Annotated in this window: 108 protein-coding genes (1 of these 108 running past the window's edge); 55 read left to right on the top strand and 53 right to left on the bottom strand. The window is 40.4% G+C overall.

The features are described 5' to 3' along the window. Positions 1 to 191 carry the beginning of a hypothetical protein gene (locus R2Q78_RS13945; protein WP_316792913.1) on the bottom strand. 271 nt of this gene lie to the left of the window's left edge, so 191 of the gene's 462 nt are visible here — the first part of the coding sequence; it begins with the start codon at positions 189 to 191; its stop codon lies beyond the left edge, outside the window. Between the two features lie 171 nt (positions 192 to 362). Further along, positions 363 to 731, bottom strand: coding sequence for a DUF3127 domain-containing protein (locus tag R2Q78_RS13940; protein WP_136835966.1), 369 nt, complete (start codon positions 729 to 731; stop codon positions 363 to 365). 72 nt (positions 732 to 803) lie between these two features. On the opposite strand from R2Q78_RS13940, the gene R2Q78_RS13935 reads away from it, so the two are divergent. The 8 genes from R2Q78_RS13935 (at position 804) to R2Q78_RS13900 (ending at position 8374) form a co-directional block, all read left to right on the top strand. After that, the gene (locus tag R2Q78_RS13935; RefSeq protein WP_316792910.1) at positions 804 to 1994 is read left to right on the top strand and encodes a class I SAM-dependent RNA methyltransferase; all 1191 of its coding nucleotides are present in this window, start codon (positions 804 to 806) and stop codon (positions 1992 to 1994) included. Positions 1995 to 2073: 79 nt separating this feature from the next. Further along, positions 2074 to 2613 carry a hypothetical protein gene (locus tag R2Q78_RS13930; protein ID WP_316792908.1) on the top strand — a complete coding sequence of 180 codons (540 nt, stop codon included), beginning with the start codon at positions 2074 to 2076 and terminating at the stop codon, positions 2611 to 2613. Between the two features lie 225 nt (positions 2614 to 2838). Beyond that, complete coding sequence (locus tag R2Q78_RS13925) at positions 2839 to 3474, top strand: HD domain-containing protein (RefSeq protein ID WP_316792907.1); 636 nt, start codon at positions 2839 to 2841, stop codon at positions 3472 to 3474. Positions 3475 to 3517: 43 nt separating this feature from the next. Beyond that, positions 3518 to 4774, top strand: coding sequence for a putative DNA modification/repair radical SAM protein (locus tag R2Q78_RS13920; protein WP_316792906.1), 1257 nt, complete (start codon positions 3518 to 3520; stop codon positions 4772 to 4774). A gap of 16 nt (positions 4775 to 4790) precedes the next feature. Then, entirely contained in the window at positions 4791 to 5555 is a 765-nt protein-coding gene (locus tag R2Q78_RS13915; protein ID WP_316792905.1) for a TIGR03915 family putative DNA repair protein, read from the top strand. Positions 5556 to 5597: 42 nt separating this feature from the next. Further along, positions 5598 to 6623 (top strand): sensor histidine kinase, encoded by a 1026-nt coding sequence (locus R2Q78_RS13910; RefSeq protein ID WP_316792904.1) that lies wholly within the window; start codon positions 5598 to 5600, stop codon positions 6621 to 6623. 86 nt (positions 6624 to 6709) lie between these two features. Then, positions 6710 to 7351, top strand: coding sequence for a DUF47 domain-containing protein (locus R2Q78_RS13905; protein ID WP_316792903.1), 642 nt, complete (start codon positions 6710 to 6712; stop codon positions 7349 to 7351). Between the two features lie 12 nt (positions 7352 to 7363). Further along, positions 7364 to 8374, top strand: coding sequence for an inorganic phosphate transporter (locus R2Q78_RS13900; RefSeq protein WP_316792902.1), 1011 nt, complete (start codon positions 7364 to 7366; stop codon positions 8372 to 8374). Here the strand turns inward: R2Q78_RS13900 and R2Q78_RS13895 are convergent. Together R2Q78_RS13895 and R2Q78_RS13890 are read right to left on the bottom strand one after the other, a co-directional pair. Next, on the bottom strand, positions 8371 to 9726 hold the full coding sequence (locus tag R2Q78_RS13895) for a carboxypeptidase-like regulatory domain-containing protein (protein WP_316792901.1): 1356 nt from the start codon (positions 9724 to 9726) through the stop codon (positions 8371 to 8373). The two genes, R2Q78_RS13900 and R2Q78_RS13895, sit on opposite strands and share 4 nt — an antisense overlap. Next, on the bottom strand, positions 9719 to 10297 hold the full coding sequence (locus R2Q78_RS13890) for a sigma-70 family RNA polymerase sigma factor (RefSeq protein ID WP_316792899.1): 579 nt from the start codon (positions 10295 to 10297) through the stop codon (positions 9719 to 9721). Before R2Q78_RS13890 ends, R2Q78_RS13895 begins: the two co-directional genes overlap by 8 nt. 134 nt (positions 10298 to 10431) lie before the next feature. Here R2Q78_RS13890 and R2Q78_RS13885 point away from each other — a divergent pair, with 134 nt between their 5' ends. The 7 genes from R2Q78_RS13885 to R2Q78_RS13855 all read left to right on the top strand — a co-directional run bounded on the left by R2Q78_RS13885 (position 10432) and on the right by R2Q78_RS13855 (position 18353). Next, positions 10432 to 12009: a vWA domain-containing protein gene (locus tag R2Q78_RS13885; protein WP_316792897.1), complete on the top strand. Its 1578-nt coding sequence runs from the start codon at positions 10432 to 10434 to the stop codon at positions 12007 to 12009. A 5-nt stretch (positions 12010 to 12014) separates the two neighbouring features. Continuing rightward, a complete protein-coding gene (locus tag R2Q78_RS13880; protein WP_316792895.1) occupies positions 12015 to 12758 on the top strand; it encodes a DUF4197 domain-containing protein in 744 nt (247 codons plus the stop codon). Between the two features lie 43 nt (positions 12759 to 12801). Beyond that, on the top strand, positions 12802 to 14025 hold the full coding sequence (locus R2Q78_RS13875; protein WP_316792893.1) for a DEAD/DEAH box helicase: 1224 nt from the start codon (positions 12802 to 12804) through the stop codon (positions 14023 to 14025). Between the two features lie 27 nt (positions 14026 to 14052). Further along, the gene (locus R2Q78_RS13870) at positions 14053 to 15333 is read left to right on the top strand and encodes a replication-associated recombination protein A (RefSeq protein ID WP_316792890.1); all 1281 of its coding nucleotides are present in this window, start codon (positions 14053 to 14055) and stop codon (positions 15331 to 15333) included. Position 15334: 1 nt separating this feature from the next. After that, positions 15335 to 16813 (top strand): DUF5687 family protein, encoded by a 1479-nt coding sequence (locus tag R2Q78_RS13865; protein WP_316792889.1) that lies wholly within the window; start codon positions 15335 to 15337, stop codon positions 16811 to 16813. Beyond that, positions 16810 to 17508, top strand: a complete 699-nt coding sequence (locus R2Q78_RS13860; protein WP_316792886.1) for an ABC transporter ATP-binding protein — start codon at positions 16810 to 16812, stop codon at positions 17506 to 17508. The genes R2Q78_RS13865 and R2Q78_RS13860 overlap by 4 nt, the downstream gene beginning before the upstream one ends. Before the next feature lie 164 nt (positions 17509 to 17672). After that, complete coding sequence (locus R2Q78_RS13855; RefSeq protein ID WP_316792884.1) at positions 17673 to 18353, top strand: OmpA family protein; 681 nt, start codon at positions 17673 to 17675, stop codon at positions 18351 to 18353. A gap of 93 nt (positions 18354 to 18446) precedes the next feature. Here the strand turns inward: R2Q78_RS13855 and R2Q78_RS13850 are convergent, their stop codons facing one another. After that, positions 18447 to 18794, bottom strand: coding sequence for a hypothetical protein (locus R2Q78_RS13850; protein WP_316792882.1), 348 nt, complete (start codon positions 18792 to 18794; stop codon positions 18447 to 18449). A gap of 58 nt (positions 18795 to 18852) precedes the next feature. Here R2Q78_RS13850 and R2Q78_RS13845 point away from each other — a divergent pair, with 58 nt between their 5' ends. Together R2Q78_RS13845 and R2Q78_RS13840 are read left to right on the top strand one after the other, a co-directional pair. Then, the gene (locus tag R2Q78_RS13845; RefSeq protein WP_316792880.1) at positions 18853 to 19866 is read left to right on the top strand and encodes a Gfo/Idh/MocA family oxidoreductase; all 1014 of its coding nucleotides are present in this window, start codon (positions 18853 to 18855) and stop codon (positions 19864 to 19866) included. Between the two features lie 3 nt (positions 19867 to 19869). Continuing rightward, positions 19870 to 20652: a zinc-dependent peptidase gene (locus R2Q78_RS13840; RefSeq protein ID WP_316792878.1), complete on the top strand. Its 783-nt coding sequence runs from the start codon at positions 19870 to 19872 to the stop codon at positions 20650 to 20652. On the opposite strand, the gene R2Q78_RS13835 is transcribed toward R2Q78_RS13840, so the two are convergent. The 3 genes from R2Q78_RS13835 to R2Q78_RS13825 all read right to left on the bottom strand — a co-directional run bounded on the left by R2Q78_RS13835 (position 20647) and on the right by R2Q78_RS13825 (position 24583). Beyond that, positions 20647 to 21636 (bottom strand): alpha/beta hydrolase, encoded by a 990-nt coding sequence (locus R2Q78_RS13835; RefSeq protein ID WP_316792876.1) that lies wholly within the window; start codon positions 21634 to 21636, stop codon positions 20647 to 20649. The genes R2Q78_RS13840 and R2Q78_RS13835 overlap by 6 nt on opposite strands. A gap of 200 nt (positions 21637 to 21836) precedes the next feature. Beyond that, positions 21837 to 24137, bottom strand: coding sequence for a TonB-dependent receptor (locus R2Q78_RS13830; protein ID WP_316792874.1), 2301 nt, complete (start codon positions 24135 to 24137; stop codon positions 21837 to 21839). A gap of 137 nt (positions 24138 to 24274) precedes the next feature. Beyond that, entirely contained in the window at positions 24275 to 24583 is a 309-nt protein-coding gene (locus R2Q78_RS13825) for a hypothetical protein (protein ID WP_316792871.1), read from the bottom strand. 198 nt (positions 24584 to 24781) lie between these two features. Between R2Q78_RS13825 and R2Q78_RS13820 the strand changes: the two genes are divergently transcribed. The 3 genes from R2Q78_RS13820 to R2Q78_RS13810 all read left to right on the top strand — a co-directional run bounded on the left by R2Q78_RS13820 (position 24782) and on the right by R2Q78_RS13810 (position 27366). After that, a complete protein-coding gene (locus R2Q78_RS13820; protein WP_316792868.1) occupies positions 24782 to 25435 on the top strand; it encodes a TetR family transcriptional regulator C-terminal domain-containing protein in 654 nt (217 codons plus the stop codon). A 5-nt stretch (positions 25436 to 25440) separates the two neighbouring features. Continuing rightward, positions 25441 to 26742, top strand: coding sequence for an ABC1 kinase family protein (locus R2Q78_RS13815; RefSeq protein WP_316792864.1), 1302 nt, complete (start codon positions 25441 to 25443; stop codon positions 26740 to 26742). A gap of 231 nt (positions 26743 to 26973) precedes the next feature. Continuing rightward, a complete protein-coding gene (locus R2Q78_RS13810) occupies positions 26974 to 27366 on the top strand; it encodes a response regulator transcription factor (RefSeq protein ID WP_316792860.1) in 393 nt (130 codons plus the stop codon). On the opposite strand, the gene R2Q78_RS13805 is transcribed toward R2Q78_RS13810, so the two are convergent. Then, entirely contained in the window at positions 27363 to 28133 is a 771-nt protein-coding gene (locus R2Q78_RS13805; RefSeq protein ID WP_316792857.1) for a Ku protein, read from the bottom strand. The two genes, R2Q78_RS13810 and R2Q78_RS13805, sit on opposite strands and share 4 nt — an antisense overlap. A gap of 126 nt (positions 28134 to 28259) precedes the next feature. Between R2Q78_RS13805 and R2Q78_RS13800 the strand changes: the two genes are divergently transcribed. Further along, the gene (locus R2Q78_RS13800) at positions 28260 to 28736 is read left to right on the top strand and encodes a nuclear transport factor 2 family protein (protein WP_316792853.1); all 477 of its coding nucleotides are present in this window, start codon (positions 28260 to 28262) and stop codon (positions 28734 to 28736) included. A gap of 14 nt (positions 28737 to 28750) precedes the next feature. On the opposite strand, the gene hisS is transcribed toward R2Q78_RS13800, so the two are convergent. From hisS to pdhA, 3 genes are all read right to left on the bottom strand, one after another. Further along, on the bottom strand, positions 28751 to 30133 hold the full coding sequence (gene hisS / locus R2Q78_RS13795) for a histidine--tRNA ligase (protein WP_316792852.1): 1383 nt from the start codon (positions 30131 to 30133) through the stop codon (positions 28751 to 28753). 89 nt (positions 30134 to 30222) lie between these two features. Beyond that, on the bottom strand, positions 30223 to 31887 hold the full coding sequence (locus R2Q78_RS13790) for a pyruvate dehydrogenase complex dihydrolipoamide acetyltransferase (protein ID WP_316792850.1): 1665 nt from the start codon (positions 31885 to 31887) through the stop codon (positions 30223 to 30225). A gap of 28 nt (positions 31888 to 31915) precedes the next feature. Further along, the gene (gene pdhA, locus R2Q78_RS13785; RefSeq protein ID WP_136835996.1) at positions 31916 to 32911 is read right to left on the bottom strand and encodes a pyruvate dehydrogenase (acetyl-transferring) E1 component subunit alpha; all 996 of its coding nucleotides are present in this window, start codon (positions 32909 to 32911) and stop codon (positions 31916 to 31918) included. Between the two features lie 396 nt (positions 32912 to 33307). Here pdhA and R2Q78_RS13780 point away from each other — a divergent pair, with 396 nt between their 5' ends. Continuing rightward, positions 33308 to 33862, top strand: coding sequence for a C40 family peptidase (locus R2Q78_RS13780; RefSeq protein ID WP_136835997.1), 555 nt, complete (start codon positions 33308 to 33310; stop codon positions 33860 to 33862). Between the two features lie 6 nt (positions 33863 to 33868). Then, entirely contained in the window at positions 33869 to 34969 is a 1101-nt protein-coding gene (locus R2Q78_RS13775) for a CapA family protein (RefSeq protein WP_316792845.1), read from the top strand. Here the strand turns inward: R2Q78_RS13775 and R2Q78_RS13770 are convergent, their stop codons facing one another. Further along, complete coding sequence (locus R2Q78_RS13770; RefSeq protein ID WP_316792843.1) at positions 34970 to 35155, bottom strand: hypothetical protein; 186 nt, start codon at positions 35153 to 35155, stop codon at positions 34970 to 34972. Positions 35156 to 35279: 124 nt separating this feature from the next. On the opposite strand from R2Q78_RS13770, the gene R2Q78_RS13765 reads away from it, so the two are divergent. Further along, positions 35280 to 36215, top strand: a complete 936-nt coding sequence (locus R2Q78_RS13765) for an SPFH domain-containing protein (protein WP_316792842.1) — start codon at positions 35280 to 35282, stop codon at positions 36213 to 36215. Positions 36216 to 36282: 67 nt separating this feature from the next. Here the strand turns inward: R2Q78_RS13765 and R2Q78_RS13760 are convergent, their stop codons facing one another. The 3 genes from R2Q78_RS13760 to R2Q78_RS13750 all read right to left on the bottom strand — a co-directional run bounded on the left by R2Q78_RS13760 (position 36283) and on the right by R2Q78_RS13750 (position 40173). Next, positions 36283 to 38448 (bottom strand): carboxy terminal-processing peptidase, encoded by a 2166-nt coding sequence (locus R2Q78_RS13760; RefSeq protein WP_316792840.1) that lies wholly within the window; start codon positions 38446 to 38448, stop codon positions 36283 to 36285. A gap of 119 nt (positions 38449 to 38567) precedes the next feature. Then, the gene (locus R2Q78_RS13755) at positions 38568 to 39200 is read right to left on the bottom strand and encodes a hypothetical protein (RefSeq protein ID WP_316792837.1); all 633 of its coding nucleotides are present in this window, start codon (positions 39198 to 39200) and stop codon (positions 38568 to 38570) included. Positions 39201 to 39315: 115 nt separating this feature from the next. Continuing rightward, positions 39316 to 40173, bottom strand: a complete 858-nt coding sequence (locus R2Q78_RS13750; RefSeq protein ID WP_316792835.1) for a hypothetical protein — start codon at positions 40171 to 40173, stop codon at positions 39316 to 39318. Between the two features lie 1361 nt (positions 40174 to 41534). Here R2Q78_RS13750 and R2Q78_RS13745 point away from each other — a divergent pair. Then, a complete protein-coding gene (locus R2Q78_RS13745; protein WP_316793562.1) occupies positions 41535 to 42167 on the top strand; it encodes a DUF6266 family protein in 633 nt (210 codons plus the stop codon). A 12-nt stretch (positions 42168 to 42179) separates the two neighbouring features. Here R2Q78_RS13745 and R2Q78_RS13740 read toward each other — a convergent pair whose 3' ends face one another. From R2Q78_RS13740 to R2Q78_RS13730, 3 genes are all read right to left on the bottom strand, one after another. Continuing rightward, the gene (locus tag R2Q78_RS13740) at positions 42180 to 43052 is read right to left on the bottom strand and encodes a universal stress protein (protein WP_316792831.1); all 873 of its coding nucleotides are present in this window, start codon (positions 43050 to 43052) and stop codon (positions 42180 to 42182) included. A gap of 118 nt (positions 43053 to 43170) precedes the next feature. Then, positions 43171 to 44013 (bottom strand): isoaspartyl peptidase/L-asparaginase, encoded by an 843-nt coding sequence (locus tag R2Q78_RS13735; protein WP_316792829.1) that lies wholly within the window; start codon positions 44011 to 44013, stop codon positions 43171 to 43173. 1 nt (position 44014) lies between these two features. Further along, the gene (locus R2Q78_RS13730) at positions 44015 to 44890 is read right to left on the bottom strand and encodes a cyanophycinase (RefSeq protein ID WP_316792826.1); all 876 of its coding nucleotides are present in this window, start codon (positions 44888 to 44890) and stop codon (positions 44015 to 44017) included. A 340-nt stretch (positions 44891 to 45230) separates the two neighbouring features. On the opposite strand from R2Q78_RS13730, the gene cphA reads away from it, so the two are divergent. Then, positions 45231 to 47846, top strand: a complete 2616-nt coding sequence (gene cphA, locus R2Q78_RS13725) for a cyanophycin synthetase (RefSeq protein WP_316792824.1) — start codon at positions 45231 to 45233, stop codon at positions 47844 to 47846. Here the strand turns inward: cphA and R2Q78_RS13720 are convergent, their stop codons facing one another. Then, positions 47847 to 48407, bottom strand: coding sequence for a DUF1543 domain-containing protein (locus R2Q78_RS13720; RefSeq protein ID WP_316792822.1), 561 nt, complete (start codon positions 48405 to 48407; stop codon positions 47847 to 47849). A gap of 54 nt (positions 48408 to 48461) precedes the next feature. Between R2Q78_RS13720 and R2Q78_RS13715 the strand changes: the two genes are divergently transcribed. After that, positions 48462 to 49172, top strand: coding sequence for a hypothetical protein (locus R2Q78_RS13715; RefSeq protein ID WP_316792820.1), 711 nt, complete (start codon positions 48462 to 48464; stop codon positions 49170 to 49172). Here R2Q78_RS13715 and R2Q78_RS13710 read toward each other — a convergent pair. The 4 genes from R2Q78_RS13710 to fumC are packed head-to-tail and all read right to left on the bottom strand — an operon-like array spanning position 49169 to position 52344. Beyond that, positions 49169 to 49615, bottom strand: coding sequence for a low molecular weight protein-tyrosine-phosphatase (locus tag R2Q78_RS13710; protein ID WP_316792818.1), 447 nt, complete (start codon positions 49613 to 49615; stop codon positions 49169 to 49171). The two genes, R2Q78_RS13715 and R2Q78_RS13710, sit on opposite strands and share 4 nt — an antisense overlap. After that, on the bottom strand, positions 49615 to 50418 hold the full coding sequence (locus R2Q78_RS13705; protein ID WP_316792816.1) for a S1/P1 nuclease: 804 nt from the start codon (positions 50416 to 50418) through the stop codon (positions 49615 to 49617). Before R2Q78_RS13705 ends, R2Q78_RS13710 begins: the two co-directional genes overlap by 1 nt. 12 nt (positions 50419 to 50430) lie before the next feature. Beyond that, the gene (locus R2Q78_RS13700; protein ID WP_316792814.1) at positions 50431 to 50925 is read right to left on the bottom strand and encodes a fumarate hydratase; all 495 of its coding nucleotides are present in this window, start codon (positions 50923 to 50925) and stop codon (positions 50431 to 50433) included. A 21-nt stretch (positions 50926 to 50946) separates the two neighbouring features. Next, entirely contained in the window at positions 50947 to 52344 is a 1398-nt protein-coding gene (gene fumC / locus R2Q78_RS13695) for a class II fumarate hydratase (RefSeq protein WP_316792812.1), read from the bottom strand. A 280-nt stretch (positions 52345 to 52624) separates the two neighbouring features. Between fumC and R2Q78_RS13690 the strand changes: the two genes are divergently transcribed. The 4 genes from R2Q78_RS13690 to R2Q78_RS13675 all read left to right on the top strand — a co-directional run bounded on the left by R2Q78_RS13690 (position 52625) and on the right by R2Q78_RS13675 (position 55585). Next, a complete protein-coding gene (locus R2Q78_RS13690; protein ID WP_316792810.1) occupies positions 52625 to 52786 on the top strand; it encodes a hypothetical protein in 162 nt (53 codons plus the stop codon). Between the two features lie 152 nt (positions 52787 to 52938). After that, on the top strand, positions 52939 to 53520 hold the full coding sequence (locus R2Q78_RS13685; RefSeq protein ID WP_316792807.1) for a sensor histidine kinase: 582 nt from the start codon (positions 52939 to 52941) through the stop codon (positions 53518 to 53520). 1 nt (position 53521) lies between these two features. Continuing rightward, a complete protein-coding gene (locus R2Q78_RS13680) occupies positions 53522 to 54268 on the top strand; it encodes a LytTR family DNA-binding domain-containing protein (protein WP_316792805.1) in 747 nt (248 codons plus the stop codon). Between the two features lie 87 nt (positions 54269 to 54355). Beyond that, positions 54356 to 55585 (top strand): serine hydrolase domain-containing protein, encoded by a 1230-nt coding sequence (locus R2Q78_RS13675; RefSeq protein ID WP_316792803.1) that lies wholly within the window; start codon positions 54356 to 54358, stop codon positions 55583 to 55585. On the opposite strand, the gene recG is transcribed toward R2Q78_RS13675, so the two are convergent. From recG to meaB, 6 genes are all read right to left on the bottom strand, one after another. After that, positions 55582 to 57687 carry an ATP-dependent DNA helicase RecG gene (gene recG / locus R2Q78_RS13670; RefSeq protein WP_316792801.1) on the bottom strand — a complete coding sequence of 702 codons (2106 nt, stop codon included), beginning with the start codon at positions 57685 to 57687 and terminating at the stop codon, positions 55582 to 55584. The genes R2Q78_RS13675 and recG overlap by 4 nt on opposite strands. Before the next feature lie 3 nt (positions 57688 to 57690). After that, the gene (locus tag R2Q78_RS13665; RefSeq protein WP_316792799.1) at positions 57691 to 58602 is read right to left on the bottom strand and encodes an EamA family transporter; all 912 of its coding nucleotides are present in this window, start codon (positions 58600 to 58602) and stop codon (positions 57691 to 57693) included. Positions 58603 to 58606: 4 nt separating this feature from the next. Further along, entirely contained in the window at positions 58607 to 58987 is a 381-nt protein-coding gene (locus R2Q78_RS13660) for a RidA family protein (RefSeq protein ID WP_316792797.1), read from the bottom strand. Beyond that, positions 58984 to 59124 carry a DUF6728 family protein gene (locus tag R2Q78_RS13655; protein WP_316792795.1) on the bottom strand — a complete coding sequence of 47 codons (141 nt, stop codon included), beginning with the start codon at positions 59122 to 59124 and terminating at the stop codon, positions 58984 to 58986. The genes R2Q78_RS13660 and R2Q78_RS13655 overlap by 4 nt, the downstream gene beginning before the upstream one ends. Positions 59125 to 59355: 231 nt before the next feature. Next, positions 59356 to 60693 carry an OmpA family protein gene (locus R2Q78_RS13650; RefSeq protein WP_316793561.1) on the bottom strand — a complete coding sequence of 446 codons (1338 nt, stop codon included), beginning with the start codon at positions 60691 to 60693 and terminating at the stop codon, positions 59356 to 59358. Positions 60694 to 60983: 290 nt separating this feature from the next. After that, complete coding sequence (meaB, locus tag R2Q78_RS13645) at positions 60984 to 61874, bottom strand: methylmalonyl Co-A mutase-associated GTPase MeaB (protein ID WP_316792794.1); 891 nt, start codon at positions 61872 to 61874, stop codon at positions 60984 to 60986. A 57-nt stretch (positions 61875 to 61931) separates the two neighbouring features. Here meaB and R2Q78_RS13640 point away from each other — a divergent pair, with 57 nt between their 5' ends. The 5 genes from R2Q78_RS13640 to R2Q78_RS13620 all read left to right on the top strand — a co-directional run bounded on the left by R2Q78_RS13640 (position 61932) and on the right by R2Q78_RS13620 (position 68002). Further along, entirely contained in the window at positions 61932 to 62990 is a 1059-nt protein-coding gene (locus tag R2Q78_RS13640; protein ID WP_316792792.1) for a glycosyltransferase family 1 protein, read from the top strand. Positions 62991 to 63054: 64 nt separating this feature from the next. Further along, complete coding sequence (locus tag R2Q78_RS13635) at positions 63055 to 64905, top strand: ABC transporter ATP-binding protein (RefSeq protein WP_316792790.1); 1851 nt, start codon at positions 63055 to 63057, stop codon at positions 64903 to 64905. A gap of 1 nt (position 64906) precedes the next feature. Next, complete coding sequence (locus R2Q78_RS13630) at positions 64907 to 66055, top strand: glycosyltransferase (protein WP_316792788.1); 1149 nt, start codon at positions 64907 to 64909, stop codon at positions 66053 to 66055. Between the two features lie 3 nt (positions 66056 to 66058). Then, the gene (locus tag R2Q78_RS13625; RefSeq protein ID WP_316792787.1) at positions 66059 to 67009 is read left to right on the top strand and encodes a glycosyltransferase; all 951 of its coding nucleotides are present in this window, start codon (positions 66059 to 66061) and stop codon (positions 67007 to 67009) included. Positions 67010 to 67039: 30 nt separating this feature from the next. Further along, positions 67040 to 68002, top strand: coding sequence for a glycosyltransferase family 10 domain-containing protein (locus R2Q78_RS13620; RefSeq protein WP_316792785.1), 963 nt, complete (start codon positions 67040 to 67042; stop codon positions 68000 to 68002). Here the strand turns inward: R2Q78_RS13620 and R2Q78_RS13615 are convergent. Beyond that, positions 67995 to 69128, bottom strand: a complete 1134-nt coding sequence (locus R2Q78_RS13615) for a glycosyltransferase family 4 protein (protein ID WP_316792783.1) — start codon at positions 69126 to 69128, stop codon at positions 67995 to 67997. The two genes, R2Q78_RS13620 and R2Q78_RS13615, sit on opposite strands and share 8 nt — an antisense overlap. A 54-nt stretch (positions 69129 to 69182) precedes the next feature. Between R2Q78_RS13615 and R2Q78_RS13610 the strand changes: the two genes are divergently transcribed. From R2Q78_RS13610 to R2Q78_RS13590, 5 genes are all read left to right on the top strand, one after another. Further along, the gene (locus R2Q78_RS13610; protein ID WP_316792781.1) at positions 69183 to 70199 is read left to right on the top strand and encodes a glycosyltransferase family A protein; all 1017 of its coding nucleotides are present in this window, start codon (positions 69183 to 69185) and stop codon (positions 70197 to 70199) included. Between the two features lie 576 nt (positions 70200 to 70775). Further along, positions 70776 to 72245: an MAC/perforin domain-containing protein gene (locus R2Q78_RS13605; protein ID WP_316792778.1), complete on the top strand. Its 1470-nt coding sequence runs from the start codon at positions 70776 to 70778 to the stop codon at positions 72243 to 72245. Positions 72246 to 72498: 253 nt separating this feature from the next. Beyond that, positions 72499 to 73779: a S41 family peptidase gene (locus R2Q78_RS13600; RefSeq protein WP_316792777.1), complete on the top strand. Its 1281-nt coding sequence runs from the start codon at positions 72499 to 72501 to the stop codon at positions 73777 to 73779. Between the two features lie 314 nt (positions 73780 to 74093). Beyond that, positions 74094 to 74951 carry an alpha-1,2-fucosyltransferase gene (locus R2Q78_RS13595; RefSeq protein WP_316792775.1) on the top strand — a complete coding sequence of 286 codons (858 nt, stop codon included), beginning with the start codon at positions 74094 to 74096 and terminating at the stop codon, positions 74949 to 74951. After that, positions 74948 to 75907 carry a glycosyltransferase gene (locus R2Q78_RS13590; RefSeq protein ID WP_316792773.1) on the top strand — a complete coding sequence of 320 codons (960 nt, stop codon included), beginning with the start codon at positions 74948 to 74950 and terminating at the stop codon, positions 75905 to 75907. The genes R2Q78_RS13595 and R2Q78_RS13590 overlap by 4 nt, the downstream gene beginning before the upstream one ends. Here R2Q78_RS13590 and R2Q78_RS13585 read toward each other — a convergent pair. The 6 genes from R2Q78_RS13585 to R2Q78_RS13560 form a co-directional block, all read right to left on the bottom strand. Next, on the bottom strand, positions 75904 to 76983 hold the full coding sequence (locus tag R2Q78_RS13585) for an acyltransferase (RefSeq protein WP_316792772.1): 1080 nt from the start codon (positions 76981 to 76983) through the stop codon (positions 75904 to 75906). The genes R2Q78_RS13590 and R2Q78_RS13585 overlap by 4 nt on opposite strands. A gap of 103 nt (positions 76984 to 77086) precedes the next feature. After that, positions 77087 to 78019: a GDSL-type esterase/lipase family protein gene (locus R2Q78_RS13580; RefSeq protein ID WP_316792770.1), complete on the bottom strand. Its 933-nt coding sequence runs from the start codon at positions 78017 to 78019 to the stop codon at positions 77087 to 77089. Positions 78020 to 78124: 105 nt separating this feature from the next. Further along, positions 78125 to 81148 carry a translation initiation factor IF-2 gene (gene infB / locus R2Q78_RS13575; protein ID WP_316792767.1) on the bottom strand — a complete coding sequence of 1008 codons (3024 nt, stop codon included), beginning with the start codon at positions 81146 to 81148 and terminating at the stop codon, positions 78125 to 78127. A gap of 117 nt (positions 81149 to 81265) precedes the next feature. Then, the gene (gene nusA / locus R2Q78_RS13570) at positions 81266 to 82501 is read right to left on the bottom strand and encodes a transcription termination factor NusA (RefSeq protein ID WP_316792765.1); all 1236 of its coding nucleotides are present in this window, start codon (positions 82499 to 82501) and stop codon (positions 81266 to 81268) included. A 2-nt stretch (positions 82502 to 82503) separates the two neighbouring features. Continuing rightward, complete coding sequence (rimP, locus tag R2Q78_RS13565) at positions 82504 to 82968, bottom strand: ribosome assembly cofactor RimP (RefSeq protein WP_316792763.1); 465 nt, start codon at positions 82966 to 82968, stop codon at positions 82504 to 82506. Between the two features lie 245 nt (positions 82969 to 83213). Further along, complete coding sequence (locus tag R2Q78_RS13560) at positions 83214 to 83639, bottom strand: hypothetical protein (RefSeq protein ID WP_316792761.1); 426 nt, start codon at positions 83637 to 83639, stop codon at positions 83214 to 83216. Positions 83640 to 83657: 18 nt separating this feature from the next. On the opposite strand from R2Q78_RS13560, the gene R2Q78_RS13555 reads away from it, so the two are divergent. Continuing rightward, positions 83658 to 84005, top strand: a complete 348-nt coding sequence (locus tag R2Q78_RS13555) for a phage holin family protein (RefSeq protein ID WP_316792759.1) — start codon at positions 83658 to 83660, stop codon at positions 84003 to 84005. A gap of 173 nt (positions 84006 to 84178) precedes the next feature. Here the strand turns inward: R2Q78_RS13555 and R2Q78_RS13550 are convergent, their stop codons facing one another. The 3 genes from R2Q78_RS13550 to panC all read right to left on the bottom strand — a co-directional run bounded on the left by R2Q78_RS13550 (position 84179) and on the right by panC (position 86680). Then, entirely contained in the window at positions 84179 to 85318 is a 1140-nt protein-coding gene (locus R2Q78_RS13550; protein ID WP_316792757.1) for an acyl-CoA dehydrogenase, read from the bottom strand. Positions 85319 to 85414: 96 nt separating this feature from the next. Then, entirely contained in the window at positions 85415 to 85765 is a 351-nt protein-coding gene (gene panD, locus R2Q78_RS13545; RefSeq protein WP_316792755.1) for an aspartate 1-decarboxylase, read from the bottom strand. 45 nt (positions 85766 to 85810) lie between these two features. Beyond that, positions 85811 to 86680: a pantoate--beta-alanine ligase gene (gene panC, locus R2Q78_RS13540; RefSeq protein WP_316792753.1), complete on the bottom strand. Its 870-nt coding sequence runs from the start codon at positions 86678 to 86680 to the stop codon at positions 85811 to 85813. A 153-nt stretch (positions 86681 to 86833) separates the two neighbouring features. On the opposite strand from panC, the gene R2Q78_RS13535 reads away from it, so the two are divergent. Beyond that, positions 86834 to 87658 (top strand): glycogen/starch synthase, encoded by an 825-nt coding sequence (locus tag R2Q78_RS13535; protein ID WP_316792751.1) that lies wholly within the window; start codon positions 86834 to 86836, stop codon positions 87656 to 87658. A 20-nt stretch (positions 87659 to 87678) separates the two neighbouring features. Then, the gene (locus tag R2Q78_RS13530; protein WP_316792749.1) at positions 87679 to 89136 is read left to right on the top strand and encodes a DUF4270 domain-containing protein; all 1458 of its coding nucleotides are present in this window, start codon (positions 87679 to 87681) and stop codon (positions 89134 to 89136) included. Between the two features lie 72 nt (positions 89137 to 89208). Here R2Q78_RS13530 and R2Q78_RS13525 read toward each other — a convergent pair whose 3' ends face one another. Next, a complete protein-coding gene (locus tag R2Q78_RS13525; protein WP_136837814.1) occupies positions 89209 to 89631 on the bottom strand; it encodes a single-stranded DNA-binding protein in 423 nt (140 codons plus the stop codon). Positions 89632 to 89645: 14 nt separating this feature from the next. Continuing rightward, the gene (gene mutY / locus R2Q78_RS13520) at positions 89646 to 90695 is read right to left on the bottom strand and encodes an A/G-specific adenine glycosylase (RefSeq protein WP_316792746.1); all 1050 of its coding nucleotides are present in this window, start codon (positions 90693 to 90695) and stop codon (positions 89646 to 89648) included. 162 nt (positions 90696 to 90857) lie between these two features. On the opposite strand from mutY, the gene R2Q78_RS13515 reads away from it, so the two are divergent. The 6 genes from R2Q78_RS13515 to R2Q78_RS13490 all read left to right on the top strand — a co-directional run bounded on the left by R2Q78_RS13515 (position 90858) and on the right by R2Q78_RS13490 (position 97441). Beyond that, positions 90858 to 91160: an HU family DNA-binding protein gene (locus tag R2Q78_RS13515; protein WP_008240139.1), complete on the top strand. Its 303-nt coding sequence runs from the start codon at positions 90858 to 90860 to the stop codon at positions 91158 to 91160. Positions 91161 to 91166: 6 nt separating this feature from the next. Continuing rightward, complete coding sequence (locus R2Q78_RS13510; protein ID WP_316792741.1) at positions 91167 to 92039, top strand: tetratricopeptide repeat protein; 873 nt, start codon at positions 91167 to 91169, stop codon at positions 92037 to 92039. Positions 92040 to 92290: 251 nt separating this feature from the next. Then, the gene (locus R2Q78_RS13505) at positions 92291 to 93841 is read left to right on the top strand and encodes an Rne/Rng family ribonuclease (protein WP_316792739.1); all 1551 of its coding nucleotides are present in this window, start codon (positions 92291 to 92293) and stop codon (positions 93839 to 93841) included. A gap of 247 nt (positions 93842 to 94088) precedes the next feature. Further along, positions 94089 to 95465 carry a DNA repair protein RadA gene (gene radA / locus R2Q78_RS13500; RefSeq protein WP_316792737.1) on the top strand — a complete coding sequence of 459 codons (1377 nt, stop codon included), beginning with the start codon at positions 94089 to 94091 and terminating at the stop codon, positions 95463 to 95465. Between the two features lie 453 nt (positions 95466 to 95918). Beyond that, on the top strand, positions 95919 to 96476 hold the full coding sequence (locus R2Q78_RS13495; protein WP_316792736.1) for a LemA family protein: 558 nt from the start codon (positions 95919 to 95921) through the stop codon (positions 96474 to 96476). Beyond that, positions 96476 to 97441: a DUF3137 domain-containing protein gene (locus R2Q78_RS13490; RefSeq protein WP_316792734.1), complete on the top strand. Its 966-nt coding sequence runs from the start codon at positions 96476 to 96478 to the stop codon at positions 97439 to 97441. The genes R2Q78_RS13495 and R2Q78_RS13490 overlap by 1 nt, the downstream gene beginning before the upstream one ends. A 29-nt stretch (positions 97442 to 97470) precedes the next feature. Here R2Q78_RS13490 and carB read toward each other — a convergent pair whose 3' ends face one another. Both carB and R2Q78_RS13480 read right to left on the bottom strand, forming a co-directional pair. After that, the gene (gene carB / locus R2Q78_RS13485; RefSeq protein WP_316792733.1) at positions 97471 to 100287 is read right to left on the bottom strand and encodes a carbamoyl-phosphate synthase large subunit; all 2817 of its coding nucleotides are present in this window, start codon (positions 100285 to 100287) and stop codon (positions 97471 to 97473) included. Between the two features lie 217 nt (positions 100288 to 100504). Continuing rightward, the gene (locus R2Q78_RS13480) at positions 100505 to 100822 is read right to left on the bottom strand and encodes a carboxypeptidase regulatory-like domain-containing protein (protein WP_316792732.1); all 318 of its coding nucleotides are present in this window, start codon (positions 100820 to 100822) and stop codon (positions 100505 to 100507) included. A gap of 349 nt (positions 100823 to 101171) precedes the next feature. On the opposite strand from R2Q78_RS13480, the gene pnuC reads away from it, so the two are divergent. From pnuC to R2Q78_RS13455, 5 genes are all read left to right on the top strand, one after another. After that, on the top strand, positions 101172 to 101786 hold the full coding sequence (pnuC, locus tag R2Q78_RS13475) for a nicotinamide riboside transporter PnuC (RefSeq protein ID WP_316792730.1): 615 nt from the start codon (positions 101172 to 101174) through the stop codon (positions 101784 to 101786). Further along, positions 101770 to 102303: an ATP-binding protein gene (locus tag R2Q78_RS13470; protein WP_316792728.1), complete on the top strand. Its 534-nt coding sequence runs from the start codon at positions 101770 to 101772 to the stop codon at positions 102301 to 102303. Before pnuC ends, R2Q78_RS13470 begins: the two co-directional genes overlap by 17 nt. Positions 102304 to 102487: 184 nt before the next feature. After that, complete coding sequence (locus tag R2Q78_RS13465) at positions 102488 to 104959, top strand: TonB-dependent receptor (RefSeq protein ID WP_316792726.1); 2472 nt, start codon at positions 102488 to 102490, stop codon at positions 104957 to 104959. Between the two features lie 5 nt (positions 104960 to 104964). Continuing rightward, on the top strand, positions 104965 to 105597 hold the full coding sequence (locus R2Q78_RS13460) for a thiamine phosphate synthase (protein WP_316792724.1): 633 nt from the start codon (positions 104965 to 104967) through the stop codon (positions 105595 to 105597). Positions 105598 to 105663: 66 nt separating this feature from the next. Then, a complete protein-coding gene (locus R2Q78_RS13455) occupies positions 105664 to 106938 on the top strand; it encodes an MFS transporter (RefSeq protein WP_316792722.1) in 1275 nt (424 codons plus the stop codon). On the opposite strand, the gene R2Q78_RS13450 is transcribed toward R2Q78_RS13455, so the two are convergent. The 9 genes from R2Q78_RS13450 to R2Q78_RS13410 form a co-directional block, all read right to left on the bottom strand. Beyond that, positions 106935 to 108683: an ABC transporter ATP-binding protein gene (locus R2Q78_RS13450; RefSeq protein WP_316792720.1), complete on the bottom strand. Its 1749-nt coding sequence runs from the start codon at positions 108681 to 108683 to the stop codon at positions 106935 to 106937. The two genes, R2Q78_RS13455 and R2Q78_RS13450, sit on opposite strands and share 4 nt — an antisense overlap. Positions 108684 to 108779: 96 nt before the next feature. Further along, positions 108780 to 109343 carry a ribosome recycling factor gene (gene frr, locus R2Q78_RS13445; protein WP_316792718.1) on the bottom strand — a complete coding sequence of 188 codons (564 nt, stop codon included), beginning with the start codon at positions 109341 to 109343 and terminating at the stop codon, positions 108780 to 108782. Positions 109344 to 109364: 21 nt separating this feature from the next. Further along, positions 109365 to 110069 carry a UMP kinase gene (pyrH, locus tag R2Q78_RS13440; RefSeq protein WP_316792716.1) on the bottom strand — a complete coding sequence of 235 codons (705 nt, stop codon included), beginning with the start codon at positions 110067 to 110069 and terminating at the stop codon, positions 109365 to 109367. A 51-nt stretch (positions 110070 to 110120) separates the two neighbouring features. Then, positions 110121 to 111236, bottom strand: a complete 1116-nt coding sequence (gene nagA / locus R2Q78_RS13435) for an N-acetylglucosamine-6-phosphate deacetylase (protein ID WP_316792714.1) — start codon at positions 111234 to 111236, stop codon at positions 110121 to 110123. A 71-nt stretch (positions 111237 to 111307) separates the two neighbouring features. After that, positions 111308 to 112147: a translation elongation factor Ts gene (tsf, locus tag R2Q78_RS13430; protein ID WP_136837797.1), complete on the bottom strand. Its 840-nt coding sequence runs from the start codon at positions 112145 to 112147 to the stop codon at positions 111308 to 111310. 100 nt (positions 112148 to 112247) lie between these two features. Beyond that, positions 112248 to 113072 (bottom strand): 30S ribosomal protein S2, encoded by an 825-nt coding sequence (rpsB, locus tag R2Q78_RS13425; RefSeq protein WP_136837796.1) that lies wholly within the window; start codon positions 113070 to 113072, stop codon positions 112248 to 112250. A gap of 18 nt (positions 113073 to 113090) precedes the next feature. Next, a complete protein-coding gene (gene rpsI, locus R2Q78_RS13420; protein WP_008240172.1) occupies positions 113091 to 113477 on the bottom strand; it encodes a 30S ribosomal protein S9 in 387 nt (128 codons plus the stop codon). A gap of 10 nt (positions 113478 to 113487) precedes the next feature. Beyond that, complete coding sequence (rplM, locus tag R2Q78_RS13415) at positions 113488 to 113931, bottom strand: 50S ribosomal protein L13 (protein WP_136837795.1); 444 nt, start codon at positions 113929 to 113931, stop codon at positions 113488 to 113490. A gap of 115 nt (positions 113932 to 114046) precedes the next feature. Beyond that, positions 114047 to 115318 carry a dicarboxylate/amino acid:cation symporter gene (locus R2Q78_RS13410; protein WP_410478494.1) on the bottom strand — a complete coding sequence of 424 codons (1272 nt, stop codon included), beginning with the start codon at positions 115316 to 115318 and terminating at the stop codon, positions 114047 to 114049. Positions 115319 to 115343 lie beyond the last annotated feature (25 nt).

Here is a 115343-nt window from a genome sequence, read left to right as displayed (position 1 = left end):
TCTAAAAGATCTCCGGGCCGGAGAATAGAAAATGGCAGTGAAAGCGCCGCCATTTTATAAATTTTCTCCCTGTCATTCTTCAGTAACTCATTAAAAGAGACGACTTGACTTGCACCACCCTCCATCTCCTTTACCGCCTTTTCAAGAAAGGGAATATATGTCGCTAATTTATCTTTGGATTTACTTTGCACTATAAAAAATTGAATTCCGCTAAACAGTGCAAAAATAATATTAGTTGAGAAGGTAAACGGGTATTATAGTGCTTAAAGCTTTCATATTAATCCATATTCCAGGGCAAAAAAAATGCCGCCCCTGTTGAAGGGCGGCACGGTGGTCAATTTGTTTATTTAAAAAAGGTCTTTTTAGAAAGGAAGATCATCATCTTCACCTGGCGCACTGTTTAAATCAGCCGGAGGTGCATATGCTGGTGTAGATGCAACTGGAGCACCTGCTTGTAAGGCATTGATACGCCATACTACTAAACTATTGAAATAAGATGTTTTTCCGGCTTTATCTGTCCATGGACGACCGCGGAGGTTGAAAGAAACCTCAACATCATCACCTTGTTTTAAAGTATCAAACAAAGCTGTTTTATCTTGTAAGGCCTCAAACCTGATGTATTCAGGATAAGTAGGGTTTTCTGCATATTCTATAATCAGGTCACGTTTCTTAAAAGTCTCACTCACCTGCTGTAATGCACCAATTTCATGCACTTTTCCTTTAATTTCCATATCAAATACTATTTTATTCTTATCCGAAGTTCAAATCTCTATATTTTTATTGATAACTTCGTAGAATTAATTATGCAAGTTTTCCACACAAAAAGTAAGGTTATTATAACCTGCAATAAGCGCCTTTCCTCTTATTTATTGGAAGAGGTCAAGAGCCTGGGTTATGAGATCGTAAGAGATTTTCCAACAGGCGTAGAATTGAACATTACCCTTACGGAATGTATCAAACTAAACCTGAATTTGAGATGCGCAAGCCAGATTTTATACTGTCTGAGTAGCTTCAAAGCCAACAATCCAGAAGAACTCTACCGTGAAATGGTAGCCATTGCATGGGAAGACCTGATTGATTTTTCAGGCTACTTTTCCGTAACCTCAAATGTGGATAACCCAACAATCACGACTCCTTTATTTGCCAATCTTAAGGTAAAGGACGCGATTGTAGACCGCATAAAAGACAAGAAAGGAATCCGTCCAAATTCCGGTTCTGATGCCAACAAAGCAGTGATCCATTTATACTGGAAAGATAGCGAGGCTGATGTTTTTATAGACACCTCAGGTGAAACCCTTGCAAAACATGGCTACCGTAAAATTCCCGGTAAAGCCCCGATGCTGGAAGCTCTTGCAGCAAGCGTAGTCATGAGTACACAATGGGATAGAAAATCACCTTTTGTAAATCCAATGTGTGGTTCGGGTACCCTTGCTATTGAAGCCGCCCTGATTGCGACAAACCGCAGACCCGGCTTATACCGCATGAACTATGGTTTTATGCACATTATGGGCTACGATGAGCAGGAATTCTTTGCTGAACGCAGAATCCTGAAAGATCAGGTCATAAAAAATGTGGATCTGCAGATCATCGCTACAGACATCTCTGAAGATGCTGTTGATGTAAGCCGCAAAAATGCAAAAACTGCTGGCGTAGATACATTGATCCAATTTGAGGTTTGTGACTTTGCTGAAACCCAGGTACCAGAAGGCGGCAAGGGTGTAGTTGTATTCAATCCTGAATACGGGGAACGCCTTGGTGTACATTCTAAACTGGAACTGACCTATAAGCGCATGGGCGATTTTATGAAACAACAATGCAAGGGTTATTTCGGCTATATCTTTACCGGAAACCCTGATCTTGCAAAAAGAATTGGATTGAAAGCGACACGCAAAATCGAGTTCTATAACGGTAAACTGGATTGCAGAATGCTGGAATATGAATTGTATGATGGCACGCGCAGACCAGAAAATGAAAGACCGTTAAAGGAAGATTAACATTCTTATTACGTGCCAGGCAATTCACTGTCCATTTCCCAAATATTTGTATATTAGATTTGTATTAACACACAAATCTATGAAAATCCTATTGATCCCGGTGCTGGCATTATTGCCATTCGGCACCCTGTTTGCTGCCGAAAGCAAACTACAGTTACAAGCATTCTGTGCTTTCCAGCAGACCGAAGTTATCGATACTGCCAAAAAGACCTTTTCTGAAAAAGAATGGAAAGAGCTTGAAAAAAAAATCAAGACAAGCGTTCCTAAAGACATCGCAAAAGTCATGATCAAACAGTTGAAGAATATCGATCCGGATAAACTTACAAATCTTGACCCTAAATCTCTTCAACAGAATGTTTTCAAGTTTGATATGATGTCTGATGAAATGGAAGAAGCAGCCGATAAAGCCGACTACGAAACTGAACGCAAAGAGATCATCGATGATTTTAAAAATGATTCTTTTGACGATGCTTCAGAAAAAAGAGAGGCCCGCAGAGAAATGAAGGAAGAATTAAGAGAACTTAAAAGAGATTTTCAGGAAGAGCAAAAAGACAAAAGACAAGAACGCAGGGAAAATAAGAGAGTAGCTAAAAAAGATCTAAAGGAAGCCAGAGTTTAAATATTTCCCTGAACCCATTCACCAACTATACAGGGTTGTACTGAGAGTACGGTTATCGCCCAATTAATCCGCGATGAGTGCACGTTTTATTAGAGAAAACGTGCACTCACCCTGCACTCATGGTGCACTTATGGTGCACTCATCTTAAAGTAGAATGAATCTTACCATTTGCGCGTAACACTCTATAGCTGATCTGTTATATTTGCGCTTTCAAATACTTCTTTTATGGAACTAATTATTCAAAGAACAATCGCATTCGTTAAGGCCACTTTAGCTAATGCGGAAGCCGGGCACGACTGGTTTCATATTGAACGTGTTTACAATAATGCAAAAAGGATTAATACTGTAGAAAAAGGTGATGAACTGATTGTATCGCTTGCCGCTTTATTGCATGACATTGCTGATGCAAAATTTAACAACGGCGACGAAGAAATAGGCCCCAAAATAGCCGGTGATTTCCTCAAAAGCTTAAATCTTGAGAATGAAATTATTGAACATGTTCAGCAAATCATCAGAAATCTGAGCTTTAAAGCAAGTCTCGGAACAATTACTTTTCAATCTAAGGAGCTTGATGTTGTTCAGGATGCTGATAGACTGGATGCGATAGGCGCGATAGGTATTGCGCGGGCTTTTACCTACGGTGGATACAAAAACAGGGTGCTTTATGATCCTGAAATCAAGCCGAATCTAAATATGACCAAAGAAGAGTATAAAAACACCCAGGCTCCTACTATTAATCACTTTTATGAAAAGCTACTGCTGTTAAAAGATCTGATGAAAACTGCTGAAGGAAAATCTATCGCAAATCAAAGGCACGAATTCATGCTCAGCTATCTCGAACAGTTTTACACAGAAATCTAAACATATTAGTATTTTTGCTATATTTGTTAGTAAAATATAGCAAATGTCAGATCGGATAAGAGAGAAGCTAAGCATATTAGCAGATGCAGCAAAATATGATGTTTCCTGCTCATCGAGCGGAGGAACTAGAAAAAATGACAATAAGGGGCTCGGCGATAGCCATAGTTCGGGCATTTGTCATACTTATACTGAAGACGGGCGTTGTGTTTCTTTGCTGAAGATACTTCTGACCAATCATTGTATTTATGATTGCGCTTTCTGTGTTTCCCGCAAAAGCAACGACATTGAGCGCGCAGCTTTTACTGTTGAAGAAGTGGTTTCACTCACGATCAATTTCTACAGGCGCAATTACATTGAAGGATTGTTCTTGAGTTCGGGCATTTTTAAAAATGCGGATTTCACAATGGAGCGATTGCTGAAAGTTGTTAAAAAGCTCCGGCTGGAAGAACGTTTCAACGGGTATATCCACCTCAAAACCATTCCTGGCGCAAGTGATGAATTGATTAAAGAAGCAGGATTGTACGCCGACAGAATGAGCATAAATCTCGAAATGCCGACAGAAAGCGGATTAAAATTGCTGGCGCCCGAGAAAAGCCATGAAGATGTGAAAAAGCCGCTCGCATTGGTGCAAAACCAAATCATTCAGCTAAAAGACGAAAGGAAGCTGATTAAAAGTGTCCCGAAATTTGTACCTGCGGGACAAAGCACTCAAATGGTAATTGGCGCGACTCCCGAAAGCGACAAAGAAATTATGCATACCGCGGCTGCGTTTTATAAGAACTTTTCTTTAAAACGAGTTTATTACTCGGGTTATATTCCTATAAGCAATGACAGCCGGATGCCCTTACTAGGTTCACAACCACCACTAATCCGTGAAAACCGGCTGTATCAAACAGATTGGTTAATGCGTTTTTACGGCTTTCACGTAAATGAGCTGCTGAACGATGCCAACCCTAATCTGGATATTGACATGGATCCTAAATTGAGTTGGGCATTACGCAACCTGCAGTTTTTCCCCGTCGATATCAATGTTGCAGCTTATAAGATGATCCTTAGAATTCCGGGCATAGGAGTTACCTCGGCACAAAAAATCATTCAGGCCAGGAAGTTTGGGCGGCTTCGGATTGATCAGCTGAAGAAAATCGGCGTTGCTTATAACAGGGCCAAACACTTTATTGTTTGTGCAGATACGCCTTATCAGCTGAAAGATTATCAGGGTACACAGATTAAATCGTTCATCATGGCTGAAAGCCAAAGCAAATACTTAAAGAATGCCGATAATCAGCTGATACTTTTTTAAGACAAGAAACCTGGATATGATATATCTAATAGATGGAAGTCTGGAGGGCCTGCTCTGCGCGGTTTTTGAGTGGTTTGAGCGTAAGCCCGGCAAGGTAATGATTCAACTGGAAAAGGAACATCAACCTGATGCTTTTACTACGGTTTTTCCGGTGTCCAACGATGAAAAAAAGGCCGATCGTGTATGGAAGGGTCTTCAGCGAAAGTTGAATAAAGGCTGGATGAGAAGGGTCTATTGTACGTTTTTATCGGAAACACCTGAAGCATACGTCAGTCTATTTGAATTTGCATGCTATATATTTTCCAGCCCAAACGGTGCAGAAGCAAATTACGGAAATCCTCATGTTCTGGCTGTTGCCCAGACAGCAAAAAAAGTAGAAAGGGAAAAGCACCGCATGGAGGCATTTATCCGGTTTCAGCATACAGCCGATGGGATGTTTTACTGCGGCATTGATCCTGATTTCAACGTTCTGCCGCTGATCATGCAGCATTTTAAAAACAGGTATGCCGATCAGCAATGGATCATTTATGACCTCAAACGGCACTACGGTTTATTTTATGACCTTGACAAGGTGGAGGAAATCCAGATGGATGAAGCGAGACTAAAAACCAATTATAAACCTGCCGAAAATCTGCTTTCCGAAAAAGAGGCTTTATATGCTACACTCTGGAAAGATTACTTTAAAAGCACCAATATTATGGCCAGGAAAAACACCAAGCTACACGTCCAACATGTACCAAAAAGATATTGGAAATATCTTACTGAAAAACAGGACAAATAGAATTTAACTTGTAACTTGCCTCAATCATAAAACATTTCTGGGATGAAATTAAGTATACTGGTCCTGATCACTTCGCTAGCTGTAGCGCTATCCATTGGCTTGGTAAATTACCATTTCCAGCAAAGCTGGTATTACCTGCTAATCTCTTTTGGCGTCTCATTTTTTACCTGCTTTATTGTCTTTTACTATCTTCTGGAAAAATACATTTACTCAAAGATAGTTTTGATCTATAAATTGATCCACAACCTGAAACTGGGCAAGGATCTTAAAGATGCATTAGGCGAATATGTAAGTTCTGATCCCATCAACGATGTGGAACAGGAAGTAAAGGAATGGGCAGGCGCTAAAAAACGTGAGATAGAGGTTTTAAAGAAGCAGGAACAGTTCAGACGGGAATTTTTATCTAATGTATCTCACGAATTTAAAACACCTCTTTTCGCGATACAAGGGTACATTGAAACGCTTCAGGATTGCATCGTAGACGATCCTGACATGGCTGTAAAGTTTTTAAAAAAGGCTGAGAATAATGTAGAACGGCTGAGCTATCTGATCAATGACCTTGATTCTATCTCCAAATTAGAGACTGGTGAAATCCCTATAAACTATGTAAAGTTTGATTTTGTCATGCTGGCCAAAGAGGTAATGGAACTACTGGAGGATAAAGCCAGATCGAGAGGAATTACTTTGTCCTTTAAAGAGAAATATACCTATCCTGCTTTTGTCAGGGCCGACAGGGAGAAAATACGCCAGGTGATGGTAAACCTGATAGAGAATTCTTTAAAATATGGTCGTGAAAGAGGCTCTACAGCAATTAAAATCTTTGAATTGCATGACCAGTATCTAATAGAAGTAACTGACGATGGAATCGGCATTGACGAGAAACATTTGCCTCGTTTATTTGAAAGATTTTACAGAATAGATACGCACAGATCAAGGGAAGAAGGTGGAACTGGCCTTGGACTTGCTATTGTAAAACACATCTTAGAAGCACATCAGCAGATTATATCTGTGAGAAGCACCTTGCAGATCGGAACCACATTTGCCTTTACACTGGAAAAGATTGGTTAGCAACGTTAAGCCGGGTTAAAAAAACTTAACACTTAACACTAACTTAACATTACACTCATACTTTTGTATCATATTATATAGAAAAGATGAATAGTATTTTTAAGTTCTTTACCCCGAAAGACAAAAAATTCCAGCCTTTGTTTGAACAGGCAGGAAGTAATGTATTGAAAATTTCTGAGGCTTTGCTACTTGCATTAAGCGCAACTGATCTGGAAAAACGTAAGGAATATATCAAAGAAGTTGAACGTCTTGAGCACGTTGGCGATGACATTACCCACTCAATATTTTTGGAGCTCAGCAAAAATTTCATCACTCCTTTTGACAGGGAAGATATTCATGCACTTGCCAGTGCTGTAGATGACATCGCCGATTATATCCATGCTTCAGCAAGTAACATAGAGTTATATAACGTGTCGAATATTGGAGATGCAATGATCAAACTCGCAGAATTGCTGGTAGAAATGTGTACCGATTTGGAAAAAGCAATCAAAGAACTGAGAAGTTTCAAAAATATCCGTGTAATAGCTGATGCTTGTGTTAGGATCAACAGCGGAGAAAATCAGGCAGATTATGTTTGTAATCTTGCAATTGCCCGTTTGTTCGAATTTGAGACCAATGCAATTGAACTGATCAAACAAAAAGAAGTACTGCAAACCTTAGAGTTGGCAACGGATAAATGTGAGGACGCAGCGAATGTGTTGGAATCTATTTTGGTAAAGAACGCTTAAAACCTTTAAAAAATGGTAACTACCTTATTGGTCGTTGTAATTGTCATGGCTATTGCCTTCGACTATATAAACGGCTTTCACGATGCGGCAAATTCGATTGCGACAATCGTATCTACCAAAGTATTATCGCCATTTCAGGCGGTATTATGGGCGGCAGTATTTAATTTTGCTGCTTATTTTTATTTCACTGACCACAAAGTAGCCAATACAATCGCTAAAACTGTCGTTGAAAACTTCATTACCCTTGAAGTGATCCTGGCGGGACTGATAGCCGCAATTACCTGGAACCTCTTTACCTGGTGGTTTGGTATCCCTTCAAGTTCTTCTCATACTTTAATTGGCGGTTTTGCTGGCGCAGGTATGGCCAAGGCGGTAACAGTTGGCGCCAGTGCTATGTCGGCAATCAACCTTGCCCCAATTTTAAAAGTTGTAGCTTTTATTGTGCTTGCCCCGGTAATCGGGATGGTCATTTCGGTAATCATTTCAATTATCATTTTACACATCTCTAAAAATGCAAGACCTTCTGTTGCAGAAAAGTGGTTCAAAAGACTTCAGCTGATTTCTTCAGCTGCACTTAGTTTTACTCACGGTGGTAATGATGCCCAAAAAGTAATGGGGATTATCTATGTTGCCATGGTAGCTTCAAACGTACTAAAAACCGGAGATGCAATGCCTGAATGGATCCCTATTTCATGTTATGCGGCAATTGCGCTGGGAACAATGAGCGGCGGATGGAAGATTGTAAAAACAATGGGCTCTAAGATCACTAAAGTAAATGCTTTTGAAGGTGTGGCTGCTGAAACCGCAGGTGCAGTAACCTTAGGTATCACGGAGCATTTTGGTATCCCGGTATCTACAACACATACCATTACTGGTTCGATTGTAGGTGTTGGTTTATTAAAAAGGGTATCTGCTGTACGCTGGGGTGTTACTGTAAGCTTACTTTGGGCATGGGTATTAACCATTCCGGTTTCTGCTACTTTAGCTGCACTTGTTTACAGCGTTGTGCACCTTTTCTTTTAGAAATCAACAGCAGCAATAAGCTGTGCGACATCATTAGCAGACGGATCCCATTTCGGTCCTTTAAGGATCAGCCTTATGGCTTCCTGATCATATTTCTCGGCAATACCTTTAAGTATTTTTATATTTTCAGGTTTGCCTTTCTTACTCAATGTAAACGTAAGAATAACAGTCTGACCGATTTTCGCTTCATTGCGGAATCGGTTATTTTTTTTGATGTAAACTGTGAATTTTTCCCATCCACCACTAGGTTCAGAAAGGGTATACTTTGGCGCATCTGCACTCCTTCCTCTAATCATGACATTGCTTATTGAGGAAGGATCTGTTGTATTGGTAAACCCAGCAACCTTACCTTGTAATAACTTTGCAAGATCTTCATTAGGAACAGCTTTAATATCCTTGCCAGTTATCGTAACGATACTTCCTACAGACTTCGCTTTAGGTTGAGAGCCATATCCGACTACCACAACTTCATTCAAAATACTTTTATCCGCTACCAGAGAAAGATTTACCGGTTGATTGGCATTCAGCTTTGCTTCTGCTGGCTTATAGCCGATATAATTGGCAATAATGTTACCCTTAATTACAGTGTCTGAATTAATGGTGAATTTACCGTAAGCATCGGTCACTGCATTCAGATTGGTTCCTGCTACTTTAATATTAACTCCCCGTATTGGCTCTCCGTTATCCTGTTCCACTACCGTTCCGCTAAGGGAATTGTTTCCTCCTAAGTTCATAGCACTAACACCTCTAAGCATTAATGGAGCGGCGGAAGCAGGTTGTTTTGCCGGCACATCAGGAGCAGCCATAACAACTGCGTCATTCAGCGCAGCCCCCCCCCCCTTAACAGGATCTACAACAGGTGTCTTCTTAGCCTTTAAGCCAGCATATGACTCTTTGTTAACAGATTGTATCGCCTTTTCAATTGCAACCGGAGCTTCATCTGCCGCTATTGATGGCTGCACCGGAACTTCGGTCTTTTTCTGGGCAATGGTGACATCTACTTTCTTAGGTAAAGCAGCCATTTGTTTTCTCCTGTTGTCTTCCTTCATCCAGAAAACAACACTTACTGCGATAAACATTACAGCCGCTGTAGCCGCAATACTTAAGCGTTGCCAGGTAATTACAGAACGTTTTTTTATGACATGCTGTTCAGCTATCCGTTCCTGCAACTGTTTTTGAAGTATAGAGATAGAGTTTAATGAGCGCTTAGGCGATTCACTTAAACCTGCCAGCGCTTCAGCCACAAAGGGATCTTCAAGCGCTTCACGCTCTACCCGATGCATAGTTTTGGCATCAAGTTTACCATCAAGGTAATCTTCCAAAACTGCGATATCTAACCAATCCTTATTCACTACTATTCTTTTCTATACAAATTTTCAAGTTCCTCTTCCCGTTCTGGATATAGCTTTTCACTTTAGGCATATCAAAGCCTGTAATGTCAGCCACTTCCTTATAACATTTCTCCTGCAAATAGAACAAATCCACACTCACCCTCTGCTCCTCAGGAAGTGTTTCCATACACTTTTCCATAATGGTAAGCTTCGTCTCTTTTGTATCATCGATATCAAGATGCACAAATTCTGTGTTTTCCACAAAAGTATCTTCTAATGAAACGGTTGTATTCTTAGATTGCTTGCGCAAAGCCATTAAACAATGGTTGCGGGCAAGTACGTGCAGCCAGCTTTTAAAATTCTGCACTTCATGAATCTTAAGTTTGATTACAAGTTCCTCGAAGATTTGCATTACCGCATCTTTACTTTGCTCTTCATCCTTCAAATAATTGAGGCAAACACCAAAAACCAGGTGCATGTATTTGTTATAAAGCGCGCCCAATACCTCAAGATTGCCATTAGCTTTATAGCTGGCAATCAGAGCAGCATCATCTTGCTCCTGTATTCGGGCGTTGTTCTTTATAAACTTCAAAAGGGATCAGTTATAACGATAAGTAGATCTGTTGTAAGCTGTAAACTTACAATCGTTTTATCAAGTATAAAAATATTTTTCGAGACCAGTATGGAATTTCTTTAAAGCATACATCATGAGTAAAACAAAAAGCCATGAAAAAGTTATTGCTTCCGACCATTATTATTCTCCTGCTTGCAGCTTTTAAGCCTGACAGCACTGTGCTAAAAACTATTATAGGAACCGTGAAAGATAAAGACAACGGCAATCCAATACCGGGAGTTACCGTAAGTACCTCAGATGGGAAAGTAAAAACAAGCACTGGACCGGACGGAAGATATTCAATTAGCTTAGCAGATAAAGAAACAACCTTAAAATTTTCTTATATAGGGTACACCACTGCAGTAATAGAACTTAAGGAGAATAAAGAGGTCAACGTGGCACTGGCGGCAAATAATGCGGCACTCAACGAAGTTGTTGTGGTTGGATTTGGCACTGAGCGAAAATCCGCTGTTACCGGAAGCGTGTCTCATGCTACTACGATGCTTACAGGAAAAGTAGCCGGCTTATCCCCCCGAAAAGGAGAAAGACCTACAGCGATCAAAACCTTTGAAAGACCGGTTGCAGAAGGCCTTAAGATCGGAGACAGGCGTCCGGGAAAGGACAAACCTCAGTCGAACCTGCTTACCGCTGGCGAATGGAACGACCTTAAAAACTGGGACTTCTGGAAAGATTTGATGAATAATCAGGACTGGTCAGCCAAACAATCTCACTGGGCATTTTATACCGCCAACAGAGTGAGCGTGACTTTAAAAAGTAAAAGCGAACAACCGCTGATTAATTATACAGTCACCGCACTGCGAAACGGAACGCCGCTCTGGAAAGCGCAGAGTAATTTTGAAGGAAAAGCAGAGCTTTGGCCGTCACTGTTTAACAATGAAAAAGAGGGGTTGACAATCGTGGTTAATGCTGCTGACGGAAAGGAACTATACAAAAAAGACTTTGCAAAGAATGTGCGAAAGCTGGACATAACTTTAAACCGTCAGGCAGAAAGTATCAAAAACCTGGATGTCCTTTTTATGGTAGACGCTACAGGATCAATGGGGGATGAAATAGACTATCTGAAGTCGGAACTGGAGGACATCATTGGACGTTTAAATAATGGCAGTCAGATAAAAACAAGGACAGGACTGGTATTTTACCGCGACAAAGGCGACGAATACGTGGTGCGTGACTTTGGCTTTGACAGCAACCTGATGAACGTCAAAAACAACTTGTCCAAACAATATGCTTCTGGTGGTGGTGATTTTGAGGAGGCAGTTGAAGAAGCCATGGAAAGTGCTATTTATCAGCAACAATGGACAACACAGGGTCCCGCTGCCAAACTCATGTTTATGATCCTGGATGCCCCTCCACACCACGATCAGGCAAGGGTAAAAAGCATTCAGCGTTCTGTTAAAGAAGCCGCAGCAAAAGGAATTACTTTGATCCCTGTGGTGGCAAGCGGGATTGATAAAAACACGGAATTCCTCATGCGCTTCATGGCCATGGGCACAAACGGCACCTACGTTTTCCTCACTGATGACAGCGGGATAGGGAATTCCCACCTCAAACCCACAACAGGAAGCTACCAGGTAGAACAACTTAATGCTTTGCTGAACAGGCTCATTAAGAAATATGCAGGACTGGATTCAAACGTGGCAGGAGAATTGTTATCTTCGTCTGATAAATGAAGACCATGAAACAAATCAAACTCCTTTCCCTGGCCCTGCTATGTGGACTGTTGTTCAATAGCTGTGACGTACAAAGTCAGTCACAACTCGGCAGCATCCTCAAACAAATTCCTGCAGGTGGCAATCCAACTACCTCAGAAATAGGATTGGGTATAAAACAGGCACTGGAGATTGGAACTTCAAGAGGAGCAGATTTACTTTCCGCTAAGGATGGTTTTTTGGGAAATATGGCTGTAAAGATCTTATTCCCTCCCGAAGCACAAAAAGTAGAGAAAACTTTGCGCACCATCGGCTTGGGTTCGTTGGCAGACAACGTAATCACCAGCTTGAACCGTGCAGCCGAAGATGCTGCCAAAGAGGCTAAGCCAATTTTTATATCTGCCATTAAGCAAATGACCATTGCTGATGCGACAAACATCCTGCTTGGACAAAAAGATGCTGCAACCAACTACTTTAAAAGAGTAACTACCGCCCAGCTGATGGAAAAATTTAAACCGGTGATCACCGCAAGTTTGAGTAAAGTAGGCGCTACAAAATACTGGGGAGATGCTGCAAATCAATATAATAAAATCCCTTTGGTAAAACCGGTTTCTACTGATTTATCGACTTACGTTGCCCAAAAAGCAATTGACGGAATGTTTATCCAGGTCGCCCAGGAAGAGCTGAAAATCAGGGATAATATCGGTTCACGCTCAACTTCGTTGCTGCAAAAAGTGTTTGGTTATGCCGATAAGAATAAAACCAAATAAAAAGGTTACTTTTATCCGGTAAAACTAACAACTTAATAGAAGATTGGATTTTAAAGATTTTAATTTCAACCCTGATTTATATGAGGGTCTTATGGCAATGGGATTTCGCAATGCCACGCCGATTCAGCAAGATGCGATTCCGCTCATTTTAGATAAAAAGGATTTGATCGCCTGTGCGCAAACAGGCACAGGAAAGACGGGAGCTTACCTCCTGCCGATCATGAACATGATTGCAGGAACCGAGGAGCGACACAATAATACACTGATCCTTGCCCCCACAAGAGAGCTTGCACAGCAAATTGATCTTCAGGTTGAAGCACTTTCCTATTTTACCAATATCAGTTCACTAACTGTATATGGTGGAGGTGATGGTATCGCGTATGAACAGCAGAAACGCTCAATGCGTGAAGGTGTAGACATTATCATCGCTACTCCTGGCAGGTTAATCTCTCACCTTTCTTCGGGAGTACTTAAACTGGACCAGCTGCAACATCTTGTCTTAGATGAAGCCGATCGCATGCTGGACATGGGCTTCTATGATGACATCATGCGCATCGTAAGTTATCTGCCAAAAGAAAGACAAACAGTAATGTTCTCGGCAACGATGCCACCAAAGATCAGAAAACTGGCAGGAAACCTTTTAAAGCATCCTGAGCAGATCAACATTGCAATCTCCAAACCCGCCGAGGGAATTTCCCAGCAGGTATATATGGCTTATGATGAACAGAAAGTTCCATTGCTTACTGAGATCTTAAAATCCGGCGATTATAAGAGCATCATTGTTTTTGCCTCAACTAAAGAGAAAGTAAAAAACCTGGGCAAAGTATTCCGTAACCTGGGATTGAAAGCCGAAGCTTTTCACTCTGACCTGGGACAAAAAGAAAGAGAAGAAATCTTACTGAAGTTTAAAAACAGGCAACTGCCGATCATCATTGGTACGGATGTATTGAGTCGCGGTATCGACGTGGAAGGAATCGACCTGGTTATTAACTTTGATGTACCACATGACGCAGAAGACTATGTGCACCGCATTGGACGTACTGCACGTGCAGCTACTAAAGGCACTGCGATCACCCTGGTCAACAATAGGGACAAACGTAAACTGGCAAGCATCGAGAAACTGATCGAAAAGGAGATCCCCAAAATCGCAGTACCGGAACATCTGGCTAACATCCCGGTTTCTACCGAACACAAACCAGCTTCAGGAGGTGCTTCACATAGGCCATCGGGTAAGCCTAAACGCAAATTCTTTAAAAAGAAGGCATAATACCTTGGGTTTTGTATCTTTACTAATATGCAAAACCTACCTCCCTTAGCTGAACGTATGCGGCCGCAAAGCCTCGATGAATATGTTGGGCAGAAACACATTGTAGGGCCTGATGCCGTACTCCGAAAAGCTATTCTAAGTGGACAACTTCCATCAATGATCTTTTGGGGTCCTCCGGGTGTGGGAAAAACAACACTTGCCTCTATCATATCCAAAACACTGGACCGTCCCTTTTTCAACCTGAGTGCGATCAATTCCGGCGTTAAAGACATCAGGGAGGTAATAGACAAGGCTGCGTTGCTAAAAGACAGTCTGCTGGGCTTACCGATATTGTTTATTGATGAGATCCACCGCTTTAGTAAATCACAACAGGACAGCCTGCTCGGAGCTGTGGAACGGGGGCTGGTAACCCTGATCGGTGCAACAACAGAAAATCCATCGTTTGAAGTCATCTCCGCTTTACTTTCCCGCTGCCAGGTTTATATACTAAAGGCTCTTGATGAGCAGGAACTAGCCGGCCTATTGCAAACTGCAATAAACCAGGATGTTGCGTTGAAGGAAAAGAACATCACCATTAACGAGCACGAGGCTTTAATCAGATTGTCAGGCGGAGATGCGAGAAAATTGCTGAACGTACTGGAAATTGCCATCAATGGAATTGGGGGTAATAAGGTCGTCCTCACCAATGAAAATGTACTCGCTCACGCACAGCAAAATCTTGCACTTTACGATAAAGCCGGAGAACAACATTACGACATCATTTCAGCTTTTATCAAATCCATCAGGGGAAGTGACCCGAATGCTGCTGTTTACTGGCTTGCCAGGATGATAGAAGGAGGAGAAGATCCGTTATTCATTGCCCGCAGGCTGCTTATCCTCGCTTCAGAGGATATTGGTAATGCCAATCCGAATGCTTTATTGCTGGCGAATAATTGTTTTCAGGCGGTGAATGTGATCGGGTTTCCTGAATCCAGGATTATTCTTTCTCAGGCAGTTACCTACCTGGCATCCTCCGCAAAAAGCAATGCTGCCTATGAGGCGATAAATAAAGCACAGGCGTTAGTGAAACAAACCGGTAATTTACCAGTCCCATTACATATAAGAAACGCGCCGACCAAACTCATGAAAAATATTGGTTATGGAAAAGACTATCAATATGCACATGGCTATGAGGGAAATTTCTCCGCACAGGAATACTTTCCGGAGGAACTGAGCGGGACTAAATTATATGATCCGGGTAAGAATCCCGCGGAAGAAAAGCTGAGAGAAAAACTAAAACAGAACTGGAAAAACAAATACAATTACTGATATGCTCATCACCTTTTTAAGCCATCAATGGAAGGGCTTCTGGCGCTCTAAGAGCAAAGGGGGTACCATCGCTGCAAATATCCTGATTGGCTTTTTTACACTTTACATGCTGACACTGGCAATAGGCCTGGGCTTTTATCTTGAATTTTTTATTGGAAAGTTTAGCCCCGGTAAAGATGTGGGTGTGATATTCAACGGCATCATCATCTATTACTTTGCGATTGATTTTATCTTGCGGTTACAATTGCAGGAACTACCGACAATGAGTATTGTTCCCTACCTGCACCTGCGCATCCCAAAAGGAAAAATAGTTAGATTTTTAAATGTAAGGGCACTCTTCAATGCCTTTAATATACTGCCATTATTCCTTTTTATTCCTTTTTGCTGTACTTACATTTCAGATGTTCACGGGACATATGCTTCGCTGATGTTTTGTGTTTCCATCCTTTCGTTGATTGTATTTAACAATTACACTGCCCTCTATGTGAAGCGACTTACACTTGCGAGCACTAAATATGTGGTGATAACTGTGGTGGTAATCTCAGTGCTCGCCGCATTAGAGTATTATAAAATATTTTCTATAAAAGCGATTTCTAATGGGATTTTTGGACTAATCAGCAAACAGCCCGCCTTGGCTTTGGGTTTTACAGTTATGGCCATCCTGATGTTCATCATCAACGCAAAATACCTTCGGAAAAACCTCTACACTGAAGAGCTTGGCTCTTCCGAAGAGAAAAAAACCAGCACTGACTACCCCTTACTAAACCGCTTCGGAGAAGCCGGAACGCTGGTGGCTTTAGAATTGAAATTAATTTTAAGACATAAAAGAACAAGAACCGCATTGATGATGAGCCTGCTATTTATCTTCTATGGCTTTTTATTCTACAAAGAAGATGTGCTAAAAAAAGACGCTTTGGGTATGGTTATTTTTGCAGCTACATTTATGACCGGAAGTGCCGTTACCATATATGGGCAGTTTATGTTTGGCTGGCAGGGCTCTTATTTTGATGGCCTTCTGGCGAACAAAACCAACTTTAGAAACTTTATAAAAGCAAAGTTCCTGCTGTTTACGATCATGTCTACGATCACTACCTGCATCATTACATTTTATGGTTTCCTAAGCTGGAAAATCCTGGCAGTACAATTCGCTACCTACCTGTATAACATTGGTCTGGGCACCGTGGTCATTCTTTATTTTGCCACAAGAAATTACAAGGCGATTGACCTAAGCAAAGGCTCAACTTTTAACTATCAGGGAGTGAGTGCGAGCCAGTTTGTACTCATGATCCCCTACTTTGCATTACCTTATCTTTTTTACCAGCCCTTTGCTTCTGCAGGCAAACCTTATTACGGACTGATCTGTCTCGGTTTCTTTGGCCTGGCAGGACTGCTTACCCGCAGCTATTGGATAGCATTTATATTGAAAGAGTTTAATAAAAGAAAATACAAAATCGCCGAAGGCTTCAGACAAACACCATGATTTTAGAAATTTCTAACCTAAAAAAGACATATGGCTCAAGAACCGTTGTCAATATAAATGAACTTCAGATCAATGAAGGAGAAACGATTGGATTAGTTGGAAACAATGGAGCCGGCAAAACAACGCTCTTTAGAATGTTACTTGACCTCATCCGTCCCGATGAAGGACAAATCCTTTCCAAAGGAGAAGACGTTGCGGCAAGCGACGAATGGAAAAACTATACTGCTTCTTACCTTGATGAAGGCTTCCTAATAGATTACTTAACCTCTGAGGAATATTTCTTCTTCATCGGCAGTCTCCATAATTTAAGTGAGGCCCATGTACTGGATTACCTGAAAAGCTACGAAGAGTTTTTCAATGGAGAAATACTGCGCAAAGGAAAATACATCAGAGATTTCTCAAAAGGGAATCAGAATAAGATAGGAATAGCCGCAGCACTAATGCAGAATCCCGAACTATTGGTATTGGATGAGCCTTTTGCAAACCTTGACCCGACCACTCAAATCCGGTTAAAGTCATTGATTAAATCACTAAAAACAGGAGATAAAATGACTACGTTGATCTCCAGTCACGATCTGAATCACGTGACCGATGTTTGTGACAGGATTATCCTTTTAGAAAAAGGCCTGATCATAAAAGATTTCCAGACCAATGAAAATACCTTAAAAGAACTGGAAGCTTATTTTTCAGTATAGAGCTGTACTAAATTATAGTCACAATTACGATACGTTAAGTATGAAAAGACTTGTTTCAACACATCAGGCATCAAAATTATAATGCATCAGCATAAAAAAACGAAGAAACAATAAAACTGGCACTAGGTTTGAGTTATGCTGAAAACAAAACAAATAATTACGTTATGATTACTTCAAAATTTAAAATAGCAACATTCAGTATCGCATTATCACTTGGTGCAATGGCATTTCAAGGTTGCGATAGTTTAACTAAAACACAAAAAGGAGCAGGTATTGGTGCGGCAACTGGCGGTGTAATTGGCGCTATTATAGGTAAAAAAGCAGGTAATACTGCGGTTGGTGCTATTATAGGTGCTGCTGTTGGTGGTACTGCCGGTGGTTTCATTGGAAAAAGAATGGATAAGCAGGCTGCTGAGATTCAAAATGCGATCCCTAATGCTGAAGTAATCCGTGAGGGTGAAGGTATCATTGTAAAATTTGATAGCGGGATCTTATTCGGTTTTGACAAATCAGATTTAACAGCTACAGCTAAAGCAAATGTAAAATCACTAGCAGGCTCATTAAATCAATATCCTGGTACTGACATTAAAGTAATTGGCCATACGGACAACAAAGGAACTGAAGCTTACAACATGGGCCTTTCTGAAAGGAGAGCAGCTGCAGTTAAAGCATATGCTGTTTCTCAGGGTGTTCCTACATCTCGTCTGATCACTTTAGGTAAAGGTTTTTCTGAACCAATTGCTGACAACGCAACTGAAGAAGGAAGAGCTGCTAACCGTCGTGTTGAAGTTGTTATCGTTGCGAATGATGCATTGAAAAACGAAGCTAAGCAACAAGGCAAATAAAAATATTACATCTACCTATGTAAAAGTAAAAACCCGTCGTACTGATGTACTTCGGGTTTTTTAGTTTAAGATTTATGACCGCTGAAAAAATAGCTAAGACTCATAAATATCTTTAAAGTATTCAATAGCAAGAGATTTCAATAGTAATTCCTGTTCCATCATGGCATAGGAGGGCACAGCCTTTACCAGCTTCCAATGTGGCCAGCCATCCTGATCAAGGCCTTCTAATTCATAAAAGCCCATTTCACTTAGTAAACGGCAAGTTGCGATATGCATCAGCTCCTCTTTCTGGCGCTTACTGTATTTACCCGGCCCTTTACCCAACTCCTGAACACCGATTAAAAACAGCACCACCTTCAGGTCGGGAATATCTGAATCGAACTCTTGCGCTATTTTATTTTGCAAATCTTTCCATTTTGCATGTATTTCTGCAGGCTTCATGCTGCAAAGATACAATTTAGTGCTGCAGCTTTGTGATAAAAACGCTAATTTTAGGCTTATGGAAAAAGCAATTGTAACCGGCTTATTGGCCTTCGGAATGTCTGGAAAAGTATTTCATGCACCATTTATAGATGCCCACCCGGGATTTAAATTTCATGCAGTCCTGGAACGCAATCAGAAAACTGCTGCAGCAGCATATCCAGGAGTGAAAAGCTACGATACTTTTGAATCCCTCATTGCCGATCCTGAGATTGAACTGGTAATTGTAAACACACCTAATTTTACTCATGCAGATTACACCCGCCGCAGTTTGCAGGCAGGGAAACATGTACTGATTGAAAAACCCTTTACCCCTACCTCTGCTGAAGCGAAAGAACTGTTTGAACTTGCTAAAAGTGTAGGAAAGCAGATTTTTATTTATCATAACCGCAGGTGGGACAGCGACTGTACTTCCATACAAAAAGTTGTGGAAAGCGGTAAGCTGGGCAGACTGGTTGAAGTCCATTACCGGTACGATCGCTACAGAAAGGCTATAGGACCAAAAATATTTAAAGAAGAACCTCAACCAGCCAGCGGACTAATGTACGATCTTGGCCCTCATTTGCTGGACCAGGCAATCAGTCTTTTTGGCAAACCAACATCCTTTTATAAGGTATTGGGCAAGCACAGAGAAAACACAAAGGTAGATGATTATTTCATGATCCATCTGTCCTACCCCAACGATCTTAATGTCTTTTTAACCTCGGGACTGCTAATCGCCGATCCTCAGAAAGCCTTCGTGCTGCATGGTTCAGCAGGTTCTTTTGTAAAGGGCCGGTCGGATGTACAGGAAGGACAATTATTAGCGGGAATGAAACTGAGTAATCCAGCATTCGGTATAGAAGCCCCGGAAGACAAAGGACACCTCACCATTATGGATGAACAAGGAACACCTCACCTAAGCCTGGTAGAGTCTGAACACGGAAATTATATGGGTTTGTTTGAGGCCGTTTATCAGTCACTGGTCAATGATATCCCATACCCAATAACTGAAGAGCAAATTCTTGCACAACTTGAAATACTTGAGGCATAATCCATGGAAAGCTTCTTCATTTTAATTCCGATCCTGCTTTTGGTACTTTACTTCATCCTCAGAAAGGACAGCAGTAAAAACTATGCGCAGCTTAGCGAGGCTGACAGGGAATTGTTATTCAAGAATGTAGTTTTTTATCAGCATTTAAACGTAGATGATCGGCTAAAGTTTGAAGATAAGATTTCTGCTTTTTTAAGCTATGTTCATATTGAAGGGGTGGGAACACCAGTTACTCCTCTTGACAAGCTTCTGGTCGCTTCCAGTGCAGTGATACCAGTATTTGGCTTTACAACATGGAAGTACAACAACCTCAGTAATGTTTTGCTTTACCCGGATACTTTTAACACAGAGTTTCAATACGAGGGTGGAGACAGAAATATATTGGGTATGGTGGGAAGCGGTTATATGAACGGGCAAATGATCCTGTCCAGATCTGCACTTCTGCTCGGTTTCTCCAATGCTGCCGACAAAGAGAATACAGCCATACATGAATTTGTTCATTTGCTCGACAAATCAGACGGTGCTACAGACGGTGTTCCCGAAAACCTGATGAGACATGAATATACCATTCCCTGGATTAAAATGATTCATGAGGAAATGAAAAGAATTGAGAAAGGAAAATCAGACATCAACCCCTATGCAATCACCAATGAGGCAGAATTCTTTGCTGTTGTATCGGAATACTTCTTTGAAAAACCAGATCAGTTCAGGACAAAACATCCTGAACTATATGATCGCTTGTCTGCCATTTTCTTACAGGATCCTGCTGCTGGAAAACAGTTATAGGCTTCCCAATAGCGCAACCGTAAATTCTGTCGGTATTTCAATATGAGGGATGTGTCCGCAGGCTTCAAATTCTATGATCTTGGCACCGGGTATTTTTGCTGCTGTCTGCTTGCCCAACAATCTGTATTGGCCATATAATGCTTGTTGGTCCGGACTCAATAGACCTTTGCCTACAATAGTTTTATCTTCCTTGCCAATAAACAATACTGTTGGTACTTTAATGTTATAAAATTCATATACCACCGGCTGTTCATAGATCATAGTAAAGGTCATGGCCGCCACTTTTGCCCAGCGGGGAAAATCAGTACTGTTGGTAACACCGCCCGCAATACGAACCAACTCCTCATATTCAGGCTTCCAAACCGTAAAGTAAGAACTCTGATAATACTTTCTTACACTTTCGGCTGTTGATTTCAATTCAGTTTTATATTGATCTTCAGTACTTACATAAGGAATAAACCGGCGATAATCTTCTAATCCAATAGGATTCTCCAGCAACAGTTTTTCAGTCTGTTCCGGATACATCAAGGCAAAACGTGTGGCCAGCATACCCCCCATAGAATGGCCTAAAATACTTGCCTTTTGAATCCCTAATTGATCCAGTAATGCCTTATTCCATTGTGCCATTTGATGAAAGCTATAATGAATAAAGGCTTTTGACGACTTCCCAAATCCGATCTGGTCTGGTACAATGACCCTGAATCCCCTGTTACTCAATGCCTGAATTACATTTGTCCAGTAATATCCCCCGAAGTTCTTTCCATGAAAAAGTACTACAGTCCGTCCATTATTCATTTTTGCTGCGGGCACATCCATATATGCCATTCTCAAATCCTGTCCTTCGGTACTTACATTAAAAAACTTTATTGGATAGGGATACTTTACATTCTCCAGGGTGATGGATAAAGTATCTGCTTGCTGGGCTTTGACAGCCATCGATGCACAAAGAAATAGAACAACAAAAAATAAGTTTCTTTTAATCATAAGTTAGGTATTAATAAGCGGCTTTCTTCAGTTAAGTTAGCTTCCGGTGAGAAACAATAATCAGACCTTAAAATACTAAACTTAAGCATTATTTATGTTTTTGTGGAAATATACTCAGTGAACAGCCGGGAGGCAAAAAAGTAATGTAACAAAAAAGGGCAGGTAAACAATTTACCTGCCCTTTTGCCAAACCTGGCCTCTTACATGAAAGGCACACTGACACCAAAAGTCACATTCCTTCCCGGATTGTAAATATTTGCCAGTTTATACCTGCTTAAGTGATTGTAATATTCTTTGTTTAAAAGATTTTGTCCGGTCACCCACAGATTGAATTTCCCTTTTGCTGTCTTAATGCTTGTTCCTATACCGGCATCGAGCAATGTATATCCATTTGTTTGGGTTTCAAAGCTATCGAAGCGAGCCTGTTTGAAAACGTTGGTAAGTCCAACTTTAATATAGGTACCATCCAATCCCTTAACATTCGGTTCAAAACGCAGCTCATTATTTAAACTTGCCGCCGGGATAAAAGGCAGTGGACTATCATCAGCACGGTTGATCCCTTTCACATAAGAAAAAGAGTTCTCAAAATGCAATGATTTCACCAAATGGAAATCTACTGAGGCTTCTCCTCCGATCAGATCAGCCTTGGTCTGCACAAAACGATAAACAGGCAATGTTTCAATATCCCCGTCTTCATTCTCCAGTTCTTTACTTTCATTATTGAAATTACCTAAATAGATGTAATTAAAGATCCGGTTAGCAAAGCCATTTAATCCGAAAGTGATGTGGTGTGCAGTATACTCTACCCCCAAATCGAATTGTAAACTTGTTTCCTGCTTCAAATTACTATTGCCAATTTCATATCTGAAAGTTCCCTCATGACGTCCATTCGCACCCAACTCTGCAATATTCGGAGCCCTGAACCCAGATCCCGCATTCCCTTTAACAACCAGGTTTTTTGCCACTTCAAAAGCAAATCCAAGAGAGCCTGACACATTGGAAAACTTATTATTGAACCCATTAAAAATCTCTTCTCCGTCAAATACAAGCCCGTCTCCCTCTACTTTTTTATAATCATATCGCGCACCAATATTGATTGCGCCATTTTCAAAATTGCGTTTCAGATAAGCAAATGCCCCAATATTATTGCTCGTATAATCAGGAATTAAAAATTCATCCCCATGATTGCTGTTCTCTTGGTACATGCCCTGAACACCAATTGCCGGTTCCCATTTACCCGCATTAGGAAAATAATACTTCAGGTCATAGGTATAAGAATTCAGGTTCAGATTTAAGCCTGGTTCATCTGCACTTTCCTCAAACTCTTTGCGGATGTTACGCTGAAAAGCAAAAGTAGTTCTCAACTGTCCTTTTCCAAGGATGACATTACTATTGAGTGCCGCGCGATAATGATTGATATTCTGAAATGGCAGACCGAGTCCTCTTCTTTGTGCACTTGATCTGTCAATTTGATTTCCATCCTCATCCAGGTAGTTTCCATTATCATCCGGACCTTCTTCCACCAGTCCTACGTTAGTATTGAACCTTGAAAAGGTCAAATGAGAATATCCCCAGCTTTTATTCAGCCCCAGCATTCCATTCAGATTAAATTCATTAAATCCTGAATTGGGAACTACAGCATTTTTATAGCTAAACCCATATGCATTTTTATAAGACGCACGTCCTCTGTACACAAACCCATTGTCATTACCCTGCATCATTAAAGACGATGCTGTAAGCCCGTTATTCGTACTGTATGTACTGGTAAAATCACCCTGATGCGTCCCTGGTGCAGGAACCAGATCATCAATAATATTGATCACCCCGCCCAATGCATCCGAACCATAAAGCAAACTCGCCGGACCCTTCAGGATTTCAACCCTTGCGGCTGAAAACTGATCTACCTCGATCCCATGTTCATCACCCCATTGCTGGGCTTCTTCACGGGCACCATCTACCATTGTCAGCACCCTATTATACCCTAACCCACGGATTACTGGTTTAGAAATAGCCCCGCCAGTACTTACCTGTGAGATCCCCGGCACCTTGGCTACCGCGTCAATTAAATTTGTACCCCCTGCCTGGGCCAATTTCTCTTTCCCTACAGTTACCACAGACAAGCTATTGGTTTTATTATTTGAGCTGAACGGGGATCCTGTAATCACGATTTCAGCACTTTCTATGATCGATGGCTGCATAGATATATTTAGCTTTGTTGGTACCGCAAGATCTATCATCTGCGAATGCGTTTTATAGCCAATAAAGCGTACTTCCAGCAGAAATCTGCCTTTTGCTGGAACATTTTTTAAAGTAAATTCTCCTTCTGAATTTGTGGTCGTAATCGCTTTTAAATCGGTAATATAAATTGTAGCCCCCGCAAGTGGCTCCTGAGTTGATGCATCAATGACCTTTCCCTTAAACTCTGCCAATTCAGTTGCAAAGGCCGTTGTTGTTATAAATGTATATAGCATTACTGCTAGTAAAAGTTGTATCTTTTTCATGAATGTGTGATTGAAAATCAGCATACAAAACATCATCTTTAAGACCGATGACAATACATGCCACATGTAAAGAAATGCTGATTTCTTATAAAATCTAATTAATTTAGGACGATGGTCTCCTGAAAGAAATAATATAACTAGGCTAGCGGGGGACCTCTTAAGGCCAGTGTGATGAGCTCAGCATAATTTCCCTGAGCTACCATAAAATACTTAGACACAAACTTTACCTCTCTGAATAGCTGGTAATGATAATGTGTCTGTGTATAATTCTTTTCAAAATGCGCTTTACAAATCAGACAATCATCAGCGCTGCTATGGATATGAAATCTATGCCCGCAGTCTTTATGGTCTTTTTTACAGACAGTCTCTTCCTGATGGTGGTGATTATGAAAAGCTGAAAAAGGAGTCAGCGCAATGGCAAAGACCATTAACAGCAAGACCGACATCAACCGGTGGATATGTAGCAGCTTCTTTTTCAATTTCAAAAGCCAAAACTAGTCAATTCTATACAATTCCACATTTGTTTAATAACATTCAGTATTTCGTCTGCCTTTTATTTACACAAAGATGATACAATAATCCGCTAACTTTAAATGCTTTGCAAACTATGCAATCCATTTATTCGTTATATAAAATAAAAAGAAATGGCCACCGCTCAACAAATAAAAAAGGGTTATATCGACTTTGTCCTGACCCACGATGAAAAACCCAAATCAGTTTATAGCTTTACCAAAAAACTTAAGATCTCTGAACCTGAATTTTATGAATTTTATGCTTCTTTCGAAAGCATAGAAAAAGCAGTTTGGGTAGAGCTCACTGTTGAAACCATCGACACGCTGCAACAGCAGGATGTATGGAGCGATTACTCTTCAAGAGACAAAATTCTCGCGTTCTTTTATAGCTATGTAGAGGTTCTTAAAAAGCAAAGAAGCTTTGTATTGTATACCATAAGATCAAGCAGGAACGGCTTTTCAACACCTGAAGTACTTTCTGGCGTCAAGCCCATTTTTGAGCACTTCGCAGAAGAGATTATCAATGAAGGCCTTGAAAGTGGTGAGTTGGCTGAACGTAGATTTATAAGCAAAAAATATAAGGATGCGGTATGGCTACAGTTTGCCTTCATTGTGAAATTCTGGATGAATGACGAGAGTGCCGATTTTGAAAAGACAGATGAAGCGATAGAAAAAGGCATCAATGTCACCTTCGATTTGTTTCAGCATTCACCGATAGACAACTTACTGGAATATGGTAAATTTCTTTCAAGAAACAGCAGATTTAAAGAAAAGATGGGATTATAAGCATCATGAAAGAGCAAAAAAGCATTCCTGTTACCAAAACCCAGCGGTCAGCTAAATTTGTAAAAACGGGAATTCAAATCGGCGGAAACTACATCAAACATTATTCAAAAAAACTGTTCAACCCCGACCTTAGCAGGGACGAGCTAAATGAGGACAATGCAACAGATATCTATAAGTCTTTAAGCGAGCTGAAGGGAAGTGCTTTAAAAATCGCACAGATGCTAAGCATGGATAAAAACATCCTTCCAAAATCTTACGTCGACAAATTCACCCAGTCTCAATACAACGCACCACCCCTTTCAGGACCTTTGATCGTCAGGACTTTCAGCAAAAGCTTCGGCAAACCGCCTGAAAAGATCTATGACAAATTCAACCTGAAATCCACCAATGCTGCTTCAATCGGGCAAGTACATACTGCTGAACTGAATGGCAGGAAGCTGGCGGTAAAAATACAATACCCAGGCGTAGGAGACAGCATTTCTTCTGACCTTAAGCTGGTAAAACCTTTCGCTTTTCGTTTACTCAATATGAGTGAAAAAGACTTGAACATCTACATCAGGGAAGTTGAAGAACGTTTGCTTGAAGAAACCGACTACGAGCTGGAGGTAAGACGTTCAATCCAATTCTCTGAAGCTTGCAAAAATCTCAACAATGTAGTTTTTCCCACCTACTATCCTGAGTTGTCAGGCAAAAGGATCATATCCATGGACTGGATTGACGGAATGCATCTGAAAGAGTTTTTAAAAACAAATCCTTCACAGGATCTCAGGAATAAGATAGGTCAGGCACTGTGGGACTTTTACAATTTCCAGCAGCACGAGTTAAGAGCGGTGCATGCTGATCCACACCCCGGTAATTTTCTGATCACCCCTGATGAAAAATTGGGCGTAATAGATTTTGGCTGTATCAAAGAGATGCCTGACGATTTCTATCACCCATTCTTTTCTCTTATATCCACAGATATCATCAATGATAAGGAGAAAACCATAGAAGCATTCAGAAAGCTGGAGATGATCCTTCCGAATGACAATGAACAGCAAATTGCTTTTTACCATAAGATGTATTTGGAAATGATTGTGTTGTTTGCAAAACCTTACACCAGCAGGACCTTTGATTTTGACAATCCCGATTTCTTTCAGCAATTGTACAATTATGGAGATAAGATCTCGAAAATGCCCGAGTTTAAACAAGCCAGGGGAGTGAAGCATTTTATTTATGTAAACCGCACCAACTTCGGGCTTTACACCATACTCCAGGAATTAAAAGCTGTAGTAAATACCGACACTTATAAACCCCATATAAAATAGGAAAGGTACAGTCGCCACGGCTGTACCCTTACCTAACCTAAAACTAAAAACTACATCTTTGACTATTGAAAGTCCAAAAGGTTTCATCTTAGCTTCAATTATTTTTCACCCCCATCTAAAACACATTCAGGCGCTGTTATATAAATAATTGTAAAAATTTGTTTATAAAAAACAAATAAACAATAAACAAATCAAACTACTTGATATATTTGTGTTCTAAAGAATCTCATTTTGGCAATAGGCTCCATAGTTTACAAAAATATACTGGTAATTGAGGATAACCATGCAATCCTCGATGTCATCACTTTGATCCTGCAAAGCGAAGCTTACAAGGTGACCGGCCTCAATAAAAGTATTGATATGATGGCACACATTCAGGAGTCTGAGCCTGACCTAGTGATCCTGGACATCATGCTTCCTGACGGTGACGGCAGAGATATATTAAAACAACTGCGCACCAATATCAAAACAGAACACATCCCTGTACTACTCATCTCTGCACGCTATACTCAAGAAAACATCCAGCATGGCGAATATAAACCAAATGGTTTTTTAGCAAAACCGTTCGACATAGACGACCTACTGGACAGAATCGAGGGAATCCTTGCCGGAAAGACCTATTAAGCTCCTTTTTTCTTATCCAAACTCCGCATCAATTGACCGTACAGATCATCACTTAACTCCTCACGCGGTTTCAATTTTTTAACCGTAGCGCGTTTTCCTTTTGCCTTGGTCTTTATAATTTTTAAAAGCTCGCGACTGTATTCATCATGGAAACTTTCAATATTGAACTCAGCCGTATATTGTTTGATTAAAGCCAGTCCTACGTCCAGTTCCTTTTTGGTGATTGTACTTATCGACGGCACATTAATATCCTCAGTAGAACGGATTTCTTCCGGAAACCGAATCTTGGTAATCACCAGTACATCTCCCATTGGGTGTATTACACATAAGTTTTCCGTACTTCTCAAGACAAAACGGGCAACCCCTGCTTTTTGAGATTTGACCAGTGCCTTTACCAATAAAGCATAGGCCTTTTTTCCCTGCGTTTCGGGCTGCGTGTAATAAGAGGTCTCATAATATATTGGATTGATTTCATTAATATCCACAAAGTTCTCCAGTTCAATCATTTTGGTTTTCTCGGGGCTGGCATCCTGAAAATCCTCATCATCCAGGATCACATATTTTTCATTGAGCAGATAACCTTTGACTATTTTATCAAAAGGCACCTCTTTTCGGGTCTGCTCGTTGATCCGTTTAAACTTAATCCTGGAATGATCTTTTTCATCCAGCATATCAAAATCAAGATTACTATTTTGAACTGCCGAGAAAAGCTTTACAGGTATATTAACCAGTCCAAATCCTATGGAGCCTTTCCAAATTGCTTTCATATCATCGTATTTTACAATACTAACAAGCGTTTCAATGCATTGTTTCAAACCAATAATAGTAATACGCTCCAAATCAACCTAAATGCAAATCTTATCACTAAATTAGATGGATACAATAAATGTCCCATGAACAGCAACGAAGAGCTTATTAATCATTTTTACCTTAGCTTTCAGCAGAAGGATGTACCAGCTATGCAGAATTGCTACGCAGACAATGCCACTTTTAGCGACCCTGTATTTACCAACCTAAATGCAGAGCAAGTCCGTGCAATGTGGGCAATGCTCATTAAAAATGGCAAGGATATGAGAATGGAATTCAGAAATATTAAAGGGACTGAAGATGGTGCAACTGCAGAATGGGATGCCTGGTATACTTTCTCACTGACAGGAAACAAGGTGTTGAATCGTATCAAAGCTTCTTTTGAAATCCGGGATGGAAAAATTATAGCACACAGAGATCATTTTAGCTTCTATAACTGGTCAAGACAAGCACTTGGTTTTACAGGCCTGCTTCTTGGCTGGACGCCTTTCCTCAGAAATAAAATAAGTAAAACTGCAAAGAAGAATCTGGAGAACTATATGCTTGCTAACCCTGCTCCCTAAATAAATCAGGCAACCTATTTTAGTAGAGCAACTATAGCTTCAACAGATAATTTCTCCTGCTGTCCGCTCTGCATATCCTTCAAAGTCAGCTCACCGCTCTGCATTTCATCACTACCGATCAGGATTACATACGGAATGTGCTTATCATCGGCATAGCTCATTTGCTTTTTTAGCTTTGCTGACGATGGATAAAGCTCTGCAGCAATACCCGCAGCACGAAGTTGCTGTAAGATGGGCAAAGCATATTTTTCAGCATCCTTGTCGAAGTTACTGATAAGTACCTTCGTACCGGCAGCTGCAGACTCCGGGAAAAGATTCAGTTCATGCAATACGTCATAAATCCTGTCTGCACCAAATGATACACCTACGCCAGTGAGGCCTTTTAAGCCAAACATACCTGTAAGGTCATCATATCTCCCTCCGCCGCCAATACTTCCCATCGCCACTTCATTGGTTTTTACCTCGAAGATACAGCCAGTATAGTAGTTTAGTCCGCGCGCCAGTGTAATGTCCAGTTCAACATCCGGATTCAGGACTGATCCTGAGCCAAGCATCGCTTTTACATAATCAAACACAGTCTCTATTTCCTGAATTCCCGCTAAGCCTGTTGCAGAAGTTCCAAGGACATTTTTCAAACTTTCCAGCTTTTGTTCATTAGTACCTTCCAGCAAAATAACCGGTTTTAATTTCTCGATGTCCTGCTCGGTAAAACCACGTTCAATCAGCTCCCTCGTAACGCCATCCAGGCCGATCTTATCCAGCTTATCAATCGCCACAGTCATGTCTATGATCAGCTCAGGCTTACCAATTACTTCCGCTATCCCAGACAGAATCTTACGGTTATTAATCTTGATGGTAAAGTCTTTCAATCCCAGATTACTCAATGCTTCCTGGTAGATCAATATAAACTCCGCCTCGTTCAATAAACTATCAGACCCTACAACATCTACGTCGCACTGATAAAACTCCCTATAGCGTCCCTTTTGCGGCCTGTCGGCACGCCATACCGGCTGTACCTGAAAACGTTTAAAGGGCAGTGAGATTTCATTTTGGTGCATCACCACATAACGGGCAAAAGGCACCGTCAGGTCATAACGCAAAGCCTTTTCACTAATCGAAGAAATCATTGCATTTGATTGCGCCTGGGCAAGCATTTCCGGCTTTACCTTAGAGAGGTAATCACCACTGTTCAAAATCTTAAATATCAGCTTATCCCCCTCGTCACCATACTTGCCGGTCAATGTAGATAAATTTTCCATTGAAGGAGTTTGTATCTCCGCATAGCCATACTTTCTGAATACCGTTTTAATGGTATCAAAAATATAATTACGTTTCACCATTTCCAGAGGAGAAAAATCTCTGGTTCCTTTAGCTAAAGAGGGTTTGATATTCGACATGGCGCAAAAGTACAAAAACTAACAGGCATAAAAAAAGGTTGTCTGCTTTATGGGCAAACAACCTTCCTTTTTATGCGCATCGTGTTAATTTAAACCAATAACCTGATTGGCTCTTCGAGTAATCCTTTAAGTGTTTGTAAGAAAGCAGCACCTGTAGCACCATCTACTACACGGTGATCGCAGCCTAAGCTGAGTTTCATTACATTACCTGGCACAACTGCTCCGTTTTTCACAACAGGGATTTGCTGTATAGCTCCCACAGACAGGATCGCACCATCAGGAGAGTTGATGATTGATGTAAATTCATCAATACCAAACATACCCAGGTTAGAAACTGTAAATGTAGAACCTTCCCAATCTGCAGGTTGTAATTTCTTAGCTTTTGCTTTCTGACCGTATTCTTTTACTTCAGCAGAGATGTGAGAAAGCGATTTGCCATCAGCAAAACGAACAACAGGCACCAATAGACCATCTTCTACAGCCATTGCTACACCGATGTTTGTATGCTCATTGAAACGGATTTTATCTCCACGCCATGATGAGTTAACCGCAGGATGTTGTTTCAATGCTACTGCAACCGCTTTAATGATAATATCATTGAAAGAAACTTTAACCGGAGCAACTGCGTTGATGGCAGTACGCGCCGACATTGCATTGTCCATGTCAATACTGATGTTCAGGTAGAAATGTGGAGCAGTAAACAGGCTTTCTGCTAAGCGTTTAGCGATCACCTTACGCATTTGCGATACTGGTTTCTCTGTATATTTCTCTTCACCTACATATTGAGGAATGCTTGGCGCAGCTTTCTCCGCAGCCGGAGCTGATGAAGATGCTGTTTTTGCCGCAGCAGGCGTGAAGTTTTCAATATCTTTTTTAATGATACGTCCGCCATCTGCACTACCAGCAACCTGTGAAAGGTCTATTCCTTTTTCTTTTGCAATTCTTTTAGCCAGTGGAGATGCTTTTACGCGGTCCCCAGAGCCTGAAGCAGCAGGAGTTTCTTCTTGAGGCTCAGACTTTGATTCAGCAGCTTTTTCAGCAACCGGAGCATCAGATTTCGCATCAGCAACAGGTTTTGCCGGAGCATCACCCTGTGCAAGGATACCACTAATGTCTGTTCCTTCCGGTCCAACAATGGCAATAATGCCATTTACTTTTGCGGCAGCACCTTTTTCAACACCAATATGCAATAAAGTACCGGTTGCATATCCCATAACTTCCATAGTCGCCTTATCGGTTTCTACATCAGCCAGGATATCATCATCCTTCACCTTATCACCTACGTTCTTATGCCATTCAGCAATTACGCCTTCAGTCATCGTATCGCTTAGCAACGGCATTCGAATTACCGTAACTCCTTTTTTCTCTAATTCTGCTTCAGAAAGACCTCCGCCTGATTGAGCTGGAGCTTCTTTTTTCTCCTCAGCTGGTTTTTCCGTTGCCGGGGCAGCTTTTTCTTCCTGAGCAGGGGCAGCAGCGCCGCTTTCAGCTTCAAGAGCAGCTTTATAATCTTCCCCTTCTTTACCGATTACAGCAATTATAGCATCAACAGGAACAGCCTTACCTTCTTCCACACCTACGTATAACAAGGTACCATCCCAATATGATTCTAAATCCATGGTTGCCTTATCGGTTTCCACTTCGGCCATAACATCGCCGCTTTTTATTTTATCGCCAACTTTTTTATGCCACTTAGCCATCACCCCTTCGGTCATGGTATCGCTCATTTTGGGCATTCTAACTATTTCAGCCATTCTATAATATCTATATTAAAATGAGGTTCTAAATTTCTTGATATGGGTAATCTGTCTGTACATAAACATCAGTAAACAGTTCTGATGCTTCCGGCCAAGGAGATTCTTCTGCAAATTTCACAGACTGGTCTACAATCTGTTTCACTTTAGCTTCAATCTCTTCAATCCAGGCCTGATCAGCATATTTCTCTTTAAGAATTGCCTCTCTCACCTGCTCAATTGGATCTTTCGCTTTATATTCTTCCAGCTCATCCTTGGTGCGGTATTTCGCAGGATCAGACATAGAGTGACCACGGTAGCGGTAAGTTCTCATCTCTAAGAAAGTAGGTCCTTCACCTGCTCTTGCGCGCTGAATTGCTTCATCCATTGCATTATGAACGGCAACAGGATCCATACCATCAACCGGAGCACATGGCATATCAAATCCTAAACCTATTTTGTAAATATCAGTCATGTTGGTGGTACGCTCCACAGAGGTTCCCATCGCATAAAAGTTGTTCTCACAAACAAATACTACAGGAAGTTTCCAAAGCATTGCCATATTGAATGCCTCATTTAAAGCACCCTGACGAACAGCGCCGTCACCCATATAGCAAATATTTACATTATCAGTGCCTTTATATTTTTCGGCAAATGCAATACCAGCACCCAAAGGAATCTGACCTCCTACGATACCGTGTCCGCCGTAAAAATTGTGCTCTTTGCTGAACATGTGCATTGAACCACCTTTTCCTTTAGAGCAGCCAGTAGCCTTACCGTACATTTCTGCCATAATGCTATCAGCACTTACACCAAGAGCCAGTGCCTGGGCATGGTCACGGTAAGTAGTAATCATAGAATCTCCTTTTTGCATAGCAGAAATAGCTCCCGCTACTACAGCCTCCTGGCCAATATATAAATGACAGAATCCACGGATTTTTTGTTGTCCGTAAAGCTGTCCAGTTTTTTCTTCGAATTTGCGCATCAGCAACATCGACTCAAACCACTTCAGATAGGTATCTTTATTAATTTCTACTGCACTCATTGTTTGGTGTTGATTTTTATTTACGAGAGCAAATCTACTTTTTTATTGCAACATATCGAAAAATCATTGTAAAATGCACACTAAGGTTACAGAATTTTTAGCCCCTTTTGCCTGTAATCCAACAGCCGATATTAACCCTTAACTCAATATCGACAAATAAAAAGCAAACATACCACAGATAATCCCATCTTAAGTTGTCTCCAAACCACTACTTACAAAAATTTATATGGCTAAAAATTTAAGGCACTTTTAGTGGAAATGTTAATAACTTTCAACATAAATTTCCCTGTATTTGGATAACATTTGTAAAATACATATGTTTGCCATCCAAACAATAAGCCCGTAGTGGTGTACGTTTAAGTGTAAGTGCTTTTTACCCAAACTTAACAGTATAACATGATAAAAAAGTTTTTGTTGTCATCATTCATTGTATTGTGCTGCCTTTCGGCCGTTAACGCACAAACAAAAACAAAAGAATCAAGCAAATTAGAAGATCCTGATAACTTAGCCTCACAATATTTTTCCCAGGTAATGGGTGTCGCAATGGATGCGACTTCAAACGTTAAGCTTTACAAATTCATCTACGAATGGATTGGAACTCCTTACCGTTTCGGAGGAAATACCAAGAAAGGCATTGATTGCTCGGCATTTACAAAAGCGATTTACGATAAAGTTTTCAACACCACCATCTTAAGAAACTCACGCGATATTTTCAGCATGGTAAATCCATTACCAAAAGATGAATTAAAAGAAGGTGATCTGGTATTTTTCAAAATTAAAAGCAGAAGCATTACACATATTGGCATCTACCTTGGTGATAGCCGCTTTGCACATGCGTCTTCAACACGTGGTGTAGTAATCAGCAATTTAAATGAACCTTATTACTCACGTTACTTCTATAAAGGCGGAAGAATAATTGAAGGTCTTAAAGAAGAACTCGTAGAAGAATAACAGTTTTTGAAAATCATAAATAACAGTCTCTTCAGCATTGTCATGTTCCTGGCAATACTGAGTTGCACTACTACCGGCAATACGACCAATATTCAGCAGGTGATCACACCTGATACACCACGTTTCATAAAAGACACCATTTCAATCACCGCTGTTGGCGATATCATGATTGGATCTGCTTATCCCAGTAAATCAAACCTCCCTAAAGATGACGCGCTCCACAGTTTCAAAAACGTAGACACATTCCTAAAAGGAGATATTGTTTTTGGCAATCTTGAAGGATGCTTTTTAAACAGTGGAAAATCTACCAAATGCAAAGATACCATTGGCAACAGCTGCTTTGCTTTCAGAATGCCGGAACGCTACGCCGGAATCATCAAAAATGCTGGTTTTAACCTGATGAGCGTAGCAAATAATCATGTGGGTGACTTTGGGTTAAAAGGCCGCGAAAGAACGACACAGATTCTGGATTCTTTAAATATCAAATATGCGGGATTACAATCCCATCCTTTTACAATTTTCGAAAAAGACAGTGTCAGATATGCATTTTGTGCATTTGCACCAAATGAGAATACAGTATCCATCAACAAGACAGACAGCGCAGTCAGATTGGTGAAAGAGTTAAAAGCACAGGCAGACATTGTCATTGTTTCTTTCCATGGCGGTGCTGAAGGTGCTAAATTCGAACACATCACCCGCAAAAATGAAATCTTTTATAAAGAAAACCGCGGCAACGTTTATGCATTTGCACATGCCGTGATAGATGCAGGAGCAGATGTTGTACTTGGTCACGGCCCACATGTAACCCGGGCGGTTGAACTCTATAAAAATAAATTCATTGCTTACAGCCTCGGAAATTTCAATACCTACGGAATGTTCAGCCTCAAGGGACCAAACGGATTTGCTCCCCTGCTACAGCTTAAGATCAACAGCAAAGGAGATTTTCTTTTTGCAGACATCGTATCCGTAAAACAGGACAAGATCAATAAACTAACAATAGATACCAATCATACTGCCTTCTATAAGATCCGGTTCCTTACCAATACAGACTTTCCCGGAAACAAGCTCGACTTCTCAGAAAAAGGTCGTATCCGTATAAGGAATTGATCAGGCTTCGTCCTTCGTATTTTTAACCAGGCCTATACCAGAAACAAAGAATATAATCGAAATGACACCCACCACAGCAAGTTCTCTGGTTTGTATCGATTTATTCATAAAGCCATAGCCTGCATAGATCAGCCCGATTATCCCTAAAATGGTAAGGATAGTTCCAAAAGTACGTTTAACATTCATAGTAGATTTCTTTAGATACGAGTACAAAGCAATATCTGTGCCCAGTATTCTCCATATATTTCCTGATAAACCACCGAATTGTTCGTATCTTGATGATATTTCATTATCACTATAAAAAAACGCTATGGATTACACACTTTACATCGTTCTATTTTTTGCTTTAGTTATCCTTTTTAGTTCGTTTGTTACGGTTAAACAAGGTACTATTGCAGTTATTACAGTCTTCGGAAAATACAGGAGATTATTAAGCCCGGGCTTAAGCCTCAAAATACCAATTATAGAAAACATCCACTCCAGGATCTCTATACAAAACCGATCTGTTGAACTGTCCTTTCAGGCCGTGACCCAGGATCAGGCCAATGTATATTTTAAAGCAATGCTGCTCTATTCTGTCATCAATCACGATGAAGAAACCATAAAAAATGTTGCCTTTAAGTTCGTTGACTCTACCAACTTAATGCAGGCATTGATCCGTACTATCGAAGGCTCTATCAGGGCTTATGTAGCTACACAGAAGCAAGCAAATGTACTTGCCCAGCGAAATGAAATTGTAGAGCATGTAAAACACCAGATCGACCAGGTACTGGAAAGCTGGGGTTATCATCTCCAGGACCTTCAGCTGAACGACATTACATTTGATGAAGAGATCATGCGTTCAATGAGCCGTGTAGTTGCATCAAACAACTTAAAAGCTGCTGCCGAAAATGAAGGTCAGGCCCTTTTAATCACCAAAACAAAAGGAGCTGAGGCCGATGGTAATGCCATCAAAATTGCAGCCGCAGCAGAACGTGAAGCAGCTCAGTTAAGGGGACAAGGTATCGCGCTGTTCCGTGCAGAGGTAGCCCACGGTATGACAAAAGCTGCTCAGGAAATGGAAGAAGCGAACCTGGATATTTCTGTTATCCTCTTCACCATGTGGACTGAATCTATCAAACAATTTGCAGAAAACAGTGAAGGGAATGTGATCTTCCTGGATGGTTCTACAGAAGGGATGAACCGCACTATGAAAGAGATGATGGCCATGCAAATTCAAAAAGAAGCAAGCAAATCTTCTAAATAAAAAACACCGATATAAAAAGAGGGGCTTCTGATCAGAAGCCCCTCTTTTTATATCCTCGAATTAAGGATTAAAACTTTTGCTGTACAGTTTTCACAACATCCTTTCCATTGGAATTTGTCATACGCATCAAATCTCCCATTACCTGCAAGCTCTCATCTTCAATAAAATCAAAGCTTTCTTCTTTCTTGATCTTATCTCCTTTTTTCAATGCAGGCAACCCTCTTGAAGCCCTAAGCAGGTTGGTTCTCGCAAGCGATTTAGCCTCAAGGCTATCACGTTCAGCTTTCAGTTTGGCCTGATTTAAACTTACAGAAACTTCACCATCACGTTTCTTCACCTCAGCGAGATCTTCCTGCAGCATTTTATAATCCAATGATTTTGCCATTCTTTCTTTGTGAAGTTTCACCAGCTCTGGCTTAACCGGACTTAGATTTGCAACGGGGGTATAGTTAGATTTTGAAATTACATCCCAAGGCAATGCAGATTTTTCCGTATCCTCACCAATCTTATCCATTGGATATAACGATGGGAACTGGATATCAGGCATCACACCTTTATGTTGTGTGCTACTACCATTTACACGATAAAACTTAGCCATAGTCAGGTTAATCTGTCCAAGCTGAGGAGTTGGATCTTCCTTCCCACCAGGTAAGGCTTTAACTTTACCACTGCTAACCAACGCAGCTAACTTCTGTAACATTGACGGGTTAACCAATTCATTCATGTTGATAGAAGACTGTACAGTTCCTTTTCCATAAGTCTGTGTACCCATAATTATGCCTCTTCCATAATCCTGAATAGCACCTGCAAAGATTTCAGAAGCAGAAGCACTTAGTCTGTCTACCATCACTCCAAAAGGTCCGCTCCATGCTACACCATTACTTTTATCTTCATGAACTTCAATGTCGTTTCTTAAATCTTTAACCTGAACAACAGGGCCTTTATCGATAAACAATCCCGTAAGGTCTATAGATTCCGTTAATGAACCGCCACCGTTTGCCCTAAGATCCATCACAATCGCATCTACCTTATCTTTATTCTTCAGCGTATCAATCAGTAACCTCACATCACGTGTTGTACTTTTAAAGTTAGGGTCACCAGCTCTTGCGGCTTTAAAATCAGCATAAAAAGCAGGTACCGTGATGATCCCAATTTTGTATGCTTTTCCGTTCGACTGGATCGTCCTCACCTTTTTCTTTGCACTCTGATCTTCCATCACTATTTTCTCCCTTACCAGTTCAATGATCACTGGTTTAGCAGACAACTCCTGACCTGCAGGAATAATTTTTAGTCTCACTTTAGTTCCTTTCGGACCTTTTATTTTAGCTACCGAGTTTTCTATTCTCCAGCCGGTAATGTCTTCAAACTCTCCACTTCCCTGGGCTACACCAATGATTCTGTCACCTGCACTCAGCAATTTACTTTTAAAAGCAGGTCCGCCGGGAATTACTTCCCCTATTTTTAACACTTCATTCTCCAATTGTAATCTGGCACCGATACCTTCAAATGAACGTGCCATATCTTCATTAAACGCCTGTGCATTCGCTGGGTTAAAATAGTTGGTATGCGGATCAATCGTTTCTGTAAACGCATCCATGATCATCTGGAAAACGTCCTGGTTATTGATTTTAGATGATTGTGATTTCAGACTTTCATAACGTTTGGTCAGGCCTTCCACATTTTTCTCATCTGCAGTACCTGAGATTTTCAGGTTCACAAGCTCATACTTTACCCTTTTTTTCCAGATGTCATTTAAAGCAGTCGTAGAAACTGCCCATGGCATTTTTTCACGGTCAAAAGTATAGGTATCATTCTGGCTAAAATCCTGTTTCGTTTTGATCTGGGCCAAAGCGTAATTGATATACTCGTTATATCTTTTCAGATAAACGTTAAATATATAAAAAGGGGCATTCAGGTCTCCAATTCTAAAATTATCGTCCAGTTCATACCTGAATTTCTCAAATTCTTTGATATCTGAATCCTGGAAATAATAACGGTACGGGTCAAGATCTTTAATGTACTTATCCAATACGAGAGAGGATATAGAATCATTGACTTGTATCTTCTTATAATTGTAGCGCTCTATTAGTGACACAATTTCTTTTACAACAAGTGATTGTTTTTCGTCAGGCACAATATTAGTTACACCCTGAACCATTTGCTGTGGTTTCGGTGCAGCTTGACATGCAAGTACAGCGGCGGTAAAGGTTACCAATAATATTCTCTTTAACATCTCTTTAACAATTTTAAAATCCATTTTTATATTCCACACTAATATGATACCAATTTCACAAATAAACAGAAAAGAGACAGGATTATTACTGTCTCTTTTCTGTAAACTTAGTAAAATTATTAAGACTTTCTTATCGTTGCTTTGGCAGGAATCAAAGCTCTGGCTTCCCTGATCTGGTTTTTAAACACACTTGTATTTGCCGATCTGGCCAATAATTCAGCCCGGTTTATATCTCTGGAAGCCATTGTGTATTCCTTTTTCCTAATCTTAACATGCGCAAGACCAAGAACAGACTCTATGTAACTATTGTTACTTCCTATTTGCTTGGCAAGGATACCCTGCTGTGTATAAAACCACATAGATTGGGTAAGTTTATTTGAGGCCAGGTAAATTTTCCCCAACTGACTATATGACTCCATTTGCCCTGTTTTACTGCCAATCTTTGAATAGTTTTTCAAGGCGACATTCAACACAACCTGCTCTGCCTCTGTATAATGAGACTGCAGATAATGAACATTACTCAATCGCATCAAAGCAGTTCCGTAACGACTAAATTGTTTAGAGCTATTGTATTCAAAAGCAGCCTTTCCAAACAAAGTTATCGCCTCATCATAATCGCCCTTCTTTTCGTTTTTCTCCGCTTCTGCAAAATAGGCATTGCCATCTTCTTCATCCAGACTAGACACCGCAATGTTAATCGCGCTGCTGACAGGCGGTTCCTGCGGCGGCACAAAATGGCTTGTTTGTGTCATTGCCCGGTTAGAAATAACCAGAAAAATAATTGCTAACCAACTCTTATTCATTGCCCTAAAGATATAACAAAAGTATTAAACAATCATGATTTCTCCTAATTAGTGTTTTATTGTATTATTCTACTGCCTTGATTTCATTTGATCTTTCAGGTTGATATAGTTTACCAAATGATTGAGGTGTTTTGCCATTAACTGTCATTATTTTAAATCTGCTTTTTTGATTAAACAGGATTTTTCCAGTAAGGTAGTAGTCCATTGTACAATTCACTATTCCCACTTTAGGTAGGAGATCAAAACTACCTAATCCAGGATGATATTGCTTTAACACGGCTGGATTAAGCTTTATACTTTCAACATCAGCATTTAGAAATTCCCAATAACTAAATATTTTAAGATTAAAAGGATTATTTCTCACCGTTTCGGACAAATATGTTCTATTCTCCAGTTCCTTCCATATAAAGGCATTTTTGGTTTCATCTGCAATTTCTTTAAAATCACCCATATTATAGCCTTTGCTATATTTATCTGAAGCAGTTAGAATCCCATCTTTAAATTGATTAGGGAAATATATCATATTATTACAGATAAGGTTATAAACTACTAACACTGGCTGACTAATTTTGAAATACTGCTTACCTTGTTTAATGATAAGGTTATATTCCAGTGTTTTTAGCGCTGGCATTTCAAAATTTCTTGTTGTAGCATGCGCATAAATCGGTGCAATTGCCTGTTTTAAAAGTGCCAATTTATCAATAATCGTTAAAGACGATATTTTTTGGGGATCTATTTGAGTATACTTTAAAGTATCCCCAGGCTTTATGATCGGAACCGCAGTGACAAGTATATCGTTATAAACATATTTTAAACCCTGAATGCTTTTACTTAGCTCCTTAACATTCAACGGTGTAAGATCTTTTGGATGCGATGTAAAATAATAGTTAAATAAATGCAAAGTAGTATCTCCTGATTTCACAATAGATTCATTCTGAGACAACCCAATATTTGATTCAAACTTTATATCATTCTTACCTTCATGTCTTTCAAAGATGAGGTACTTTTGTCCATAGCAAGATGAACCCCAGAATGCAATGGCAAATAATATTATCGATCTCATAAGTAATCATATATAGCATCAGCAATCATAGCCTTGTTTATTTGCTTTTGGTTTAACTGATTATCATCCTTTTGGCAAGAAACAATAGACACAATAAAGGACAAAGAAAAAATAATCCGAAGGATGGATTTTGAGAGTGTAAATTTCATTAAGTATAATAACGTTATCTCAAATATATAAATTATTCCTTTACCCAATCTGCAAAGGAATGAATGGTCCTTTTGTAACGCATCCTTTTGTCATTCCGAGTTTCGATGAACCGAGTCCTCCACGAGCTCTGCGAAGCAAATCTATTATCAACCTCTCCTTCGGAAACAACGCAGGACTCCACGCCGTCCTCGGTCTACTATACCCAGCCTCTTTAAATCAATAACTCAAAAAGGCCGCGCACCACGGTTGAGGCGTTTTGAAACCCACGCACTCAAGATACTCTTCAACACGTCTACCACAATTTCCACAACCTGCTCCCTAGTTGATGAGCTAAGTTACGATTACACAACTACGGGTAATAGGCCTGGTTCGGTCAACGATACCTATTCCGGTAATATCAGTGCTTTATTTCAGCTTCCCGGGGTGACCAGTTATGTTTATGACGCGAATGGAAATAAGCTATAGCCAAAAATCGCTACCAATAGAGTTTATAATACTTGTTCTATACCGATTTAGATGCAGAGAAAAACACTAATCATGATTTCTCATAATTAGTGTTTTATTGAACAAGCTTCATGTAATTTATATAGGGTTCTAAAAAAACAACTGCTTTTTCTTCATCCTTTTTTTTCAGCTTGGGCCATAGTGAAAGATAGTTTGACAAAAACACGCCGTTCTGCTTTACAGAAATCGAGGTGTCATCCCTCCAGAGATATAGATGGAGGTTTCGGCAATAGTAGCCAGGTAATTTTGAAACCTGCTGTCCACTCATTTCGCTTCAAAGTGTGCAATAAATAATCTGCAAACTATCCACTTGACTGATTTTAAGTGCATTAGATGGATTTCTGTTAGAGTCTGAACTCTTGGTGGTAATTCTGATTTTAAGAGCGTAGTGAAGCGCTAATGGTCAGAATTTTTGATTGAGAAAGGTTTTGTGTAGAGCGAGTGAGATGAGGGGCTGAGAATGTTACTTTACGCCGATGGATCTGCCTGGATACGGAGCATACCCCATCCAAAAACTACGGCTGCTGTCTGGCAAAATTAAAGTGGACACTTTGGTCTGAAAAGGACTGAACACTATTGCCGGAATCTCCAATCTAAGAGGCAAAGTAGGCAATCTGGTTAGTTACACACTAAACGGGAAAAACGTAGTTCGCGAATTAGGAGAAACGACAAAGCCTCCTACCAAACCAAAGCTTGCGAATTATCAGAAAATGGCAGTAGTAAATGCTTTCTTAAAACCTATTCTGCCTTTCATCAAACTGGGCTTTGCATTTGCAGTACAAGGCACAGACCGCAACCAGCACAATGAAGCAGTTTCCTATAACAAGCGGTTTGCCTTGCAGGGTGAGTATCCGAATATAGCAATGGATTACAGCAAGGCACTGCTAAGCAAAGGCGATTTGCCTCCTGCCTTATCACCAGCAATTAACAAACTTCCAAATGGCATTGAATTTACATGGCAGGTGCCTGCGGATATGGACTACGCTGACCTGTGCAATAGGGCTATGCTTCTCCTCTATTTCCCCGAAAGCAAAACTGCCATATTTGATTTAAGCGGAGCAAGGAGAAGCGAGCTTAGAGACTTCTTCCCTTTAGCTTCAGAGCTACTGGAACAGACCATACATGCCTACATTGCTTTTGTAGGAGATGACAGGTTGAGTGTAAGTGATAGCGTATGGGTAGGAAGTATTAACCAATAAAGCATAACCTTCTTACAACACAGCAGTTAATCCTTCAGGCAAGACCAGCAAAGGAATCTTCACGCTTCCTGCCTGCTTCTTGGTAAAACTACCCCTGATCAACTTGTCCATAAAACTGTGTGGCCGGTGTACCATCACCAGTATATCTATCCAGCCATGTTCACTAAGCCATTGCAACCCGTCATTCACATTAGCACTGCTGATTTCCCGGTAATAGATCTTATCATAGTTGATCTTACAGGTTACCTCATTTAAAAATCGATCTGCCTTTTTAGCATCGTAATGCTTCGGATCATGATCAACATGTACCACCACCAGCTCGGCATTAAAATGACGTGCAAAGCCAACTAGTGTATGAATGATTTCGATGTCCCGTTTATCCAGATCAGTAGCAAAAGCAATTTTTTTGACCTCTTTAAATTCACACCCTCCGGGAATCAGCAGTATGGGAGATGTACTATTTTCGATCAAAGACCTGCTTACGCTACCGGTAAAGAACTTCGTGATTGCTCCTGCACCAGACATCCCCATCACCACAAGCCCAGCATGCTCTTCTTTCACCAGCCGGTTTATCAATTCAACCGCCCCGCCCGGCTCTGCCGTATGCTCCACCACCGGCTTAAAGGTATTTGGAAAATTCAGCTCCCTGCTTTCCTGCATCAGGTCTTTAGCTAAGACATCCAGTTCTTCTGAAACATCCTTAAATATAGACTCATAGTTGTACAAAGGCCAGACAACCTGTCCGGCAACAGTTGCATCAACCGGTACCATAAAAGCATGGCAAAGCTTAATATTCGATTTCAGGTATTTGGCAATATGCAATGCATATTTAGCTGCATCACCTGCCGGCTTAGAAAAATCTGTTGGAACTACGATGGTCTTCATGACTCAGTTATTTGATAATCAACTAAATGACTGACATAAAGTTCGGGATTTTTATCCGCTCAAATAATGACAGCGATCACTTAAACCGCTGACCATAAACATAAAAACCTAGTAAGGATTAAGGAAAAACCTTCAACTCATCATCAAAAGAAGCCCAAACCATATAAGGGTGAGAGTCCGTATGGTAGACTTCGCCTGTTGCGGATATCCCTATTACCCCGGCAAAGCCATCAAAGGATTTTAACTCTGTAAATGATTTATCGCAGGCGTCTTTCAAAGTAAAGCCATCGGTTACGCGGGTTACTATCTTGGCAGCAAGGGCGACATTGACAATATCTTCCCCTACGCCTGTACAGGAAATCCCTGCATGTTGATTTGCAAAATTACCCGCTACGGTTGCTGAATCGCTTACGCGGCAGGGAATCTCAAATCCTTTGCCGCCTGTTGACGTGGCCGCAGCGATATTTCCGTCGGCATCAAGCGCCACACAACCCACTGTTCCTTTACGCTCCTGCTGGTTGAGCTTGGCTTCATATTCTAGCTGTCGCTGGGGTGTAATCGGATTGAAATAGCTGAAGCCATTTTTCGAAGCAAAGGCAGATGCACCCTCTCCACTCAACACACGGTCTTCATAGTCCAGGAGTTTTCGTCCTACCTGGATTGGATTCTTGATGTCTTCTATATTGATCACACCGCTAAAACGCTGTGTTTTTCCATCCATAAGAGAGGCACTTAACCGGACTTTACCATCGCTCTGGATCTGCGAACCTAAACCTGCGTTGAACAGTTCGTCATCTTCCAGCAGAGAAACAGCATATACTACAGTGTCTAGTGCGGTATGGGTTTTCAGGAAATCATGGGCCTGTTTAACAATCGATGATAAGGCATCCTGCTTGGCTTTCTTCGTTTCCTGGTTGGTGGCTGATTCACTAAAAAAGCCGCCATGAATGATCACCTTCATATTAATCTAATGAAACTACTTTGGGATGATGAATGGTCAGTTGATGTGCATTAAGATCATAAGTATCTCCGTCGCACATGACGTGTACCACCATATTTTTAATGGAAACGGGCTGACCCATTTCTACATCGGTCAGGTTGGTATCTGCCATATGACGGCCGTCTACCAGGATCACCATACCGCTTCCTATAGCCTCCATAACGTTGCCGCCAGAGATATAAAGTCCGGTATCTTCACCCAGTCCGATGCCTAAAATACCGGGATTACTGGCCACGGCGTAAAGCAACCTGCCAATTCTTCCGCGCTGTACAAAATGTGTATCTACAATAACGCCATCTATAAAACCCAATCCGCCGGTGATCTTCACTTCGCCTTTTAGCAAGGCATCTTTACTACTGCCCTGGTAGATCATATTTTTAGAGCTTGCCGCAGCTCCTGCTGAGGTTCCTGCAATAACAATCTCTTCATTTGTATATTTATCCAGCAGGATCTGATTAAAAGCTGTTCCGCCAAATATAGATGACAGGCGGAGCTGATCTCCTCCTGTAAAAATCACTACATCGGCTGCTTTTACACGCTCACAGTTTTCAACTGCATTGGCCTGTTCACGGTTACTGATGTTCAACACACCTACATCATGAACATCCAGCTGAGCAAATGCCTTGATGTACTCTTCTCCTACTTTTTCGGGTATGAGTGAAGCTGTAGTAATGATTTCAAAACGTGACTTGGTATCCTTAACTGATTCAACCGTAATTTTCTTTAAAATACCCCTTTCAAAAAAGTTCATATTTTGAGGCAACCCGAACTGTGTTTCCGTAAAACTTCCGGTATTTATTGCACCCCCTATAATAATTAATTTACCCCTCGGAGCCATTTTAAGTGTTTACATTTTCAATAATTTCAAACTTAGATAAACTGCCTAGCAATCACGAACATTTTTTTAAAAACTTATCCATGATTCCGGGCTTATTAACAATATCATCATCTAAACTTTAACATTAAATTACCTTGCTGAAATATATTCACAACATCTCAATTATTTTTTATACTTTAATATCTCCAACCAACGAAAGTAATCCGAGCTTAATAATTAAAAAACAAATTGATGCTAATTTGAGTTAAGGAACTCACAATGACATGAGCATGAGGTTCATGCCGTGCTTTGCCGGCGATGGGGAAAAATTAAAAAACTAACGAAAAAAGATATATTATTTATGAAAATATTAGGCATACAGGTGCTGCGTGGACCAAATATCTGGTCCATAAACAGAAAAAAACTGATCCAGATGAGGCTCGACCTCGAAGAAATGGAGCAGAACCCTACCAACCTGATTGATGGTTTCAGAGAAAGGATCGAAAAACTGATCCCTTCCCTGCACTCACACAGATGCTCAAAAGGTGAACCCGGAGGCTTTTTGGCCAGGGTAGAAGAAGGTACCTGGATGGGGCATGTCATTGAACACATTGCACTGGAAATACAGACACTTGCAGGCATGGATACCGGATTTGGAAGAACGCGCCAGACCAAGACCGATGGGATATATAATGTGGTATTTAGCTACATAGAGGAGAAAGCCGGAGCATATGCTGCTGAAGCTTCTGTCAGGATTGCCGAGGCACTGATCAATAATGAAGAGTACGACCTGGAAGGTGATATTCAGCGCATGCGTGAACTGAGAGAAATGGAAAGGCTTGGGCCAAGCACAGGTTCTATCGTTGATGAGGCCATTTCAAGGGATATCCCCTGGATCAGGCTCAACAAAAGTTCACTGGTACAACTGGGCTATGGCAAGAACCAGGTTCGTTTCCGGGCGACTATGACCGAGAAGACCAACTCTATCGCTGTTGACATTGCTGGCAACAAAGATGAAACCAAAAGGCTGCTGCAGGACTCGGCCATTCCTGTTGCCAAAGGCGTAACTATAGCTGATATTGCCGATCTGCCTGATGCCATCAAAAAAGTGGGCTACCCACTGGTGTTCAAGCCGCTCGACGGCAATCATGGCCGGGGCGCCTCCATCAATGTGAAAACTGACGAAGCAGCTGCCGCAGCGTTTGAGTATGCGAAACAATATTCGAGGAAAATCATCATCGAGAAATTCATTACGGGATATGATTTCAGGGTGCTGGTCATAGACCATAAAATGGTAGCCGCAGCTTTGCGTGTACCTGCGCATGTAACCGGAAATGGCCAGCAAACCGTACAGGAACTCATCAACAAAGAAAATGAAGATCCGAGACGTGGCTACGGACATGAAAATGTGCTGACCGAAATTACCGTTGACCGTGACACACTTGACCTGCTGGATAAAAAACAATATACACTGGAATCTGTCCCGCCAAATGGTGAGATCGTATACCTGAAATCCACAGCTAATTTAAGCACAGGCGGAACCTCTATAGATGTGACCGACCTGGTACATCCACAAAATGTATTCATCTGCGAGCGCATCTCCAGGGTAATTGGTCTGGACATCTGCGGCATCGACATCATGGCGGAAAACCTGACCCAGCCATTGCCGGAAAACGGTGGTGTGGTACTGGAAGTAAACGCTGCTCCGGGATTCCGTATGCACCTCGCACCAAGCGAAGGTCTGCCAAGAAACGTAGCCGCCCCGGTGATAGACATGCTTTATCCTCCGGGAAAATCGGCCAGGATACCAATCATCGCGGTAACTGGTACCAATGGAAAAACAACCACGACAAGACTGATTGCTCACATTGTAAAAAGCAATGGCACAAGGGTTGGATTTACCACTTCTGATGGCATCTACGTACAGAATACCAAGCTGATGAAAGGTGATACTACGGGACCCGTTAGTGCAGAGTTTATATTGAGGGATCCGACAGTCGAATTTGCTGTGCTGGAAACCGCACGTGGCGGCATCCTCAGGGCTGGCTTGGGTTTCAACAAGTGTGACATCGGCATCGTGACCAACATACAGGAAGACCACCTGGGCATTTCCGACATCAATACTTTGGATGACCTGACTAAAGTGAAGGCGGTGATCATAGGTGCGGTGAAAAGAAGCGGTTGGGGCGTATTGAATGCAGATAATAAATACTGCATTAAAATAGCCAACAATGCCGATTGCAACATTGCTTATTTCAGCATGGATGAAAAAAACCCGGTAATTATAGAGCATTGCAAAAAAGGCGGTATGGCGGCTGTATATGAGAACGGCTATATCACCATCAAAAAAGGCGACTGGAAAATCCGGGTAGAAAAAGTAACCCATATTCCGCTGACCTTTGGAGGTAGTGTAGATTTTATGATCCAAAATGTACTGGCCGCTACTTTGGCCACCTTCTTATGGGGCTATAAAATTGAGGACATCCGCATGTCGCTGGAAACGTTCATCCCTTCAGCTGCTCAGACACCGGGAAGAATGAATACGTTCAAATTCAAGGAGTTTAAAGTGCTGGTTGATTTTGCACACAATCCTGATGGCTTTAACGGTATCAAGAATTACCTGCAGTCTATAGAAGCCACGGAACATATTGGGGTGATCTCGGCAACAGGTGATAGGCGGGATAGTGACATTCTTGAAACAGCACGCATTGCGGCGCAGATGTTTGATAAAATCATCATCTGCCAGGAGAAATACCTGCGCGGGCGTAAACAGCAAGACCTGATAGACCTGCTGCTACAGGGGATTCAGGAAGTAAAGCCTGACATGGAGATCATCATCAATAACAATGGTGATGACTGTTTGAAATACCTTATGGCAACTGCAAAATCTGGGTCTTATATTACCATTTTAAGTGATACCATTGACAATGCCATCGGCAAGGTATCAGAATATCTGGATAAAGAATTTGGCGTGTAATTAGAAGTTTTCAAGCTTCATATAACCTAAATGGATTTCATCCGCAGGCAGTGCTTCGGCAGGACTAATGTGTAACTGATACTTACCCTTTAGTTCTGCTGAAAGTATGTCATTAATCTCAAATACGTCATCTACATCAACGCCATATTTATCATCAATATGTGATGATGCTCCTTCAAAACCATAATGCTTGTAAAAGGCTGTTTGTTTAGCTTGCCGGATTGCATCTGCCTTCGTGGCTGAGACAACCAGCATTTTATAATGCAGTTCATCAAACTCGCCTTGTTTATAACCACCAAGGTTAAGGAAAAACAGCCGCAAAGAACTATCAGCTATCTGTTCTTCCCGCGACCTGATTTCTATCCTGAAATCGTCAACAGCATTTACCTCCCGCCAGGCATCCAGATGGATCTTGCCCCCGGCCTCAGGCCAGAAATCGATAATCTCCTGCTTTAGATCTCCTATTTTAGTGCCAATACCAAAGAAAATGTCGTGCTGTTCTGTATGTCGTCCTGTGGGTGTACAGCCCAGCATCATCATGAATAATTTAGGAGTGCTCATCTAGTAAAAATAGATTAAAACATTTAAAAAAGCTGGCTTGTTATTCTTAAAAATATGCCTGCGATGATAGCCTTAAACCAAACCCCTCCTGATGGCGGAATAGTATATGCAGAAACCAACATGAGTCAGCTCTTTCCGGAACCATTGAATGCCATTACTTCCTGCTTTTTTCTTGCAATAGCCCTTTACTGGACTGTCAGGTTATGGGGTAGTTATAAAGAGCATGTGTTTTTAAGTATCGCATTGGTATTACTGTATATCGGAGGTATTGGAGGAACAGTATACCATGGTCTTCGCCAATGGAGTGTTTTTATCATGATGGACTGGCTACCCATCATGTTACTCTGTGTTTCAGCAGGTATCTATTTCTTATCTAAGCTGATCCGATGGTACTTTGCCTTACTGATCGTGATAGTATATGTATTCGCACAGTTCTTTTTAAGAAATATTTTGATAAACACAGACCCGCATTTGTTCATTAATATCAACTATGCCATGATGGCGACACTGGTGCTTGGCCCTGTCGTGGCTTACCTGATTCATACCAATTGGATGCATGGCAGGTGGGTAGGTTTTGCACTGTTGTCATTCATCCTGGCACTTACTTTCCGCATTGCTGATAAATGGCTATGGGTTGATTTTGGCACACACTTTCTCTGGCACACCTTCGGCGCAATAGCATCATTCTGTATGTTCAACTATATTTACCTGTCCAATCAGCAAAAATCGGCACTTTCCAGTCAGCAAAAAGCCGTTGTCTATTAGGACACCGGCTTTAATTCTTGTATGAGTTGTTTGCAACGCTCTTCTATCTCCAGAAAAACAGGCTCGAACAACCTGTCATCAAAATAAGGATCTGTTACCTCGTTTTCTTCTGTAAGGAAGAGCTTTACTTTTTTACGTTGTTCATGATCATCCGCAAGCCTCAAAACATCTCTCAGGTTGTTCTGATCCATTACAAGTATATAATCATAAGCACCAAACATCTGCTTATTGAAATGCCTGGCTCTTTGCTTAGAAATGTCATAGCCAAAGTTCCTGGCTACAGCAATACTCCGTTTATCTGCCGGCTGATTTACATGCCAGTCGCCAGTGCCCGCCGAAGCGATGTGCCAGTCAAGACCTTCCTCGTCAACCAAATGACGCATAATACCTTCGGCCAAAGGTGACCTGCAGATATTACCCAGACATACCATTAAAATCTTCATTATTTATAAATGTCATTTAGAATGTTAGCCAGACAAACACCTCCCTTTAGCAACTGCTCATTTAACAGGTTTACAAAATCAAAATTATATTTATAACTCAGTTTATCTTCAGGTTTGGTATTTGCATAAATTCTGTTGCAGGCCTGGTAAGAACCGTACACAAAATCCTTTAAGGAATTGTTCTTCCAGGTGCTCAATTGCTGAGGGCTCGGAAAATTAATGGCCGCAACATATTCGGTGTAGCTAAGCTGCTGATACTCGATAAGTGACTCGTCCCATACCCTGTGCAGGTTTGATTTTTCACCAAACCAGGTCACGAATACTTTATTGCCGCCCAGGTCTTCTTTACGTGCAGTGTGCATAGGCTGATTTAAATCGCCCACCAGGTGCACCAATAAACGCATGGCCAGTATTTTCTGATCAGTGGTACTTTGTTTATTCTTCAATACAGAGATCATCTCTATGGTTTTGTTGTACACATTGGCCTCTTTATCCGAATCCAAAAAGCTAAACACTCCTTGTTGATCCAATCCGCCAGGCAGGTTTACGAAATGCCAGTTGTACAAATAGTTATATGCAGGGTCAGATTTGATAAAGTCGCCCCAGTTACTTGCCATAGCCAGACTTTCATTTCCCAATATTCCTTTCACTCCCTTACGCGCTTTGGCGCTCAGGTGGCTTTCGGCAATTTGCCCTACTATCCGATGGCCCAGCATACCCCATGCGCTTGCATTTAAAGGCATATAGGCAATGGCTGCAACCGCTATTACTTTAATGGTTTTACTGATCGAAAATTTGTTCATCTTATGACTTATTTATAGTGCTTTAGGAATGCAGGTGATCGCCTGCTTTAATGTGAGTTTTAGCTCACGCTGATTTTCTATACTTTCAAATACCATCTGATCTGGCTCAGCTGATATGATTTTGAAACTTTTGATGTATTGTCCAATCTGATAACAGCCGGAGATCTTTTGCTTGTAGTTGGCCTTGGTATAGGTGCCCAGCAAAAAAAGGGTATCTGACCTGACCTGATAGGTGCCTTTTGCATATTCCTTCCAGACACCGTTATTGAAACAGGAATCAGAATAGTAGTTTGCCTTTGAATGTGTCACCATGTCCACATAAAAAGAATCGCAGGTAAACTTGAAATTATGAAGTGTATAACTCAACAATTTCTCTGCATGCACTACACTATCCTGATTCCAGATACCCTGTAAAAACCCTTCCCCTTTGCCCTGAACGTCCGGCAATCTTCTGCAGGAAGCAGCCAGAACAACAACAAACAAAAGGAAACACAGGACTCTAAACATACGGGGTATTTTAATGATTGATTACTTTAAGCTACCCACCATATCTTCCGGACGAACCCACTCATCAAACTGTTCGGCTGTCAGCAAACCAAGTTCGACAGAAGCTTCCTTCAGCGTTTTATTTTCTTTATGTGCTTTCTTAGCAATCTTAGCTGCATTTTCATAACCCACATGCGGGTTCAACGCTGTAACCAGCATCAGTGAATTTTGCAGATGTTTCTTAATCTCAGGCAGATTAGGAAGAATACCGACTGCGCATTTATCATTAAATGACACACATGCATCTCCGATCAGCCTTCCTGATTGCAAAACAGCTGCAGCCATTACCGGCTTAAATACGTTTAGTTCAAAGTGACCATTGCTGCCACCTATACTCACAGTAACATCATTACCCATTACCTGCGCACATACCATAGTCATTGCTTCCGGCTGAGTAGGGTTTACTTTACCCGGCATGATTGACGATCCCGGCTCATTGTCAGGAATAATGATCTCTCCGATACCGCAACGTGGACCAGAACTCAACATCCTCACGTCATTCGCGATCTTCATCAACGAAACAGCCGTACGTTTGTAAGCTCCGGAAAGTTCTACCATCGCATCATGTGCTGCCAAAGCTTCGAATTTATTAGGGGCAGTTACAAATGGAAGGCCTGTCAGCTCAGCTATCTTCTGCGCTACCAGCACGTCATATCCCTTAGGAGTGTTCAGTCCGGTACCTACCGCTGTACCACCCAAAGCCAATTCGCTGATCATGACCAACGCATTTTTTACTGCTCTGATGCTATTGTCTATTTGCTGAACATAACCGGAGAATTCCTGTCCGAGTGTCAAAGGAGTCGCATCCATGAAATGGGTACGGCCGGTTTTAACGATATCCTTGAATTCTACCGCTTTTTCATGCAGTGTATTGCGTAGTTTTTCCAATCCCGGGATCGTAACCTCTACTGCTTGTTTGTATGCCGCGATGTGCATGGCAGTCGGGTAAGTATCGTTTGAAGACTGTGATTTATTTACATCATCATTTGGATGAAGGATTTTCTGGTCATCACTTAGCTGTCCACCATTCAGAACATGAGCACGATTGGCGATAACTTCGTTACCGTTCATATTGCTCTGCGTACCCGAACCTGTTTGCCAGATCACCAATGGAAACTGGTCATCCAGACTTCCAGCGATTACTTCATCACAGGCTTTAGCAATCAATTCTGCTTTTTCTGCAGACAACACGCCCAGCTCTGTATTTGCCAGGGCAGCCGCTTTTTTCAGGTAACCAAAAGCATGTATGATTTCCTTTGGCATAGAAGCCTCGGGGCCAATTTTAAAGTTATTTCTTGAACGTTCAGTTTGAGCACCCCAATATTTATCAGCAGGCACCTGTACTTCACCCATCGTATCGTGTTCGATTCTAAAATTCATAGTGTTCTAAGTTTATATGTGCAAACTTAAGATTTTTATAGTTTTTAATGATGTGTTTATTGTCAGATGTTGAATACAGGGAGAGAAATTCTGCTTATTTTGGCAGAAAGTTTAGGATCTGATGAGCTTGTTGGCACCACTGTAAAAATGGATAAGAACTATCCGGATTTGAATACTATTTCAATCCGGCAAAATACTGGCCTGTTTTGGCACTTTACTGTTTGGCCTTTTTTATAATCTAAGCCTTAACATAGTTTTGAGCTTCTAAATTAATCTAAAAATGATGATAAAAAACGAAATTGCAGCCATGTTTGGTCTTGCTGAACTGATGATACTAGCGATCGGGGGAACATTTTTAATCCTGGTCATAACCGCATTGGTTTTATTGATCCGGTACTTGAAGAAAAAGAATGCTGGTTATAAAAAGGAGGATTTCAGATGATTCTAGCTATGATGGGCGGCCCGGAGATTATTCTTATAATAATTTCTCTCATATTTATGATAGTATTCATATCAATAATAGCCTTAGTCATTATGTTTCTCTACAAAAGAGTCTTTCAATCCAGTGACAAGCAACAGAAAGAAGTTGAAAAAATGAAATTGACTACTGTCAGGTCACAGCTCAATCCTCATTTTATGTTCAATGCCCTTGCCGGTATCCAGAACCTGATGAACAAGAATGACATCGACAATGCCAACCGTTATCTTGGAAAATTTGCACGTCTGACCCGTAATGTACTGGAAGCGAAAGAACAGATCAGCATAGCAGAAGAAATGCGCCTGCTCGACGATTACCTTCAAATGGAGCAGTTGAGATTTGGATTTACTTTCCAGATTGATGCGGAATATACGCTGGATACTGAGAATATTGAAATCCCGTCGATGCTGCTCCAGCCTTTTGCAGAAAATGCCGTGAAACATGGAATTGCCAATTTAAAGGAGCCGGGAAATATCATGCTCAAATTTTCAAGTAAAGGCAACGACCTTACCCTCGCCATCTTTGATAACGGGCATGGTTTCAAGGCAAACAGTAAGAGTGAAGGTCATGGCATAAAACTCATGCGGAGCCGCATCGCTTTATTCAATTCTATCAATAAACACACCAAGATGATGATGAATATAAACAGCGGATATGAGGGAACTACCATTGTCATTACTTTAACCAACTGGCTGTAAGATGATGAAAGCGATTTTAGTAGACGATGAACCTGCGAATCTGGAAAACCTCAGCGCACTGATTAAAAAACATTGCAGTCAGATAGAGATTGTTGCCGTGGAAAAGGATGTAGCGCAAGCCGCCATCTCTGTTAAAAATCATCGGCCGGATCTGCTTTTCCTCGACATACAAATGGGAACACATACCGGTTTTGATCTGCTTAATTTATTGCCCGACAAATCCTTCGAAATCATATTCGTAACAGCCTACGACCACTATGGCATCCAGGCGGTAAAATTCGCCGCACTGGACTACCTGCTCAAACCGGTCGACATAGATGAACTGGTTACTGCAGTTGGCAAAGCCGAGCAGAAGATCCGGGAAAAAAAACAGAACCAGCAACTGGACTTTCTGCTAAACCTGATAAAAAAAGGGGATAGCGCTCCCCCAAAAATAGCGCTTCCCCAACTTCAGGAAATCAGGTATGTACAGGTCAGTGACATCATCCGCTGCGAAGCCGATAATACCTACACCAACTTTTTCCTTTCTTCAGGAGAAAAGATCATGGTTTCCAAACCATTAAAAGAATATGCCGACATGCTGCAGCCACATGGATTTATCCGCAGTCACCAATCGCACCTGGTAAATCCAGCCTTCGTAAAAAGCTGGCTCAAAGAGGATGGCGGTACCCTCTTGTTAACAGAGGGTTACAAAATACCGGTATCAAAACCCAACCGTGAACGCGTAAAAAACCTACTCAACAAGTAGGAAACCTTACAATGTTTAAAACTCTTTTACGTTTAAAGGGTTAAAAATCCTTAATTTTCGACTTTTTAAACTGTACACACACAATTCATGAATTATCGTAATATCCTTGCTGCGGCCGCAATGGCCACTTTTTTATTTACAGCCTGTTCAAGTTCAGAAAAAAGCGCAACATTAAAGGAACCAAGTAAAGAGCGTACCGCAGATGATGATAAAGCCGATAGCCTGCTTTTAGCTTATAATCCCGCAAAAGGAGACAAATGGATTGCTGATTTTGTGTATAACCTGCACAAAAAATATGGTTTCAACGGGAACATGCTTGTCGCTAAAGATGGCAAGATCTTGTATGAAAAAGCAATTGGCTGGGCAGATTACCTGCATCGTGACAGCTTAAAAATCAACTCGGAATTTGAGCTTGCATCCGTGACTAAAACGTTTACCGGAACTGCCATTATGCAACTGGTAGAACAAGGTAAACTCTCATTGGATGATGACGTAAAAAAGTTTTACCCTAATTTTCCGTACGATGGAATTAAAGTAAAACTGCTGCTTTCACACCGCAGCGGAATGATGAACTATGTATATTTCATCGACGACATCTGGCGTAAGGAAAAGCGCGACATGAAAAAAGGAGTGTCCAATCAGGATGTGATGCAGGTCATCGCAGAGAAAAAGCCAAACCCTTATGCCAAACCGGATAACCGTTTTCACTACAACAACTCCAATTATATGGTGCTGGCTGCAATCATAGAGAAAGTGACAGGTAAGCCTTATGCCGATTACATGATGGAAAATATCTTTAAGCCGGCCGGAATGAAAAATACGCATGTTTACTCTACTACGGTATACCCAAAAATACCTGTTGATGTGGTTGGTCACGACCGTACATGGAGGTATTCCGTGGCGCAAAACTTCCTGGATGGTCCTGTAGGTGATAAAGGGATTTACAGTACACTACATGATCTTGTTTTGTTCGATAAGTCTTTGAAAAATGGCAGATTATTGAAAAAAGCAAGCCTCGATTCAGCCTACAAGGGTCGCAATAAAGCGATCAATGGTCATTTTAACTATGGCTACGGCTGGAGAATATTTGACGGTGATAACGGAAGAAAAGTTGTTTACCACACTGGCTGGTGGCATGGCTTCAGGCATATTTATGTCCGCGATGTAGAAAAGAATATTGTCATCATATTCCTCGGCAACCTGACCAATGGAAGTCTGCTGCACCTTGATGAATTATACAAACACATGAAAGTTCCGGTAATCCGCAAGGGTGCTTATTCAGGTTCAGGTTCTCTTCCGGGGAGCGACGAGGATTAAGAAATTTTATCAAAGGCTATACCTCTGCTTCTTTTAGTGAGGTATGTCCTTAGTAAGCTATTATTAGGATCTTCCAGCATAGGGTCTCCCTTTAGGATTTCTATTACCGTAGACCTTGCTTCTTGTAAAATAAGTTGATCTGTTGCCAAATCCGCGAGCTTTAAATCCAGGACTCCGCTTTGCTGTGTACCAGATATATCACCCGGACCACGCAGCTTCAGGTCTATTTCTGATATCTCGAAACCATTATTGGTTTTAACCATCGTTTCCAAACGCAGCTTACCGTCCTTACTCAGTTTATTGCCAGACATCAGGATACAGAATGATTGCTCCGCACCACGGCCTACCCTGCCCCGCAGCTGGTGCAACTGGGACAACCCAAAGCGCTCTGCATTTTCAATGATCATCACCGAAGCATTAGGAACATTTACACCAACCTCTATCACAGTAGTAGCCACCATAATCTGGTTTTGACCTGCTATAAACCGCTGCATTTCATACTGCTTATCCGCATTGGGCATTTTGCCATGGACAATACTGATCTGATAGTCGGGAAGTGGAAACTGGTACCTCATCTGTTCTATCCCTGCCTCCAGGTGCAACAGGTCTAATTTTTCGCTTTCCTTAATCAGCGGATAAACGATATAGATTTGTCTGCCTTTAGCGATTTCCTGCTTCATGAACCCAAACATCCGCAGCCGCTGCCCTTCATATAAGTGCCGCGTATCAATGGGCTTTCTTCCTGCCGGCAATTCGTCTATGATGGAGACATCCAGATCTCCATATAAAGTCATGGCTAAAGTACGGGGGATAGGGGTAGCAGTCATCACCAGAATATGTGGGGGGATTACATTCTTCCTCCATAATTTAGCCCGCTGCTCGACGCCAAAACGATGCTGCTCATCTATTACAACAAGCCCCAAATTCTTAAACACAACTTTATCTTCTATCAGTGCATGGGTACCAACCAGGATATCAATTTCCCCTGCTTCCAGTGCTGCGTGCAGCTGCGTTCTTTGCTTTTTTGTTGAGCTACCGGTTAAGATCGCTACGCGAACCAAACCATCTTTCAATAATGAAGCGATGGACTCATAGTGCTGTCGTGCTAATATCTCCGTAGGAGCCATCATACAGGCCTGGAATCCATTATCATTGGCCAGCAGCATACTCATCAGGGCGACCACTGTTTTGCCGCTCCCAACGTCTCCCTGAACCAAACGGTTCATTTGAATTCCCCGCTGTGTATCGAGGCGTATTTCCTTGATCACCCGCTTTTGGGCATTGGTCAGTTCAAATGGAAGTATTTCTTTATAAAATGTATTTACCTTGTCACCCACAGCACCAAAAGCGTGCCCTTTAAAACGCAACTCTCTTTGCTGCTTGGTATGTAATAGCTGTAATTGAATAAAAAACAACTCTTCAAACTTCAGCCTTCTTTCAGCACTTTTTAAAGCTTTCACATCCCTCGGGAAATGGATATTTAGAAGCGCCTCTCTTTTGGATATCATATGATATTTTTCCAGAACATGCAGAGGCAGACTTTCCCTTACTTCCTTAATATGCTGTTCAATGAGCTGGGTCTGGAGTTTCTGTATTCCTTTACTGTCCAGAAAAAACTTCTTGAGTTTTTCAGTGGAATGATATACAGGCTGCAGTCTCAGATTGCCGGTTATAGTCGCTGGCCGTGGGTAATTCTCCAGTTCCGGATGAGAAATACTAAACGAACCATTAAATACCACAGGCTTGCCAAACACAATGTAGACTTTCCCTTTGCTCAAATTCTCATCTACCCATTTCAAACTCTGGAACCAGACCAGTTCTATGGTACCAGTCTCATCTGTCAGTCTGGCAACCAGTCTTTTCTTATGCTTCTCACCAATAATCTCTTTGCTGGTTATCCTGCCAAGAATCTGAACGTATGGCAGATCGGGATCAAGTTCGTTGATCTTATAAAACCTCGTCCGGTCAATATACCTGAAAGGGTAGTAATTCAATAAATGATCGTAGGTGAAAATACCCAGCTCTTTTTGAAACAGCTCAGCACGCTTAGGACCTACGCCCTTAAGAAATTCTATAGTCGTATCTAAAGTAGCAGCAAACAAGGTTTAAACAGTTTTTCTCCTAAAGTTAAACATATCTTTGATGATGCCCCAATTAAACACGAATACCGAAACCAATAGCAGCAGGTAAGCAAACAGTTTATGCGTATCTATATGTTCATTGAAATACAGTATTGCCACAGCAAACGCAATGATAGGATTAATATAAATGATAATCCCCAATGTCGATGAAGGGATACCAATCAGGGCATAAAGGCTTAGAAAAAGGGGGATGATTGTAAACACAACAGCAACAACGGAAATGTTGCCCCAGAACCACAAGCTTGTAGGAAAGTCCTCATGCTTGGATAAATAAAAAGGTAACATCAGCAATACTGCTACCCCTATCTGAACTGCCAGGACATTTAACTTATCCATGTTTTGCATTTTGCGCTGCAGGATCAAATAAAATGCATACAGCAGGGCAATTATTACCGACCAGGCGACTTCTATTAAAGAACCGGTAGCCAATAGCAATATACTCAGCAAAGCAATCCCAAGCGAGATGAGCTTTAACTGAGATAGCTCCTCTTTCAACAGCACAAAACCACCAAAAGCGGTTAACAATGGACAAACCATATATGCAAATGCCGCAGATTGCAAACTGACATTATTCACTGCATAAATGTAGGTGTACCAGTTTAAGGTTAAGAAAACAGTAGAGGCTGCAATTTGTAACCCAATAGTTCGTCTTTGCTTTTTGGTCACACCCATTAAGTACTGAATATCTGCCTTTAATTGTTTTCTTCTAAAAAGGAGAATTGCAATCCAGATAAATACCAGTGAAGTAAATATCCTGTAATATAAAATCTCTTCTGAAGGAAACGCCTTAAGATTTCTCAGGGGTATTGAAAAAAAACCCCATATGGCAAATGACAGTATGCCAGCAAAAAAATACCTCAGATTAGATTTAGGCACAGCCTTATCCTTTATAGGCTGTCATGGATATTTCCACATTAACACCTTTAGGAAGACCTTTAACTGCTACGGTTTCACGGGCAGGGAAATTGTGCTCGAAATAAGAACCATAGATTTCATTCACTTCCGCAAACAAATCCATATCTGAAAGAAAAATGGTCGTCTTAACAACGTCCTCAAACCCATAACCTGCTTCCAGTAAAACAGATTTGATATTCCTCATCACCTGATGTGTTTCTTCCGCAATTGAAGACTTAACGATTTCTCCATTAGCCGGATTTATCGCCACCTGGCCGGACATAAATAAAAAACCATTGGCAATTACTGCCTGGTTATAAGGCCCTATAGGAGCCGGTGCATTTGTAGTGTTTATTATTTTATTCATTTCAGTAAAATCCAATCAATTAACTTCCATATAATACCTGCAGCAAAGACAATAATGGCCGTTGCATTAATAATATGCATTATTTTAATATTAATATTGTTAGGCCTGTTAGGGTCTTTCTTTCTAAAAAAATACATGACACTACAAACTTAGATAAAATAGTCTTAATCTATTCAACTATTGACCTATGATGTGCAAATTTTCATCATTAAAATTCGTAAAATTAAGTTTATATATTTTCAAGGAGGAGAATGATTACAAGCATTATTTTGATATAGCAAATAACAATAGAAAACCTATCAAAAAACATCATAAAAAGAGAGGGCTCCAGTTATGGAGCCCTCTCTTAGTATTGTTGTTAGAAATTCTTAGTTTCTAGCTGATTCAACACGACGGTTTTGGATACGACCTTCTTCAGTATCGTTAGAAGCAATTGGGTTAGCTTCGCCATTACCTTTAGTTGCAACTTGACTAGCGTTAACTCCAGAGTTAACTAAGTAAGTTTTAACAGAGTTAGCTCTGTCTTTAGATAATTTCAAATTGTATGCAGCAGTACCTTCGCTTGAAGCGTAACCGTTAACAGTTACTTTACCACCGTTTTCACGCAATACTGAAGATAATTTATCTAAAGTAGGGTAAGCTTCAGTTTTCAAAACTGATGAGTTAAATTCAAATTGGATAGTTTCAAAACCAGTTAAGCTGCTTGTAGTAGCTGTAGTTGGCTCTGGAGCTTTAGGTAGAGGACATCCTGAACCATCAACTGCGGTACCAGCAGGAGTACCTGGGCATTTGTCAAATTGATCAGAAACACCGTCACCATCGCTATCTTTTTTCAAAGCCTCAACAGAAGCTTCAACAGCAGATACACGAGTTTTTAAAGCTTCAACTTCTTGACGTAATGAAGGATCTTTCAATTCATCATACATTAAAGCAAGTGGGTTAACCCAATCCAAGTTTGGTTTAGCTTTAGAACCTAATGAGAATTCTAAACCAGCATATCCGTAAGAGAATTTATCTTTAGAAGTAGCTTTAGCATAAACTCCATCAAAGTTATCTCCATCAATGAAGTGCATTGTATAACCTAAGTTAAATGACACACGGTCAGAAACTTTAAATTTGATACCAGCACCTACAGGGATGTAAGCTTCTTTGATGTATTTTTTGTCGCCATCATCACCTTTGTTCTCAGGAACATCAGCAACATCAGCACCGTTTAATGCAGTTCTGTAAGCAGCAACACCATAACCAGCAGTTACGAAGAAGTTAACAGAGTTTTCGCGACGTAAGAAGTCAACAGTTGCAACGTTAACAACACCTCTTAAGTCAGCTGAGTAAGCAAGTTCAGTTTCGAAAGAACTAACACCATTAACAACTCCGCTAGCGTTAGCATCTTTGTTAGTGCCAGAAACTTTTCCACGGAAAACATTACCTTCTAAGCCAAATGCATGACCTAATTGTTTTCTCAATGAGATACCATAACCTAAGTTTGGCTCCCAGTTAGTAAAGTCGTTTGATCCACCAGTTACAACAAATGGAGATAAAACACCACCGTTAACACCTAGAGACCAAGTTCTGTACTGGCTTCTCCCACCAAATACCTTGGCAGAAGACGAAGTCGCAGATTCTTGAGCATTAGCTAGAGACGTAGCTCCCATTAATGCAACAAAAGAAACTGCTAGACCCTTTTTTAAAGTAGAATAATTCATAATTTTCTTTTTTAAGGTTAAACAAATTTTAATTGTATGTTTTTTTTGTGTAGCAAAATTAAACAAATTTTTAATTTCTCAAAACACTTGTACAAACTCCGTTCCAAAGTTCGTAAATATCAATAATTAGCCATTTCAGGCTAAATTATTTTTTAGATATCCTGCAATATGTATCATAAAAAGGAATTTAACAAAAAAAGAATATAAAGTTGTACTAATGCGTTATACACAGAAGTCCTGTTTTTGAGACAATTTCAAAATGGATCAAATTGGTGAAAAGTGGGTATCCATCAAATCAGACAATCAATAAACCTGTAAATATTAAAATCCGGCAACTTCATCCCTTCACTTATATCAGCTCTCAGTTTCACTTTATCAATGTCCTGCATCCGATAATGAGCTATGATTCTAAATACTTTCTCTGCCATCAACAGAGCCTTCCGCTCATTGTCTGCCAAAACAGGCGACATCAGCCAATTGCAGAGTTCAACTATTCCTTCTTTTTTGTCCGCAACGGTTTTAAATACCGGTATATCCTGATGTTGCTGGTGTACCAGCTTGTGCAAATTATTAGCAAATGTATCCGCTCCTTCTCTGTCTGCTTTATTCACTACAAATCCCTGCGCGATTTCCATCAGTCCCGATTTAATGTTTTGAATCTCATCTCCGGATTCAGGAACCAGGACCACAACAGTCCTGTCAGCCAGGCCCGCTATCTCTACTTCAGACTGCCCAACTCCAACTGTCTCCACCAGAATCAGATCAAAAGGTGCTGACTTTAACAAATCTACAATCTCAATCGTTTTCGCTGAAATTCCACCCAAAGCACCCCTCGTTGCCAACGAGCGTATATAAATGGCGGGATTATTAAAATGCTGCGACATCCGGATCCTGTCGCCCAATAAAGATCCAAAATTAAATGGCGATGTAGGATCTACAGCCAGAATGGCAATTCTTTTTCCTTGTTCGGCTAGATGTTCTGCCACCGCATTTACGAGCGTGCTTTTTCCCGCCCCGGGAGGACCTGTAATCCCAATGACCGGAATGCTGTTGTTCACGGAAATCGAACGTAAGAGTTCGGCATAAGGCCTTATACCATTTTCAACTAACGTAATTGCCCTTGCTAAAGCAATAAAGCTTCCATCCTTTATTCCATTTATAAGAGAATCTTCGTATTGCATCAATTAAAATTATCTTTGCTACAAAGAAATAGAATTTAATTAATAAAACGGCGATAGATGCAAAAACGGATATTATTTGATTGTGAAAGACTTAAATACCCAAATACCGGCCTGTATACTTTTTGTGAAAGTCTGGGGAAAGCTCTTTTAAATAATGCCGAAAAAGACCAGCAGATTACAACCTATGTTCCTGCTAAAGCAAAGGGCATCTTTGGTTACAAAACTGATTATCTCGTACAAAAATCCTGGCACAAACTGTTTATCCCCGGAACTTCAAAATTTGACGTCTGGCATAGCAGCAATCAAGTGTCTCGCTATTACCCCTCCTCCGGAAACACCAAAATAGTGCTGACGATCCATGACCTAAACTTTCTCATAGAAAAACATGACAGACCAGCCAGAATAAAGAACCATCTGCTTCAAATCCAGCAGCGGATAAACAAAGCGTCTGCTATTGTCTGCATTTCAAACTTCGTTGCAGATCAGGTAAAAGAATACCTTGATGTAAAAAACAAAAACCTCTCGGTGATTTACAATGGCTGCACTATAAATGACTACACTGACTTTAACAACCCCGGATACCTCCCGTCAAAACCATTTCTGTTCAGCATCGGCACTATTTTACCAAAAAAGAATTTTCATGTGCTAACCGCACTGCTTAAAGAAAACGACTACGAACTCATCATCGCCGGCAATTTAAGTTCCCCTGATTATGTCAATAAAATCATCAAAGAAGCTGATCTGTTTGGCGTGAGAAACCGTGTCAAAATCATAGGTTCTATTTCGGATCAGGAGCGCTCCTGGTATTACAGAAATTGCAAAGCCTTCGTATTTCCATCTATAGCTGAAGGTTTCGGCCTTCCGGTAATAGAGGCGATGCATTATGGCAAACCCGTTTTTATATCCACTCACACTTCTCTACCCGAAATCGGGGCTGATGCAGCTTACTATTTTGAAAATTTTGAACCGGAAATCATGCAATCTGCTTTAAAGAATGGGCTGGAAGATTACCAGACCAGCGATATGGCAGACAGAGCCAGACAAAGAGCGGCCCAATTCAACTGGGACGATACTGCCAGGGCATATCTTAAGCTCTATAAATCGATTACCAAATAGCACTCCAACTGCATTATTTTGTACATGCGGGTAATTACGTACCTTTGAAAAATTTAATTTTTTAATGAAAGACTATTTCAGATTATTATCATTTGCAAAGCCGATTGAAAAATTTGCGATCCCTTATGTAATTGCAACTTTACTTTACATATTATTTAATACACTAAACTTAGCTTTACTAGCACCGCTGCTAGACACCTTATTCAGCCATAAAACTGCGGCTATATCTGTCGGCGCAGTTGCTCCCGATGCGTCAAAACCTGTAGAACCCGCTGACTGGTGGGACATCATGGCCAAGTTCAGGGAAACAACGAACTATCTTCTTGGAACCTATGGTAAGCCAACAACCTTAAAGTTTGTATGCCTAACCATAGTCGCTTCTGTATTCCTGTCTAACATTTTCAGATATTTTTCCGGACGCATAATGGAAGACCTACGCGTTCATACCCTTTTAAACTTAAGAAAAACAGTATTCAATAATGTCATGAATCTTCACCTTGGCTATTTTAACAGTCAACGCAAAGGAGATATCATTTCAAAGGTGTCGTCTGATGTACAAGTCGTTCAGTTTACCGTGACAAATACCCTACAGGTGATTTTCAAAGAACCTGTTACACTGATCGTATATGTAGTTCTTCTGTTTTCAATATCAGCGAAACTTACATTTTTCTCTTTACTGATCATTCCTCTGTCAGGATTGATCATCGCGAAGATTGTAAAGCGATTAAGGCAACAGGCTACGCAGGCACATGAGACCTTTGCCAATATGCTGGGCTACCTGGATGAGGCCTTATCAGGAATTAAGATAATAAAAGCTTTCAATGCTACTGAATATGTCAAAGACAGGTTCCAAAAGGAAAATGTGACCTATTCAAACATTACAAGAAAAATGGTGAGAAGACAGCAGCTAGCCTCCCCTGTATCAGAATTTCTTGGTGTCATGATGGTCGCCGGTATTGTATATTTCGGCGGACTATTAGTCTTAAGTGGCGAATCCTCGCTTACATCAGCAAAGTTCATCACATATATCGCTATTTTTTCTCAGGTAATGCGTCCTGCGAAAGCGTTATCCGATGCCTTCAGCTCGATCCACACAGGACTCGCAGCAGGCAAAAGGGTCTTAGATCTCATTGATGTGAAACCTGAGATTACAGACAAACCGAATGCAACTGAACTCAAGTCATTTCAAACTGCAATCTCTTTTAAAAATGTAACGTTTGCTTATGGAGACAGGACTATTTTAAATAATGTAACCGTTGAGATTCCAAAAGGAAAAACGGTAGCATTGGTTGGGCCATCTGGAGGAGGAAAATCTACAATGATGGACTTGCTCCCAAGATTTATTGAGCCCCAGCAAGGAAGCATCTCAATTGACGGCGTAGATATCCAGGATTTTAAAGTTGAATCACTTAGAGGCCACATGGGCTTTGTAAACCAGGAGTCAATCTTATTTAACGACACTATTTACAATAACATCGCTTTTGCCAAACCTGAAGCTACTTTTGATGAAGTGGTTGCAGCAGCCAGAATTGCGAATGCCCACGACTTTATCCTAAACACAGAGAATGGTTATGATACACCGATAGGTGACCGCGGCATCCGCTTATCAGGCGGACAACGCCAAAGGCTTTGTATTGCGAGAGCAGTCCTTGGAAATCCTCCATTAATGCTCCTGGATGAAGCAACTTCTGCTTTAGATACGGAATCTGAAAAATTGGTGCAGGATGCCCTCTATAAACTAATGGAAAATCGTACCTCATTGATAATCGCACACCGATTATCAACGATCCAAAATGCTGATTTCATCATTGTACTCGACAAATCCGTAATTGTAGAACAAGGATCTCATGCTGAGCTGATGGAAAAAAATGGCTTATACAGAAGATTGGTGGATATGCAGACTTTTGATGAATAACATGAAAAAAATCCTGTTCTTCATGCCTGACAATCCCCTAAAAAAAAATGCAGGCAACAAAATCCGAGCACTGAGCTTCCTACATTACTTTAAGTCAAGAGGCTTTCAACTACATTTTGTAAGCGAGTATTTCTGGGGAAACTGGACAGAACAGGACGTCATTGAATTCGAAAACAGTGGGCTTGCTTTTAAAACTTCTGTGTTAAAACGTAAGGCATCAAAGAAAAACCTGTTGCATTATTTTATCGCTTACAAACTGCCCGAGTTCTTTAGGGGCCTGCTCCATCACAGCTTCCCGGACCTCGCAACATACAGGCTAAAATCAGCTTTTAACAATATACTTAAACGGGAAGAATTTGACTATGTATTTGTCAATTATGCAAGCTGGGCCGGACTCATTGAACGAAATCCCCTGCTGAAGAATGCCAGGACAATAATAGACACCCATGATTTCCTTACCGCACAAAACCAACACAAGTTTAATATAGGTAAGTCTTTAAATGAAGAAATCAGAAGGCTTTCCTTATTTGACCGCGTACTGGCCATTTCTGCTGAAGAACAATATATCTTCGATCAATTTTGCAAATCAGAGGTTACTCTTGCACCCATGATGGTAGAAAACCCAAATTACATGGGAATCCCATTTCATGAAAGAAATATTGATTTAATATATGTTGCCAGTAAAAACCCTCATAATATAGCCTCGTTTAAATGGTTCATGAAAGAGGTGTATCCTTTATTACCGCAGTCTGTATCCATTTGTATCATAGGACAAATTAACGCTTACATCGACGGTAGCTACCCCAATATTACAGCAATTCCGTTTGCGGAAGACCTTGACTACTACTATCAGCGGGCCAAAGTAGCAATATGTCCTATGCTGTCCGGAACAGGAATCAAAATAAAAGTTGTTGAAGCACTTTCTTACCATCTTCCCGTGGTCTGCAATTCACGTGGGGTAGATGGCCTGCTCAACAAATCTAATAATGGATGCCTTGTGAGCGACAGTCCTGAAGGCTTCAGCAGTTATATATATGTACTGCTAAACGACATCAAAAAATATCAGGAACAATCTTTGCTCGCGAAATATACATTTGAATCTGGTTATGAACAGCGGGCCTGCTACAAAAAACTAGATGAACTTTTTTAAACTATGACCCTTTTCTTCACCATTGTTACCGCTAATTACCTTCCCTTCGCAGTCTCGCTATTAGATTCAGCAAAGGTACATCATCCGGAGTTTGAGTTCTGCATCTGCCTTACTGATTATGTAAGTTCGGAACTTCTTGCGCAAAACGAATTAATGAAAAAATATCCAGTTCTTCAGCTGCATGAGATCAAAGCCGAGGAATTCGATTTTATTACTACGAACTATAATCCAATGCAGCTGGCAAATAGCTCTAAAATTCTGTTTGCCAGTTACTTTCTGAACGAGAAAGAATTTGATCAGGTCATCTTTGCTGATTCGGATATGCTTTTCTTTAATCGCCTTCCCGATAGCATCATCAACAGTGGGGACATTTTATTTACACCTCACTTCACCTCCCCTCCACCACTTGAAATGAAAAGGCAAGAGTTGGAAGTGCTAAATGCAGGCTTGCTGAACGGAGGCTTTTTTATCCTCAGAAGATCGGAGGATACCAATAAATTTATCACCTGGCTTAGGGAAAGATCTGTAAAAGACTGTGTCTACGACTTTTCAAGAGGCATCTACGGTGAGCAGCTTTGGCTGAACTTAATCCCCTTATATTTCAATAATGTTTCTGTTGAGACCAATAAAGGTTTGAATGTTGCCTACTGGAATCTACATGAGCGTATCATTTCAGAAGACAACGGAACCTTTTTCGTAAATGAAACCACACCTCTCTATTTCTTCCATTACAGTGGATGGGACTATAACGACCCTTTAAATATATCCAAATGGGGTCTGATCACCACAGAGATGCGTCCCGATATCAAGCCTTTGCTAATCAGCTATCGAGAAGCATTGAAAAAGAACCAGTACGAAGCATACATCAATATGCCCAACTATTATACTGCCAATAACAATTCAAAAAAGAAATCCTTTTTCAGGAGACTGAAAAACAAGTTAACAAAAAAATAAGCCCAACTTAGATTAACCCAATCGCCCCTTATGAAATTAAAATCGCTCTTCAGGAAACTAGGATGGTATGAACCTTCCGCTGATTACACTTATCTGCCAGACCAATATCATATTGAAGTTTTAAATGGCTGGACAAACGAAGCAGAAAAATTATGGTACCATAGTTTTGTGAAACACCATTTTAGAAATAAGCTAACCCGCCAAAAATCTATGTTGATTGCGTCTGTCTTTGGCCCCAAAAAACTGATCAAAAAAAGTCAAAGCTTAATCAAACTGTTTTACACTGGCGAAAATGTAGAGCGTTACAAAGATTACAAAGATCATTGCTCGGATTTGGTGGATGTTATGGTGGGGTTTGACTATAAAGACGATTCCGCCTATCAACGTTTCCCCTATTGGCTTGAATTTCTTTTTAGGCCTGAGGTAAATGCCGGAATGATTCGCGAACAGTGGACAAATCTTGTCAATAAACACATTTGTCCGGACGAGAATAAAAAGTTTACCTCATTGGTGAGCAGTCATGATGATGGGAAGATCAGAACTATATTGTTCAACGGGCTCAGTCAAATAGACAGAGTCGATAGTGGAGGCAAGTACCTGAACAATACATCGTCTTTGAAAGATGATTTCAACAACAACAAAGGGAATTTCATAGGTCACTATAAATTCAACATTTGTCCTGAAAACTCCAATCGGGAGGGTTATGTAACCGAAAAAGTATTTGAAGCATTAAGAAGCAATACCATTCCTATTTACTGGGGAAGCAACAACAACCCCGAGCCAGACGTGTTGAATAAAGATGCCATTTTATTCTATGATGGTCCGGAAAGCCTTCCTGCACTCATGAAGCAAGTTGATGAACTCCATACCAATCCAAAGCTCTACCTGGAATTTTTAAATCAACCTAAATTCAAACCTGATGCGGCGGAATACATCATACACCAATTCGAAAGCCTCCATTCCAAAATCGCGTCAGCAATTCATGCTAACTGATGATCACACTGTCGCTGATCCGATCCAGCAAAGCCTCATAGGCCGGTAACTGTTGCGTTGAACTATAAGCCATAGCAGCATCCCTCAGCCTGACTTTATCTCTGTCAGGCTGAAGATGTATGGATTGCATCGCAGCAAAAAGGCCCCTGATATTCCAACCTTCAATCACAACCCCCATATCATCCTGTACAAACTGCCTGGCAATGCCAATATCGAATGCCACAATAGGTATACCCAGGTATGCTGCCTCCAGCATAACCAATGAAAAAGTTTCTTCTCTGGACACCAGCAGGAAGCCATTTGCTATGGACATGTAATTATAATAATCCTCAGACAAAGCTCCTGTAAACATAACTCTGCCCGGATATTTTCTTTCTGCCACATTCTTCACATAAAAATAAAGCGCATTATCCTGCTTCGAACCAAGCCAGAGAATCTTTATTGAGGTATCCTTAAAGTGATCTAAAATCGGCAAGACAAAATCTAGACCCTTCATATACTTCGTCCCCCCGGATACCACCCAAACAAAATCTCCAGGCAAAATTCCCAGTTGTTTTTTCAAAGCCTCAACTCTTCCTTCATTTACATGGATTGTGTCTGTATCTATAAAGCTATATTGAAGTGCCACATTAGGATGATTCAGATCCAAAAGCTTTTCACAGACTACATCTGAACACCCTATGCAAACATCTGAATAGGAGATTGTCCTTTCCAATACCTGGGATTTTATCTCGCTGAAAGCATACAGCAACTCGTGGACATGCGTTACAATTTTAACCCCCTTAGGCTTTGGCAACTCAAATACCTCGGGAAAAGCAATGGTGTTGATATACCAGATATCTGCCTTAAAATCCCGTTGAATTTTGTCCAGCTGATATTGGAGTGGATTGATCCCAAATACTTTGACTAAACGTCTGAATGTCCGGGCAGAACGGTTAGGGCTATATTTATACATAACATTCTTCTCTATGTGCTCTGGCAAAAGATCGTATAGTTCACCTTTAGTTTTGCAAAACACTGATATAGAATATTTTTCACGATTCAGGTTGATCAGCAAATACCACAAAACCATTTCAGAGCCCGTACGACCTAGGTGCTGTGTTATAAATAATATTCTTTTTTTCATATAATCAACCCTCATTAACTTAATATCTCATCCTCTGCATTATCTTTGTTCTGCATGACTCCAAAAATAACAGTTTTTATGGCGGCTTACAATGCTGCCGACTATATAAGCGAATCTATTAAGAGTATTTTAACACAAACTTTTACAGATTTGGAGTTGTTGATCGTAAATGATGGATCTACGGACAATACCGTTCAGGTCGTTGAATCATTTACTGATCCAAGGATCAGATTGGTTCACAACGAGAAAAACCGTGGCCTCGTCTTTACAAGAAATGTTGCATTAAAAGAAGCCAGAGGAGAATATATCGCTGTACTGGACAGTGACGATATAGCCAGTCCCGGCCGCCTGGAAAGTCAATATGCCTTTTTTCAACAGAATCCTGATTTTGCATTGTGTGGCGGACATGGAACGATAATCAATAGCCAAGGAGAACATGTTGAAGACAACAGGCTCATGGTCCCTACAGACCCGGACGGCATAAAAATGACATTGCTTTTTCTGAATACCTATGTCAATTCTGCTGTAATGTACAAAACCTCCATATTAAAAGAATTAGGGGGATACGAAGACTATGCCCCCGCAGAAGATTATGACCTGTTCATCAGAATGGCAGATAAGTATCCTGTGGGTAATTTAGACAAAGTTTTGGTCAAATACAGGGACCACAATAGCAATACCTCCATTGCACACGCTGAAATCGGAAAAGTGAAAGTAATCGAAATCAAGAGGAAGCAATTAGCCAGGCTCAACATGCCAACAGACAAGCGTACTGTGAATACGTTTTATAGTTTACTGGCTTGGGATTTCAGCTATGATTTCGCTGACTATCTTGATTTATTCAACAAATTCAAACTGGCAAACCAAACCCTAAAAAAATATCCGGAAATTGCTTTTGAACAAAAGCTTTTCGATTATTGGTTTTTAATTATCCTTACAAAAAAAGCAAAAATGAATGCCATGGCATTATTGTTCAACAAGAAGATTTTTAAGTGGTCTTATGTAAATGCCAGGCAATTGAGGAAAACTTTTAAGCTTTCTTTAAGAGGATTAGGTTCAATTTCAAACTAACACTGAATGAAGGTTATAAATTTTTAGGCGGACTAAGTAATCAAATGTGACATTAAGTGATGCAAGAAAAACCTCGACATCACAAACTGTAGATTCATATCATGGAATAATAGTAAATCAAGCTATCTAGACATGCCGCTGGCGAGCTGCATGGCTGAATTCCAATCCATGTAAGATAGTTACAGGATGCTAAAAATGGGTTAATGATCTTTAATTCGATACTTCAACTTTATTGCCTGCAGATCGGATCAGAATATAACATTTCTTCCTAGGAAAAATCATTCAACCTGCTTAATGATTGATGGATATGATTGCTCATTCCAGATAAGATAAAAAGTCAATTTAACGTTGCTCACTTCCTATATCACAAGTTTATTTAATAGTCACAATGCTTAATGAAGGGTCATTCAGATTCTACAATAGCCAATTTTCCAGTTTGGGCATGAAAAATTATTAAATAATCTCCTGCTGTCCAATGCCCTTAATACTTTTCAGGAGCAGGCACTAGAATTTAATTAAGAAATTCTGAAAATTTTTTATTAAAAATATTACCTTTGCAAAAAATAAAATTTAAAAATGAAAAGAACAAAATTAGCGCTCCTACTTCTCTGCGCGTCAGCTATGCTCTATAGCTGCTCAAAAAAAGACATCCTTAATGACAAAATCCCAGCATTAAAGGACTCTAAAAAAGTTGCATATAATGGTGACGGCGCATGGGACTTACTAGGTTTCGGCTTTGACGTCACAGGCCCTATGCTTCATATTGATAATGCATCAGATGCTCCGATAATAGATATGGACAGATTCAACTTGGAACAACCCAATAGGATTGCTCCCCAGAGCGGTGGAATTGATACCAGTAGACTATTTAGCGGTTCAGACTACTTTGAGTATCTCAAAGATGTAACAAAAGAATTCGGCGTCACCGCGAAGGTAGATTCTGGTAAACAATTTTATTCAGGTACTTTTAAAAGTACTAATCAACAAGTTGATTTTTACACCAGTAAATATTCATACGCTACATTCGAATCAGTAAAAAGGATAAAAAGAATTAAATTTAATGATGATGTGCCTGTGGGATTATTAATCCAGTATCTCTCACCGGGTTTTTTATCAAACGTACAAACTTTAAGTGCTGATAACTTAGTTCAAATATACGGCACACATCTATTAACAGATATAACGCTTGGAGGACGTTTGACCATGCATCATAAAGCTGCCGTGATTAATGAAAATACCCAGGAAAACAAAACTAGATCGATCAGTGCGGGAATCGCTTTTGCAGTAACAAAGGCCCTAGGACTAAATGTAACTGGAAATTTTAGCTCTACAGAAAAAACGAAGGCTATTACAGAGAATATGAACAGGGAGTTCAATTTAATTGCCTATGGAGGGGCTACCTCGGGATTGTCAGTCTCTGTTGATGCTAATGGAAATATTTCTCAATCCATTAATATCGGCGCATGGCAGCAGTCAATTACTGTCAACAACTGCGTGTTAGTCGGTATTGGTGGTTCAATTCCTCTATATGATCTAATAGCCGATCCTCTAAAGAAAGCTGCAGTTAAAGCTGCAGTTGAAAAGCGAATTAATGATAGTCAAATTCAAATATTGAAACTTACCCCTTTGTTTAAAGTCCATAGTGTTGGCGATAAAAATACGATGATTGTTACTTCAAAAGCAGAAGTGGACAATTTAGTTAATAATTGGGGTAACCAATATCAGGGTATGATTGGATATATCGCGGCAAATCCAGGAACAGGTACAATACCGCTTCACTCAATGAAAAGCATAGGCGATAAAAACAATTTTTTCTTAACTAACCAACATGATGTAGACGAACATGTAGTAAGATGGAAAAATATACATTATGGAATAGTTGGATATGCCTTTTCTCAGAGTCCCGGTTTATTACCTCTTTATCAGGTTAAAAGCAACGGAGATAAAAACACAATGTACGTTACAAGTCAACAAGAGGTTGACTACTTAGTCAATACTTGGGGAAACATCTTCCAAGGAGCAATTGGCTACATTATTAAACCATAATTAATTGTTTCCTATAGGCTGAAAAACGATGTCAGCCTATAGGAAACAATTACCTGAAATCATCAAAAGGAGCTCTAATCTCCTAATACCAATATGTCTTTCAAGCTACTGCATCTTAGCATCATAAAAATATTCAACCTTTAAATTCCAAGCTATATGGGTTGGGGAATATATATTTATTTTAAATGCGATAAATCAAGCTTATTTTCTAAGGTTGAAAATGAATGCATCTTGATGTGATTAACCTAACACTATGTTCCACTTAGCAGCACGTAAAGTCAAATTAATCTGCACATTAACTGGTTTAATGATAACAGTCTTTTCTTCCTGCAGGAAAAATGCACCTATTGATTCAAGTAAGGATATATCTCCGCGAACGGGAACAGATGCTGAATTAACACTTGATTCCATCTATTTATATGCTCGGCAGGTCTACCTTTGGAACGATGCGTTACCGGTTTATACAACTTTCAACCCTAGAACAAAATACGCTGGAATAATAAATAGTCTCAGTGCATTTAAAACTGAGTTATACGACATATCTCAATTAAAAGTCAATCCTGCAACTGGGAAACCTTATGAATTGGGGGAATATACAGGGCAACCGAAATACTCTTACCTACAAGTTAATACGATCAACAACAAAAGACTTAGTACTAAAGAGCCTATGAATGCTACTCCGAAAGCTGATGTAGCTGCAGTATTTGATTTAGGAATAGCGAAAGTTGGATACGTTTACTTGCAGTCATTTCCAAAATTAGATGACTGTAAGTCAAATCTAGAAGTCATTTTCAAACAAGTCGCAGCACAAAACCCTTCTCATCTAATTGTCGACCTTAGGAATAATGGAGGCGGATACGTAGAAACTGCAGAATACTTAGCTAATTTAATTGTGCCTGCCGATTTGAACGGCAAGATTATGTATACGGAACAATATAATAGTCTTATGCAGCTAGGCAAAACTCCAATACTGTACAATCAACCCATTCTTAATAGTTTAGATCGGCCTCTAATAGTCAATGGCAAAATTATTACTAAAGGTCATATAGACTATAGCTTAGACAAGAATACATATCGATTCAGTAAAAAAGGAAGTCTACAAACGATTAAATACGTCTATTTCATAGTCTCCGGGAAAACCGCATCAGCGAGTGAAATGCTTATAAATGTTATTAAACCTTACTTAAATGTAAAAATTGTAGGTTCTAAAACTTATGGTAAACCTGTAGGCTTTATAAGCATCTCCATTAAAGATATAACAATGTACCTATCTGGCTTCTTAATTAAGAACGCTGTGGGGTCGTCTGATTATTTTCAGGGTTTTCCAGTTGACATAAATGTTCAGGAAGACGGCATCCATGATATCGGAGATCCGGATGAATTGTGTTTAAAACGAGTACTTACAGATATTCAAGCCGAATTTGACAGAAGCAAAATTAAAGTAATCGGAATGCCAACTTTATCGACATCGGTGGTTAAAGATGTTGCTTTTGAGCAGCATTCTATTTTGATTGAGAATCGCTACAAGTTGTAGAAAAATCCATAAGAAATCGAATTACTAACATCTAATTTATACATCATTTTGATTTCCTCAACTCCAATTTAGTAAGTATAATGACACACGGTGTTACTCAATTCTGATATGATAGCTATCACAAGATTTATTCTCTAGATTCCGTTATTGAGCGCATTAGCAGAAAAGGTCTCCATTTACTGTGCACCTCACGCAGTGAGAGTTGGGGTAGCGAATCCGCATAAATTATAATTATTCATATAAAAAAGACCAAAATAAATGCATTTTCCATTAAAGGCATCGGTTCAATCTCTAAATAATCTATATTAGACTAAATGAAAATTGTTAGATTTTTAGGAGGCTTGGGTAATCAGATGTTTCAATATGCATTCTATAAAGCATTGCAGAAAAGATTTCCCAATGTAAAAGCAGATTTACAAGGTTTCCATGATTATGGACTGCACAACGGATTTGAACTGGAAGATCTTTTTGACATCCGTGTTTCCAGGGCATCTCTTTTCAAAAGCAAGCTCTATCAGGTCCACCATAAAAAATGGATCTACAGAAAGCTCAGAAGAGTACTGAACCTTAAGAAAGCCTATCAGGAGGAAATTAATCTTTTTGGCTTTGATCCGGAAGTTTTCACCAATCCCAAACCTGCATATTACTGGGGATATTGGCAAAACTTAGCCTATTTTCAGGATATCAGTAAAGAAATAAGAGCAGATTTTACATTTAGCAACCTATCTGATTCCAAAAACCAGGGAGCATTAAACAGTATTCAAAATTCCAGTAGCGTATCTATACACATCAGAAGAGGGGACTACCTTACCGATCCCTTACTTGGTGGAGTATGTAACCTGGAGTACTATCAAAAGGCCATATCATATGTACAATCGAGAGTTGACTCTCCTAAATACTTTATCTTTTCCAATGACATTGAATGGTGCCGGGAAAACCTGAACCTGACAAACTGCGAATTCATATCTTGGAATAACGGTACAAAAAGCTATCTGGACATGCAGCTAATGAGCAACTGCAAGCACAATATCATAGCAAATAGCAGTTTTAGCTGGTGGGCAGCATGGCTCAATCAAAACAACAATAACATCGTTATTTGTCCGAAAAAATGGGTAAATAATCCTAAATTAGATACCTCAGGCCTGCTACCTAAGGGCTGGATAACCATATGAAAAAGATTGCATATATCTACAACATCAATAATAAGTATAGCTATGCAGCTAAAACTATGGCAAATGGCTTTAAAAGTGCATTTATAGAGAGAAAGGATAGTTTCCGGTTTTTCGACATCACAAAACTGGAAAATTCCTTCTGGCCGGACGAAAAGTTCAAATTGGCCGCCTATGCCCCAGACATTATCTTTGTTTCTGTAGAAAACATCCCTTATATCCCTTTAAATTTATTGAAGAGCACAAAAATAGTACTGTGGGGCTCATTCTATTCGGTTTGCGACTATGATCTAAAGATTCCCGTTGTAACAGAAAAAGCTAAACAGGCAGTAAAAAAGTACAGTAAAAAACATCAAATGCTAATCTGCTCAGTTTATGAAGAATCCATAAATGAGCGTTTTTTCTCCGGATATAAAAAAGACCTCGGACTAAATCTTATTCACTTGCTTCACTGTGCAGACAAAACAAAGTATGCGGCACCACTATCAAATCCTGAATTTGACTTCTTATGGATTGGCAATATTGGACAGAGCACAACTGCATACAATTCCTTTATTCAACCCCTAAAAAAGTCCCTTCCCAATTACCTGGAATATAATGAGCACAATATGATTAGTCGCGAGACAATTGAATCAAAGCTATATTACAGCCGCTCATTCATCACACCGAATATCCATACGGAAATTGAAATCAAAAACAAGATGCTGTTAAACGAAATGGTATTCAAATCTTCTATGCTTGGTGGGTTTCAGATCTGCGACAACCCGCTTGCAGCTGAACTATTTCCCGAAGATGAGCTCATTATCGCAACAAATGGCGATGACTTTCTGGAAAAAGCGCACTACTACATTTCCAACCCCGATAAACGCATGGAGATGATTAAAAGAATGCAGGAAAATATTTTAAAAAACCATACCTATGCCAACAGAATAGATCAGATACTGGCAAGTTATAGTTAGTTCCCAATAATCCATTTAAACCGGGTCTTCTGAATCAGTCTGACCATCAAAAAACTCGTGCCATATACAATGAAGAAGCGTAATATATGGATACCTGTATTCTGCCATACTGAGTATTCTTCAAGGTTAAGTTTTAGTGGTTGAAATATCAAAGGAAGGAACCTCACCACTACTACAAAATGGACCAAGTAAATACCAAAAGTAGTTTTCCTGGGCTCAAAGTTCCGTTGTAAAAAATCCAGTGCCCCGATCTTTAATAAAAGCGCAAACATGCCCAAGGAGTAAAACACGTTTGTGATCCTCAGCGTATTGTAAGCATCCTTAGAATCCAATTGCACAAGAATAAAAGATTCAGCAATAGCTAGTGCAAATAATGCCACAACTACCGATATAAGGACAAACCAGGATGTTTTTCTAATAGATGACATGACCACATCAAAATACTTATTAAGCATCACGCCAAGCCAAAGATAAAATACAAAACCAAATAGGGCTGTTGAGTGCGTACTTACAAACCACTGATGGTATATATTTAAGCTATAAATCAGCGAAAGAACTGCCAATGAAACTCCAAGTCCCCAGCTATACAAATAGCGCTTAAATAGCAGAAGGATACAGATACAGATCAGAAAATTCAGCACGAACCAACTGGAGGTGTAAAATATTCCGAAAACAAAGCGCTCCCAGACATAGCCGAAAAAATTTGTTGCCAGTACATCATCACCACCCCTCAAATAAGCCACATACCTGTCCAATACCATCAAGGCAACATATACTAATAACCAGAAAAGCCATGGCTTAATTGTACTCCTGAATCTGTTCTTGAGGTATTGTCCTGCCGTGTATTCCTGGAACTTATGATTGATGAGAAATCCCCCGATTAAAAAGAAGGCGATCGTACTAAATTTAAAGGATTGTATCACTGAGGTTTCAACCACCGTATCGAAAAATGATGACCGGTATAAGCCTGTTCCGCCGGCAGCGCAGTGCTCAAAAACAATCCCTATCATTGAAATACACCTGATTGTGTCTACAAAATCAAAATTCTTCTTTTCTTTTTTCTCTACTAGCTCCATTAAATACAATTAGGTCGGCGCAAAAATCCACTTTTCTTCGCTAAAATCACAAAGATTAACACTTGTTAACAGTAAAGATTTAGATATAAAAAGTGTAGATAGTTTAATGTACGATGACAAGTTTTTTCGAAAACTTATGATCCAGCATCTCATAATGTAACACATACACTCCCGCAGCGTACATTTCCGTAGAGATATTTTCCTCCTGATATCCCGCATTTCTGTAATCATCGAAGACAACAGCAACCCTTTGTCCGAAGATATTATATAGCGTAATTTTAACCCTAGCTGCATTTGGCAGGTTAAAACCAAGCTTGGTAAAAGTATTTGCAGGATTCGGGTAGTTTTGAACAATCCCCGGAGAAAGGTAGTTTTCAATGATTTCCTGATTTAAAGCATCAAACCACATCAAAGAAATAACGCGATATCCTCTTGCATTGGGATGTACATCATCTGCATAAAGTTGTTTATTCTTACCTATTAGAGAATTGATATCCGCAACCCTAACCCCAAGTTCTTTCGCCAGATTCTTATAGCCATTATTGATCAGGTCTACAATTCTGTTTTTACGTTGTGAAAGTCTCGCTTCCGGAGATTTACCAGGTATTTCTACGAAATACTGGATTGTCCCCAAGATTACCGCCAGTTTCTTACTCTTGGCTTTATTGATCATGGTACGCATATTACCTAAGGTCGTACTCAGCTTTTCTTTCCCTTCGGTAATCTGTACCGCATCATTCGCCCCCATCAGGATCAGCACGAAACCGGTCTTATTTTCTATTGCCTTATCAAAACGCAACAGGCCCTGAGTGGTGTTTTCACCGGCAATTCCCTGATTAGAAATCACCACAGGTTTACCTGTATAGCAGTTTTCCAGAAAAGATTTTAAGGAAGTCTGGAAATTAAAAGGATCAGCATTACCTTGCACGGTACTGGCTCCAAAGGTTACGATATTGAGGCTATCTTTACTATAAAATTGCGAATAAGGGCCACATACAGGCATCCTCCCTTGAGAAAATGCTGTCATGCCCAACATCACAAAACATATAAAAATAAAAATCCTCCTAAGCAGCATCTATAAATTAAACCAAAAAAAGCGCCTTAAAAAATAAGGCGCTTTACAATAATATATTCAAGTCTTTTACAACTTACGTTTTACTTCTACCTGTTCGTAGGCTTCAACAATATCCCCTACTTCAATGTTATTGAAGTTATGGATATTCAATCCGCACTCGTAACCCCTTGATACTTCCTTCACATCATCTTTATAACGTTTCAATGAAGCCAGCTCACCAGTATAAATTACCACACCGTCTCTTACGATACGAATCTTGCTGTTACGTGTGATCGTTCCATCAAGAACCATACATCCCGCAATTGTACCCACCTTAGTGATTTTAAAGGTATCTCTGATCTCAACGTTAGCCGTGATCTTCTCTTCAAATTCAGGGGCAAGCATACCTTCCATCGCCGCTTTGATCTCATTGATCGCATCATAGATGATAGAGTACAGACGGATATCAATTTGTTCCGCTTCAGCAAGCTTACGTGCTCCTGGCGAAGGCCTTACCTGGAAACCGATGATGATCGCATCAGAAGCTGATGCCAGCAATACATCAGATTCAGAGATCTGACCCACCGCTTTACTGATCACATTGATCTGTATTTCAGGTGTAGACAATTTCAACAGGGAGTCAGACAATGCCTCGATAGAACCATCCACGTCACCTTTCACAATCAGATTGAGCTCTTTAAAGTTACCGATAGCCAAACGACGACCAATCTCATCCAAAGTAATATGTTTCTGTGTACGAAGACCCTGCTCACGCATCAGCTGCAGACGCTTGTTGGCAATCTCTCTCGCCTCCACTTCACTTTCCATGGCGTTAAAACGGTCGCCTGCAGTAGGCGCACCCTGCATACCCAATACTTGTACCGGTACCGACGGACCTGCTTTATCCACTTTCTGTCCACGCTCGTTAAACAACGCTTTAACACGTCCGCTATAACTTCCTGCTAAAATAGGATCACCTATTTTAAGCGTACCTGCCTGTACCAGAACTGTAGTTACAATACCCCGTCCTTTATCCAAAGTAGCCTCAATTACGCTACCTGTAGCTCTTTTATCAGGATTAGCTTTTAATTCTAATAATTCTGCTTCTAATAATACTTTTTCTAATAAGAGGTCTACATTTAATCCGCTCTTACCTGAAATCTCCTGCGACTGGAATTTACCACCCCAATCCTCTACCAGGATGTTCATGGTAGACAACTGCTCGCGTATTTTTTCTGAGTTTGCACCCGGTTTATCAATTTTTGTAAATGCGAATACCAAAGGAACGCCAGCTGCCTGCGCATGGCTGATCGCCTCTTTCGTTTGTGGCATCACCGCATCATCTGCAGCGATTACAATAATCGCAATATCCGCCACCTTGGCACCCCTTGCACGCATAGCCGTAAAAGCTTCGTGACCCGGTGTATCCAAAAAGGTTACTTTCTTACCTGTTGAAGTCGTTACCATATAGGCACCAATGTGCTGGGTGATACCACCGGCCTCACCTGCTACCACATTTGCTTTACGGATATAATCCAGCAACGAGGTCTTACCATGATCCACGTGACCCATGATGGTCACTACAGGTGCTCTTGGCTGCAATTCTTCCTCTGCATCTACTTCTTCAATGATGCTGTCGCTCTCGTCGTCTGGTTTCACAAATTGAATTTCGTAACCAAACTCATCGGCCACGATGGTCAGTGTCTCTGCATCCAAACGCTGGTTGATCGACACGAACATCCCCAGACTCATACAAGTACCAATAATCTTGGTTACCGGTACGTCCATCATGGAAGCCAGTTCATTTGCTGTTACAAATTCTGTAACCTTCAAAACTTTAGACTGAAGCTCCTGCTCCATTGCCGCTTCCTCCGCAGAAAGAGCGACATCATCTCTCTTGCCACGGCGTAGTTTAGCACGCTGGGCAAATTTACCAGACTTACCAGCACCGCTCAAACGGGCAAGTGTTGCTTTGATCTGATCTTGTATTTCTTTTTCCGTAGGTTCTTCCTTAGGTCCGCCAGAAGGAGCTCCTGGTTTATTGTTCCTAAAGTTTGGCCTGTTGGCTGTATTGTTAGTGTTATTTCTGAAGTCAGGTCTGTTGCCCACAGGCGCCGCAGGTCTTGGCTGACCAGGCTGTCCGCCTTGCTGAGCTGGTTGTCCACCTTGTTGGTGACCACCCTGACCTTGCTGTCCAGGCTGCCCCGGATGTCCTCCAGGAGTCTTTTTGCGCTTACGCTTACGCTTCGCATCAGCGCTATCCGCAGATGAAGCAACAGGTTGCGACTTACGGTCTGGCGTCACTGGCAAAGTAATTTTACCGATGATGTTTGGACCTGAAAGTTTTACCGAACGTGCTTTGATCACCTCTGTTTCCTCTGGTTTTTCTACCTTAGGAGCAGCTTCTTCCTTAGGTGCTACCGGCTCTGCTTTAACCACTGGAGTTTCCACAGGCTTAGGTGCCTCAACAGGTTTCACTTCTTCAACCGCTTTTACAGGTTCTGCCGGTTTCTCAACCTCTGGTTTCGGTGCTTCAACCGGCTTTTCAACAGGAGCTTCCGCTTTAACCTCAGCCTTAGGGGCTTCCTGAACTTCAGGAGCTTTAGGTTCTGGTGCAGGAGCAGGAGCTTCCTCTTTTTTAACAGGGCGTGTCTTAGAGTTCAGATCATCAAGATTGATCTTTCCTACAATTTTTACACCAGGCAAAGCGCCTTCTTCTGCTTTTTCTTCAGTTTTCTCTTCTGCAGCCGGCTTTGCGGGAACTTCTTCTTTCGCTTTTTCAGCTGGAGGAGTATAACTGTTCAGATTTTTGATTAAAATGCCTTCATTTTCAAATTCAACATTTTTTCTAGGCGCCTCAGCAGCTTTCTCAGCTATCTCAGGCTCATCACGACGAATTTTACCAATAACAATCTGATTGGCTTCTTCTTTTACGATTTTATCGCCCTGAAACTCTTTCAACAGCGCATTGTACATGTCGCGTGAGAGCTTAGTAGTGGGTTTATTCTCAACAGAAAAGCCTTTCTTTTCCAGGAACTCAACGGCCGTAGCGATCCCTACGTTAAGTTCCTTAACTGCTTTAAATAAAATTATTGGTTTGTCGTCTGACATTGATATCCTATTTTTTCTTTAATTCTTATACAAAAGTAACGTTTATTCTTGTTTATTTCATGTGTAGACAATTAGTTTTTAATGACTACATAATTTAGTGAAAACATAGAGAACGTATTATTCAAATTCTGATTTCAAAATACTCATCACTTCCTTGATCGTTTCCTCTTCAAGATCTGTGCGTTTTACAAGCTCATCAACAGAAAGAGCCAATACACTTTTAGCCGTATCACAGCCAATAGCTTTTAACTCATCAATGATCCAGCTATCGATTTCGTCTGAGAATTCTTCAATATCCACATCCTCATCTTCTTCTCCAGCCTCACGATATACATCGATTTCGTATCCTGTTAATTTACCTGCCAATTTAATGTTGTGGCCACCTCTACCAATCGCCAGAGAAACCTGATCTGGTTTTAAATAAACTGAAGCATGTTTAGTCTCGTCATCCAGTTTAATAGAAGTGATTTTTGCAGGACTTAATGCCCTGGTGATGTACAATGAAACATTGTTCGTAAAGTTAATTACATCAATGTTTTCATTTTTCAGTTCTCTCACGATACCGTGAATACGTGAACCTTTCATACCCACACAAGCTCCAACAGGATCAATCCTGTCGTCATAAGACTCTACAGCAACTTTAGCTCTCTCTCCCGGTTCGCGAACAATTTTCTTGATCGTAATCAGGCCGTCAAATATCTCAGGAACCTCAATCTCAAACAAACGTTGTAAGAACTCAGGAGCAATCCTTGAGATGATGATCTTAGGTGTTGCATTTACCATATCCACTTTAAGGATTACGGCACGTACAGAATCACCTTTTTTGAAATAATCAGCCGGAATCTGCTCAGTTTTAGGCATCATCAACTCATTACCCTCATCATCAAGTACCAGAGTTTCTTTTTTCCAAACCTGGTAAACCTCACCAGTTACAATCTCACCAACCCTGTCTTTATATTTTTTAAAGATCTCGTCTTTTTCAAGCTCCAAAACTTTAGAAACCAATGTCTGACGTGCTGCTAATATTGCACGGCGGCCAAAGCTCTCCAAGGTGATCTGCTCAATGTAGTCGTCGCCAACTTCCATATCCGCATCCAGTAGTTTAACTTCAGCAAGTTCAATTTCCAAATCGTCATCCTCAGAAAAACCATCTTCCATCACTTTTCTGGTACGCCAGATCTCTAAATCCCCATTATCCGGGTTAACGATTACGTCACAATTCTCATCAGTACCGTATTTCTTACGCAACATACTGCGAAATACTTCTTCCAGCACACTAATCACTGTAGGACGGTCGATATTTTTGAAGTCCTTAAACTCCTGAAATGAATCGATTAAATTAATATTGCTCATTTTTATTTAAATGAAATTAAAACCTTTGTTTCTGTTATATTATTAAAATCAACGGCTGTTTCCAGCAGTTGCACTTTTTTACCTTTTTCTTTTACTTTAGCTTCGATCACAATACTTGCTTCGCTTACAGAAAGCAATTTGCCTTCCTTCACTTCTCCGCCCAACAATTTCACGCTCACCTCACGACCTACGTTCTTATCATACTGCCTCTTTAGCCTTAACGGCTCTCCGATACCAGGCGAAGAAACTTCTAAATTGTATGCCTTCTCAATCGTGTTTTCCTCTTCTAAATGAAAGCCAACATGTCTGCTGATTGCTGCACAATCCTGAATTGTAATGCCCTCATCACCATCAACATGAATAATAAGCTTATTGTTCGGAAGCATTTTTATCTCTACCAAGAACAACTCCGGTCTGTCCGAAATTTTTTCTTCAACTAACTCTTTTACTCTTTTTTCTACCTGCATAACCAATTTGCCAGTAACAGAAAAGAGGGGACTCCTGCCCCCTCTTACCTCTATTACTGTGCAAATGTATGAAATATTTTCAAAAATTAAAAATGCTTTAATCTTAAGGCTCTTACGCGACAGGTCGTTCACAAGAAAATTGCTTATTCACACTTGGTTCACACCTTGTTCACATAAAAACCACAAACAGGTACCTATTTGTGAACTATTTATAGGCAAAGTATTTCCCTATTACGATGCCATCATTACCTTGTTAGCACTTTTTGATTTGGCTTTACTCCATAGTTTAATTCGGACTTCAGGATTTTATCCATTTCACCGAAACTGCTGTTCAAGTGCGTAATCACAAGATAGTCCCGTCCTTTCAAGAAAGGCCTAACCGGCTTAAAAACGACATTGCTGTCTGTAATGATCATTACTCCCTGTATTGCCGCTTCCTTCAGGGTATCAGTTTCAGAAGGAATCTGCAACACAGAAATCAGATCGTTTAAAACTGAATCGCGCTTAGAAAGGTTATTCAGTTCTAGCATACCAGCGGGATCAACATTGTTAAATTCTATTGCTGTACTGTCTGCCGAAAATTTGATTAAAAGTGGCTTGTTATTTGATGATGAACATGCTGATACAAACAGCATGATTATTGCTGAAAACTTAACGATACTTTTAACCATACCACTAAATTAAACATTATGAGACTGATTGTAGAAATTTTATTAATGGGCCTTGCCGTATTTCTCGGCGCAAAACTTGTCCCTGGTGTATCCGTCGACGGCTATGGAACAGCAATAATTGCAGCAATTTTGATTGCGTTGGCCAATGCAACCATTGGATTCATTTTAAGGGTATTGACCTTTCCTGTTAATTTTCTAACACTTGGATTGGTGTCATTTATCATCAGTGTATTGATGATCCTGTTGGTCGATAACCTGATGGCAGGATTTAGTACTACAGGTTTTTGGGCTGCAGCCATTCTGGCTATTGTAGTTGCGATCATTAAAGCAATTTTTGGTGCGATTGCAGGGAGCGATAAGGATTAATTACAAACAAAAAAGAGGTTGTATCATTAATCTAAAGCATGCAGTTTTTCTGCACATCGTCCTGACCTCGAAGATGCTGCGAAGCAAACCGAGCTCTTCAGCGAGCTCACCGAAGGTAATTTATTTCAGGACGACCGTATTATAATGATACAACCTCTTTTATTCTGTTAAGTTTACCTCAACACTTCTCTTGAGATCACCATTTTCTGGATCTCAGTAGTACCTTCATAGATCTGGGTAATTTTTGCATCACGCATTAGGCGCTCTACATGATATTCTTTTACAAATCCATAACCTCCATGGATCTGAACAGCTTCAATTGTCACATCCATTGCTACTTTAGAAGCATATAATTTCGCCATAGAACCCGCAAGTGTATAGGGTTGCCCCTGATCCTTTAACCATGCTGCCTTATGCACCAGCAGACGGGCCGCCTCTATCTGGGTAGCCATATCGGCAAGTTTAAATGCTATAGCCTGATGATCAGAAATTGGTTTTCCAAATGATTTGCGTTCTTTTGAATAGGCAAGCGCCAATTCGTATGCACCTGCCGCAATGCCTAATGCTTGCGCTGCAATACCAATACGTCCGCCTTCCAGGGTTTTCATAGCGAACTTAAAACCAAAGCCTTCTTCTCCAATCCTGTTTTCTTTTGGAACTTTAACGTCATTGAACATTAACGAATGCGTATCTGAACCGCGAATACCCAATTTGTTCTCTTTCGGACCAACAGTGAAGCCTTCCATTCCTTTATCCACGATAAAAGCATTGATGCCCTTATGTCTTAGAGAACGGTCTGTCTGAGCAATAACTAAATAAGTTGAAGCAGTACTTCCGTTGGTAATCCAGTTCTTGGTTCCGTTCAGCAAATAATAATCACCTTTATCTTCTGCTGTGGTTTGCTGAGAAGTCGCGTCAGAACCCGCCTCTGGCTCTGAAAGGCAAAATGCGCCGATCTTTTCTCCGGAAGCAAGGGGTTTTAAATATTTTTCTTTCTGAAACTCCGAGCCATAGGCTTCAAGTCCGTAACATACCAGGGAATTATTTACAGATACGACTACAGAAGCTGATGCGTCTATTTTAGACAACTCTTCCATTACCAGCACATAGGATATGGCATCCATACCGCTGCCGTTGTATTTCTCGGACACCATCATTCCTAAAAAGCCGAGTTCGCCAAGCTTTTTTACCTGTTCAGCAGGAAACTTTTGATGCTCATCTCTTTCAATAACCCCAGGCTTAAGTTCATTTTGTGCAAAATCCCTTGCGGCCTGTTGGATCATCAATTGTTCTTCACTTAATTGAAATAGCATAATTATATTATTAAATAATAAGTTATGCCAAATTTATACAATTCCAACACAAAGTGTTATGGTTGCATAGTATTATTTTGAAAGAAGGATGAAGTTTTATTTCAAAAGACGGTTATTGTCGTCCGGGAACACCAGTATCGGATGGTATTTTTTTGCTTCCTCTACAGGTAATGAACCATAGGACATGATAATTAATATATCACCAACCTGGACCCTGCGTGCGGTAGCACCGTTTAGACATACGGTACCTGTTCCCCGCTCTCCTTTGATCACATAGGTTTCAAAGCGCTCGCCATTATTATTATTTACGATCTGCACTTTTTCGTTTGCGATAATCTGGGCAGCATCCATCAGATCTTCATCAATGGTAATGCTTCCAACGTAATTGAGTTCTGCCTGTGTTACTTTAACACGGTGTATCTTCGATTTTAATATCTCGATAATCATACTGCAAAGTTAGCTAAATTTGTGAATGAATGGTTTTTCTATTGTTCAGCTCAGTATCATATTATCAATCAGGCGGGTTTCACCGACTTTAGCCGCGACTAAGGCAACAAGCCCCAGCCCGTAACTATCTGTAGGCGGCATCAGGGTATGACCGCTTACGATTACAAAATAATCCAGCTCAACGCCCGGAGTACGTGAAATCATCCGCTTGGCCACATCCTCCAGCGCTGGTAATTTTTCTTTTTTTATACCCTCTTGTGTTTTACAGTTGTTATCGAAAAATTCCTTTACATGATAGAGTGCTTCGCTTAATACTACTGCATGCCTGCGGTCTTCAGCATTGAGGTGGATATTTCTGGAGCTCATGGCGAGTCCGTCTTCTTCCCTGATGATGGGGCAGGTAATGATCTTAACAGGCAGCTTAAAGTGGGCGACCATATTTTCAATCATCAGCACCTGCTGAAAATCTTTTTGTCCGAAGAAAGCCGTATCGGGTTCTACCGCATCGAAGAGCTTTTTAACGATTTGTGTAACGCCCTGATAATGCCCTTTTCTAAATTCGCCTTCCAGCAGAAACTCTGCCGGCCCTAGGTCTATGTGCCAGGTTTCAGGCTCAGGGTACATTTCTTTTACTGAAGGCATGAATACTACATTGCATCCGGATTCCTTTAGCATTGCCATATCGTGTTCCAGAGGTCTGGGATATTTCTCCAGATCTTTAGGATCTGTAAATTGTGTAGGATTTACAAAGATGCTGCACACCACTACATCAGCATATCGCTGCGCGATTTTGATAAGCGATACGTGTCCTTTGTGCAATGCGCCCATTGTAGGCACGAGCGCGATTTTCTGTTGGGCCAATTTTTTTGGACCAAGCAGCGACTTCAATGCCGCAATAGTATTTATAACTTCCAAACCAGCTTATAAAATTTCAAACGCCAAAGTTGGTTATTTATACATTCCCAACAAAACATCTTGCGTATTATATTGATAAATGTTATTATTTTGCTTACCTTTGCCCCTTGATAATCTTTTCTTTAACATAAATTTTTATTTACGAATATGGAGATGGCAAAAACGAAGCTACTGATTGTTACACACGAGATGTCGCCTTTCCTTGAACTCACAAAGATTTCAGAAATTACCCGTCAGTTACCACAGGCAATGCAGGATAAAGGATTCGAAATCCGCATTTTGATGCCCAGGTTTGGAAACATTAATGAAAGAAGGAACAGATTGCACGAGGTTATCCGCCTTTCAGGCATGAACATCATTATCGATGATAATGACAACCCCTTAATCATTAAAGTTGCTTCTATCCCGGCTGCCCGTATGCAGGTATATTTCCTGGATAATGAAGATTATTTTCAGCGCAAATACGTATTCAGAGACAAAGAGGATAAGTTTTATGCGGACAATGACGAAAGAACAATCTTCTTTTGCAAAGGCGCCCTTGAAACTGTTAAGAAATTAGGCTGGTCTCCGGATATTGTACATTGCCATGGCTGGATGACCGCGTTGGTACCTGCGTATATCAAAACTACATACAAAAACGACCCTACTTTTAAAAATTCAAAAGTGGTGTATTCTATATATGAGAATTGCTTTGCTGAAACATTAAATACTGATTTATACAAAAAAGCTGTGATGAATTCTATGTCTGTAGAAGACACCAAGGTATTTGAAAAAGCAGATTGTAATGCTTTGCATATTGGAGCGGTAACTTATTCAGACGCAGTAGTATTAGCTGATGAAAAGATCGACGCCGATGTGTTAAAATTTGTTAAAGATTCTAATAAGCCAACTTTAGCTTATAATTTAACCGAAAATTTCGACAATTTCTATTCACTATATGAAGAAATTTCGAATGAAGAATTGGTTTCAATAGCATAAACTCAGGTTATTTTAAAAATATGAAATTTACAAAACAAGACTTATTGACCCTGTTAATAGGTCTTTTTCTTTTTACTTCGTGTAAAAACACCAACACTATCGGCTTTGATCCGGATCCTGAATTTGCAATCAAAGGAACGTTGGAAGACGGAGTGACCGTAGCAACAACCACTGTACCTGATGAGGTAACTTCAACCATTGCAATGCCAAGACATCCTCTTGGTTTTATCAATGCTGACCCTATTTTTGGAAATACGGAAGCAAGTTTGGCAATGGCAGTAACATTGCCTGCAGCAAGCTATTATACTTTTGGAACAAATGCAGCAATTGACTCTGCAGTGTTGGTTCTTCCATATTCTACTCAGTTTTATGGCGATACCACGACTTCTGTTTACAGCTTTAATGTACAACAATTGAAAGACAACCTGTCTCTGCAGAAAAATTTCCAAAGCAATAAGGAATGGCCGGTTGAAACGACCGTGCTTGGAACTTTTACCGGTAAAATACAGCCTAAAACTCCTGCTAAGATAACTGATATCGTGACTGGCGCTGCTGATACGCTTAAAACCGTAGTACCCCAGATCAGAATAAAACTGAGTAACGCGTTTATTCAAAACAACATCATGAACCTGGATTCTGCAAACAGGTCTACAAACAACAAATTTTCGAATGTTTTTAAAGGCTTGCATGTTAGTGTCAACAAAGCCGGCAGCACAGGTAAAGGCGGAATCATATTTTTTGGGTTCACTGGTGCAGATGCCAATGTAGAAATCTATTATAAAAAGCAAAATGCATCAACAGCTTCTGTGACTGACACCGTAGCAGTTAAATTCCCAATAAGTGCAAGTACAGGTCCTGTGGCTGCAACAATTAAACATGACTACGCAGGAACCCCTGTAAAGGCTCAACTGGATGCCCCGAACCCAACTACTCCATATCAGGTAACTTATTTACAAGCTATGGCAGGGGTTAGGAACAAAATTGCATTCCCTGACCTGAAAGATTTTGTAACGAGAGTTAAAGCAGGTAATGCTAATGCCAAAATAGTAGTAAATAGAGCAGAACTGGTGGTCAACTTAAATGCAGGAACTGATGTGGCTCCTTTTGTAGCTGCACCAAGACTCGCTCTTTATAAGATTGACATTGCCGGGCAAAGAAAAAACATTCCTGATAATGATGCACCTACTTCGACAGGTGGCGGAGACCCTTACAGATATGCTGGATCTGAGACTTTATTTGGAGGTTTTTATGATACTACTAACAAAAGGTATGTATTTACTGTAACAGCTTATATCCAGGATTTGATCAACGGCGCAACAGAGGACTATGGTACTTATTTAGCACCGAGTTCATTAACCGAATACAACTTAACTCCTTCTGTAACCTCAGCGGCAAGAGCTGTTATTAATACCAAATCTATTCCTACAGGACAGAAAGGTATTAAGCTTAACATATATTATACGAGAATAGCGGAATAGACTTATTCTGCATCAAATAAAAAAAGCCTTTAGAAAATTCTAAAGGCTTTTTTTATTGTGCTATAATTTATTCTAAAAAGGCAGGTCTCCCGCCGGATCATCAATATAATCGGTCTCGCTTTTTGGAGTGGTATGCTCTCCGGTAGCGGGGGTTGGTTCAAAGTCACTCTTTCTTCCAAGAATAGTAAAGTTTTCCGCAACGACTTCAGTGACATACTTCTTTATTTTTTCTCTGTCCTCGAAGGAGCGTGTTCGCAGCTTACCTTCTATATAAACCAGCTTGCCCTTTTGCAAATACTTTGAAGCCACTTCAGCCAATCCTCTCCACAATACTATATTGTGCCACTCTGTTTGCTCTATTCTTTTGCCATCCTTGTTATAGGTTTCTGATGTTGCCAAAGGAAAACTAGCAACAGTTACACCTCCATCTAAATGTCTGACTTCAGGATCTTTGCCTAAATGTCCAACTAAAATAACTTTGTTAATACCTGACATGAATTCTGTTTTTTCTAATTTACGGAATAAGAGCTCATAAAATTGGTGATCACTTTAGGTTGCGGTAATTCGTCGAACTCATCAAATGTTACCCATTTTATTTCTGCATTCTGATTAAAGTTAATGATATAATTATCTAAAGCAAAAAATTGAACATATATAGTTTGGTGTGTTAGTAAATGTTTTTTTTGATCCAAAGGCACGATTGTACAGTACTCACCAAAACTTTTTTTCAGTTGTGTCAGGAATTCTTCCTCAATATTATGGTACTGATCAGAGGTTTCCAGAAGCGGAAAATCATAGAGCTCCTGCCAGATATCACCAGCAGTACGGCGTTTTATGAGAATCTGATCTCCATTTGTACAGATAAAATAATTGAAGTAACGTGTGCGTTTTTTAAGCTTCTTTTCTTTGACAGGCAGGACATCTACGAGATTATTCTTCCTGGCGAAACAGTCGGCCTGGAGCGGACAAACATTGCATAAAGGAGATTTGGGTTTGCATTGCAACGCCCCAAACTCCATGATCGCCTGATTGTATAAAGATGGGACTTCTCCGATGATCAATTCATTGGCCAATGCGAGGAACTGCTTTTTTCCTTCCGTACTATTTATAGCGGTATCTATCCCAAAATAACGCGAAAGGACCCTAAATACATTCCCATCTACTACCGGCTTAGTTTCATTGGCTGCAAAGGAGGATATTGCGGCAGCAGTATAATCGCCCACACCCTTCAAGAGGATCAGTTCATCATACTTAACTGGAAAAATACCATTGTACTTTTCCTGTATTTGCCTGGCAGTATATAGCATATTACGACCCCTGGAATAATAGCCAAGGCCTTGCCATAACTTAAGAATCTGTTCTTCGGATGCATTCGCGAAGTCGGATACAGTGGGGTAAGCTTCCAGAAATCTGTTAAAATATGGCAAGCCTTGTTCTACCCTGGTTTGCTGCAGAATGATTTCCGACAACCAGATCACATAAGGATCTGTTGTTTTTCGCCAGGGCAGGTCTCTTTTATTGTTCAAATACCACTTTGTGATTTCAGTTTGAAAAGCCATAAGTACAAAAATACGCCGTTATTCGTAAAACTTGCAATTCAGTGATAGAAGACTTAACAAATAAATCATCTTTTATTTTCCTATCTCATTAAAAAGCAATACTTTTGCAACCCCAAAACACTTATAAAGTATATAATACATATAAATAAATTAATAGAGAATATGACTAAGGCAGATATTATTTCAGAAATATCAACGAAAACAGGAATTGAAAAGGTAGATGTACAAGAAACCGTTGAGGCATTTTTCAAAGTGATCAAAAACAGTATGATCGGCGGAGAGAATGTATATGTAAGAGGTTTTGGTAGTTTTGTTGTAAAAAAGAGAGCGCAGAAAACTGCTAGAAATATTTCTAAAAACACTGCAATCATTATCCCTGAACACTTTGTTCCAAGTTTCAAACCAGCAAAAGTATTTGTTGATAAAGTAAAGAACAATTCAAAAAAAGTAAGCGTAGAAGCTTAATTGATTATGCTAAACAGTATCAGATCTAAACAATTCGTCATTATAGGTGCAATAGCTGTGCTTATTGCGTTTTTGTTTACTCGTGATATTAAAGGTTTAGTAAAACCCAAAGAGGAAACCAGTAAAGTTCCTGCGGGCGGACAAATGTCATCGTCAACTGCTGCTCCAGAGCCAATTAATCTGGATGAAGTTTCTACTTCAGCAAAGAATACGATGAATGCCAGTCTTGCTGCAGAAATCACCTCGCTTGAAAACAAGTATAAAGGGGCTGCGGAAGACGAAAAGACCGCTACCGCCAAACTACTTGCTCAAAAGTGGGATGATGTGGAACAGACTATTCCAAGTGCTTTATACCTGGAAATTGTAGCAAACAAGGAACAGACATTGAACAATTGGTTAATCACCGGAGACCGGTTTTTAAAGGCATTTGATAATACAAGGGACAGTTTAATGCTACCTGCATTACTACAAAAAGCAAATTCTGCTTTTAGCAATGCGGTTAAACTAGACTCTACCAGTAACGATGCCAAAACAGGCTTAGGAATAACAATAGTTAATGGAATGGGAATGCCTATGCAGGGTATTGCTATGTTGATGGATGTTGTAAAGAAGGATCCGAAAAATCTAAAAGCCAACATGAGCTTAGGCACATTTGCGATTAAATCGGGTCAGTTTGATAAAGCGATCATTCGTTTTAAAGACATCATCGCAATTAAGCCTACTCCGGATGCTTATTTCTATCTGGGTACAGCTTATGAGAACTTAGGCAAAAACACTGAGGCTATTGAAGCTTATCTGAACAGTAAAAAGCTAGCTGCAAATGCTACATTGTCTAAATTTATTGACGACAAAGTAGCAGAGCTAAAAAGTAAAAATTAATAAACAGATTTATAAAAATATTTAAATTTTAAAACTATGCCAAGCGGTAAAAAAAGAAAAAGACATAAAATGGCTACCCACAAACGCAAAAAACGTTTAAGAAAAAACAGACATAAGAAAAAATAGTTTTTCTTAATGTAATGCACAACAACTAAGGCTAGGATCTGATCGTAGCCTTAGTTGTTGGTTGCATAGTTTTTTTTTATTGTCCATGTGTTAATAAGGCTGTAAAGCCTTAAAATCTGTAGCTTTTGGTAAAAGAACTAATTATAGATTCCTCTCCACTGGGAGTAACCATAGCTTTAGTTGAAGACAAGCAACTTGTAGAACTTCATAAAGAACAGATCAATAACAACTACGCCGTTGGCGACATTTATTTAGGCCGCATTAAGAAAATTATGCCGGGTCTAAATGCTGCGTTTGTAGATGTTGGTTATGAAAAGGATGCGTTCCTCCATTACTTTGATCTTGGTCCTCAAGTCCAGTCTTTAATAAAGCTAACTAAAATCAAGCGTAACGGCTCTGTTAATGGCACTTTATTGGATAATTTCAAGTTAGAAGGAGACATTAACAAAGCAGGAAAAATTTCTGAAGTAGTAAGTAAAAATCTAGTCTTACCTGTTCAGATCGCTAAAGAACCAATCTCGACTAAAGGTCCGCGCTTAAGTTCTGACTTATCAATCGCAGGAAGGTACATTGTACTGGTTCCTTTTTCTAATGTAATCTCCATATCCAAAAAGATTAAAAGCAATACGGAACGTAATCGCTTAAAAAAGATTATTGAAAGTATCAAACCAAAGAATTTTGGAGTAATCATCAGGACTGTTTCTGAGGGTAAAGGCGTTGCCGAACTTCAGAAAGACTTGCTAGATTCTGTTGCTAAATGGGAAAACTTTATTAAAAAGTTACCTGAAGCAGAACCGTCTAAGCGTGTCTGGGGTGAAATGGATCGTACTTCTACCCTGATAAGAGATATTTTAAGTGCTGATTTTACGAATGTTTATGTAAATGACAATAACCTCTTTGAGGATATCCGTTCATATGTACACGAGATCTCTCCGGAAATGGAGAAGATTGTAAAGTTGTACAAGCATAAAGAACCAATCTTTGAGCATTTCGGCATAGAGAAGCAGATCAAAAATTCTTTTGGTAAAACTGTAAATCTGGCAGGAGGAGCTTACCTTGTTGTTGAGCATACTGAAGCACTGCACGTCATCGACGTAAATAGTGGAAACAGAACTGCAAGCAAAGAGAATCAGGAAGAAAATGCCTTACAGGTAAATAAAGAGGCTGCAAAAGAAATTGCAAGACAATTACGTCTGAGAGATATGGGTGGTATTGTTGTTATCGACTTTATTGATATGCACAAGCCGGTAAATCGTAAGATGCTTTTTGATCATTTGAAGGACCTGATGTTGCTGGACCGTGCAAAGCACACCATTCTTCCTCCAAGTAAGTTTGGCCTCGTTCAGATCACACGTCAGCGTGTAAGACCTGAAATGAATATCGTTACCAGTGAAAAATGTCCGACCTGTGATGGTACGGGAGAGATTAAGGCAAGTATTGTTTTGATGGATGACATCGAAAATAACCTTACCTATATTTTGCAAGAGCAAAACGAAAAAAACATTACGCTTTGTGTACATCCTTACATCGAAGCTTTTATTAAGAAAGGCTTTATTTCCTTACAATGGAAATGGTTCTTTAAATTTGGACAAAGGATAAAGATCAAATCAGTTTCATCATATAACCTGACTGAATTCCATTTCCTTTCTTCAAAGGATGAAGAAATAAAGTTGTAAATTAATACACTTTTTTAACAGGCCTGCTTCCAAAACGAAGCAGGCCTGTCTGTTTATATAGGTTATTTTCTGCCTTTATTGAGAATTAAAAGGTAATTTTGTAAGTCTTTAGAAGTGTGGCTCTGTCGTTTAGCGCCTCGTCATCCTGAATTTATTTCAGGATCCGGGAAGAGAAAGACGGCATGGCAGGTACGGGATCCTGAAATAAATTCAGGATGACGAAATGGTTAAATAAATACAGATCCAATTGGCTAAAACTAAATCAGCATATTTTTGTCAGCGTTGTGGATACGAATCCGCTAAGTGGCTTGGTAAATGTCCGTCTTGTAATGAATGGAATACATTCGTTGAAGAAATTATTGAAAAGGCAGCGGCTAAAGTCCCTTCCTGGAAAACAACAACGGGCAACCAGAGAACAAGTAAACCCGCGAAAGTTGATGAAATACTCTCCATAACGGAAGAAAGAGTACTCACGGGAGATATGGAGCTAGACAGGGTACTGGGAGGTGGATTAGTTGCGGGTTCTGTAATCTTAATCGGCGGAGAACCTGGTATAGGAAAGTCAACCTTAATGCTTCAGCTCGCGCTAAATATATCTGGAAAAAAAATCCTTTACATTTCAGGAGAAGAAAGCGAGCAGCAGATCAAAATGCGTGCTGAGCGAATAACAACCAGCCCGAAAGCAGATTGTTATATTCTTACAGAAACTTCTACACAAAACATATTTAAACAAATAGAAATACTTGAACCGGATATTCTAGTAGTAGACTCCATACAAACATTACACTCTGCGCATATTGAGTCTACTCCAGGTAGTGTCTCTCAAGTGAGGGAGTGTACCGCTGAACTATTAAGATTTGCAAAGGAAACTGATACCCCTGTATTTTTGATTGGGCATATCACTAAAGATGGAACCATTGCAGGTCCAAAGATTCTGGAGCACATGGTAGATACTGTTTTACAATTTGAGGGCGACCGACACCACGTGTACCGGATTTTACGTTCGATAAAGAATCGTTTTGGAGCCGCCGCTGAACTCGGAATTTATGCCATGCATGGTAATGGATTAAGGCAGGTTTCCAATCCGTCTGAAATCTTACTCTCCCAGCGGGACGAGGAGTTAAGCGGCATAGCGATTTCAGCCACTTTAGAAGGCGCAAGGCCAATGCTCATAGAAACACAGGCACTGGTGAGTACGGCTGCCTACGGAACGCCCCAGAGGTCGGCAAACGGCTTTGATACCAAGCGGATGAATATGCTCCTTGCAGTGCTGGAAAAAAGGTGCGGTTTCAGACTGAGTACCCGTGATGTTTTTCTCAATATTGCCGGGGGAATCAAAGTAGAAGATCCCGCTATCGACCTCGCTATTCTGGTAGCTATAATTTCTTCGCATGAGGACATTGCGATTTCGTCAAAGATCTGTTTTGCTGCTGAAGTGGGGCTTTCAGGAGAAATAAGAGCGGTGAACAGGATAGAGCAAAGAATAACAGAGGCTGAAAAACTAGGGTTTGATAAAATTTTTATTTCCAACTATAACCTCAAAGGATTGGTGACAGCTAAATATAAAATCGAATTGACCGCCGTAAGTAAGATTGAAGATGTGTTCTCAATACTGTTTGGCTAATTTAACTGAAACAACAACACTCAAACTAATGGGTAATTTTACTATAAATTTCTACATTTTGTGGATATTATTTCCCGACAACAAAAGATTGGCACGAGAGAAATAACACATAAACATCTGTTTTATAGGAGCTTATATACAAAACAAAAATTTGGCCTGCTTATTGGATATATCATTGCGTTATGATGCTTATGCATGATAACAAAACAATAGGGATGATTATCCTCGTTATCGTAAGGTAACGAGGATTTTTTGTTTTAAACGCAAAAAGAATTGTAATTTTGAATTGTTAAGAAGGTTCTCCTTTTTAATATTGATTGATAAAACCCTGTTCTCTCCGGAACAGGGTTTCTTTTTCGCTGTTATTGTAACATTCCCTAATTGCTTTAATCAAAGAGTTTTTAATCTTGAATTTTATATATTTAAAAATTATAACCTCTTAATTACCAAAAAATGATAATAGCAGCCATAATCATAGTTGTATTCCTGATCATAGGAATAGGAATATACAACTCCCTTATCGGAAAAAAGAACCAGGTAACAAACGCTTTTTCCGCTATAGACGTCATGTTAAAAAAACGATTTGACCTGCTACCCAACCTGGTGGAGACGGTTAAAAAATACATGCAGTACGAAGGAGATTTATTGACTAAAGTTGTTGAACTCCGTGCCCAGGCAGGCAACAGCAATTTAAGCAATGAGCAAAAACTAGATATCGACAGACAATTAAGTTCGAGCGTAAGGGGGATTATGGTTAATGTCGAAAACTACCCCGACTTAAAGGCCAATCAGAATTTTCTTAATCTCCAGTCTACCTGGACTGAAAGTGAAGAGCAGATTGCCGCAGCCAGAAGAACTTATAATGCCGCAGTCACCGATTACAATAATGCGATTATGATGTTCCCTGGTAGCATGTTTGCAGGAATGCTCAATTATCAGCAAATCTCTGTGCTTGAAAATACAGAAGAAGAAAGGAAGAACATCAGCGCTAAAGACCTTTTTAATAGTTAATGGCAGAAGTTACATCAGGCGGCAATGTACTGACCAGCACGTTAGACGAACTTGAAAAACAGCGTAAAGCTGTAGCTGATCTAAAAATCAACAGTTTTATATTTATAGGTGCTGGCATACTGTTTTTCGTCTTAGGTTTTTTTCTCGCCGATCTGTTTCTTGTAGGGGCGATCCCAGGATTGGCATCACTTATCTTTGGATTTGTAAAACTCAACAAAGGCAGCCAAATGTTTGCCGAATACAGACATGAGTTTAAACAAAAAGTGATAGCTGTGGCCTTAAAATCAATAGACCAATCTTTAGAAATTGATTATCAGACGGGCCTTTCTGAAGGTAATTTTGTTTCCTCTCAATTGTTCAGCCAAGAACCTGACAGGTATTCAAGTCAGGATCAGATTCTCGGCTCAGCAGGCAAAACAAGATTTGGCTTTTCTGAGGTACATGCTGAATACAAAACTGAAACACAAACGAAGAATGGGAAAAGAACGGAATGGCATGAGATCTTTAAAGGAATCATTTTTTGCGCTGATTTCAACAAACATTTTAATGGCGTTACTGTAGTTAGACCAAAGGATCTCGGCAGTTCAATAGGAGCATGGATCTCTAATAATATCCCTGTTTTTTCATCAAACAGCAGAGAACTCGTAAAATTGGAGAGCCCTGATTTTAACAACTGCTTTGTCACCTATTCTACCGACCAGGTAGAAGCACGCTATATCCTTACTCCTGCCATGATGGAACGATTGTGTGAACTGGAAAGCAAAAGCAAGTATACGATCTCTGTCTCATTTATAGACACCTATATGTACATCGCATTTCCCCTGAACAAAGACTACTTTGAACCTCCGCAATTCAAGACACTTCTGGACCAAAAGTCAATCAATGAGGATCTCGATGTCATCCGCTTTATGTATGGAATCGTCGAAGAACTTGACTTAAACACCAGGATCTGGGGAAAGCAGTAAAATAAAAAAGTCCCTTTCGGGACTTTATATTATTTAGATAAATACATTGATTTGTCTTTGATCAGCTTTCTAAAGTAAGGATCTTCAGTATCTTTAATGAATCTGATAGCCTCACCTGTCGACTTCATTTCAGGACCTAGCTCTTTCGTTACCTCAGGGAATTTATAGAAAGAGAACACAGGCTCTTTAATTGCATAGCCTACCAGTTTACGCTCGATGGTGAAGTCTTTTAACTTATTTACACCTAGCATTACTTTAGCTGCTATATTGATGTAAGGAACATCATAAGCCTTCGCAATGAAAGGAACTGTCCTCGATGCCCTTGGGTTGGCCTCGATTACATATACTTTCTCATCTTTAACTGCAAACTGGATGTTCAATAACCCAATTACATTTAATGCCCTGGCTATTTTCTTAGAGTAAGTCTCCATGTCGTTCATTACCTTCTCAGACAAACTGAAAGGTGGCAATACCGCACTTGAATCTCCTGAGTGGATACCTGCAGGCTCTATGTGCTCCATTAAGCCAACGATATGTACATCTTCACCGTCACAAATCGAATCAGATTCAGTTTCTTCAGCCCTATCCAGGAAGTGGTCAATCAGTACGCGGTTACCGGGTAAGTCTCCCAGTAATTTCACAACTGCTTTCTCCAGATCTTCATCGTTGATCACGATGCTCATGCCTTGTCCTCCTAATACATAACTTGGTCTCACAAGCACCGGATAACCTACTTCATTTGCCACAACAATTGCTTCTTCAGCGTTTTCTGCGACACCGTATTTGGGATAAGGAATTTCCAGTTCTTTTAGCAGGTCAGAGAAACGTCCCCTGTCTTCAGCCACATCCATATCGTTGTATGATGTACCAATGATCTTGATACCGTTCTCATGAAGCTTCTCAGCCATTTTAAGCGCCGTTTGTCCGCCAAGCTGAACAATTACCCCAACTGGGTTTTCCAGCTCTATGATCTCACGTACATGTTCCCAGAATACAGGCTCGAAGTATAATTTATCAGCCATATTGAAATCTGTAGATACAGTCTCAGGGTTACAGTTGATCATGATAGCCTCAAATCCTGTTTCTTTAGCAGCCAGCAGCCCGTGTACACAAGAGTAGTCAAATTCTATACCCTGACCGATACGGTTAGGACCAGAACCAAGTACAATCACTTTCTTTTTATCTGAAGGATGCGATTCATTCTCCTCTTCAAAAGTGGAATAATAGTAAGGTGTTTGTGCAGCAAACTCTGCGGCACAGGTGTCCACCATCTTATAAACACGTCTGATTCCTAATGATTTTCTGCGTTCATAAACCTCGTCTTCCGTTACATTGCCAAGCAGGTAAGAGATCTGAATATCAGAGAAGCCCTTTTGTTTCAATGTAAAGAAGAAATCCTTAGGGATATTATTTAGGGAGTAACGTTTCAATTCTGTTTCCAGCTGAACCAACTCCTGTATTTGTGATAAGAACCATTTATCGATGCGCGTAACTTTACGGATTGATTCCAATGGAACGCCCATACTCATGGCATCTTTGATCAGGAATAAACGATTCCAGCTTGGATGTTCAAGACCGTGCATGATCTCTTCAATACTGCGGTTATGTTTACCATCAGCACCCAAACCTGCTCTGCCAATTTCCAAACTCTGGCAAGCTTTCTGTATGGCTTCTATAAAAGTACGTCCGATGGCCATTACCTCACCTACAGATTTCATCTGCAAGCCCAGTTCTGTATTTGCCCCTTTAAATTTATCGAAGTTCCAGCGGGGAACTTTTACGATAACATAATCAAGTGTTGGTTCAAAATATGCAGATGTAGTTTTTGTAATTTGATTTTCCAGTTCATCCAGGTTATAACCGATAGCCAGTTTTGCAGCTATTTTAGCAATTGGATAACCTGTAGCCTTACTCGCCAGCGCTGATGAACGGGAAACCCTTGGGTTAATCTCGATCGCGATGATCTCATCATTATCCGGGTTTACAGAGAACTGCACATTACAACCTCCTGCGAAGTTTCCTATCGCACGCATCATTTTGATCGCCTGGTTACGCATGTCCTGATAACAACGGTCAGACAATGTCATCGCAGGCGCGACAGTGATAGAATCACCTGTATGTATGCCCATTGGATCGAAGTTTTCAATAGAGCAGATGATGATTACGTTATCATTACTGTCTCTCAACAACTCCAGCTCGTATTCTTTCCAGCCCAGCACAGCTTGCTCCACCAAAACCTCGTGGGTTGGAGACGCTTCAAGTCCGCGTTTTAAAGCCTGGTCAAATTCTTCTTTCTTGTGCACGAAACCGCCACCAAATCCACCTAGTGTATAAGATGGGCGGATAACCAATGGGTAGCCAATTTCCTGAGCAGCTTCTTTACCTTCAAGGAAAGAGTTTGCAATTTTTGAAGTAGCAACACCCACACCTATATCAACCATCAACTGGCGGAAGGCTTCACGGTTTTCTGTTTTCTCGATTGCGGCAACGTCCACACCGATTACTTTAACTCCGTATTTATCCCAAATCCCACGTTCTGATGCTTCGATACATAGATTCAGTGCAGTTTGTCCACCCATGGTAGGCAGTACCGCATCAATTTTACGTTCTTGCAAAATCTGCTCGATCGAATCTACAGTTAAAGGCCATAGATAAACATGATCGCCAATCACCTTGTCGGTCATAATTGTTGCAGGATTTGAGTTAATTATGGAAACTTCAATCCCCTCTTCTTTTAGAGATAAGGCTGCTTGTGATCCTGAATAATCAAATTCACAGGCCTGACCAATAATAATGGGTCCAGATCCGATAATCAGTACTGAGCGTATGGAGGTGTCTTTAGGCATAAGGCTTTAAAAAGTCTAAAGTATAATTGATGAAAAATATGCTTTGTTATGGACTGGAACAGTCTTGAGATTCCCTTTGATAATCATTAAGAACCCGACTCTTCTGTCGGGATGCAAAGTTACGCTTTTGAACATTAAAAATAAGGCTTTTTTTCAAAAAGGCTTATAAATAAAAAAAGGGGCAAAAATGCCCCCTAATCAGATTGTTTTAAACTAATTATTGCTGCAGTTTAATCTCTCCAACGTCAGTTACTGTGCTGTCTATAACCGCCACGTTCTCAACTGATGCATCTTTATAAGGCAATTTCCCTTTTACCCAAATGGTATAGGTAGCAGGTTTGACTTCTCCAAATGTAAAACTGCCGTTGCTTATTGTCGTTCTCAACGTATCTGTCGCGGATATCGCAATCACTTCGGTCGCACCATCAGCAGGGACAATAGTTCCTCTTATTCCTCCATTTTTTATAAATGTAAAGGCTAAAATTCCGAGCGCTAATACCGTAAATACCAAAAGACTTAAACTTAACTTTTTCATAAGAATGATTGTTTAACTGATTAGGAAATATTTCCATTCAGCTTAGTTTTAACATTAAAAATTAATAGTCTATGTACACCATAATCAAATCGTCTCTTAGTTAAAGACAAGTCAAGCCTGTATTTGTTTTCAAAAATTCAGGAAATAACCATGGGCACGTCATCCTTAAGTCACATAAGCCTGCTTTTAAATTATTGGCTCAAAGCTTGCATAGTATCAGATATAATCTGGAATTAAAAAATCCTCTGGTTAGAGGGTAATCTTCATAAATAGTTTGTTTGGTTTAATCCGGCCGGGAATCTTTCTCCGCCGGATTTTTTTATGCAAATCTGTTTAGTACTTTTGAGCGATGATCGAATTACTGAAGGACAGTTTTACCCAACTTTTTATCCAAACAGGAGCACTGGAATGGTGTGGCGTATTTACAGGTATATTGTGTGTATGGCTTGCAGCAAAAAACAACATCTATAGCTGGCCTATTGCAATCATCAGCGTGGTCATCTACATTTTCATCTTCTTCGAGTCTAATTTATATGCTGATATGGGCCTGCAGTTTTATTTCTTTTTTATGAACATATACGGCTGGTATTATTGGAGTAAACATAGAAATAACCCTGAAGCTTCAAGACCAATCGCAAACATTACTCAAAAGGAACTGTTACTTTCGATAATCGGGATAGTTGTTTTTACCATTTTGCTAGGACAATTATTGTACAAAAACACAAACGCCTCTTTGCCCTATATAGATAGCTTTTGTACGGCCTGCAGTCTAGTAGCCCAGATATTTCTGGCCAGAAAGGTCGTACAAAACTGGTTGATCTGGATTTTTGTCGACATTATATATGTTGGCGTGTACATTTATAAAGACCTCTATGCCACCGCAATCATGTATGCGCTTTATATTTACATTGCATCCGTTGGTTACTTAGACTGGAAAAAAACTTACCGTGAACAGACCCATTAGAAAAATAGCGATCGTAGGCCCCGAGAGTACAGGCAAATCAACCATTACCCAGCAGTTGGCAAAGCACTACCATACGCTATGGGTCCCAGAATATGCCCGCTATTATTGCGCCGCACTAACCTTGCCCTGCGACCTGCAGGATGAAGTAAACATGTTTCATGGACAAGTCGCACTGGAAGATTCAATCCTTGCGATTGCCGATAAAGACCTGATCTTTTGCGACACCACCTTCCTGACCGTAAAAATATGGAGCGATGAGGTTTTCGGAGAAACACCAAAAGTGGTACTGGATGCACTCCCAAAATACAATTATGATTTATACCTGCTCCTCGACATCGACCTGCCCTGGCAGGAAGATCCTTTGCGGGATTTTCCTCATAAACGCGAACATTTCATGCAGGTTTGGCACAATGAGCTACAAGCTCTGGGAGCTACTTACCAAGTGATCCGCGGTGTCAAAGACAGACTGACTAATGCCATAGACGCAGTTGAGCATTTCCTGCAGCAATCTAAATAAAGCAATTCAACCTAATTTTATTTTTTTTAGGTAACTTTGCCACATCAATTGGGGTGCCTTGTTTCATAAACACAAAAACAGGCTGAGAGTATACCCTTTATAACTGAAAAAGTTATAAGCACCTGATCCGGATAATGCCGGCGGAGGGATAAGAGTTATGGAAATTCATTTAAATTCAAAAAAGTTGAAAAGATCAATCATCGCAGCATTTGCTGTGCTGCTATTGCCATTGGCATCAATGGCCCAATTCACCATTTCGGGTACCGTATCACAAACAAACGGAAATTTACCAGGTGCGAGCATCAGGATTAAAGGAAAGTCTACCGGCACAAATGCCAGCGCCAATGGAAATTATAAAATCAGTAATCTAAAGGCGGGCAATTATACCCTGTCAGCCAGTTTCATCGGCTATAAAACGATTGAAAAGACCATCACCCTTTCTTCAGACCAGACATTAGACTTTACCCTGGAGCAGTCTGCCCTTCTTGCCGAGGAGGTAACAGTAAAGGCGACACGTGCAAATGAAAAGTCTGCAACTACCTATAAAAACATCAGCAAGGCTGAAATAGAAGAAAACAACTTCGGACAAGACCTTCCTTTTATTTTAAACAACACCCCCGGCGTTGTGGTGACATCTGATGCCGGTGCCGGAGTTGGATACACAGGAATCCGGATCAGGGGCAGTGATGCCAGCCGTGTTAATGTGACCGTAAACGGGATTCCTTATAACGACAGTGAAAGCCAGGGCACTTTTTGGGTAAACATGCCTGATTTTGCTTCTTCTGTAGACAATATTCAGATTCAGCGTGGGGTGGGAACATCTACAAACGGCGCCGGTGCTTTTGGTGGAAGTCTGAACATCCAGACCGTATCTTCTTCTGAAAGCCCTTATGCTGAAATCAACAATTCATTCGGAACATTCAATACTTTAAAAAACACGGTAAAGGTAGGAACTGGTCTTATCGACAATAAATGGAGTTTCGATGGCCGCTTGTCAAGGGTAAAGTCTGATGGTTTTATAGACCGCGGAGCTTCTGATCTAAAATCTTATTTCCTTTCAGGTGCTTATCATGGTAAAAATGACTTATTGCGCGTAAATGTATTTTCGGGCACAGAAGAAACTTACCAGGCCTGGAATGGTATCCCTGAGGCTAAACTAAGAGGAGATCTGGAGGGCTTAAAGGAACATTACAACAACAACCTGGAATACCTGTATTACACCAAAGCTGATTCACTAAACCTCTTTAATTCGGACAACAGGACATACAACCAGTTTACTTATAAAGACCAGGTTGATAATTACAAACAAAACCATTACCAGGCACTATATGCAAAGCAGTTTACTGAACAATTCTCCTTCAATGGTGCTTTGCATTATACTGATGGCGAAGGATACTTCGAAGAATATAAAAACAGTCAGAAATTTTCGAAATATGGATTACCGAACGTTGTTGTAGGCGGAACAACGATCACCAAAACAAATCTGGTGCGTCGCCGCTGGCTGGACAATGATTTCTATGGCTTTACCTATGCTTTCAATTACCAGCCTCAGTCTGGCCTGAATTTTACGCTTGGGGGTGCTTACAATCAATACAGGGGCAAACACTTTGGAGAAATCACCTGGGCTGAACACGCTTCTACTGCGGCCAATGATTATCATTACTATGATGGAAAAGGCAACAAAGACGATTTCAACACCTATGGCAAAGTAAATTACAGCCCTACTGAGCAATTGAGCCTCTTCGCCGACCTGCAATATAGAAATGTCGCCTATAAGATCAGTGGTACCGATAAAAACCGCAGAGCGCTTGACTTCAGCAACAATTACAATTTCTTCAATCCTAAAGTAGGCGCTACTTATTTTCTGAATGAGCAAAGTAATGCTTACGCTTCATTTAGTGTAGCCAATAAAGAACCAAACAGAGATGACTTCACCAATCTAAAAGAAGGCCTTCCTAATCCTAAAGCGGAGCGCTTAAACAATGTGGAGGCAGGATACCGCTTTAAGAACGACCGCTTCAACGCGGGCGCTAACGTCTATGGAATGTTCTACAAAGATCAGCTGATCTTTACAGGTGAGATCAATGAATATTCAGATGCTTATCGTCAGAATGTCGATAAAAGTTATCGTATAGGACTGGAGCTGGATGCTTCTTACACCATCAGCTCTCATTTTGCTGTCAATGCAAATGCCGCCTTCAGTAAAAATAAGATCAAAAACTACATCGATTATGTTTCTGAGTATGATGCTAATTTTGACTTGATCAATGTACAGGCGACAACTTACAAAAACCCTGACATTTCCTTCTCACCTAATACTGTGGTTTTTGGCGAGCTGGTTTACAAACCTCTTGCTGGTTTGGCTGTAGCGCTGCAAAGCAAGTATGTAAGCAAACAGTTCATGGACAATACGCAGAACGAAAGCCGCAAGCTGGATGCTTATTGGGTAAACAATGCCAGACTGGGTTATAATTTCAGCCTAAAAGGCATCAAGAATATCAATGTTGCCTTGCTGGCAAACAATATCCTCAATAAAAAGTACGATAGTAATGGCTATACCTACAGCTCAATTTATCCATGGGCAACGGTTACAGAAAATTTTTACTTTCCGCAGGCAGGAACTAATTTCTTACTTTCGCTTAATCTGAAATTTTAAAATACATGAAGAAGTTCATCGAAAAACTCCACTTTATCACGCACGATATAGAACAGCTTACACACATAGAACAGGCCCAAATAGCTTGTGAGACGGGTGCAAAATGGATCCAGTACCGTTGCCTGACCAAAAGTGACGATGAGCTTTTGAAAGATATCAATGCAATAGCAGAGATCTGTGACGATTGGGGAGCAACCCTGATCGTCACAGATCATATCCACCTGAATGGTAAAGCCGATATTCAAGGTTTCCACATTGAAGATATGGATGCCGATTTTCTTAAGATAAGAGCACAACTTGGCGAAGCCATTACCATCGGAGGATCATCCCATACGATTGAAGGTCTAATCAGGTTAAATAAAGAAGGTGTTGATTATGCCGGTCTGGGACCATTTTATGAAACCACTACAAAGCCAAACAGCTTTCCGTTACTCGGTATAGATGGTTATCAAAAAATCATGCTGGAGCTAAAAGACCAACAAATAGACCTGCCTGTGCTTGCAGTTGGAGGCGTCAAGATTGATGATGTAGATGCGCTCATGCAAACTGGAATTTTTGGAATTGCAGCCTCTGCTGCCATCAACCAGTCCGAAAACATGAGAGATGCGTATGCCTCATTTTATGACAAGATTATGTAATGATATTTTAAGCAGGGTCTTAATATCTTCTCTGCTAACACTTACATTTGTCGAAAATCAATTCCTTTGGACAATACAGATCTTATAGAGAAACCGGATCCTTATGCCGCGCTCCGCTACAGGGAGTTCCGCTCCTACCTCGGAATGCGTTTCTTCTTCACATTTGCCTACCAGATGCAGGCAGTAGTCATAGGTTTTCATATCTATCAGCTCACGAAAGACCCACTTGCTCTTGCCTTCATTGGGTTGTGCGAAGCCATTCCATCCATTAGTATTGCCTTATACGGCGGTTATGTTGCAGATAAATCTGAAAAAAGAGGACTCTTATTAAAGATCTTTAGCGGCGTATTCCTTTGCTCTCTGGTGATGCTCATCGTGACCACCAAACAAATGCATACCTATGTTCCTACCAGTTACATTGTACCGATCATGTATTGCATGATATTTGGAATTGGGATCGCCAGAGGATTTTTCAGTCCGGCGACCTTCTCGTTGATGGCACAGATCATTCCCAAAAAGCTTTATCCAAATTCGAGTACCTGGAACAGTTCCAGCTGGCAAATGGCCTCTATTCTGGGTCCAATGGCTGGCGGACTCATTTATGCTTTCTTTGGCATCACCGTTACCTATATCGTGATTATCAGTTTTATCTTTATCGCCCTGGTTTGTATTTTCTTTTTAAAACCTCACCCTCCTACATTCATCCCTAAGGAAAGTATTGTAAAAAGCCTCACTGAAGGGGTAAGGTTTGTATTTAAAACAAAGATGATGCTCGGTGCAATGAGTCTGGATTTGTTTTCTGTTTTTTTTGGAGGGGCGGTAGCTTTACTGCCTGTCTTTGCTCATGACATCCTGAAAGTTGGCTCTGAGGGGCTGGGGTTTATGCGCGCTGCGGTGTCAAGCGGAGCTGTAATCACTATGCTGGCCATGACCCGCTTTTCTCCAATGAATAAACCCTGGCGAAATCTGCTAATTGCGGTCACTGGTTTCGGAGTAAGTATCATCTGTTTTGGATTGTCCAAGAATTTTTATCTCACGCTTTTATTTCTCTTTGCAGAAGGTGCATTTGATAGTGTAAGTGTGATTATTCGCTCTACCATCATGCAGCTGCTTACGCCTGATGAAATGCGCGGACGCGTATCTGCGGTAAACAGCATGTTTATCGGATCTTCCAATGAAATCGGCGCATTTGAATCCGGCCTTACAGCTAAGCTCATGCGAACAGTCCCCGCTGTAGTTTTTGGCGGCAGCATGACCATACTGGTAGCAGGAATTACTTATCTTAAAACCAAAGGGCTGGTAAAATTAAGCCTCCAGGAGATCAACGAACAAAAGGTTTAGACTTCCAGGCGCTCACCTATCTGCTGTCTCCACATGGCATAATACAAGCCGTTCAGTGCCAATAAATCCTCATGCTTGCCTTGTTCAATGATATGACCTCTTTCCAGCACAAATATCCGGTCTGCGTGACGGATAGTAGATAGCCTGTGTGCGATTAATATCGTGATGTGATTGGTATGTACAGAAATGTCTCTGATCGTAGCAGTAATGTCTTCTTCAGTCAAAGAATCCAGCGAGGACGTAGCTTCATCAAACACCAGTATATCCGGTTGTCTTAATAGTGCCCTGGCAATAGACAGCCTTTGCTTTTCTCCTCCTGATACTTTTACTCCTCCCTCACCAATAACTGTATCGAGGCCATTTTCTGCCCTGGCCAGCAGGTTATGACAAGCCGCTTGCTGTAATACACGCATACATGCTTCATCTGTAGCCCCTGGTCTTACAAACTGCAGGTTTTCTCTGATTGTGCCTGAAAACAGTTGGGTATCCTGAGTTACAAAGCCAATTTTTTCCCTGAGCAGGTCCAGGTCTATTTCCTTACTCGAAGTATCGTTATAATACACCTCTCCTTCAATTGGCTGGTAAAGTCCAACCAATAGCTTCACCAGGGTGGTCTTGCCTGATCCCGAGGGGCCGACAAAAGCAATTGTCTCTCCATTATGAGTGGTGAAAGTAATGTCATTAAGTGCATTGTGTTTCCCCGTAAGGTGTTTGAAATTTACTCCTTCAAAAGCAAGTTTAGTAATTTTATCCAGCTTCACCGGGTTCATTGGCTTCTGATCTATAGGGGTACTTAAAATTTTCTTGAAATTACCTAAGGACACCTCAGCTTCCCTCCAGGTCAGGATCACATTTCCTAATTCCTGCAGCGGCCCGAAGAGGAAGAAAGAATAAAACAGGAACGAAAAGTACTGCCCCGGCGAAATTGTATTTTCGAAGATGAGGATCAATAAGACCACTACCATCGTACTCCTTACAAAGTTCACCGTCGTTCCTTGTACAAAGCTCATACTACGTACATATTTTACCTTTCTCAATTCCAGCCCAAGAATTTTATAGGTCGTTTTATTCAGACGGTCTATTTCCTGATTAGCCAGTCCCAAACTCTTTACCAGTTCAATGTTTCTCAAAGATTCCGTAGTAGATCCCGCAAGGGCAGTCGTTTCAGCAACAATACTTTTTTGGATGGTCTTGATCTTTCTGCTGAGAAACCAGCTTACAAAGCTGATGATCGGAATCGCGGAGAAGTAGATCAGTGTCACTTTATAGCTTACTGTTACTGAATACACGATCACGAATATCATCCCAATCAGGCTCACAAATAGTATACTGATAAAAGCCGTTATAAACTTCTCAGAATCAAGGCGTACTTTCTGAAGAATACCTAAGGTTTCTCCACTCCGTTGATCCTCAAAAACCTGATAGGGCAGTTCCAGAGAATGTTTTAATCCATCGGCATACATCCTAGCACCCACCTTCTGAACAATAATGCTTGTAAAATAATCCTGAAAGTTCTTGGCAATCCGCGAAACCATTGCAGCTCCAATTCCCAGTCCAACCAGACCCAAAACGCCCAATATAAATTCACTCCTGCTCAGCAGGTTCTTTTTTTCTATAAACTGGTCTACAATCCGTCCTGTGATATAAGGATCAAGCAATGAAAACCCAATGTTAATAGCAGCCAGGAACAGTGCCAAAACCACTGTCCATTTGTGGTTTTTCAAGTATTCAAGAAGTAGTTTCATTAATCTAGTTTTGTTTCTGAGGGATCAAAAATAAAGAAAGGGAATGAAGTACTGACCTCATTCCCTTTAATTTACTTATAGATTATAAATGCCGGCTTATACCGTCATGATATCTTTCTCTTTTGCTTCTGCATGCTTATCTACCTTCAGGATATAAGCATCCGTGATTTTCTGCACTTCTCCTTCTCCTGTTTTGATTTCATCATCAGAAACGCTTTCGCCTTTTAGCTTTTTAATTTTCTCGTTGGCATCTTTCCTGATGTTACGAACAGTGATACGACCTCTTTCAGCTTCTTCTTTCACTTTCTTTACCAAATCCTTTCTGCGCTCTTCAGTCAAAGGAGGAACAACCAGACGGATCATAATACCATCATTCTGAGGGTTGATACCAATATTTGCTTCCATAATTGCACGCTCAATAGGAATAAGCAAAGCCTTTTCCCATGGCTGCAACAGCAAAGTACGTGCATCTGGAGTATTGATGCTGGCTACCTGGCTCAATGGAGTCGGATTTCCATAATAATCAACCATGATACCATCAAGCATACCTGCAGAAGCCTTTCCTGCACGAATTTTCGTCAGTTCCGACTCACAATGTGCAATGGCTTTATCCATTGTAGCCTGAGCGTCCTGTAATTGTTTCTTTATGAGGTCATTCATAATGTATAAAGTTTTTATTTTTTATCTAACGAGTGTTCCTATTTCTTCACCTCCGGCAATCTTCATGAAGTTACCAGACTTATTCATGTCAAAAACAATAATAGGAAGCTTATTTTCTTCACAAAGTGTAAACGCAGTCATATCCATTACGTTTAGTCCTTTTGCATAAACTTCTTTAAAGGATATCTCCGAATATTTTGTCGCAGTTGGATCTTTCTCCGGATCCGCCGTGTAAATGCCATCTACACGTGTTCCTTTTAACACCACATCCGCTTTAATTTCAATCGCACGTAAAGCCGCTGCAGAATCCGTAGTAAAATAAGGATTACCTGTTCCAGCACCAAAGATGACAACACGGCCTTTTTCAAGGTGACGTACTGCCCTGCGGCGGATAAACGGCTCACAGATCTGTTCCATTTTTATTGCGGTCAGCAATCTGGTCTTAAGACCTACTTTTTCAAGTGCATCCTGCAATGCCATACTGTTAATTACGGTGGCCAGCATTCCCATATAATCAGCTTGTGCTCTGTCCATACCAGACTTTTCCGCACTTAAACCTCTAAAAATATTACCTCCGCCTATCACTATTGCAATTTCAAGGCCTTTGTCATGCACAGCTTTGATGTCTTCGGCATATTGTCTTACAACCTCATTATCAATACCATATTGCTTATCGCCCATCAGCGATTCGCCACTTAACTTCAGTAGAATCCGTTTATACTTCATGGGGCAAACTTAGATAAAATTGCTTTTATTTCCAATGTATTGTTCTCTACACTATGCCTTTCCCTGCTCATGGCCATCCTTAAAAACCTTACTTAACTCCAGGGCACCAGTTAAAAATAACAAATCCGCCTTACAGCCTGCTTCCAGATTACCAATTTTATTATCCAGGCCCATTAGTTTTGCAGGATTTAAAGATGCCAATTTTAATGCCGCTGCTAACGATATATCACATTGTGAAACACAATTTTGTACCGCCTGTAACAGGGTAATATTTGAACCTGAAAGCGTGCCTTCCGGAGTAATGAACTTCTCCCCCGAAAGCTGATGCTGATAGGGCCCGATACTGCAGGCAGTAACTGCATCGGTAATCAAAAACAACCGATCCTTCATCAGCCTATAGCTCATCTTTACCATCTCAAAATCGACATGACTTCCATCGGCTATGATACTTGCCATCGCTGTTGGATGACTAAATACCGCTACAGGCAAGTTTGGTGACCTGTGGTGTATCGATGGCATGGCGTTGAACAAATGTGTAGTACTTGCAACGCCCTTGTCATAAGCCTTTGTAGCTTCTTCAAAAGTCGCATCGCTGTGCCCCAGAGAAAGTACAACTCCCTGATCGAGCAAATAATTAATTACCTCATCATCCTGCAATTCGGCTGCAACAGTCATCATCTTTACCGTCCCGTCAGCATGTTCCATCAGTCGCTTCACTTCATCAAGTGATGCTTTGCAGATGTATTCCTCAACGTGCGCTCCCTTGCGTTTGGCATTCAGATAAGGGCCTTCCAGGTGCAGTCCTAAGAAAGCTTTAGCTTCATCTCTATATTCCTTAGCCGCGATGATTGAATCATGAACGACCTCGGGTGTATTGGTAGCTACACAAGCCAAAAAGCCAGTCGTTCCCTTGCTGATCAGATCAGCGTCCATTTGGCGCAATGTTTCGACAGAAGGATAAGCGGAAAACAGATTCCCTCCACTGCCATAGATCTGCAGGTCTATAAAACCAGGAGTGATATAAGCGCCTTCAGCGTCAATTTCCTGACAGCCTTCTGGCGTCTGATTTCCTTGAACATCAATTATTTTTCCTTCTTTAATAAGGACGATATGGTTAGTCACCAATTCATCCTTCAAAAAGAACTTACCATTCTTTATAGCGATCATAATTGCTAATATAAGGCAAAAAAAAAAGTCCCTTGAAAACAAGGGACTTTTTAATATCATTAAAAAAGAGACTAAGCTCCTAATTGGATACGTTTGAATGCAGTAACAGTTAAACCGTTAGCTGTATCATTTAAGAATTTACGAACATCTTTAGATGAATCTTTCACAAATTCCTGGTTCAATAAAGTACTGTCTTTGTAGAATTTATTCAATTTACCAGCAGCAATTTTCTCAACCATTTCTTCAGGTTTACCTTCAGCACGGATTTGCTCTTTAGCGATTTCAGTTTCACGCTCGATAGTAGTTGCGTCAACGTCACCTTTATCTAAAGCAACAGGGCTCATCGCAGCAATTTGCATCGCTACATCTTTACCAGCTTCTTCAACACCTGCAACATCCTGGTTTAAAGCAACCAAAACACCTAAACGGTAGTTGCCGTGGATGTAAGGAACAACTTTCTCTCCAGATACAGTTTCGAATTTAGAGATACCGATTTTCTCACCGATTTTACCAGTGTTCTCGATGATCAGGTCAGATACTTTCTGTCCGTCAATTTCAAGACCTAATAATTCTTCTAAAGAAGCCGGGTTTTTCTCAACAGCTAAATCAGCAAATTTGTTACCTAAGGCAACGAAATCAGCATTTTTAGCCACGAAATCAGTTTCGCAGTTCAATTCGATAACAATACCACGTTTGCCATCAGCTGTAGCTTTAGCAATAACAACACCTTCGTTAGAATCACGATCCTGACGAGACGCTGCTACTTTAGCACCTTTTTTACGTAGATAATCAACTGCCGCTTCAAAATCACCGTTAGCCTCGATCAAAGCTTTTTTGCAGTCCATCATACCAGCACCAGTTTGTTGGCGCAATTTGTTTACATCTGCTGCAGAAATTTGTACTGTAGACATTTTATTTCCTTTTTAAGTTTTTATCAAAAATTATGGGTTGTATAAGATTGTTGTAAGCCTTAAACCCTCAACGCACCAATACAACCCAATATTATATTATTTAAGCTTCTTCGCTTGTACCTTCTTCAGTATCAGCTTCAACTTTTTTTCTTCTTGCACCAGGAGCAGCAGCTTCAGGAGCATCAGCAGCAGCTTTAGCAGCTACAGCTTCTTTTTCAGTTTCCTCGTCTTTTTCGCGTTTGCGCTCATCTAAACCTTCTTCAATTGCTTTGATGATTACATCAGTAATTAAAGAGATAGATTTAGTAGCATCATCATTCGCTGGGATTGGGAAATCGATGTTAGAAGGGTCAGAGTTGGTATCAACCATTGCAAAAGTTGGAATGTTTAATTTCAACGCTTCGCTAACAGCGATGTGTTCTTTTTTAACGTCAATTAAAAAGATAGCAGCAGGTAAACGGTTTAGATCCGCGATACCACCTAATAAGCTTTCTAATTTGATACGCTCACGCTGAATCATTAAACGCTCCTTTTTAGAAAGGATTGAATAAGTACCGTCTTTAGTCATCTTGTCGATGGTAACCATCTTTTTGATTGACTTGCGTACAGTAGCAAAGTTAGTCAACATACCACCTAACCAACGCTCAGTTACGAAAGGCATGTTTACTTTTTTTGCTTGCTCAGCAACGATTTCTTTAGCTTGTTTCTTAGTAGCTACGAAAAGAATCTTACGACCAGATTTAACGATCTGTTTGATTGCTGAAGCAGCTTCTTCAGTTTTAGTTAAAGTTTTATTTAAATCTATAATGTGGATACCATTGCGTTCCATAAAAATATATGGTGCCATTTTTGGGTTCCATTTACGGGTAAGGTGACCAAAGTGTACACCTGCATCCAATAAGTCTTGATATGTAGTTCTTGCCATTGTTTTGTCTCCTTAAGATTAACGTTTACTGAATTGGAATTTCTTACGTGCTTTCTTACGTCCTGGTTTCTTACGCTCAACCATACGCATATCACGGGTCATTAACCCTTTAGCGCGCAATGCTGGTTTTTTCTCAGCATCTAATTCAACGATAGCCTTAGCGATAGCTAAACGAACAGCTTCTGCCTGACCTTTGATACCACCACCTGCTACATTTACATTTACATCATACTGACCAACAAGTTCTGAAACTTCAAATGATTGGTTAACGATGTATTGCAAAGGCAACGTTGGGAAATATACTTTATGATCTTTACCGTTTACGGTAATAGTACCATTGCCCTCTTTTAAATAGATACGAGCAACAGCAGTTTTTCTTCTTCCTGAAGTATTTGTAACTGACATTTCTTCTTAATTAAAGTGTAATGGTTTTTGGTGATTGTGCTGCGTGAGGATGCTCAGTACCTGCATAAACATAAAGGTTGGTGTATAATTTAGCACCAAGCTTAGTTTTAGGTAACATACCACGAACCGCTTTCTCGATAACACGCTTAGGATGTTTCGCCATTAACTCTTTAGGAGAAATGAAGCGCTGACCACCTGGATAACCAGTGTAAGAAGTATAAACTTTATCAGTAAATTTACTTCCGGTCAACTTAACCTTGTCTGCATTAATAACGATAACGTTATCTCCGCAGTCTACGTGTGGGGTGTACTCAGGCTTGTTTTTACCACGGATGATCATAGCGATCTTCGATGACAAGCGCCCCAAAATCTCGCCTTGTGCGTCAACAACAACCCACTGTTTATTAACAGTTTTTGCATTGGCAGAGACAGTTTTGTAACTTAACGTATTCACTTGCTTGTATTTAATTTGTTTAACAATTATTTATTCCCCTCAATTTTAGGGACTGCAAAGATAGTGTAATATCTTTAATTGTCAAACACTTGAGAGAAAAAAATCCAGATATCTGCTAAATATCTTCTTCAGCCTTTTCAATAGCAGATGGCATTATTGCCAAGCGGTATTTTTCTTCATCAAACTCATTTTCACTTTTAGCAATCACTACAGCAGCTATTCCATTTCCAATCACATTCGTGATTGCTCTTGCCTCCGACATAAACCTGTCCACCCCCAAAAGAATCGCAATATGCTCTACCGGCATAATTTTTAAAGCAGATAATGTAGATGCCAATACAATGAAACCGCTTCCCGTAACTCCTGCAGCCCCCTTCGATGTCACCATAAGTACCGCCAGAATAGTGAGCTGCTGCCATATGGATAAATCAATATTAAACACCTGGCAAAGAAATATCACTGCCATAGAAAGGTAAATAGCTGTCCCGTCAAGATTGAATGAATACCCCGTAGGAATCACCAGGCCAACAATTGATTTCTTACAACCAAAAGCTTCCATTTTCTGCATCATGCTGGGCAAAGCAGACTCAGAGGAAGAAGTACCCAATACGATTAAGATCTCCTGTCTGATATACTTTAAATAGCTCCATAAACTAAATTTGTAATACCTGCATATGGCATTTAATACCACAAAAATGAAAAGGAAGCAGGTAAGATAAACCGAGCCCATTAACTTCGCCATTGGCAGTAATGTACTCAAGCCGTAAGTCCCCACACTATATGCCATTCCACCGAATGCTCCAATTGGAGCCAGACGCATGACGATCTTCATGATGTTAAAAAATACCTTCGATAGTTTATCGAACGACTGCAATAGAGAATGTCCTGTTTCTCCCATCTTGTTCAGCCCATATCCGAACAGTATTGCAAAAAACAGAATCTGTAAAATATCTCCTTTAGTAAAGGCCTCAAAGATATTATGAGGTACTATATGCGTAATGAATTCAATCCAATTGATTTCCCCGGCCTGATCTGTATATGTTTTTATCTTGTCCACATTTCCTTCAGCCACCTTAATGCCGATACCCGGTTTCAGTATATTAGCCACAAGCATTCCGATAGCTATGGCAAGGGTAGTTACAATCTCAAAATAGAGCAAAGCCTTACCTCCCACCATGCCTACCTTTTTCATATCTCCCATATGTGCAATTCCAAGCACTATAGTCAGGAATATGATTGGGGCGATCAGCATATTGATCATATTGATGAAGGTCTGGCTGATCAGCTTTGCATGAGGAGCGAATCCCGGAACAAAAGCACCAGTTAAGATACCCAGTGTAATTGCGACCAGCACTTGGAAAGTAAGATTTGAAAATAAAGCTTTCATCAAGCGATAATAAAGAAATTTTCGC

This window comes from Pedobacter frigoris, assembly GCF_032678645.1.
Classification (GTDB): Bacteria; Bacteroidota; Bacteroidia; order Sphingobacteriales; family Sphingobacteriaceae; genus Pedobacter; species Pedobacter frigoris_A.
The sequence above is the reverse complement of the archived record's forward strand: the minus strand, read 5'-3'. Positions and strand labels throughout refer to the sequence as shown.

Coding starts and splice junctions, on each gene's coding strand:
- R2Q78_RS13710 (WP_316792818.1), bottom strand. CDS start 49,615: ATGAAGATTTTAATGGTATGTCTGGGTAATATCTGCAGGTCACCTTTG.
- R2Q78_RS13650 (WP_316793561.1), bottom strand. CDS start 60,693: ATGAATTATTCTACTTTAAAAAAGGGTCTAGCAGTTTCTTTTGTTGCA.
- cphA (WP_316792824.1), top strand. CDS start 45,231: ATGAAAATATTAGGCATACAGGTGCTGCGTGGACCAAATATCTGGTCC.
- R2Q78_RS13675 (WP_316792803.1), top strand. CDS start 54,356: ATGAATTATCGTAATATCCTTGCTGCGGCCGCAATGGCCACTTTTTTA.
- R2Q78_RS13755 (WP_316792837.1), bottom strand. CDS start 39,200: ATGACACAAACAAGCCATTTTGTGCCGCCGCAGGAACCGCCTGTCAGC.
- R2Q78_RS13690 (WP_316792810.1), top strand. CDS start 52,625: ATGATGATAAAAAACGAAATTGCAGCCATGTTTGGTCTTGCTGAACTG.
- R2Q78_RS13600 (WP_316792777.1), top strand. CDS start 72,499: ATGTTCCACTTAGCAGCACGTAAAGTCAAATTAATCTGCACATTAACT.
- R2Q78_RS13845 (WP_316792880.1), top strand. CDS start 18,853: ATGGAAAAAGCAATTGTAACCGGCTTATTGGCCTTCGGAATGTCTGGA.
- R2Q78_RS13555 (WP_316792759.1), top strand. CDS start 83,658: ATGAGACTGATTGTAGAAATTTTATTAATGGGCCTTGCCGTATTTCTC.
- R2Q78_RS13930 (WP_316792908.1), top strand. CDS start 2,074: ATGAAAATCCTATTGATCCCGGTGCTGGCATTATTGCCATTCGGCACC.
- R2Q78_RS13855 (WP_316792884.1), top strand. CDS start 17,673: ATGATTACTTCAAAATTTAAAATAGCAACATTCAGTATCGCATTATCA.
- R2Q78_RS13900 (WP_316792902.1), top strand. CDS start 7,364: ATGGTAACTACCTTATTGGTCGTTGTAATTGTCATGGCTATTGCCTTC.
- R2Q78_RS13735 (WP_316792829.1), bottom strand. CDS start 44,013: ATGAAGGTGATCATTCATGGCGGCTTTTTTAGTGAATCAGCCACCAAC.
- R2Q78_RS13850 (WP_316792882.1), bottom strand. CDS start 18,794: ATGAAGCCTGCAGAAATACATGCAAAATGGAAAGATTTGCAAAATAAA.
- R2Q78_RS13515 (WP_008240139.1), top strand. CDS start 90,858: ATGACTAAGGCAGATATTATTTCAGAAATATCAACGAAAACAGGAATT.
- pyrH (WP_316792716.1), bottom strand. CDS start 110,069: ATGAAGTATAAACGGATTCTACTGAAGTTAAGTGGCGAATCGCTGATG.
- R2Q78_RS13495 (WP_316792736.1), top strand. CDS start 95,919: ATGATAATAGCAGCCATAATCATAGTTGTATTCCTGATCATAGGAATA.
- R2Q78_RS13730 (WP_316792826.1), bottom strand. CDS start 44,890: ATGGCTCCGAGGGGTAAATTAATTATTATAGGGGGTGCAATAAATACC.
- nagA (WP_316792714.1), bottom strand. CDS start 111,236: ATGATCGCTATAAAGAATGGTAAGTTCTTTTTGAAGGATGAATTGGTG.
- rpsB (WP_136837796.1), bottom strand. CDS start 113,072: ATGGCAAGAACTACATATCAAGACTTATTGGATGCAGGTGTACACTTT.
- fumC (WP_316792812.1), bottom strand. CDS start 52,344: ATGAATTTTAGAATCGAACACGATACGATGGGTGAAGTACAGGTGCCT.
- rimP (WP_316792763.1), bottom strand. CDS start 82,968: ATGCAGGTAGAAAAAAGAGTAAAAGAGTTAGTTGAAGAAAAAATTTCG.
- R2Q78_RS13760 (WP_316792840.1), bottom strand. CDS start 38,448: ATGTTAAAGAGAATATTATTGGTAACCTTTACCGCCGCTGTACTTGCA.
- R2Q78_RS13830 (WP_316792874.1), bottom strand. CDS start 24,137: ATGAAAAAGATACAACTTTTACTAGCAGTAATGCTATATACATTTATA.
- R2Q78_RS13705 (WP_316792816.1), bottom strand. CDS start 50,418: ATGAACAAATTTTCGATCAGTAAAACCATTAAAGTAATAGCGGTTGCA.
- R2Q78_RS13595 (WP_316792775.1), top strand. CDS start 74,094: ATGAAAATTGTTAGATTTTTAGGAGGCTTGGGTAATCAGATGTTTCAA.
- R2Q78_RS13685 (WP_316792807.1), top strand. CDS start 52,939: ATGAAATTGACTACTGTCAGGTCACAGCTCAATCCTCATTTTATGTTC.
- R2Q78_RS13560 (WP_316792761.1), bottom strand. CDS start 83,639: ATGGTTAAAAGTATCGTTAAGTTTTCAGCAATAATCATGCTGTTTGTA.
- frr (WP_316792718.1), bottom strand. CDS start 109,343: ATGAATGACCTCATAAAGAAACAATTACAGGACGCTCAGGCTACAATG.
- R2Q78_RS13610 (WP_316792781.1), top strand. CDS start 69,183: ATGACTCCAAAAATAACAGTTTTTATGGCGGCTTACAATGCTGCCGAC.
- R2Q78_RS13525 (WP_136837814.1), bottom strand. CDS start 89,631: ATGTCAGGTATTAACAAAGTTATTTTAGTTGGACATTTAGGCAAAGAT.
- tsf (WP_136837797.1), bottom strand. CDS start 112,147: ATGTCTACAGTACAAATTTCTGCAGCAGATGTAAACAAATTGCGCCAA.
- nusA (WP_316792765.1), bottom strand. CDS start 82,501: ATGAGCAATATTAATTTAATCGATTCATTTCAGGAGTTTAAGGACTTC.
- R2Q78_RS13770 (WP_316792843.1), bottom strand. CDS start 35,155: ATGAATGTTAAACGTACTTTTGGAACTATCCTTACCATTTTAGGGATA.
- R2Q78_RS13635 (WP_316792790.1), top strand. CDS start 63,055: ATGAAAGACTATTTCAGATTATTATCATTTGCAAAGCCGATTGAAAAA.
- R2Q78_RS13740 (WP_316792831.1), bottom strand. CDS start 43,052: ATGAAGACCATCGTAGTTCCAACAGATTTTTCTAAGCCGGCAGGTGAT.
- carB (WP_316792733.1), bottom strand. CDS start 100,287: ATGCCTAAAGACACCTCCATACGCTCAGTACTGATTATCGGATCTGGA.
- R2Q78_RS13805 (WP_316792857.1), bottom strand. CDS start 28,133: ATGAAAGCAATTTGGAAAGGCTCCATAGGATTTGGACTGGTTAATATA.
- R2Q78_RS13625 (WP_316792787.1), top strand. CDS start 66,059: ATGACCCTTTTCTTCACCATTGTTACCGCTAATTACCTTCCCTTCGCA.
- R2Q78_RS13450 (WP_316792720.1), bottom strand. CDS start 108,683: ATGAAACTACTTCTTGAATACTTGAAAAACCACAAATGGACAGTGGTT.
- R2Q78_RS13935 (WP_316792910.1), top strand. CDS start 804: ATGCAAGTTTTCCACACAAAAAGTAAGGTTATTATAACCTGCAATAAG.
- R2Q78_RS13840 (WP_316792878.1), top strand. CDS start 19,870: ATGGAAAGCTTCTTCATTTTAATTCCGATCCTGCTTTTGGTACTTTAC.
- R2Q78_RS13490 (WP_316792734.1), top strand. CDS start 96,476: ATGGCAGAAGTTACATCAGGCGGCAATGTACTGACCAGCACGTTAGAC.
- R2Q78_RS13765 (WP_316792842.1), top strand. CDS start 35,280: ATGGATTACACACTTTACATCGTTCTATTTTTTGCTTTAGTTATCCTT.
- R2Q78_RS13615 (WP_316792783.1), bottom strand. CDS start 69,128: ATGAAAAAAAGAATATTATTTATAACACAGCACCTAGGTCGTACGGGC.
- R2Q78_RS13885 (WP_316792897.1), top strand. CDS start 10,432: ATGAAAAAGTTATTGCTTCCGACCATTATTATTCTCCTGCTTGCAGCT.
- R2Q78_RS13530 (WP_316792749.1), top strand. CDS start 87,679: ATGAAATTTACAAAACAAGACTTATTGACCCTGTTAATAGGTCTTTTT.
- pnuC (WP_316792730.1), top strand. CDS start 101,172: ATGATCGAATTACTGAAGGACAGTTTTACCCAACTTTTTATCCAAACA.
- R2Q78_RS13940 (WP_136835966.1), bottom strand. CDS start 731: ATGGAAATTAAAGGAAAAGTGCATGAAATTGGTGCATTACAGCAGGTG.
- R2Q78_RS13620 (WP_316792785.1), top strand. CDS start 67,040: ATGAAATTAAAATCGCTCTTCAGGAAACTAGGATGGTATGAACCTTCC.
- R2Q78_RS13870 (WP_316792890.1), top strand. CDS start 14,053: ATGCAAAACCTACCTCCCTTAGCTGAACGTATGCGGCCGCAAAGCCTC.
- R2Q78_RS13480 (WP_316792732.1), bottom strand. CDS start 100,822: ATGAAAAAGTTAAGTTTAAGTCTTTTGGTATTTACGGTATTAGCGCTC.
- rpsI (WP_008240172.1), bottom strand. CDS start 113,477: ATGTCAGTTACAAATACTTCAGGAAGAAGAAAAACTGCTGTTGCTCGT.
- R2Q78_RS13815 (WP_316792864.1), top strand. CDS start 25,441: ATGAAAGAGCAAAAAAGCATTCCTGTTACCAAAACCCAGCGGTCAGCT.
- R2Q78_RS13820 (WP_316792868.1), top strand. CDS start 24,782: ATGGCCACCGCTCAACAAATAAAAAAGGGTTATATCGACTTTGTCCTG.
- R2Q78_RS13800 (WP_316792853.1), top strand. CDS start 28,260: ATGAACAGCAACGAAGAGCTTATTAATCATTTTTACCTTAGCTTTCAG.
- R2Q78_RS13880 (WP_316792895.1), top strand. CDS start 12,015: ATGAAACAAATCAAACTCCTTTCCCTGGCCCTGCTATGTGGACTGTTG.
- R2Q78_RS13920 (WP_316792906.1), top strand. CDS start 3,518: ATGTCAGATCGGATAAGAGAGAAGCTAAGCATATTAGCAGATGCAGCA.
- R2Q78_RS13680 (WP_316792805.1), top strand. CDS start 53,522: ATGATGAAAGCGATTTTAGTAGACGATGAACCTGCGAATCTGGAAAAC.
- R2Q78_RS13865 (WP_316792889.1), top strand. CDS start 15,335: ATGCTCATCACCTTTTTAAGCCATCAATGGAAGGGCTTCTGGCGCTCT.
- mutY (WP_316792746.1), bottom strand. CDS start 90,695: ATGGCTTTTCAAACTGAAATCACAAAGTGGTATTTGAACAATAAAAGA.
- R2Q78_RS13720 (WP_316792822.1), bottom strand. CDS start 48,407: ATGAGCACTCCTAAATTATTCATGATGATGCTGGGCTGTACACCCACA.
- R2Q78_RS13655 (WP_316792795.1), bottom strand. CDS start 59,124: ATGTATTTTTTTAGAAAGAAAGACCCTAACAGGCCTAACAATATTAAT.
- R2Q78_RS13410 (WP_410478494.1), bottom strand. CDS start 115,318: ATGAAAGCTTTATTTTCAAATCTTACTTTCCAAGTGCTGGTCGCAATT.
- R2Q78_RS13915 (WP_316792905.1), top strand. CDS start 4,791: ATGATATATCTAATAGATGGAAGTCTGGAGGGCCTGCTCTGCGCGGTT.
- pdhA (WP_136835996.1), bottom strand. CDS start 32,911: ATGAGTGCAGTAGAAATTAATAAAGATACCTATCTGAAGTGGTTTGAG.
- R2Q78_RS13535 (WP_316792751.1), top strand. CDS start 86,834: ATGGCAAAAACGAAGCTACTGATTGTTACACACGAGATGTCGCCTTTC.
- R2Q78_RS13700 (WP_316792814.1), bottom strand. CDS start 50,925: ATGTTTAGAGTCCTGTGTTTCCTTTTGTTTGTTGTTGTTCTGGCTGCT.
- R2Q78_RS13660 (WP_316792797.1), bottom strand. CDS start 58,987: ATGAATAAAATAATAAACACTACAAATGCACCGGCTCCTATAGGGCCT.
- R2Q78_RS13580 (WP_316792770.1), bottom strand. CDS start 78,019: ATGTTGGGCATGACAGCATTTTCTCAAGGGAGGATGCCTGTATGTGGC.
- panD (WP_316792755.1), bottom strand. CDS start 85,765: ATGATTATCGAGATATTAAAATCGAAGATACACCGTGTTAAAGTAACA.
- R2Q78_RS13905 (WP_316792903.1), top strand. CDS start 6,710: ATGAATAGTATTTTTAAGTTCTTTACCCCGAAAGACAAAAAATTCCAG.
- R2Q78_RS13715 (WP_316792820.1), top strand. CDS start 48,462: ATGCCTGCGATGATAGCCTTAAACCAAACCCCTCCTGATGGCGGAATA.
- R2Q78_RS13510 (WP_316792741.1), top strand. CDS start 91,167: ATGCTAAACAGTATCAGATCTAAACAATTCGTCATTATAGGTGCAATA.
- R2Q78_RS13780 (WP_136835997.1), top strand. CDS start 33,308: ATGATAAAAAAGTTTTTGTTGTCATCATTCATTGTATTGTGCTGCCTT.
- R2Q78_RS13460 (WP_316792724.1), top strand. CDS start 104,965: ATGAAGAAGTTCATCGAAAAACTCCACTTTATCACGCACGATATAGAA.
- R2Q78_RS13835 (WP_316792876.1), bottom strand. CDS start 21,636: ATGATTAAAAGAAACTTATTTTTTGTTGTTCTATTTCTTTGTGCATCG.
- meaB (WP_316792794.1), bottom strand. CDS start 61,874: ATGCAATACGAAGATTCTCTTATAAATGGAATAAAGGATGGAAGCTTT.
- R2Q78_RS13585 (WP_316792772.1), bottom strand. CDS start 76,983: ATGGAGCTAGTAGAGAAAAAAGAAAAGAAGAATTTTGATTTTGTAGAC.
- R2Q78_RS13925 (WP_316792907.1), top strand. CDS start 2,839: ATGGAACTAATTATTCAAAGAACAATCGCATTCGTTAAGGCCACTTTA.
- R2Q78_RS13550 (WP_316792757.1), bottom strand. CDS start 85,318: ATGCTATTTCAATTAAGTGAAGAACAATTGATGATCCAACAGGCCGCA.
- R2Q78_RS13910 (WP_316792904.1), top strand. CDS start 5,598: ATGAAATTAAGTATACTGGTCCTGATCACTTCGCTAGCTGTAGCGCTA.
- infB (WP_316792767.1), bottom strand. CDS start 81,148: ATGTCAGACGACAAACCAATAATTTTATTTAAAGCAGTTAAGGAACTT.
- R2Q78_RS13825 (WP_316792871.1), bottom strand. CDS start 24,583: ATGTCGGTCTTGCTGTTAATGGTCTTTGCCATTGCGCTGACTCCTTTT.
- R2Q78_RS13640 (WP_316792792.1), top strand. CDS start 61,932: ATGCAAAAACGGATATTATTTGATTGTGAAAGACTTAAATACCCAAAT.
- R2Q78_RS13790 (WP_316792850.1), bottom strand. CDS start 31,887: ATGGCTGAAATAGTTAGAATGCCCAAAATGAGCGATACCATGACCGAA.
- R2Q78_RS13860 (WP_316792886.1), top strand. CDS start 16,810: ATGATTTTAGAAATTTCTAACCTAAAAAAGACATATGGCTCAAGAACC.
- R2Q78_RS13590 (WP_316792773.1), top strand. CDS start 74,948: ATGAAAAAGATTGCATATATCTACAACATCAATAATAAGTATAGCTAT.
- R2Q78_RS13605 (WP_316792778.1), top strand. CDS start 70,776: ATGAAAAGAACAAAATTAGCGCTCCTACTTCTCTGCGCGTCAGCTATG.
- hisS (WP_316792852.1), bottom strand. CDS start 30,133: ATGTCGAATATCAAACCCTCTTTAGCTAAAGGAACCAGAGATTTTTCT.
- R2Q78_RS13630 (WP_316792788.1), top strand. CDS start 64,907: ATGAAAAAAATCCTGTTCTTCATGCCTGACAATCCCCTAAAAAAAAAT.